At 71.2% G+C, this 114,784-nt stretch carries 95 protein-coding genes, 2 pseudogenes and 1 riboswitch (2 of these 98 only partly in view); of the genes and pseudogenes, 63 read left to right on the forward strand and 34 right to left on the reverse strand.

All coding sequences use genetic code 11. The annotated features are described in order from the left end of the window. On the reverse strand, positions 1-1,048 hold the 5' portion of the coding sequence (locus AC3AOF_RS08370) for a c-type cytochrome (protein WP_488348211.1). 263 nt of this gene lie to the left of the window's left edge; the window shows 1,048 of its 1,311 coding nt (coding positions 1-1,048); it begins with the start codon at positions 1,046-1,048; its stop codon lies off the left edge, out of view. 348 nt (positions 1,049-1,396) lie between these two features. Here AC3AOF_RS08370 and AC3AOF_RS08375 point away from each other — a divergent pair, with 348 nt between their 5' ends. Together AC3AOF_RS08375 and AC3AOF_RS08380 are read left to right on the forward strand one after the other, a co-directional pair. Next, positions 1,397-1,648, forward strand: coding sequence for a hypothetical protein (locus tag AC3AOF_RS08375; RefSeq protein WP_488348212.1), 252 nt, complete (start codon positions 1,397-1,399; stop codon positions 1,646-1,648). Positions 1,649-1,729: 81 nt separating this feature from the next. Next, a complete protein-coding gene (locus tag AC3AOF_RS08380; protein ID WP_488348213.1) occupies positions 1,730-2,200 on the forward strand; it encodes a GNAT family N-acetyltransferase in 471 nt (156 codons plus the stop codon). Positions 2,201-2,242: 42 nt separating this feature from the next. Here the strand turns inward: AC3AOF_RS08380 and AC3AOF_RS08385 are convergent, their stop codons facing one another. Further along, entirely contained in the window at positions 2,243-3,577 is a 1,335-nt protein-coding gene (locus tag AC3AOF_RS08385; RefSeq protein WP_488348214.1) for an MFS transporter, read from the reverse strand. Between the two features lie 128 nt (positions 3,578-3,705). On the opposite strand from AC3AOF_RS08385, the gene AC3AOF_RS08390 reads away from it, so the two are divergent. Both AC3AOF_RS08390 and AC3AOF_RS08395 read left to right on the forward strand, forming a co-directional pair. Then, on the forward strand, positions 3,706-3,921 hold the full coding sequence (locus tag AC3AOF_RS08390) for a DUF5397 family protein (RefSeq protein WP_488348215.1): 216 nt from the start codon (positions 3,706-3,708) through the stop codon (positions 3,919-3,921). Further along, positions 3,921-4,199, forward strand: a complete 279-nt coding sequence (locus AC3AOF_RS08395; protein WP_236991154.1) for a virulence factor — start codon at positions 3,921-3,923, stop codon at positions 4,197-4,199. Before AC3AOF_RS08390 ends, AC3AOF_RS08395 begins: the two co-directional genes overlap by 1 nt. A gap of 153 nt (positions 4,200-4,352) precedes the next feature. Here the strand turns inward: AC3AOF_RS08395 and AC3AOF_RS08400 are convergent, their stop codons facing one another. Both AC3AOF_RS08400 and AC3AOF_RS08405 read right to left on the reverse strand, forming a co-directional pair. Next, entirely contained in the window at positions 4,353-5,102 is a 750-nt protein-coding gene (locus AC3AOF_RS08400) for an SDR family NAD(P)-dependent oxidoreductase (RefSeq protein WP_236991153.1), read from the reverse strand. A 5-nt stretch (positions 5,103-5,107) separates the two neighbouring features. Next, positions 5,108-5,965, reverse strand: a complete 858-nt coding sequence (locus tag AC3AOF_RS08405; RefSeq protein WP_236991152.1) for a 2,4-didehydro-3-deoxy-L-rhamnonate hydrolase — start codon at positions 5,963-5,965, stop codon at positions 5,108-5,110. A gap of 172 nt (positions 5,966-6,137) precedes the next feature. Here AC3AOF_RS08405 and AC3AOF_RS08410 point away from each other — a divergent pair, with 172 nt between their 5' ends. From AC3AOF_RS08410 to AC3AOF_RS08455, 10 genes are all read left to right on the forward strand, one after another. Further along, positions 6,138-6,914: an IclR family transcriptional regulator gene (locus tag AC3AOF_RS08410; RefSeq protein WP_236991151.1), complete on the forward strand. Its 777-nt coding sequence runs from the start codon at positions 6,138-6,140 to the stop codon at positions 6,912-6,914. Positions 6,915-7,062: 148 nt separating this feature from the next. Then, on the forward strand, positions 7,063-9,012 hold the full coding sequence (locus AC3AOF_RS08415; protein WP_488348216.1) for a methyl-accepting chemotaxis protein: 1,950 nt from the start codon (positions 7,063-7,065) through the stop codon (positions 9,010-9,012). Next, positions 9,005-10,312 carry a chemotaxis protein CheW gene (locus tag AC3AOF_RS08420; RefSeq protein ID WP_488348217.1) on the forward strand — a complete coding sequence of 436 codons (1,308 nt, stop codon included), beginning with the start codon at positions 9,005-9,007 and terminating at the stop codon, positions 10,310-10,312. Before AC3AOF_RS08415 ends, AC3AOF_RS08420 begins: the two co-directional genes overlap by 8 nt. Next, entirely contained in the window at positions 10,309-11,421 is a 1,113-nt protein-coding gene (gene cheB, locus AC3AOF_RS08425) for a chemotaxis-specific protein-glutamate methyltransferase CheB (RefSeq protein WP_488348218.1), read from the forward strand. Before AC3AOF_RS08420 ends, cheB begins: the two co-directional genes overlap by 4 nt. Next, positions 11,418-12,254, forward strand: a complete 837-nt coding sequence (locus AC3AOF_RS08430) for a CheR family methyltransferase (protein ID WP_488348219.1) — start codon at positions 11,418-11,420, stop codon at positions 12,252-12,254. The genes cheB and AC3AOF_RS08430 overlap by 4 nt, the downstream gene beginning before the upstream one ends. After that, positions 12,247-14,289, forward strand: coding sequence for a chemotaxis protein CheA (locus AC3AOF_RS08435; protein WP_488348220.1), 2,043 nt, complete (start codon positions 12,247-12,249; stop codon positions 14,287-14,289). The genes AC3AOF_RS08430 and AC3AOF_RS08435 overlap by 8 nt, the downstream gene beginning before the upstream one ends. Further along, complete coding sequence (locus AC3AOF_RS08440; protein WP_236991145.1) at positions 14,286-14,534, forward strand: hypothetical protein; 249 nt, start codon at positions 14,286-14,288, stop codon at positions 14,532-14,534. The genes AC3AOF_RS08435 and AC3AOF_RS08440 overlap by 4 nt, the downstream gene beginning before the upstream one ends. Positions 14,535-14,687: 153 nt before the next feature. Beyond that, positions 14,688-15,113, forward strand: coding sequence for a response regulator transcription factor (locus AC3AOF_RS08445; protein WP_488348221.1), 426 nt, complete (start codon positions 14,688-14,690; stop codon positions 15,111-15,113). After that, a complete protein-coding gene (locus AC3AOF_RS08450) occupies positions 15,110-15,775 on the forward strand; it encodes a chemotaxis protein CheX (RefSeq protein WP_488348222.1) in 666 nt (221 codons plus the stop codon). The genes AC3AOF_RS08445 and AC3AOF_RS08450 overlap by 4 nt, the downstream gene beginning before the upstream one ends. 28 nt (positions 15,776-15,803) lie before the next feature. Then, positions 15,804-18,260 carry a PAS domain S-box protein gene (locus AC3AOF_RS08455; RefSeq protein ID WP_488348223.1) on the forward strand — a complete coding sequence of 819 codons (2,457 nt, stop codon included), beginning with the start codon at positions 15,804-15,806 and terminating at the stop codon, positions 18,258-18,260. 21 nt (positions 18,261-18,281) lie between these two features. Here the strand turns inward: AC3AOF_RS08455 and AC3AOF_RS08460 are convergent, their stop codons facing one another. Next, entirely contained in the window at positions 18,282-19,019 is a 738-nt protein-coding gene (locus AC3AOF_RS08460; protein ID WP_488348224.1) for a GntR family transcriptional regulator, read from the reverse strand. Positions 19,020-19,153: 134 nt separating this feature from the next. On the opposite strand from AC3AOF_RS08460, the gene AC3AOF_RS08465 reads away from it, so the two are divergent. From AC3AOF_RS08465 to AC3AOF_RS08475, 3 genes are all read left to right on the forward strand, one after another. Next, positions 19,154-20,206, forward strand: a complete 1,053-nt coding sequence (locus AC3AOF_RS08465; RefSeq protein ID WP_488348225.1) for a TRAP transporter substrate-binding protein — start codon at positions 19,154-19,156, stop codon at positions 20,204-20,206. A 271-nt stretch (positions 20,207-20,477) separates the two neighbouring features. Continuing rightward, positions 20,478-22,040: a class I adenylate-forming enzyme family protein gene (locus AC3AOF_RS08470; RefSeq protein ID WP_488348226.1), complete on the forward strand. Its 1,563-nt coding sequence runs from the start codon at positions 20,478-20,480 to the stop codon at positions 22,038-22,040. 363 nt (positions 22,041-22,403) lie between these two features. Next, positions 22,404-24,143, forward strand: a complete 1,740-nt coding sequence (locus AC3AOF_RS08475; protein WP_488348227.1) for a thiamine pyrophosphate-binding protein — start codon at positions 22,404-22,406, stop codon at positions 24,141-24,143. 396 nt (positions 24,144-24,539) lie between these two features. Here AC3AOF_RS08475 and AC3AOF_RS08480 read toward each other — a convergent pair whose 3' ends face one another. Next, positions 24,540-25,058, reverse strand: a complete 519-nt coding sequence (locus tag AC3AOF_RS08480) for a GcrA family cell cycle regulator (RefSeq protein WP_236992854.1) — start codon at positions 25,056-25,058, stop codon at positions 24,540-24,542. A 541-nt stretch (positions 25,059-25,599) separates the two neighbouring features. On the opposite strand from AC3AOF_RS08480, the gene AC3AOF_RS08485 reads away from it, so the two are divergent. Beyond that, entirely contained in the window at positions 25,600-26,454 is an 855-nt protein-coding gene (locus AC3AOF_RS08485; RefSeq protein WP_236991139.1) for a cell envelope integrity EipB family protein, read from the forward strand. A gap of 32 nt (positions 26,455-26,486) precedes the next feature. On the opposite strand, the gene AC3AOF_RS08490 is transcribed toward AC3AOF_RS08485, so the two are convergent. Together AC3AOF_RS08490 and AC3AOF_RS08495 are read right to left on the reverse strand one after the other, a co-directional pair. Beyond that, positions 26,487-27,824 carry a DNA polymerase IV gene (locus AC3AOF_RS08490; protein ID WP_488348228.1) on the reverse strand — a complete coding sequence of 446 codons (1,338 nt, stop codon included), beginning with the start codon at positions 27,822-27,824 and terminating at the stop codon, positions 26,487-26,489. Further along, complete coding sequence (locus tag AC3AOF_RS08495; RefSeq protein WP_236991137.1) at positions 27,821-28,141, reverse strand: DUF3572 family protein; 321 nt, start codon at positions 28,139-28,141, stop codon at positions 27,821-27,823. Before AC3AOF_RS08495 ends, AC3AOF_RS08490 begins: the two co-directional genes overlap by 4 nt. Positions 28,142-28,278: 137 nt before the next feature. Between AC3AOF_RS08495 and AC3AOF_RS08500 the strand changes: the two genes are divergently transcribed. Beyond that, positions 28,279-28,659: a response regulator gene (locus AC3AOF_RS08500; protein WP_203156831.1), complete on the forward strand. Its 381-nt coding sequence runs from the start codon at positions 28,279-28,281 to the stop codon at positions 28,657-28,659. 30 nt (positions 28,660-28,689) lie between these two features. After that, on the forward strand, positions 28,690-30,057 hold the full coding sequence (locus AC3AOF_RS08505; RefSeq protein ID WP_236991136.1) for a PleD family two-component system response regulator: 1,368 nt from the start codon (positions 28,690-28,692) through the stop codon (positions 30,055-30,057). Positions 30,058-30,873: 816 nt separating this feature from the next. Here the strand turns inward: AC3AOF_RS08505 and AC3AOF_RS08510 are convergent. After that, on the reverse strand, positions 30,874-31,788 hold the full coding sequence (locus AC3AOF_RS08510; protein WP_236991135.1) for an outer membrane protein: 915 nt from the start codon (positions 31,786-31,788) through the stop codon (positions 30,874-30,876). Positions 31,789-31,991: 203 nt separating this feature from the next. Here AC3AOF_RS08510 and AC3AOF_RS08515 point away from each other — a divergent pair, with 203 nt between their 5' ends. From AC3AOF_RS08515 to AC3AOF_RS08525, 3 genes are all read left to right on the forward strand, one after another. Next, the gene (locus AC3AOF_RS08515) at positions 31,992-33,428 is read left to right on the forward strand and encodes a cobyric acid synthase (RefSeq protein WP_488348229.1); all 1,437 of its coding nucleotides are present in this window, start codon (positions 31,992-31,994) and stop codon (positions 33,426-33,428) included. Between the two features lie 427 nt (positions 33,429-33,855). Further along, on the forward strand, positions 33,856-35,223 hold the full coding sequence (locus tag AC3AOF_RS08520) for a DUF1800 domain-containing protein (protein ID WP_488348230.1): 1,368 nt from the start codon (positions 33,856-33,858) through the stop codon (positions 35,221-35,223). Between the two features lie 5 nt (positions 35,224-35,228). Next, entirely contained in the window at positions 35,229-36,455 is a 1,227-nt protein-coding gene (locus tag AC3AOF_RS08525; RefSeq protein WP_236991132.1) for a DUF1501 domain-containing protein, read from the forward strand. A 260-nt stretch (positions 36,456-36,715) separates the two neighbouring features. Here the strand turns inward: AC3AOF_RS08525 and AC3AOF_RS08530 are convergent. From AC3AOF_RS08530 to AC3AOF_RS08555, 6 genes are all read right to left on the reverse strand, one after another. After that, positions 36,716-37,797 (reverse strand): IS630 family transposase gene (locus tag AC3AOF_RS08530; RefSeq protein WP_488348231.1). Its coding sequence is split into 2 segments (ribosomal slippage): positions 36,716-37,311 and positions 37,311-37,797, totalling 1,083 coding nucleotides; the frame shifts between segments, so codons are not numbered across the junction. Between the two features lie 142 nt (positions 37,798-37,939). Continuing rightward, on the reverse strand, positions 37,940-41,011 hold the full coding sequence (locus AC3AOF_RS08535; RefSeq protein WP_488348232.1) for a glycosyltransferase: 3,072 nt from the start codon (positions 41,009-41,011) through the stop codon (positions 37,940-37,942). Positions 41,012-41,188: 177 nt separating this feature from the next. Further along, positions 41,189-42,163 carry an alpha/beta fold hydrolase gene (locus tag AC3AOF_RS08540; RefSeq protein ID WP_488348233.1) on the reverse strand — a complete coding sequence of 325 codons (975 nt, stop codon included), beginning with the start codon at positions 42,161-42,163 and terminating at the stop codon, positions 41,189-41,191. A gap of 76 nt (positions 42,164-42,239) precedes the next feature. Next, positions 42,240-42,476, reverse strand: a complete 237-nt coding sequence (locus tag AC3AOF_RS08545; protein ID WP_236991129.1) for a hypothetical protein — start codon at positions 42,474-42,476, stop codon at positions 42,240-42,242. A gap of 143 nt (positions 42,477-42,619) precedes the next feature. After that, positions 42,620-43,201, reverse strand: coding sequence for a sigma-70 family RNA polymerase sigma factor (locus AC3AOF_RS08550; protein ID WP_236991128.1), 582 nt, complete (start codon positions 43,199-43,201; stop codon positions 42,620-42,622). Further along, complete coding sequence (locus AC3AOF_RS08555; RefSeq protein ID WP_488348234.1) at positions 43,198-43,620, reverse strand: NepR family anti-sigma factor; 423 nt, start codon at positions 43,618-43,620, stop codon at positions 43,198-43,200. Before AC3AOF_RS08555 ends, AC3AOF_RS08550 begins: the two co-directional genes overlap by 4 nt. Positions 43,621-44,005: 385 nt before the next feature. Between AC3AOF_RS08555 and AC3AOF_RS08560 the strand changes: the two genes are divergently transcribed. Further along, positions 44,006-44,290, forward strand: coding sequence for a hypothetical protein (locus tag AC3AOF_RS08560; RefSeq protein WP_442919300.1), 285 nt, complete (start codon positions 44,006-44,008; stop codon positions 44,288-44,290). Positions 44,291-44,338: 48 nt separating this feature from the next. Here AC3AOF_RS08560 and AC3AOF_RS08565 read toward each other — a convergent pair whose 3' ends face one another. From AC3AOF_RS08565 to AC3AOF_RS08585, 5 genes and pseudogenes are all read right to left on the reverse strand, one after another. After that, the gene (locus tag AC3AOF_RS08565; protein WP_488348235.1) at positions 44,339-45,574 is read right to left on the reverse strand and encodes a molybdopterin molybdotransferase MoeA; all 1,236 of its coding nucleotides are present in this window, start codon (positions 45,572-45,574) and stop codon (positions 44,339-44,341) included. After that, a complete protein-coding gene (gene moaC, locus AC3AOF_RS08570; RefSeq protein ID WP_236991125.1) occupies positions 45,571-46,068 on the reverse strand; it encodes a cyclic pyranopterin monophosphate synthase MoaC in 498 nt (165 codons plus the stop codon). Before moaC ends, AC3AOF_RS08565 begins: the two co-directional genes overlap by 4 nt. 92 nt (positions 46,069-46,160) lie before the next feature. Beyond that, positions 46,161-46,526, reverse strand: a complete 366-nt coding sequence (locus AC3AOF_RS08575; protein ID WP_236991124.1) for a DUF779 domain-containing protein — start codon at positions 46,524-46,526, stop codon at positions 46,161-46,163. Between the two features lie 310 nt (positions 46,527-46,836). Next, a pseudogene (locus AC3AOF_RS08580) lies at positions 46,837-47,172 on the reverse strand (DUF4372 domain-containing protein); the annotation flags it as partial. A gap of 610 nt (positions 47,173-47,782) precedes the next feature. Further along, positions 47,783-48,469, reverse strand: coding sequence for a sigma-70 family RNA polymerase sigma factor (locus AC3AOF_RS08585; protein ID WP_488348236.1), 687 nt, complete (start codon positions 48,467-48,469; stop codon positions 47,783-47,785). A 298-nt stretch (positions 48,470-48,767) separates the two neighbouring features. On the opposite strand from AC3AOF_RS08585, the gene AC3AOF_RS08590 reads away from it, so the two are divergent. The 12 genes and pseudogenes from AC3AOF_RS08590 (at position 48,768) to AC3AOF_RS08645 (ending at position 62,785) form a co-directional block, all read left to right on the forward strand. Beyond that, positions 48,768-50,228, forward strand: a complete 1,461-nt coding sequence (locus tag AC3AOF_RS08590) for a helix-turn-helix transcriptional regulator (protein WP_488348237.1) — start codon at positions 48,768-48,770, stop codon at positions 50,226-50,228. A 94-nt stretch (positions 50,229-50,322) separates the two neighbouring features. Then, positions 50,323-50,496 carry a CsbD family protein gene (locus AC3AOF_RS08595; RefSeq protein WP_488348238.1) on the forward strand — a complete coding sequence of 58 codons (174 nt, stop codon included), beginning with the start codon at positions 50,323-50,325 and terminating at the stop codon, positions 50,494-50,496. Between the two features lie 68 nt (positions 50,497-50,564). Further along, positions 50,565-51,053, forward strand: a complete 489-nt coding sequence (locus AC3AOF_RS08600; RefSeq protein ID WP_236991120.1) for a CsbD family protein — start codon at positions 50,565-50,567, stop codon at positions 51,051-51,053. A gap of 107 nt (positions 51,054-51,160) precedes the next feature. After that, complete coding sequence (locus AC3AOF_RS08605; RefSeq protein ID WP_236991119.1) at positions 51,161-52,072, forward strand: PhnA-like protein; 912 nt, start codon at positions 51,161-51,163, stop codon at positions 52,070-52,072. A gap of 64 nt (positions 52,073-52,136) precedes the next feature. Beyond that, positions 52,137-52,340, forward strand: a complete 204-nt coding sequence (locus tag AC3AOF_RS08610; RefSeq protein ID WP_236991118.1) for a CsbD family protein — start codon at positions 52,137-52,139, stop codon at positions 52,338-52,340. 179 nt (positions 52,341-52,519) lie between these two features. Further along, a pseudogene (locus tag AC3AOF_RS08615) lies at positions 52,520-52,708 on the forward strand (CsbD family protein); the annotation flags it as partial. Between the two features lie 738 nt (positions 52,709-53,446). After that, the gene (locus AC3AOF_RS08620) at positions 53,447-56,740 is read left to right on the forward strand and encodes a DEAD/DEAH box helicase (RefSeq protein ID WP_488348239.1); all 3,294 of its coding nucleotides are present in this window, start codon (positions 53,447-53,449) and stop codon (positions 56,738-56,740) included. 105 nt (positions 56,741-56,845) lie between these two features. Beyond that, entirely contained in the window at positions 56,846-58,327 is a 1,482-nt protein-coding gene (locus AC3AOF_RS08625) for a DUF2252 domain-containing protein (protein WP_488348240.1), read from the forward strand. A 197-nt stretch (positions 58,328-58,524) separates the two neighbouring features. Then, positions 58,525-59,193 carry a haloacid dehalogenase type II gene (locus AC3AOF_RS08630; protein ID WP_488348241.1) on the forward strand — a complete coding sequence of 223 codons (669 nt, stop codon included), beginning with the start codon at positions 58,525-58,527 and terminating at the stop codon, positions 59,191-59,193. Between the two features lie 546 nt (positions 59,194-59,739). Beyond that, complete coding sequence (locus AC3AOF_RS08635; RefSeq protein WP_488348971.1) at positions 59,740-61,050, forward strand: aspartate aminotransferase family protein; 1,311 nt, start codon at positions 59,740-59,742, stop codon at positions 61,048-61,050. Further along, entirely contained in the window at positions 61,047-62,081 is a 1,035-nt protein-coding gene (locus AC3AOF_RS08640) for a phosphotransferase (RefSeq protein WP_488348242.1), read from the forward strand. Before AC3AOF_RS08635 ends, AC3AOF_RS08640 begins: the two co-directional genes overlap by 4 nt. Positions 62,082-62,308: 227 nt before the next feature. Further along, entirely contained in the window at positions 62,309-62,785 is a 477-nt protein-coding gene (locus AC3AOF_RS08645) for an Lrp/AsnC family transcriptional regulator (RefSeq protein ID WP_488348243.1), read from the forward strand. A gap of 17 nt (positions 62,786-62,802) precedes the next feature. Here the strand turns inward: AC3AOF_RS08645 and AC3AOF_RS08650 are convergent, their stop codons facing one another. Continuing rightward, on the reverse strand, positions 62,803-64,686 hold the full coding sequence (locus AC3AOF_RS08650; protein WP_488348244.1) for a sigma-54-dependent Fis family transcriptional regulator: 1,884 nt from the start codon (positions 64,684-64,686) through the stop codon (positions 62,803-62,805). 270 nt (positions 64,687-64,956) lie between these two features. Here AC3AOF_RS08650 and adh point away from each other — a divergent pair, with 270 nt between their 5' ends. Together adh and AC3AOF_RS08660 are read left to right on the forward strand one after the other, a co-directional pair. Further along, positions 64,957-66,480: an aldehyde dehydrogenase gene (gene adh / locus AC3AOF_RS08655; protein ID WP_488348245.1), complete on the forward strand. Its 1,524-nt coding sequence runs from the start codon at positions 64,957-64,959 to the stop codon at positions 66,478-66,480. A gap of 493 nt (positions 66,481-66,973) precedes the next feature. After that, a complete protein-coding gene (locus tag AC3AOF_RS08660; RefSeq protein ID WP_236991109.1) occupies positions 66,974-67,195 on the forward strand; it encodes a hypothetical protein in 222 nt (73 codons plus the stop codon). Positions 67,196-67,538: 343 nt separating this feature from the next. Here AC3AOF_RS08660 and mdoH read toward each other — a convergent pair whose 3' ends face one another. Together mdoH and AC3AOF_RS08670 are read right to left on the reverse strand one after the other, a co-directional pair. Continuing rightward, complete coding sequence (gene mdoH / locus AC3AOF_RS08665; RefSeq protein WP_236992851.1) at positions 67,539-69,599, reverse strand: glucans biosynthesis glucosyltransferase MdoH; 2,061 nt, start codon at positions 69,597-69,599, stop codon at positions 67,539-67,541. A 95-nt stretch (positions 69,600-69,694) separates the two neighbouring features. Further along, a complete protein-coding gene (locus AC3AOF_RS08670; RefSeq protein ID WP_236991108.1) occupies positions 69,695-71,278 on the reverse strand; it encodes an OpgD/OpgG family glucan biosynthesis protein in 1,584 nt (527 codons plus the stop codon). 189 nt (positions 71,279-71,467) lie between these two features. Between AC3AOF_RS08670 and glmU the strand changes: the two genes are divergently transcribed. Beyond that, complete coding sequence (glmU, locus tag AC3AOF_RS08675) at positions 71,468-72,811, forward strand: bifunctional UDP-N-acetylglucosamine diphosphorylase/glucosamine-1-phosphate N-acetyltransferase GlmU (RefSeq protein ID WP_488348246.1); 1,344 nt, start codon at positions 71,468-71,470, stop codon at positions 72,809-72,811. A gap of 227 nt (positions 72,812-73,038) precedes the next feature. Here the strand turns inward: glmU and AC3AOF_RS08680 are convergent, their stop codons facing one another. Beyond that, positions 73,039-73,740 carry a DUF2270 domain-containing protein gene (locus AC3AOF_RS08680; RefSeq protein ID WP_488348247.1) on the reverse strand — a complete coding sequence of 234 codons (702 nt, stop codon included), beginning with the start codon at positions 73,738-73,740 and terminating at the stop codon, positions 73,039-73,041. A 198-nt stretch (positions 73,741-73,938) separates the two neighbouring features. On the opposite strand from AC3AOF_RS08680, the gene AC3AOF_RS08685 reads away from it, so the two are divergent. The 5 genes from AC3AOF_RS08685 (at position 73,939) to AC3AOF_RS08705 (ending at position 79,478) form a co-directional block, all read left to right on the forward strand. After that, the gene (locus AC3AOF_RS08685; protein ID WP_488348248.1) at positions 73,939-74,550 is read left to right on the forward strand and encodes a sigma-70 family RNA polymerase sigma factor; all 612 of its coding nucleotides are present in this window, start codon (positions 73,939-73,941) and stop codon (positions 74,548-74,550) included. Next, positions 74,547-75,263 carry an anti-sigma factor gene (locus tag AC3AOF_RS08690; RefSeq protein WP_488348249.1) on the forward strand — a complete coding sequence of 239 codons (717 nt, stop codon included), beginning with the start codon at positions 74,547-74,549 and terminating at the stop codon, positions 75,261-75,263. Before AC3AOF_RS08685 ends, AC3AOF_RS08690 begins: the two co-directional genes overlap by 4 nt. Positions 75,264-75,386: 123 nt before the next feature. After that, positions 75,387-75,941 carry a fasciclin domain-containing protein gene (locus AC3AOF_RS08695; protein ID WP_236991103.1) on the forward strand — a complete coding sequence of 185 codons (555 nt, stop codon included), beginning with the start codon at positions 75,387-75,389 and terminating at the stop codon, positions 75,939-75,941. A gap of 278 nt (positions 75,942-76,219) precedes the next feature. Then, on the forward strand, positions 76,220-78,046 hold the full coding sequence (gene glmS / locus AC3AOF_RS08700) for a glutamine--fructose-6-phosphate transaminase (isomerizing) (RefSeq protein WP_236991102.1): 1,827 nt from the start codon (positions 76,220-76,222) through the stop codon (positions 78,044-78,046). 295 nt (positions 78,047-78,341) lie between these two features. Further along, positions 78,342-79,478, forward strand: a complete 1,137-nt coding sequence (locus tag AC3AOF_RS08705; RefSeq protein ID WP_488348250.1) for a DUF2778 domain-containing protein — start codon at positions 78,342-78,344, stop codon at positions 79,476-79,478. A gap of 261 nt (positions 79,479-79,739) precedes the next feature. On the opposite strand, the gene AC3AOF_RS08710 is transcribed toward AC3AOF_RS08705, so the two are convergent. The 5 genes from AC3AOF_RS08710 to AC3AOF_RS08730 form a co-directional block, all read right to left on the reverse strand. Beyond that, the gene (locus AC3AOF_RS08710; RefSeq protein WP_236991100.1) at positions 79,740-80,528 is read right to left on the reverse strand and encodes a lytic murein transglycosylase; all 789 of its coding nucleotides are present in this window, start codon (positions 80,526-80,528) and stop codon (positions 79,740-79,742) included. A gap of 264 nt (positions 80,529-80,792) precedes the next feature. Beyond that, positions 80,793-81,671 carry a beta-keto acid cleavage family enzyme gene (locus AC3AOF_RS08715; RefSeq protein WP_488348251.1) on the reverse strand — a complete coding sequence of 293 codons (879 nt, stop codon included), beginning with the start codon at positions 81,669-81,671 and terminating at the stop codon, positions 80,793-80,795. 11 nt (positions 81,672-81,682) lie between these two features. Then, positions 81,683-82,441 carry an SDR family NAD(P)-dependent oxidoreductase gene (locus AC3AOF_RS08720; protein ID WP_488348252.1) on the reverse strand — a complete coding sequence of 253 codons (759 nt, stop codon included), beginning with the start codon at positions 82,439-82,441 and terminating at the stop codon, positions 81,683-81,685. 215 nt (positions 82,442-82,656) lie between these two features. Beyond that, positions 82,657-84,006: a Gfo/Idh/MocA family protein gene (locus AC3AOF_RS08725; protein WP_488348253.1), complete on the reverse strand. Its 1,350-nt coding sequence runs from the start codon at positions 84,004-84,006 to the stop codon at positions 82,657-82,659. Between the two features lie 182 nt (positions 84,007-84,188). Next, on the reverse strand, positions 84,189-84,398 hold the full coding sequence (locus tag AC3AOF_RS08730; protein WP_109972454.1) for a hypothetical protein: 210 nt from the start codon (positions 84,396-84,398) through the stop codon (positions 84,189-84,191). 152 nt (positions 84,399-84,550) lie between these two features. Here AC3AOF_RS08730 and AC3AOF_RS08735 point away from each other — a divergent pair, with 152 nt between their 5' ends. The 4 genes from AC3AOF_RS08735 to AC3AOF_RS08750 all read left to right on the forward strand — a co-directional run bounded on the left by AC3AOF_RS08735 (position 84,551) and on the right by AC3AOF_RS08750 (position 88,797). Next, a complete protein-coding gene (locus tag AC3AOF_RS08735) occupies positions 84,551-85,762 on the forward strand; it encodes a putative DNA modification/repair radical SAM protein (RefSeq protein WP_236991096.1) in 1,212 nt (403 codons plus the stop codon). 42 nt (positions 85,763-85,804) lie between these two features. Then, positions 85,805-86,614, forward strand: a complete 810-nt coding sequence (locus AC3AOF_RS08740) for an IS5 family transposase (RefSeq protein WP_488347240.1) — start codon at positions 85,805-85,807, stop codon at positions 86,612-86,614. A gap of 276 nt (positions 86,615-86,890) precedes the next feature. Then, the gene (locus AC3AOF_RS08745) at positions 86,891-88,321 is read left to right on the forward strand and encodes a UdgX family uracil-DNA binding protein (RefSeq protein WP_488348254.1); all 1,431 of its coding nucleotides are present in this window, start codon (positions 86,891-86,893) and stop codon (positions 88,319-88,321) included. A gap of 92 nt (positions 88,322-88,413) precedes the next feature. Continuing rightward, complete coding sequence (locus AC3AOF_RS08750; RefSeq protein ID WP_236991094.1) at positions 88,414-88,797, forward strand: hypothetical protein; 384 nt, start codon at positions 88,414-88,416, stop codon at positions 88,795-88,797. 70 nt (positions 88,798-88,867) lie between these two features. Here the strand turns inward: AC3AOF_RS08750 and panB are convergent, their stop codons facing one another. Beyond that, positions 88,868-89,710, reverse strand: coding sequence for a 3-methyl-2-oxobutanoate hydroxymethyltransferase (panB, locus tag AC3AOF_RS08755; RefSeq protein ID WP_488348255.1), 843 nt, complete (start codon positions 89,708-89,710; stop codon positions 88,868-88,870). A gap of 234 nt (positions 89,711-89,944) precedes the next feature. On the opposite strand from panB, the gene AC3AOF_RS08760 reads away from it, so the two are divergent. The 3 genes from AC3AOF_RS08760 to AC3AOF_RS08770 all read left to right on the forward strand — a co-directional run bounded on the left by AC3AOF_RS08760 (position 89,945) and on the right by AC3AOF_RS08770 (position 92,964). Further along, positions 89,945-90,391, forward strand: a complete 447-nt coding sequence (locus AC3AOF_RS08760; protein ID WP_236991092.1) for a hypothetical protein — start codon at positions 89,945-89,947, stop codon at positions 90,389-90,391. Positions 90,392-90,514: 123 nt separating this feature from the next. Continuing rightward, complete coding sequence (locus tag AC3AOF_RS08765; RefSeq protein WP_488348256.1) at positions 90,515-91,825, forward strand: lipopolysaccharide biosynthesis protein; 1,311 nt, start codon at positions 90,515-90,517, stop codon at positions 91,823-91,825. Next, on the forward strand, positions 91,822-92,964 hold the full coding sequence (locus AC3AOF_RS08770; protein ID WP_488348257.1) for a GNAT family N-acetyltransferase: 1,143 nt from the start codon (positions 91,822-91,824) through the stop codon (positions 92,962-92,964). The genes AC3AOF_RS08765 and AC3AOF_RS08770 overlap by 4 nt, the downstream gene beginning before the upstream one ends. Here AC3AOF_RS08770 and tsaA read toward each other — a convergent pair. Continuing rightward, on the reverse strand, positions 92,930-93,469 hold the full coding sequence (gene tsaA / locus AC3AOF_RS08775) for a tRNA (N6-threonylcarbamoyladenosine(37)-N6)-methyltransferase TrmO (protein ID WP_236991089.1): 540 nt from the start codon (positions 93,467-93,469) through the stop codon (positions 92,930-92,932). The genes AC3AOF_RS08770 and tsaA overlap by 35 nt on opposite strands. 96 nt (positions 93,470-93,565) lie before the next feature. On the opposite strand from tsaA, the gene AC3AOF_RS08780 reads away from it, so the two are divergent. From AC3AOF_RS08780 to AC3AOF_RS08810, 7 genes are all read left to right on the forward strand, one after another. Next, positions 93,566-95,044, forward strand: coding sequence for an AMP nucleosidase (locus AC3AOF_RS08780; RefSeq protein WP_442919298.1), 1,479 nt, complete (start codon positions 93,566-93,568; stop codon positions 95,042-95,044). A 6-nt stretch (positions 95,045-95,050) separates the two neighbouring features. After that, complete coding sequence (locus AC3AOF_RS08785; protein WP_488348258.1) at positions 95,051-95,554, forward strand: hypothetical protein; 504 nt, start codon at positions 95,051-95,053, stop codon at positions 95,552-95,554. 256 nt (positions 95,555-95,810) lie between these two features. Beyond that, positions 95,811-98,159 carry a putative bifunctional diguanylate cyclase/phosphodiesterase gene (locus AC3AOF_RS08790; protein WP_488348259.1) on the forward strand — a complete coding sequence of 783 codons (2,349 nt, stop codon included), beginning with the start codon at positions 95,811-95,813 and terminating at the stop codon, positions 98,157-98,159. 191 nt (positions 98,160-98,350) lie between these two features. Further along, positions 98,351-99,283, forward strand: coding sequence for a TAXI family TRAP transporter solute-binding subunit (locus tag AC3AOF_RS08795; protein WP_488348260.1), 933 nt, complete (start codon positions 98,351-98,353; stop codon positions 99,281-99,283). A 99-nt stretch (positions 99,284-99,382) separates the two neighbouring features. After that, positions 99,383-99,607, forward strand: a riboswitch (cobalamin riboswitch). A 158-nt stretch (positions 99,608-99,765) separates the two neighbouring features. Continuing rightward, complete coding sequence (locus AC3AOF_RS08800; RefSeq protein WP_488348261.1) at positions 99,766-101,895, forward strand: TonB-dependent siderophore receptor; 2,130 nt, start codon at positions 99,766-99,768, stop codon at positions 101,893-101,895. Then, complete coding sequence (locus AC3AOF_RS08805) at positions 101,895-102,137, forward strand: hypothetical protein (RefSeq protein ID WP_236991084.1); 243 nt, start codon at positions 101,895-101,897, stop codon at positions 102,135-102,137. Before AC3AOF_RS08800 ends, AC3AOF_RS08805 begins: the two co-directional genes overlap by 1 nt. Continuing rightward, on the forward strand, positions 102,131-103,273 hold the full coding sequence (locus AC3AOF_RS08810) for an acetyltransferase domain-containing protein (protein WP_488348972.1): 1,143 nt from the start codon (positions 102,131-102,133) through the stop codon (positions 103,271-103,273). The genes AC3AOF_RS08805 and AC3AOF_RS08810 overlap by 7 nt, the downstream gene beginning before the upstream one ends. On the opposite strand, the gene AC3AOF_RS08815 is transcribed toward AC3AOF_RS08810, so the two are convergent. Next, a complete protein-coding gene (locus tag AC3AOF_RS08815) occupies positions 103,268-104,698 on the reverse strand; it encodes a HAMP domain-containing sensor histidine kinase (protein WP_488348262.1) in 1,431 nt (476 codons plus the stop codon). The two genes, AC3AOF_RS08810 and AC3AOF_RS08815, sit on opposite strands and share 6 nt — an antisense overlap. After that, a complete protein-coding gene (locus tag AC3AOF_RS08820; protein WP_488348263.1) occupies positions 104,691-105,368 on the reverse strand; it encodes a response regulator transcription factor in 678 nt (225 codons plus the stop codon). Before AC3AOF_RS08820 ends, AC3AOF_RS08815 begins: the two co-directional genes overlap by 8 nt. Positions 105,369-105,866: 498 nt before the next feature. Between AC3AOF_RS08820 and AC3AOF_RS08825 the strand changes: the two genes are divergently transcribed. The 4 genes from AC3AOF_RS08825 to AC3AOF_RS08840 all read left to right on the forward strand — a co-directional run bounded on the left by AC3AOF_RS08825 (position 105,867) and on the right by AC3AOF_RS08840 (position 113,206). Further along, on the forward strand, positions 105,867-107,216 hold the full coding sequence (locus AC3AOF_RS08825; protein WP_488348264.1) for an efflux RND transporter periplasmic adaptor subunit: 1,350 nt from the start codon (positions 105,867-105,869) through the stop codon (positions 107,214-107,216). Positions 107,217-107,223: 7 nt separating this feature from the next. Continuing rightward, on the forward strand, positions 107,224-110,346 hold the full coding sequence (locus tag AC3AOF_RS08830) for an efflux RND transporter permease subunit (RefSeq protein WP_488348265.1): 3,123 nt from the start codon (positions 107,224-107,226) through the stop codon (positions 110,344-110,346). Between the two features lie 328 nt (positions 110,347-110,674). Further along, positions 110,675-112,093 carry a phosphatase PAP2 family protein gene (locus AC3AOF_RS08835; RefSeq protein ID WP_488348266.1) on the forward strand — a complete coding sequence of 473 codons (1,419 nt, stop codon included), beginning with the start codon at positions 110,675-110,677 and terminating at the stop codon, positions 112,091-112,093. A gap of 36 nt (positions 112,094-112,129) precedes the next feature. Then, entirely contained in the window at positions 112,130-113,206 is a 1,077-nt protein-coding gene (locus AC3AOF_RS08840) for an alkene reductase (RefSeq protein WP_488348267.1), read from the forward strand. A 549-nt stretch (positions 113,207-113,755) separates the two neighbouring features. On the opposite strand, the gene AC3AOF_RS08845 is transcribed toward AC3AOF_RS08840, so the two are convergent. Next, a complete protein-coding gene (locus AC3AOF_RS08845; RefSeq protein WP_488348268.1) occupies positions 113,756-114,493 on the reverse strand; it encodes a GntR family transcriptional regulator in 738 nt (245 codons plus the stop codon). 149 nt (positions 114,494-114,642) lie between these two features. Between AC3AOF_RS08845 and AC3AOF_RS08850 the strand changes: the two genes are divergently transcribed. Continuing rightward, positions 114,643-114,784, forward strand: partial view of a sugar ABC transporter substrate-binding protein gene (locus AC3AOF_RS08850; protein ID WP_488348269.1) — the 5' end (the start) only. It continues 995 nt past the right edge of the window; 142 of the gene's 1,137 nt are visible here — the first part of the coding sequence; its start codon is at positions 114,643-114,645; the stop codon falls past the right edge of the window.

The raw sequence follows: 114,784 nt of genomic DNA on the forward strand, positions 1-114,784 counted from the left end.
CGAGCGAGGAGGTGGTGTAGGGCACGCCGCCGGCGGCACCTCCGCCGCTCTCGTGGCAGACCGCGCAGGCGCCCGCATAGGTCGCGGCACCCCGGGCGAACGCCGGATCGTCGGCCGGCATCGCCCGGTCGACAGGGCCGGTGCGGCTGCCGGCGGGGCCGCGGCCATAGAGCGTCGCGACGTAGGAAGCGAGCGCCCGGATCTCGTCGGCCGGCACGGTCCGATGGGCCTCGACCACCGGGCGCATCGGGCCGGCGGCCCCGCCATGGAGCGGGTCCCACTCGGCGAGGTAGCGGGTGAGATCCGCCTCGCTCCAGGGGAGCGGCGCGGGCGAGGAGCGGTCGAGGGGCGGCACCCACCAGCCGTCGGCCTCCCCGCCGGAATAGGCCTTCGTCCTCACTTCGGCGCCGAGCAGGTTGCGGGGGCTGTGGCAGGCGCCGCAATGGCTCAGGGCCTCGGCCAGATAGGCGCCGCGGTGCCACGCCGCGTCCCGGCGCGGATCGGCCGGGATGTTGGGCTCGCGGAAGAACAGCAGCTTCCAGCCGGCGAGGAGCGGGCGCCAGGAGAACGGGAAGGGCAGGGCGTTGGCCTTCGCCTCGGCCCGCACCGGCTCGCGGGTCATCGCGAAGGCGTAGAGGGCGGCGACGTCCGGGTCGGTCAGGCCGGCGTAATGGGTGTAGGGAAAGGCCGGGTAGAGGTGGCGCCCCTCGCGGTCGACGCCCTCGCGCATCGCCCGGGTGAAGGCGGCGAGCGTGTAGCGGCCGATCCCCGTCTCCGGGTCCGGCGTGATGTTGGTGGCGTAGATGGTCCCGAACGGGGTACCGACGCCGCGCCCACCCGCGTAGGGCCGGCCGTCCTCCGCGGTGTGGCAGGAGGCGCAGTAGCCGAGCGAGGCGAGGACGGCGCCCTTGCGGACCTGCTCGGGCGCGGTCTCGGCCGGCGTCGGCCCGCCGGGCGCGAGGGCAGGCCGCCAGGACGCGGCCGCGAACCCGATCGCCGCGAGGAGAAAAGCCCCTCCGAGCCCGATGGCGATCCGGCGACGCACCACGAACCGGCTCCTCCCACGACGAAGGCCCGCTCCTTCGGTGGCGGGACAACCGGCGCCTCCCGTCACGGTTCCGGGAGACCCGCCGCCGCGCGCAAGGCTGAATTCCGCACAGTCTTGCCGCAATCCCGCGAAACAGTGCTATCGTCCGATTGGCGGAGTGACGCGGATGAGGCTGAGCCGTATCGGTCGGGCCGCTGCGCTACCGCCCGATCAACCCCGTGCGGACGGCCGCCCGCCCGGTTTTCACCGCTCCCGCCGGTCCCGTTCTTGCTGATCCCGTGGGGCCGACGGACCTTCCCATCCGGGATCGTTTCGGATGCGGCTTGAACCGCACGAGATCGACGCCGCATGGCCCAGCAGAATTTCCAGGCCCGGTTCGGGCCACCGCCCCCGATGAGCGCCGACGACGCGGCCTGCCGGGCCTGCTGCGGGCAGATGCGCGCGCATTGGCAGGAGCGGCCCCATGCCCGCCTGATGGTGGTGGCCTCGACGCCCGTCGTCGAGGCGTTCGGCGGCGGCGTCGAGACCCGCTACCTCTGCCTCGAATGCGGGCACACCCTGCTGCACTCGACCGGCCGCTTCGGGCAAGGCTGGCATTAGCGGCGGGTGGCACCGAGAACGTCCGGCATTGACGGACGCGACGCGATCGGGCGAAGCACGGCTGGTCCCGGGGAGCGCCCGATGCCTCATGCCATCGTCACCAACACCGAGCGGCCCGACCTCGTGCCCGTCACCGCGCGCTGGCGCTGGGAGGCCTTCGCGCAGGGCCAGGGACGCAGCCTCGCCGAGGTGACGGCCGCTGAATCCGAGGGCGCCGCCGGCCCCGGGCCGATGCCCCGCACCTTCGTCCTCCTCGTCGACGACGAGCCCGTCGGCATGGCGAGCCTCGCGGCACACGACCTCGATTCGCGGCCCGACCTGACCCCCTGGCTCGCCGGCGTCTTCGTCGTGCCCCATGCCCGCGGCCGGGGCCACGCTGCCCGGCTGGTCGCCGCGGTCGAGGCATACGCCGCGTCCCTCGGCGTCGCGACCCTGTGGCTCTATACCCGCACCGCCGAAGGGATCTACGCCCGGATCGGCTGGCGCACGGTCGAGACGGTCGCCCATCGGGACAAGATGTACGCGCTGATGCGGCGGGACCTTTCCGCATAGGAGACGCCGCGCGGGCCCGGGAGCCCGCGCGGCGCACGGGGGTCAGGCCGCCGGCTCGCGCCGCACCCGCACGGCGAGGCACAGGAGGGCGGCGATCACCGGTCCGGCCGAGAGCGCCAGCAGGGCAGGGGTGAAGCTCTGGGTCGCGTCGCGGATCCAGCCCACCAGGTAGGGCCCGCCGAAGCCGGCGATCTGGGCAAGCCCGTTGATCATCGCGAGGCCCCCGGCGGCGGCGGCCCCGGTGAGGAACTGGGTCGGCAGGGCCCAGAACACGCCGAGCAAGGCCCAGACCCCGAAGGCGGCGGCGCAGAGGAGCAGCAGGCTCAGCAACGGCGTCGGCGCCACCGCGCTCGCGGCCAGGAACAGGCCGCCGATCAGCGCCGAGAGGGCGGTGTGGTACTTGCGCTCGCCGGTGCGGTCGGAGGAGCGCGCCACCACCACGAGGCCGATCGCCGCGAAGACGAACGGGATCGCCGTAACGAAACCGGTCTGCAAATCGGAGAGGCCGCTGATGCTGCGCACGATCTGCGGCAGCCACAGGACCACACCGTACACCGCCACCGCGTTGAACATGTAGACGAGGGTGAGCAGCCACACCCGGTGATCGCGAAAGATCGCCCGGAACTCGTGCGAGCCGACGCTCTCGACCTGGCGGTTCTCCTCGGCGAGCGTGCGGATCAGCCAGGTGCGCTCCTGCGCATCGAGCCAGCGCCCGTCCTCGGGCCGGTCGACGAGGTAGAAGAACGTCACCACGCCGAGGATCACCGCCGGCGCGGCCTCCAGGATGAACAGCCATTGCCAGGCGGCCAGCCCGAACCAGGTCGGGTTGGCCGACAGGATCCAGCCGGAGAGCGGTGCGCCGATGACGCTCGAGAGCACCGTCGCGGTCATGAAGCCGGCGGTCGCCTTGGCGCGGTCGCGGGCCGGGTACCAGTAGGTGAGGTAGAGCAGGATCCCGGGCACGAAGCCGGCTTCGGCGAGGCCAAGCAGGAAGCGCATGGCGTAGAAGCTCCACTCCCCCTGCACGAAGGCCATGCCGCCGGAGACGAGGCCCCAGCTCACCATGATCCGGGCGATCCAGCGCCGGGGCCCGACCCGGTGCATGATCATGTTGCTCGGCACCTCGAAGGCGATGTAGCCGAGGAAGAAGATGCCGGCGCCGAGCCCGTAGGCGGTGGCCGACAGCCCCAGATCCTTGTTCATGTGAAGCGCGGCGAAGCCGACATTCACCCGGTCGAGGTAGTTGATGATGAACAGGACAAAGCAATAGAGCACGATGCGCGGCCGGAGCTTGGCGAGCACCTGGCGGCGCAGGGCCTCGTCCCCGCCCGGCGGCGCGGCGGCGCCCGCGACGGCGGTCATAGATGCGGTGGTCATGGGGTCCTCCCGATGGATCGCCGGATTGGCGCGTAGGTCGGGCCGGTGGCGATACGGACAGCATGGTTGTCTTGAGTTCGGCAGGCCGCGACGTGGCATCGCGTGCCCCGATCGGGTACGATGGCGGCATGGAACGCCGCATCGGACCCTCGCCCCTGCCGCAGCCGCAGAACCTGATCGGAACATGGCGGCGCTTCGGCGTGACCGGCCCGGTCTATGAGATCGTGGATGTCGGCCAGATGCTGGGCGACGATGATTGCCTGATGCGAGTGCGACTCGTCGAGACAGGCGAGGAGCTGGATTATCGCTTTACGGACATTCTCGACGATCCCAGGGAGCATTGATGTTTGCCATCGCGTTCGACCTCGTGGTGGCCGAAACCCAGACGCATCACCCGCGAGGCGTCGCGCAGGCCTACGCGGACATTCGATCCACTCTCGCAATTCATGGCTTCGACTGGATCCAGGGCAGCCTCTATGTCAGCAAGACCGAAGACCTGGCCAAGCTGTTTGCGGCTATCACGGCACTCAAAGCCTTGCCGTGGTTCCCGCAATGCGTGAGAGATATACGGGCGTTTCGGGTCGAGCAGTGGTCTGATTTCACGGCGACAGTAAAAGCCTAGAGCATTTTCCGACGAAGTGGATACCGGTTCGTCGCAGAAAATGCGGCAAAACCAAAAACCTAGAGAGCTTCGCGATTACAACGCAATCGTGAAGTGCTCTAGAGCTTTGCAGCACGGTGGGGCATCGCCCTCGCCTGAGCGAGGGCGACAGTCTCAATACGTCGCCCGACCGCCCGACACGTCGAACACAGCCCCCGTCGAGAACGACGCTTCCTCGCTCGCCAGGAAGCAGATCAGCGAGGTCACCTCGTCGATGGCGCCGAAGCGGCCGATCGGGATCTTCGACAGCATGAAGTCGATGTGCTGTTGCGTCATCTGGTCGAAGATCGCGGTGCGCACCGCCGCCGGGGTGATGCAGTTCACCCGAATCTCCGACTTCGCCAGTTCCTTGCCCAGCGACTTCGTCAGCCCGATCACCCCGGCCTTGGAGGCCGAATAGGCCGAGGCGTTCGGGTTGCCCTCCTTGCCGGCGATCGACGCGACGTTGACGATGCGGCCGTAGCCGCCCGCCTCCATCGCCGGCACCGCGGCGCGGTTGCAGTAGAACAGGCCGTTGAGGTTGACGTCGATCACCCGTTGCCAGGCGTCGACGGGATAGTCGCGGAGCACCGTGTTCGGCCCGGTGATGCCGGCGCTGCACACCAGCACGTCGAGCCGGCCACCCAGCGCCGCCAGGGTCTCGCGCATCGCGGCCTCGACCGCAGTTGCATCCGCGATGTCCAGCGCCCGCGTATCGGCGGCGCCGGTCTCGGCCTTGGCCTTGGCGAGCGCCTCCTCGTTCAGGTCCCAGATCGAGACCGTCGCGCCCTCGGCCTTGAGCCTGGCAGCGACCGCCAGCCCGATGCCGGAGGCGCCGCCGGTGACGAGGGCGGTGCGGCCCTCGAAGCGGTTGGGAAACGTCATCGCGGTCAGTCCCGGCGCTGCCAGGCGGTCACGTCCTGGCGCTGCTCACCGAGCTTCTCGATGCCGAGCGTCATCACGTCGCCGGCCTTGAGGAAGACCGGGTCCGGCTTCATGCCCATGCCGACGCCCGGGGGCGTGCCGGTGGTGATGATGTCGCCGGGCATCAGGGTCATGAAACGGCTGACATAGGAGACGATCTGCGCGCAGGTGAAGATCATCGTCCGGGTGTTGCCGGTCTGCATGCGGCGGCCGTTGAGGTCGAGCCACATGTCGAGATTCTGCGGGTCGCCGACCTCGTCGGAGGTGACGAGCCAGGGGCCGACCGGCCCGAAGGTGTCGCAGCCCTTGCCCTTGTCCCAGGTGCCGCCGCGCTCGATCTGGTACTCGCGCTCCGAGACGTCGTTGATCAGGCAATAGCCGGCGACATGGTCGAGGGCCTGCGCCTCCTCGACGTAGGCGGCGCGCGTGCCGATCACGATGCCGAGCTCGACCTCCCAGTCGCTCTTGACCGAATCCTTCGGCAGCATCACCGGGTCGTTCGGGCCGGACAGCGAGGTGATCGCCTTCGTGAAGACGATCGGTTCTTTCGGCACCGGCAGGTTCGACTCGGCGGCGTGATCGGCGAAGTTGAGCCCGATGGCGATGAACTTGCCGACATTCGCGACCGGCGTACCGAGACGGGTCGAGCCCTCGACCACCGGCAGGCTGGCGGCATCGATCGCCGCGAGACGGGACAAAGCCTCACGCCCGAGCGACGCCGGACCGAGATCGGTCAGGTGGCCGGACAGGTCGCGGATGCGGCCCTCTGCATCGAGCAGGCCGGGCTTCTCCTGGCCTACGGGGCCGTAGCGCAACAGCTTCATCGGGTCGAACCTCCTTGGAATCCGGGCGCACCCCTCACGGCACGCGGGTCTTTTCGGGCGCGGGGCAGGGCGGGACGGAGGCGGTTTGCGGTTTCCTCCGGCACGGCCCTGGCGCCGCACCACTCGATCCCATATATCGGGATCTTGTTCTTGTATGTGGGACGATACGCCCGTGACATCGAAGCCGTCAACCGGGGAGACGGGTGGCACGCCGGGAAGTCAGACGCTGCTGCGCGGCCTCGCCATCCTGGAGGCGGTGGCGAGCGGTGCGCGCGACCTCGCGGCCCTGTCGGCGGGGCTCGGCACCACCCGCAGCACCACCCACCGGCTCGCCGCGGCGCTGGTCGAGCAGCGCTACCTCACCTTCGCGCCGCGGGAGGGCTACGGGCTCGGGCCGAAGCTCCTCGAACTCGGGTTTCGCGCCCAGCAGGAGGCACCGGTCACCCGGGTGGCGCGGCCCCATCTCGAGCGCCTGTCGGCGGAATGCGGCGACACGATCCATCTCGGCGTGCTGGAAGGCGACTGGGCGCTGTACCTCGACAAGCTGCCCGGGCGCCGGCGCATCGAGATCAGCTCGCGGGTCGGCGAGCGCCAGCCGGTCTGGTCGACGGGCCTCGGCAAGGCGCTGATCCTCGACCTCGACGAGGCGCGCTGGCGCGACTTCTATCGCCTGGGCGATGCGCGGGGCGGCCACAGCCCCGACCTCGCCACCTGGCTCGACCGGATGCGGACCTACGCGGCACGCGGCATCGCCTACGACCGGGAGGAGAACGAGCCCGAGGTGCGCTGCGTCGCCGCCCCGATCCGGGACGCCGGCGGGGCGATCGTCGCGGCGTTCAGCGTGACGAGCACGGTTCAGTACATGGACGAGGCCCGGATGGAGGCACTGGCCGGGACGGTCCGGGAGGTCGCCGGGTCGATCAGCCGGGATCTCGGCTGGGCCGGGTAGTGGAGGGGGCCCGGCGCGTGCACCCAGGCGATACTCCCCAACCCGATACCTCCCGCGCGCTTGCCCCCGCCGCCCGCCTCCGGCACACCGGCTGACGCGCGCGCCGATCCTGCGCGAGCGCGGTTGCGCGAGCGGGTTTCAGGCTGCGATGGCATTGGTGAAGAAGGCGAAGCTCGCGGGTGCGCCGGGCGGCCGGGACGGCGAGCCCGCGGCGCCGGACGTGGCGCAGGCGCCCGCCCCGCCACCCCGGCGCGGCCGGACGGGCATGCCCGCGGGCGAGGGCGCGCGGACACGCCGGCAGAAGGCGACCGAGCGCCTGGGCGCCGCCACCGAGGAACTCGCCGCCGGGGTCACGCAAGCCTCCGCCGCGGCCGAGGAGCTGCGCCGGGCGATGGAGCAGATCGCCGGCGGGGCCGAGGAGGCCGCGGGGGCCGCGCAGGAATCCCTCTCCGCCGTCGCGGCGATCGTCGATCGTTTCGGTGCGGCGCGGGAGCGCGCCGACCTTTCGCGCCAGCGCACCGCCGCGTTCCAGGCGCTCCTCGCGGAGGCGGGCGCCCAGGCGACCCAGTCGGTCGCGGCGATCGAGGCGGAGGCCGGGCGCCAGGCGATGACGGTCGCCATCGTCGACGAGCTCGACCGGGCCGCGGCCAGCATCGGCGATGTCACCGGCACGGTCGGGGAGATCGCGGACCAGACCGGGTTGCTCGCCCTCAACGCCGCCCTGGAGGCGGTACGGGCCGGGGAGCACGGCCGCGGCTTCTCGGTCGTCGCCGATGAGGTCCGGACGCTCGCCGAGACCGCGGAGGCCGGCGCCGGGGAGGTGCGGGAGCGGGCCGAGGCGATCCGGGCCGAGATCCGGGCGCTCGGGCAGGCGATCCGGGATGCCGCCGCGCGGGCCGTGGCCGAGGCGTCTTCCGGCGCCCGGGTCGCCCGGCAGCTGGAGGCGGCCCGGGGTGATCTCGGCACCCTGGCGGAGGGGGCGCAAGGGATCCTGGCGGCGACGCTCCGGGCGGAGGCGACCACCCGCGAGGCGCAAGCCGGCGCCGAGCAGGTCGCCTGCGCGGCCGAGCAGCAGGCCGCCGCCGCCGAGGAGGCGCAACGCGCCGTGGCGCAGCAGACCGAGGCCCTCGACCAGGGCCAGACCACCGCCGAGGCGCTGGCGGCCCTCGCCGAGACCCTGCGCGGCAGCGGCCCGGCCCGGGCGGGCGCGGCGGAGATCGGGGGTGCTGCCGATGCGCTCTCGGCCTCGATCCAGGAATTGTCCGGCGCCGCGGCCCAGATCCTGGCCGCCATCGACCAGATCAGCCGCGGCCTCGCTCTCCAGAGCGCCGCCGCCCGGCAATCCGCCGCCGCCATGGTGGAGATCGAGCGCGCGGCGGCCGGCGCCCGGACCGGCGCCGACCAGGCCCTGGCGCAGGTCTTGGGCCTCGCCGGGACCCTGCACGAGTCCCGCGCCACTCTCGAGGGCCTCGCCGACGGGGTCGGCCAGGCCCTCGACGGGATGCGGGCCTCCCTCGACCGCCTCGGCACGATCGAGGCCGGCACCGGGCGGATCGAGACGATCGTGGAGGGCATCGCCCTCGTGGCGGTGCAGATCGGCATGCTGGCGGTGAGCGGCGCGATCGAGGCCGCCCGGGCCGGCGAGGCGGGCCAGGGCTTCGCCCTGGTCTCGGGCGACATCCGGGCGCTGTCGCGCGACGCCGCCGGGGGCGCCGAGCGGATCCGCGGGACGGTGCGCACGATCCGGGACGGCGCCGCCGCCTTGCGCCGCGCTCTCGAGCGATCGGTCGCCGCGGCCGAGGCCGAGGTGGCGAAGAACCGGGCCCTGACCGCGGGCCTCGCCGCGGTGGCGGCCGACATCGCGGAGCTGGAGCGGGTGAACCGCGAGATCGCCGGCGGGGCCGACGACATCCTCATCGCCGCCGCCGGCATCGCGGCGGGCGCCCGCCAGATCGCCGCGGCCGCCGAGGAGGCCGACCGCGCCTCGACCGAGGCCGCCACCGCCGCCCGTCAGCAGGCCCGCGGGGCCGAGGATCTGGCGGCGGCGGTCGAGGAGATCGCGCTGCTGGCCGACGAGCTGCAGGGCGCGGATGGCTGAGGCCGCGGACCGCTTCCTCGTCGTCGCGCTCGACGCGGAGGAAACGCGCGTCGCCCTCCCGGCGCAGCGGGTGCGCGGCCTGGCGCCGGTCCCGGCCCTGACCCGGGTGCCGGGAGCACCGGCGGCGCTTGCCGGCCTCGCCGGCCGGCGCGGCGCGGCGCTTCCGGTCCTCGATCTCGCCCGGCTGCTCGCGCCGGCCGCGCGCCCGGCGCCTCCCGGCCGGATGGTGCTGGCCGAGGCGGGGGAGCCGGTCGGGCTCCTCGTGGCCGGCGTCGTCGGTCTGACGGCGGAGCCGGGCGGGGCGGCGATCCTCGATGTGTCGGACCTCGTCGCGGGCCTGCTTGCGCGGCGGGTGGCGGGCTCGGCCGCGTCACCTGCCCTGGGCGGGCGCGCCGGGACGGCGGAGCCGGGGCCCCGGCCGGACGTCGGCCTCATGGCGCTCACGGTCGCGGGGCGCTCCTACGCTTTGCCGCTCGACGCGGTCGAGGCGGTGACGCGCCTGCCGGAGCCCGTTGCCCCGAACCCGGCGAACGGGACCGACCTCGGCACGATGCCCTGGCGCGGGCGGGCTCTGCCGCTCCTCTGCCTCTCGGCCCGGCTCGGGCTCGGGGCCTCACCGGGCCGCCGGGTCGCGGTGCTCGGCGGAATCGGGCTGGTGGCCGAAGGGGTCGGACCGGTGCTGCGGGTGCGCCCGGAGGCGATCGACCCGGTGCCCCGGGCCCTGCGCCGCGGCGGCCCGGCGACCGGCTTCGTCCGCCTCGACGACGGGACCCTCGTCTGCCTCCTGTCGCCCGAGGCCCTGGCCCCGGCCGGTGCGCAAGACCCGGAGTCGAGCCCGGCGCCGGCCGCTCCCGTCGTCGCCGGCGCGGAGCCGATGGTGGTGATCGACCTCGCCGGGCGCGCCTACGGCCTGCCTGCCGGGGCGGTGCGCGGGGTGCAGCGGGCGCCGGAGGCGCTGACGCGGGTGCCCGGGGCGCCCCACACCCTCGCCGGGATGCTGGCGATGCGCGGCGGAGCCCTGCCGGTCATCGACCTGCGCCGGTGCCTCGGCCTGCCGCCCGGGGGCGAGGCGGGTGGCCGGCGCCTCGTGACGGTCGAGGCCGGCGGCGTGCGGGCGGGCCTGCTGGTCGACGGCGCGGCGCGGCTGGTCCGGCCGACATCCGGGGCGATCCGGCCGGTAGCGGACGCACGGGACGATGGGGTGACCCGTGTGGCGGAACTGCCGGAGGGGCTCCTGGGGTTGATCGAACCTGCCGCGCTCCTCGGCCGCGCGGTCTCCGCCGGGAGGGCGCCGGCATGATCCGTCTCCTCGTGGTCGACGACTCGGCCCTGATGCGCAAGGTGCTGGGCGCCATCTTCGCCGCCGAGGGCGATTTCGAGCTGGCCTTCGCCCGCGATGGGCTGGAAGCGCTCGACTTCCTGCCCCGTTTCGGGCCGGACGTGGTGACCCTCGACGTGACCATGCCGGGCCTCGACGGACTCGCCTGCCTCGACCGGATCATGCTGGAGCGGCCCTGCCCGGTGGTGATGCTGTCCTCCCTCACCGGTGAGGGAGCCGAGGCGAGCCTGGATGCCCTGGCCCGGGGCGCCGTCGACGTGATCGAGAAGCCGGCCGGCGCCGTCTCGCTGGCGCTCGACCGTTTCGCGCCCGCGCTGGTGCGGACGGTGCGGGCGGCGGCCCGGGCCCGGCCGCGCATCGCCCTCGGCCTCGCGGCCCGCCTGCGCGCGCGCCATGCCGGCCTCGCGCCGCCTCCCAGCTCCCGCCCGGCCCCACGGGCGGTCGACCCCGGCCCGGTGGACGATGTCCCCCCGATCCCGGCCGTGGCGGCGGTACCGGCCGGCGGCCTCGTCCTCGTCGGCGCCTCGACGGGAGGTCCCCCGGCCCTGACCGCCCTGCTCGGCGAGTTGCCCGCCGGCTTCCCCTGGCCGATCGTCATCGCCCAGCACATGCCGGCGACCTTCACCGGCCCGCTCGCCCGCCGGCTGAACGGCCTCAGCGCGCTCTCGGTGCAGGAGGTGACGGCGCCGGTGCCATTGATCCCGGGGCGGGTCTATGTCGGGCGGGGCGATGCCGACGTGATCGTCGTGCGACGGCCCGGCGGCCTGATGGCGGCGCCGGCCCCGGCGCAGGCCGAGTATCCCTGGCATCCGAGCGTCGACCGCCTGGTGGAGAGCGCCCTCGACCTCATGCCTCCCCGGCGCCTCGTCGGGGTGCTGATGACCGGCATGGGCCGCGACGGCGCCCGCACCATGGCGGCGTTGCGGGCCCGGGGCGGGCGCACCATCGCGGAGGCCGAGGCGACGGCGGTGGTCTGGGGCATGCCGGGGGAGCTGGTACGGGCCGGCGGCGCCAGCGTGGTCGCCCCGCTGGAGGCTATCGCGGCCGAGCTGACGGCGCTCGTCGCATGATCCTCACCGAGCCCGACCTGACGCGGATCTGCGACCTGCTCTACCGGCAGACCGGCATCCTGGTGCCGGAGAACCGGCGCGCCTTCGTCGAGCGCCGGCTGCTGGAGCGGCTGCGCGCCATCGGCCTTTCCACCCTGCCGGCCTATCTCGCCTGCTTGCGCGCCGACGCGGACGGCGAGGTGCAGCATTTCGTCAACGCCTTCACGGTCAACGAGACCTACTTCAACCGCGAGGAGCACCAGCTGCACTGCCTCACCGGGTCGCTCATGGCGGCCGTGACAGCCGGGCGGGCGCGCAACGATCCGATCCGGATCTGGTCGATGCCCTGCGCCACCGGCGAGGAGCCCTATTCGGTGGCGCTCTGGCTCCTCGAACACTGGCCCGCGGTCGACGACTGGGAGATCGAGATCGTCGGCTCGGACATCGACACGCGGGCGCTCGCCGCGGCGCAAGCCGGGCGCTACGGTGCCCGGGCACTCGGCCGGCTGCCGCCGCCCCTGGTGTCGCGCTACTTCATCCGCGAGGACGAGGCTTTCTGGCGCATCCTGCCGGAGCTGCGCGGCTCGGTGCGCTTCAGCCGCCGCAACCTCGTCGACGGGGCCGGGATGGCGCAGGAAGGGCGCTTCGACATCGTGTTCTGCCGCAACGTCCTGATCTACTTCGACGACGAATCCCGGAAGATCGCCGCCGCCAACCTGTTCGCCGCCTTGCGGCCCGGGGGCTTCCTGTGCCTCGGCCACACCGAATCGATGGCCCGGATCCCGTCGCGGTTCGTCACCCGCCGTTTCCCGGACGCGATCGTCTACCAGCGTCCGGAGGATGCGCATGACTGACGCAACCTCCACCGACGACCTGGTGGCGGATTTCGTCGCCGAGGCGCGCGAGCTGATCCAGGCCGCAGCCGAGGACCTGCTGGCGCTCGACGGCGCTCCCGACCCGGCCGTGCTGAACCGAATCTTTCGCGCGTTCCACACCCTCAAGGGCTCGGCGGCCTTGTTCGACTGGCCGGACATGCTCGCCGTGCTCCATGCCGCCGAGGACGGGCTCGATGCCGCCCGTGCCGGCCGGCACGCCGCCGGCCCCGACCTCGTGGATCTGTCGCTCGCCGCCCTCGACGCCACGGCGCGCTGGACCGAGGCGATCGCCGCGACGGGCTCAGCTCCGGCCGGCACGGAAGCGGAAGCGGCCCGGCTCGTCGAACGCTACCGGAGCCTGTTGGCGCCGGTGCCGGCCGAGCCCGCGTCGGTCCCGGCCGGCCCGGTGCCCGACTGGGCCGCCGGCCTCCTCGCCACCTTGCACCAGCGGCCGGACGGCCCCGTCACCGCCCTGCGCTACGTCCCGCGGGCCGATTGCTTCTTTGCCGGTGACGATCCCCTCGGCCTGGTGCGCCGGCTGCCGAGGCTCCTCGCCCTGGATCTCGCTCCCGCCATGCCGTGGCCGTCGGGGCAGGTCGTCGACGCCTTCGCCTGCAACCTCGCGGTGACGCTGCTCACCGCCGATCCGGCGGCGGAGGTCGAGGCCGTGTTCCGCCTGGTGCGCGACCAGGTCACCGTGGCGACCCTGGCGCCGCCCGCGGCAATGCCCGGGAGCGAGCCGGTCCCCGATCCCGATCCGCTCTCTCCCGAACCGGCCTCCCGGACCCTGCGGGTCGATGCCGGCCGGATCGACGCCCTGGTGGCGCTTGCCGACGACCTCGCCACCGCCCGGGCGGCCCTCGGCGCGGTCGTCGCCAAGGTCGTTTCGGAGGCAGCGGCGGGTGCCGACCTCGCGGCGCTTCTCCCCTCGTTACGCGCCGGCGACGAGCGCATCGGGCGGCTCTCGGCCGAACTGCACCGCGAGGCGGTGGCGTTGCGGCTCCAGCCCCTCGGCCGGGTCTTCCGCCGCTTCCCGCGGCCTCTGCGCGACCTCGCCCGCGGGCTCGGCAAGGAGGTGGGCTTGAGCCTGGAGGGCGAGGCGACGGAGGTCGACCGGGACGTGGCCGAGGGGCTGTTCGAGCCGCTGCTGCATCTCCTGCGCAACGCCGTCGACCACGGCATCGAAGCGCCCGAGGCGCGGGCTCGCGCCGGAAAGCCCGCCGCCGGCCGGATCCGCCTGCGGGCCGAGAGCCGGGGCGAGCGGGTCGTCGTCTCGGTCTCGGATGATGGGCGCGGCCTCGACTCCGCCCTCATCCGCGCCCGCGCCGCCGAGCGCGGGCTGAGGACGCCCGACGCGCTTGCGGCCCTCGACGAGGCCGGGGTGATCGACCTGATCTTCGCCCCGGGCTTCTCGACCGCGGCGGCGATCGGCGCCGTCTCCGGCCGCGGCGTCGGCATGGATGCGGTCCGGGAGGCGGTGTCGCGCCTCGGCGGAGCCTGCACCGTCGAGAGCCGGCCCGGGGAGGGCACCACGGTTCGCCTCGCGCTGCCCCGGGCGCAGTCCCTCGCCCGGCTGCTGCTCGTCGGGATCGGGCCGGAGCTCTACGGCCTGCCGATGGAGGCGGTGGACGAGGTCGCCCGGGTCCCGCGGGAGCGCATCCGCGACCACGGCCTCGGCGCCGTCACCGCCTTGCGCGACCGGACAGTGCCGGTATTGCACCTCGCCGACCTGCTCGGCCTGCCTCGCGAGGCGGCACCTCCCGAGGCCCACCTGGCGGTGCTGCGGCTCGGCGACGAGCGCGTCGCCGTCGAGGTCGAGCGTTTCGCCGGTCGCCTCGACGGGCTGGTGCGGCCGCTGCCGGGCCTCGCCGCCCTGCCGGGCCTCGCCGGCACCACGCTCACCGGCGACGGGCGGGTACTGCTGGTGCTCGATCCTGAGACCCTGCCTGAAACCCTTCTTGAAACTGTACCCGACACCCCGATCGATGGCGGGCGAGAGGAGAGGGCGCCATGAGCGTGCGCCGCGACGGTGACCTGATCCGCCTCGAAGGCGCCTGCCCGGTGGAGGAAGCCGAGACCCTCGCCGCTCTCCTCCTCGCCCATCCGGGGGGCGGCGTCGACTGGAGCGCCTGCACCGGCCTGCACACGGCCGTGGTCCAGGTGCTGCTCCGGCTGCGCCCGCCGCTCCACGGCCCTTGCGGCGACCCCTTCGCGGCCCGCTGGCTCGCGCCGCTGCTGGTGCCGCCGGCCGATTCCTGAGCCATGGCGGGCCCGGCGGAAAAACCGAGCGCGACAATACCAGTTTTCGGCTATGGCATGGTCGTGCGCCCGCGTCCCGCATCCGCCGTCACGACCCCGAGAGTTCCGGCGCGAGCCATTTCCCTTTCGTCAGAAACAGCCTAGATGCCGCCCATGTCGCAGCCTTCGACGCCGCAAATCCCGGCCGCCCCCGCGCCCGTCACCGTCCTGGTGGTGGACGACAGCAAGCTCGCGCGGGCCGTCGCCGTACGGTTGCTGCGGCAGGCGAGGCCCGATTGGGCGGTGCGCGAGGCGGCCCACGCCGAGGAGGCCCTGGGCGTCGTGGCCGACGGGTCGGTCGACGTGGCGCTCCTCGACTTCAACATGCCGGGCAAGGACGGTCTCGCCCTCGCGGCAGAGCTGCGCGCCGGGCGGCCGGGGATGCCGATCGCTGTGGTCTCGGCCAACATCCAGGACGAGGTGATCGCCCGCGCCCGTGAGCTTCAGGCGACCTTCCTGGCCAAGCCCCTCACCGGCGATGCGCTGGGGGGCTTCCTCTCGGGTGCCGCCTTACGCCTGCGCCGGGGCGGCCCGGCATGAGCGGTGGTGCCATGCATGAGGGGGCGACGATCGGCCTGACCGAGCTGCAGCAGGACGCCTTCACCGAGCTCGTCAATATCGGGGTGAGCCGCGCCGCCGCGAGCCTGCGCCAGATGATCGGCACCCAGGTGCTGCTCTCGGTGCCCTCCGTCGAGATCGTCTCGCGCCACGCCGCCGCGCGGCTGATCGGCGAGCGCGAGGCGGCGCCGCTCGTGGTCGTGCACCAGGATTTCGAGGGCGCCTTCGCGGGCCGCGCCCTGCTGATCTTCCCGCAGGACAACAGCCGCGAGCTGGTCCGGGCCGTTGCCGGCGAGGAGCTGTCGCCCGAGGAGGTCGCGGCGCTGGAGGACGAGGCCCTGGCCGAGACCGGCAACATCATCCTCAACGGCTGCCTCGCCACCATGGCGAACATGCTCCAGCGCACGCTGACCATGTCGCTGCCCGGCATCCTGCGCGGGGACGGCCCGCGGATCTTCGAGACGCAAGGCGGCGAGGCGTCGGGCGCGGAGTCGCTGGTGCTGTTCCTCTACATCGACTTCTCGGTGAGCGAGCGCGACATCCGCGGCTACCTGGCCATGCTGATGGACCTGCCGTCGCTGGAGAGCCTGCGGCTCCTGGTGGACGAGTTCATCGCCCGCGCCCTCGGCGACCTGGACGCGTGATGGCCGGGCTCCATCCGGGAGACGCGGCGTGAGGGCGCCGGGCGGCACCGGCGCCGGCGATTCGCTCGGCGCGGCCATCGCGGCGGCCCGGAGGCGGGCCGGACCGCTCCTGACCGCCCTGGAGCATTCGCGCCAGCCGATGCTCATCAGCGACCCCCGCCTGCCCGACAATCCGGTCGTCTTCGCCAACCAGGCCTTTCTGACGCTCACCGGCTACGAATCCCGCGAGGTGCTGGGGCGCAACTGTCGCTTCCTGCAGGGGCCCGAGACCGATCCGGGGGCGATGGCGGCGATCCGCGAGGGCCTGCGCGAGCAGCGCGTGGTCCGCGTCACGATCCTGAACTACCGCCGCGACGGCAGCCGGTTCTGGAACCAGCTGCTCGTCTGCCCGATCCACGACGAAACCGGCCGCCTCGTCAACTTCTTCGCCTCGCAGGTGGACATGTCGCATGTCCACGAGGCGGAGGCCGGGCGCACGCGGCTCGCCGACATCGAGCGGCGCTTGACGGAAGCGCAGCGCCAGCTCTCCCTGACCCTCTCCTCGGCCGGCATCGCCGGCACCTGGGACTGGGACATCGGGGCCAAGCGCCTGCATGTCGACGGGCGCTTCGCCGCGCTCACCGGGCTTTCTCCCGCGCCGCGGCCCGGTACCCTGCCGCTCGATCCCGGCCCGCTGCCGGTGAGCGCGTTCTTCTCCGGCATCCATCCCCTCGACCGCCTGCGGGTGCGGCTTGCGGTGAGCGGCATCCTCGGCGGGGCCGAGGTGTTCGACAAGGAGTACCGCCTGCTCGCGCCGGACGGCTCGGTGCGCTGGGTCCATGCCCGCGGCCGCTGCCATTTCGGCGACGACGGGCGGCCGGCCCGCTTCACCGGCGTGCTGGTCGAGGTGACCGAGCAGAAGCGGGTCGAGGAGCGCCTGCGCATCGCCCAGTCGGCGGGCCGCGTCGGCGCCTTCGAGCACGTGCCGGGCTTCGCCACGGTGGCGGCCTCGCCGCAATTCTGCAGCCTGCTCGGCCTGGTGCCGGCCCGCACCGTGGCGGCGAGCGCCGTCAACGCGCTCGTGGTCGAGGGCGACCCGCCGCTGCTGGCGCCCGACCAGCGCCACGAGGGCGAATTGCCGCCGGTCGAGACCCGGGTGCGGCACGCCGATACCGGTGAGGTGCGCTGGCTCGCCCGCCGCGGCGAGGCGATCCGCGACACCGAGACCTCGGGCCTGCGCCATGTCGGGGTGGTCTACGACATCACCGAGTCGAAGCAGGCCGAGGTGGCCCTTCGCGAGCTCAACGACACCCTGGAGGCGCGGGTGCGCGAGGCGGTGGCCGAGCGCGAGCGGGCCGAGGAGCAGCTGCGCCAGTCGCAGAAGATGGAGGCGGTGGGGCAACTCACCGGGGGCATCGCCCACGACTTCAACAACCTGCTCACCGGCATCGTCGGCTCGCTCGACCTGATGCAAACCCGCATCAACGAGGGCCGGACCGAGAACCTGACCCGCTATGCCGGCCTCGCCATGGCCTCGGCCCAGCGCGCCGCGGCGCTGACCCATCGCCTGCTCGCCTTCTCGCGCCGCCAGCCGCTCGAATCGCGGCCCGTCGACGCCAACCGGCTGGTGAGCTCGATGGACGAGCTGATGCGCCGGACCTTGGGCGAGCGGGTGCAGCTGGAGGTGGTGGTGGCCGGCGGCCTGTGGCTGACGCTCTGCGACCCCAACCAGCTCGAGAACGCGATCCTCAACCTCGCCATCAACGCCCGCGACGCCATGCCGGAGGGCGGGCGCCTGACCATCGAGACCGCCAACGCCCATCTCGACGATGCCTATGCGGCCCGGGAGGTCGGCGTGCGGGCCGGGCAATATGTCTGCATCGGCGTGACCGATACCGGCACCGGCATGCCGCCGGACGTGATCGCCCGCGCCTTCGACCCGTTCTTCACCACGAAGCCCATCGGCCAGGGCACGGGCCTCGGGCTCTCGATGATCTACGGCTTTGCCAAGCAGTCGGAGGGCAACGTCAAGATCTATTCGGAGGCCGGGCAGGGCACGACGGTCAAGCTCTACCTGCCGCGCTACCACGGCGAGATCGAAGCCTCGTCGGACATCCGGGGCGAGGCGCCGCGAGCCGAGCGCGGCGAGACGGTCCTGGTGGTCGAGGACGACCCGACCGTGCGGGCCCTGGTGATCGAGGTGCTGCACGAGCTCGGCTACCGCACGCTCGAGGCCGGCGACGGGCCGGCGGGCCTGCGCCTGCTGCAATCGGCCTCCCACATCGATCTTCTGGTCACCGATGTCGGCCTGCCGGGCCTCAACGGCCGCCAGCTCGCCGACCAGGCCCGCCTGGTGCGCCCGTCCCTGAAGGTGCTGTTCATGACCGGCTATGCCGAGAACGCCGCCTTCGGCAACGGGCATCTCGGCCCGGGGATGCAGATGATCACCAAGCCGTTCCCGGTCGAGGGGCTGGCGACCAAGATCCGGTCGATCATCGAGGGGTGAGGGAGGAAGGCTCGGCCGGCTCTACCGCCTGACCCGCCGGCTCCGCGCCTCCTGGGCGAAGGCATCCTCCTGCGCCTTGAGCCGGTCCACGAAGATCGTGGCGGCCCGGGCGATGTGTTGGCGCGACAGGCGGTCGGCCTTTTCGGCCTCGCCGGCCGCGATCGCCTCGAGGATCGCCGCGTGCTCGTCCCAGATGCGAGCCGGCATCGCCTCGTCCTCGCGCAGGACCTCGCCCATGATCCGCCGCAGGTGGTTGAAGTGCGGCGCCGCGGTCTCGACGATGATCGGGTTGTCGGCGATCTCGCCGAGGAAGCGGTGGAAGGCGATGTCGGCGGCGATCAGCTCCGCGACCGAGCCGCCCTGTGCCGCCGCGCGTCCGGCCGCCACCAGGGGCGGGCCTTCCCGACCGGCGCGGGCCGGGTTGCGCTCGGCGGCGAGCCGGCTCGTCAGGCCCTCCAGCACGCCCCGCACCTCGTAGAGGTTCTGCACGAACGAAGCTTCGAGCGGCGCCACCACCAGCCCGCGGCGCGGCGCGTCGCGCACGATGCCGTGGTTGCGCAGGAGAAGCAGGGCCTGCTGCACCGGCTGGCGCGACACGCCGTAGGCATCGGCGAGCTCGTCCTGGATCAGCCGCGTGTTCGGCGCCAGCCGCCCCTCGGTGATCTCGCTGAAGATCGCACCGTAGACCTGTTCGACGAGCCGGTGGCGCGTCGGGCTGCGGTCATCCGTCTCGCCGGCCATGGCCGGATCCCCCTTCACGCCAAAAACTCGTCACCGACGTGTTGCGCAAACCGGAGGCTCGTGCAATACCGAATTCGAAATTCGAATTCCGAATTCAATAACGGCAAGGCGGGTAACGCCGCCGGCTTCGGAATTCCCGAGGGAGAAACGCCATGACCGATCTCCGCCCCAAGGGTCTTCGCCGGACAGGTCTCCACCGGCGACACCTGCTGACCTGCGGCCTCGGTGCCGCCGCAGGCCTCGCCGCCGGCTTCCCGCGTCCGGCCCTGGCGCAAGGCGCCAAGCTCGCCTTCAAGCTCGGCACCGACCTGCCGGTGCCGCATCCGGTCAACGTCCGGCTGAAGGAGGCGATCGCCGCCATCGCCCGGGAGACGAACGGTGCGGTCGAGATCAGCCTGTTTCCGTCGAACCAGCTCGGCAGCGATTCGGACATGCTGTCCCAGATCCGCTCGGGGGCGCTCGAACTCGCGACCTTCCCGGGCACCGTGGTCTCGACCCTGGTGCCGGCGACCTCGCTCACCGGCATCGGCTTCGCCTTCACGAGCTACGACAAGGTCTGGGCCGCGATGGACGGCGAGGTCGGCGGGTACATCCGCAAGGCGATCGAGAAGGCGAACCTCGTTCCGTTCGCGACGACCTGGGACAACGGCTTTCGCCAGATCACCACCAGCACCAAGCCGATCCGCACGCCCGACGACCTCAAGAACTTCAAGATCCGCGTGCCGGTGGTACCGCTCTGGGTCTCGATGTTCTCCGCACTCGGCGCCGCGCCGGTCAGCATCCCGCTGAGCGAGGCCTATTCGGCCCTGCAGACCCGGATCGCCGACGGGCAGGAGAACCCGCTGGCACTGATCAATTTCGCCAAGTTCTACGAGGTGCAGAAATACTGCTCGCTCACCAACCACGCCTGGGACGGCTTCTGGATGATGGCGAGCGGCCGGGTCTGGAAGGGCGTACCGGCGGACGTGCGGGCGATCATGGAGAAGCACCTCGACGCCGCGGCGTTGAAGGAGCGCGACGACATCGCAACGGCCAACCGCGACACGCAGAAGGAGCTGGAAGGAAAGGGGCTCGTGTTCAACACCACCGATCCGGCGTCCTTCCAGTCCGCGCTCAAGGCGACGAAGTTCTACGGCCAATGGCGCGAGAAGTTCGGGCCGGAGGCCTGGGCACTGGTGCAGAAATATGCCGGGGATATCGGGTAGAAGGCAAAGAAATTTATTTCCAAGGTATCGAAGCCAATCTTTGATCCCATCGTCCTCCTCATCCGGAGGAGTTGGTCGATCGAAGATCGACTGACCTCGAAGGAGGGCTCCAGATGTCTCCGAGATCACTGGAGCCCTCCTTCGAGGCTCCCTCCGGTCGAATGCGATCTCCGATCGCCAGCACCTCAGGATGAGGTCGCGGGTGGGACGGGCCCGTACGACGATCGACCCAACCCATCTCGCGCCGAGAGACCAGACGAGGACGACCACGATGAGGGATGTGCTCACGCCCGGACAGATGCTCGCCGTCCAGGCGCGCCTGCAGCCCGACCGGATCGGCGCACGCGACCTCGAGCGCGCGATGACGTTCCGGCAGTGGAACGGCCGGGCCTGCCGCCTCGCCAACGCCCTCCTGGGCCTCGGCCTCCGGAAGGGCGAGCGGGTGGCGGTGCTGGCCTATAACTGCGTCGAGTGGCTGGAGATCTACGCCGCGATGGCGAAGGCCGGCCTCGTCGCGGTGCCGATCAACTTCCGGCTGGTCGGCGGGGAAGTCCGCTACATCCTGGAGGATGCCGAGGTATCGGCCCTGATTCTCCAGGATGAACTGGCCGGCACGATCGAGGAGATCCGCGCCGACCTGCCCGTCGCCGAATCCCGCGTGGTGTGGTTCGGGCGGACGCCCTGCCCCGCGGGATTCTCGGATTACGAGGACCTGATCGGCAAGGCCCGCGAGGACGAGCCAGGCATCGCGATCGATCCGGCCGATCCGTGGATGCTGATGTATACCTCGGGCACCACCGGCAAGCCGAAGGGCGCGATCCGCTCGCATCGCGGCGCCGCCATGCTGTCGATGATCACGGAGATCGAGCTCGGCATCCACCGGCGCGATTCGGCCCTGCTGGTCATGCCGTTCTGCCATGCCAACTCGCTCTACTTCTTCGGCGCCTTCAGCTATTGCGGCGGCGTCACCAGCGTGTATTCGCGCAAGAGCTTCGATCCCGAGCATTGCGTGCGGGCCCTCTCCGAGGGCGGGGCGAGCTTCACCTCCCTGGTGCCGACCCACTACGCGATGATGCTGGGTCTCAGCGAGGCGGCGAAGGCGCGCTACGACCTCACCCGCATCACCCGGCTGATGATCTCCTCGGCCCCGGCCCGGCCCGACACCAAGCGGGCCGTGATGGAGTTCTTCCCGAATTCCGGGCTCTACGAATTGTACGGCGCCACCGAGGTCGGCTGGGCGACGATGCTGCACCCGCCCGAGCAATTCACCAAGCTCGGCTCGGTCGGCCGCGAATGCGTCGGCTCGGCGCCGATCCGGCTGCTGGATGAGGCCGGCAACGAAGTGCCGGACGGCGAGGCCGGCGAATTGTTCTGCTCGAACCCCTATCTGTTCGACGGCTACTGGAAGCTGCCGGAGAAGACCCGGGAGGCGTTTCGCGGCGAGTACTGCACCGTCGGCGACATGGCCCGGCGCGACGCCGACGGCTTCATCCACCTCGTCGACCGCAAGAGCAACATGATCATCTCGGGCGGCGAGAACATCTATCCGTCCGAGGTCGAGGCCCTGCTCGGCGGCCATCCCGCGGTGCACGACGTGGCGGTGATCGGCCTGCCGGACGAGACCTGGGGCGAGCGCGTCCACGCCGTCATCGTGCTGCGCGACGGGGCCTCGGCCAGCGAGGCCGACATCCTCGGCTGGTGCAAGGACCGTCTCGCCGGCTTCAAGCGCCCGCGCACGGTCTCGTTCATGGCCGACGAAGCGATGCCCCGGACCGCCACGGGGAAGAACCTGCACCGGAAGTTGAAGGACAGGCTGGTGCGGGGGGAGGGGTAGGGGGCTGTAGTCTCCTACGGTTCACGACACAGGAGGTTGCGCGGTGCCGGAGTGACGGCCGAGAGCGTGACCCTCCCCCTCTGCGGAGGAGGGTGGCGAGCGGATGCGAGCGCAGCGGCACGAAGTCCCGCCGAGAGGGGCAGCGCGACGCTGTTCCAGAGGGCGCCCGTCAGAACGGTTCCGCCTCATCCGGACGCGTGGCTCCCCTCTCCCGACCTGCTCCGCAGAGGGGGGAGGGGGTCACGCTCTCAGCCGTTGCGCTTGTACCCGCTCTGCAAGGATGCCCACCTCACCCGGAACAAGTTCCTAGGCGAGCATGGCGCGCCGAAAGGGCGAACAACGACACGAACGGGAGGGAAACCCATGAGCCAACCGGCCACCGTCCAGGACCTCAACGCCGACGGGCAATCCTGCGCCGCCTGGATCGCGCAGTTCCTGAAGGCGCGGGGCGTCGATCGGGTGTTCGGGCTCCAGGGCGGCCACATCCAGCCGATCTGGGACCATTGCGCCCGCCTCGGCATCCGCATCGTCGACGTGCGCGACGAGGGCGCCGCCGTCCACATGGCGCATGCCCATGCCGAGCTGACCGGGGAACTCGGGGTCTGCATGGCGACCGCCGGGCCCGGCGTCACCAATTGCGTCACCGGCATCGCCAACGCCTCGCTCGCCCGCGTCCCGGTGCTGCTGATCGGCGGCTGCACCTCGCGGCCGCAGGCCAATCTCGGGCCGCTCCAGGACATCCCGCACGTCGACATCCTGCGGCCCGTCACCCGCCAGTCGCGCACCGCCCGGGTCGCCGACCAGGTGATCCGCGAGCTCGACGAGGCGGTCGCCCGCGCCATGGGCGATCTCGGCGAGCCGGGCCCGGTCTACATCGAGATCCCGACCGACGTGCTGCGCGCCCACGTGCCGCCGCTGCTGGTGCTGGACGACTGGATGGCGCCCAAGGCGCCGCGGGTGCTGCCGCCCGATCCGGCCGGAGTCGCCCAGGCCGTCGAGGTGCTGTGGGGGGCGCGTCGCCCGCTGGTGGTGACCGGCCGCGGCGCCAAGACGGCCGGTCCCGAGCTGGTGCGCCTCCTCGATGCGCTGGGCGCGGTCTATCTCGACACGCAGGAGAGCCGCGGCCTGGTCCCGGCCGATCATCCCGCGACGGTGGGGGCCATGCGGGCCGCCGCGATGACCGAGGCCGATGTCGTTCTCGTGATCGGCCGCAAGCTCGACTACCAGCTCGGCTACGGCTCGCCGGCGGTTTTTCCCAACGCCCGCTTCGTGCGCATCGCCGACACGGCAGGCGAACTCGTCGACAACCGCCGCGGCGAGCCGGAACTGCTCGCGACCCCCGCGCTGGCGCTGGCCGCGATCGTGGACGCCGCCGGCAACCACGCGCCCGCCCGCGACAAGACCTGGGCGGAGGGTTTGCGGGCCCGCCATCTCAAGCGCTCCACCGGTGCGGCGGTGCCGCAGACCGGCGAGGACGGCCGCATCCACCCGGCGGCGATCTTCGCGGCGATCCGGCATGTGGCGTCCCCCGACTACATCGCGGTGGCCGATGGCGGCGATCTTCTCAGCTTCGCCCGGGTCGGTCTCGAGGCGCGGACCTATCTCGATGCCGGCGCCTTCGGCTGCCTCGGCATCGGCGTGCCCTACGCCACCGCCGCCTCGCTGGCCTTCCCCGACCGGCAGGTGATCTGCGTCACCGGAGACGGCGCGTTCGGCATCAACGCGATGGAGATCGACACCGCGGTCCGCCATGGGGCGAAGCCGGTCATCATCGTGTCCAACAACGCCGCCTGGAACATCGAGCGCTACGACCAGGAATTCAATTACGGCGGCCGGGTCGTCGGCACGCTGCTGGCCGATTCGGACTACGCCGCGATGGCCCGGGCGCTCGGCGCCCATGGCGAGCGGGTCGAGCGCCCGGGGGATCTGGCTCCGGCGATCGCGCGGGCGCTGGCCGCCAACGCCCCGGCGCTGATCGACGTCAAGACGTCGCAGGTCGCGGTGTCGTCGGATGCCCGCAAGGGCCTCGGCTTCGTGCCCGACTACCAGCCGCTCACCGTCTGGGACGATGCGGAGCGGCGGCGGCGCGGCGAGACCGTGTGAGGGAGGCGCGTCACGGCACGGTGGCGGGCTACGATGCGTCCGCCGCCGCAAGACGACAGGGGCATGAAATCCCCGGCGATCACCTGTCCTACCCGCGACCTCATCCTGAGGTGCTGGCGATCGAAGATCGCATGCGAACGAAGTGAGCCTCGAAGGAGGGCTCCGGAGACCACAGCGATCCCTGGAGCCCTCCTTCGAGGTCAGTCCATCTTCGATTGGACCAACACCTCAGGATGAGGTCGCGGGTGGGAAAACCCCAATGCCCGCAGGCCTCATGCCACGGTCGTGTTCCGCGCCCGAGCGGCGGACAGGATTCGTTAGGATTTGAACGATATCGTCAATCCGTTCGAAGGGACCTGTGCAGGTGAGCCGCGACGCGCCGCGCAGACCAAAACCCTAGCGGAAACCGACGACCTTGCGCTCGCGCTTGCGCTCGGCGGCGGGCTGGTAGGCAATGCGGCAGTGATGGGTGCAATACGGCAGGCCGGCGATCGCGCGGTCGCCGCAGAAGCGGAAATCGGGCGTGGACGGGTCGCCCATCGGCCAGCGGCACATGAATTCCCGGAGTTCCATGATGGTGACGCGGGCGCTCTCCGGCAGCGCCACCGTCGCGGAGGACGGCGCGGGCTGAACCAGCGCGAGGGCCGGCGGCGCGGGGGCGAGCATCGACGGAGTCTCGGCGACGGGCGCGGCCGCACCGGATTCGGGCCGGGGACGACGGCCGCCGGCCGGCGCGGCGCCGTTGGCCTTCAGCACGCGTCCGGCGAGGCCGAGGCGATGGACCTTGCCGATGACCGCGTTGCGGGAGACGCCGCCGATCTCCGCCGCGATCTGGCTGGCGCTGCGGCCGTCGCTCCACAGCCGCTTGAGAAGCTCGACGCGTTCCTTCGTCCAGCTCGGACCCGCATCCATCATCGCCGCCTCCACTCCCCCGACATCACCCATGGAATCGGCACGCAGCCGCGAGCGGTCCGCCGCTCGACCGCGCGTCCAATCCATCCGATCCTGCTGGTGATCGCCGCCACGCCTGGAGCGGTGGCGACGGGGGTGAACCTACAGGACGGCCTAACATCCGCGCAAGAGTCCGGCTCCCGCCGAGTTGGTTTTTCCCCGCGCCGGAGCCGGCCTCCGAGCCCGTCCGGAACGTGTCGCCGATCGGGCGTCAGGGCTTGCCCGGCCCCGTCGAACTCGAAGCAAACTCCTTTGAAAACAATGGTTTGCCGGAAAGATCGGAGATCGTCGGCGCGCCGCCACACGCTGCTGCCTCGGGTTGAAAGAGCGCCACGACGCCCGCCAACTCCCGGTTGTCACGACTGTCCTCCGCAAGCGTGGCAGCGATGCCACGGCCTCGGCCGCGCCGGCGGCGGCCGGCACGTTGCCGGGGGCCGGGGCGGGGCCTATCTTGAGACGACCAACAGGGCCGACGCCAGCACCGACGGCCGCCCCGGGAGACCTCATGCGATCACTCCTCGCGTGCGTCCTGCTCGCGCTCTCCTCGCCCGCGATGGCGGCGGAGGCGGTGCATCTCGCGCCCCATCGTGCCGTCTACGACCTGTCCCTGTCCGGCAGTTCCGGCACCCGCGCGGTCGAGGGCGCCCGCGGCCGGATCGTGTTCGATTTCACCGGCGATTCCTGCAAGGGCTTCGCCCTGCAATACCGGCAGGTGACGGTGCTGGAGAGCTCGGAGAGCGGCACCCGCACCTCCGACCTGCGCAACACCACCTTCGAGAGCGGCGACGGGCGCAGCTTCCGCTTCCGCACCCAGTCCGACCTCAACGGCAAGACCGCGGCCCCCGTCGACGGCAATGCCGAGCGCGGTGGCAAGGGGCTCGACATCACCCTCAAGCAGCCCAAGCGCGGCGAGCTGGCGGTGCCGGGCGAGGTGCTGTTTCCGGCCGCCCACATGCGGCGTCTGATCGAGGCCGCCCGGGCCGGGCAATCCACCGTCGCCGTCAAGGTGTTCGACGGCTCGGATGACGGCCGCAAGGTCTACGACACCCTGGCGGTGATCGGCCCGCAGCGCGTCGCGGCGAAGCCCGGATCGACGGCCGAGACCGGCGCGACGCAGAAGCCCGCCGCCCCGGTCGAGGCGGCGTTGCGCGACGGCGCGATGGCGGCGATGCCGCACTGGCCCGTCACGCTGAGCTACTTCTCACCGGGGGAGGGGGAGCGGACCCCGGTCTATGTCCTGGCCTTCGACCTCTACGAGAACGGCGTCAGCGGCGCGCTGCGCCTCGATTACGGCGAGTTCTCGCTGAAGGGCGAGCTGTCGCGCATCGACCTCTTGCCCGAGAGCAAGGACTGCAAGTAGGGCTGCAAGCGGGGCTTCGCAGGGCGGGACGGTCAGCGCGGCTCCCGCTCGGGCGGCGTCGTACTCGTCGCGCGATCCCGGCTCGGCGCCTTGCCAGGCTCCTTGGCCTGCGGCGCGAAGCCGAGGCCGCGCTGCACCGCCGCCGCGCCGAAGCGGTCGCGCAGGGCATCGATCGCGGCGGCCCGGCTCGCCTCGCGGACCGCCGAGACGTCGGCGAGGTCGCCCCGGTCGGCATGGGCGGCGGCGCAGAGGTCGCCGGCCCCGATCCCGATCAGCCGGTAGGCGGTGCCGTCGCAGGATTCGCGCAACAGCGCCTCGGCCGGGCGGAACAGCCGCTCGGCGACCTGCGTCGGGGCGAGCCCCGAGCGGGTGCGGGTGCGCAGGCGAAACTCCCGGTCCTTCAGCTTCAGGGTGACGCTGCCGGCGGCGAGGTCCGCCCGCTTCAGGCGCCGCGCGACCTTCTCGCAGAGCTGCCACAAGACCGGCCGCAGGGCCTCGAAGGCGCGCAGATCCTCCGCGAAGGTGGTCTCGCCCGAGACGCTCTTGGTCTCCCGCCGCGGCTGCACCGGGCGCCGGTCCTCGCCGCGGGCGAGCGCCAGGAGGCGGGCGGCGTCGCGCCCGAGTGCGGCGTGCAGCCGCTCCGGCGCCACCCGGCCGATCTCGCCGATCCGCTGGATGCCGAGCGACGCGAGGCGCTCGGCCGCGGCCTGGCCGATGCCGGGCAGGATCCGCACCGGCCGCGGCGCGAGGAACGCCTCGGCTTCCGCCCGGCCGATGATCGAGAAGCCGCGCGGCTTCTCGAGGTCCGAGGCAATCTTGGCCAGGAACTTGTTGGGCGCGAGCCCGACCGACACGGTGATGCCGACCTCCGCCTCGACCCGGCGGGCGAACCCCGCCAGCGTTACGGCCGGCGAGGCCCCGTGCAGCCTCTCGGTGCCCGAGAGGTCGAGGAAGGCCTCGTCGATCGAGACCGGCTCGACCAGCGGCGTCAGGTCCTGCATCATCGCCCGCACCTGGCGCCCGACCCGGGCGTATTTCTCCATGTCGGGCCGCAGCACGACCGCGTCCGGGCAGGCTTCGAGGGCGCGGAACATCGGCATCGCCGAATGCACGCCGCGGATACGGGCGATGTAGCAGGCGGTCGCGACCACGCCGCGCCGACCCCCGCCGATGATCAGCGGCCGGTCGCGCAAGGCGGGGTCGTCGCGCTTCTCGACCGCGGCGTAGAACGCGTCGCAATCGATGTGGGCGATGGCGAGCGCGTCGCGCTCCGGATGGACGAGCAGGCGCGGCGAGCCGCAGGCCCGGCAGCGGGGGGCCTGGGCCGGCGGGCGCGCCCCGCAATCGCGGCAGAGCGGCTGTCCGCTCACGCCCCGAACTCGCCAGGATCCTCCCTCGAATCCCTGTCGGCATCGTCGTGGACATCCGGCGGGCCGAGGCGGCGCCAGGCCTGGGTGATCCGCTCGGGCGGCACCTCCAGCGCCGCGGCGCAGGCGAGCAGCAACTCCTCGTCCGCCACCACGTGGTCGAGGAGGCCGGCCACGAGATCGGGGCTGTCGGCCGCCTGCCGCAGCGCATCCGGCGAGAGACCGGAATTCTCCATGAACCGGAGCAATCGGCCGGGCTCGCCGGTGACGTAGGCGAAGACGCGGCCGCCCAAGGCCGCCGCGGCGGATTCGCTCAGCACTCCGCCACGGGGATCGCCCCCCCTGGCCAATCCTTCGAATTTGCGTTTCATCAACATGTGCCGCTTAACAGTGTTGCGGGTCCGGTTTTTCTGCCGGGGTGTGACGCGGGCCGCCGGGGCGCCGGAGACAGTGAGCCATGACGAAGACGGTGCTCATCGTCGAGGATAACGAGCTGAACATGAAGCTCTTCAACGACCTGTTGGAGGCTCACGGCTACGCGACCCTCAAGACGGCCAACGGGATCGAGGCGATCGAGCTGGCGCGCCGGCACCGGCCGGACCTGATCCTGATGGACATTCAGCTCCCCGAGGTGTCGGGCCTCGAGGTGACGAAATGGCTCAAGGAGGATGACGAGCTCAAGGCCATCCCGGTGATTGCCATCACGGCCTTCGCCATGAAGGGGGACGAGGAGCGCATCCGCGAGGGCGGCTGCGAGGCCTACCTGTCGAAGCCCATCTCGGTCGCGAAGTTCCTCGCGACGGTCCGCACCTATGTCGGCGACGAACGCCAGAGCTGATCCAGAGCTTGCGAGAGGCCTGATCGTCCCATGTCGGCACGTGTTCTCATCGTCGACGACCTCTTTCCGAACATCAAGTTGCTCGAGACGAAATTGACCGTCGAGTATTTCGACGTCGTCTCGGCGATGAACGGGCCCGACGCGCTGGCGGTGTGCGAGAAGGGCCTGTGCGACATCGTGCTGCTCGACGTGATGATGCCGGGCATGGACGGGTTCGAGGTCTGCCGCCGGATCAAGTCGACGCCGACCATGGCCCACCTGCCGGTGGTGATGGTGACCGCCCTCGACCAGCCGAGCGACCGCCTGCGCGGGCTCGATGCCGGCGCCGACGATTTTTTGACCAAGCCCATCGACGACACCGCCCTGATGGCCCGGGTGCGCAGCCTGGTGCGCCTGAAGGCGGTAACCGACGAGTTGCGCAGCCGCGCCATGTCGTCGCGGGTCGGCGATCCGCTGGCGGCCGCCACCGCCGAGACCGGGCACAATGCCAACGTGCTGGTTGTCGAGGACCGCCGCTCCTCCGCCGAGCGGCTGATCGCGGCGCTCGGCCAGTACCATTGCGTCGAGGCGGTCGCCTCGCCCCAGGAGGCCCTGGATCGGGTCAAGACCGGCGATTACGACGTGGTGCTGGTGAGCCTGGACCTGCAGGATCATGACGGCCTGCGCCTGTGCAGCCAGCTGCGCTCGCTCGACCGCACCCGCACCGTGCCGGTGGTGATGATGGCCGATCCGCACGACCGGGCCCGCATCATGCGCGGCCTCGATCTCGGCGTGCACGATTACCTCGTCCGCCCGATCGACCGCAACGAGCTGGTCGCGCGCGTGCGGACCCAGGTGAAGCGCAAGCGCTTCTCGCATTCCTTGCGCGAATCGGTCCAGGCCTCGATGGACCTCGCCGTCACCGACGGGCTCACCGGCCTGCACAACCGGCGCTACCTCGACAGCTACCTCGCCGGGCTGTTCTCCGAGCCGTCCTTGCAGGGTCGGCCGGTGGCCCTGCTGATCCTCGACATCGACCGCTTCAAGTCGATCAACGACCGTTTCGGCCACGATGCCGGCGACGAGGTGTTGAGGGAATTCGCCACCCGCATCCGCGCCCAGACCCGCGGCATCGACGTGGTGGCGCGCTACGGCGGCGAGGAGGTCGTGGTGGTGGTGCCCGATACCGGGCTCGACGCCGCCCGCCAGGTCGCCGAGCGCATCCGCGAACGGATCGAGGCGGCGGCGTTCCAGGTCCAGCGCGGCACCTGCGCCATCGACGTCACGGTCTCGATCGGCGTCGCCGCCCGCCAGCCCGAGGACGGCGATCCGAGCCTGATCCTCAAGCGCGCCGACCTCGCGCTCTACCGGGCCAAGCAGGACGGCCGGAACCGGGTGGTGGCCGCGGCCGCGGCGTGAGGGGCGGGCGCGAAGGCGCGCCCGATCGACCGTCTCGACACGCGGCATCCTCATCCCGGTTTTCCGGATGCCTCGGGCTTCGCGATGACGGGGAGGGATGTCGACGTTCGCGCTGGATCGACCGGGTCGGCCAGTCGAACAGGCCCCGATATCGACGGTCATTGGAAACGGCCGTCGGTTCCGTCCTCGGATCGTCGCCAAGCCTTGAACTCGGGACGGCACACGAGAGCGCCTGAAGTCTGCCGGCCCAGGGGCTCGACTGCCTTCGACCTCATCCTGAAAGCCTGTTTGAGCGGCTGCGTCGATCAATCTGGCACAAACACCCACATCTCTCGCCGTCATCCCGGGGCTCGACGAAGTCGAGAACCCGGGATCCACAAACGCTGACGTGGACGAAAGTGGACGAAAACAGCGGAAACCATTCCGCTTCGTCCTGCATCGTCAGCGGTTATGGATGCCGGGTTCAGCTGCGCGGCCCCGGGATGACATCGCGGGTTTAGTTTCCGTCATACCAACGGCCCAAGATGCTGATGCATCGATTCGATCTCGGGCAAGGCCGAGATCGACGGGGCCGTCGACCCATCTCGAATTTTCGACACCAAGCCCAGAAGTCCGGGACCTCGGGCTTGGCGAAAATTCGAGAACGGAACCAAAGGTCGTTCTCAACGACCGTTGGCATCTGTCAGCTCACACAGCCTCCGAGGTCGTTCGACACTCTCGGCAAAGGCAAAAACGGCCGCCGGGCGATGTGCCCCACGGCCGTCGAGAGGGGCGGGCCTTTTCAGGCCCGCCGATGCGGCTCAGCCGATCGGGCGATCAGAGGCCGTTGAACTTGTAGCTGAATCCGGCGCGGACCAGGTTGCCCTCGGTGTGAAAGCGCGAGGTGTAGGAGCCGCGCGGCTGGGCACCGAGGCCGCCATTCACCGCCAGCGCGGTGTTGTTGACGAGCACGTTGCGGCTGCCGAGGTCGTAATGCAGGTACTCGGCCTTGATCGTCACGGCCTGGGACTGGATGCCGAGCAGGCCGAGCAGGCTGTAGCGGGCCAGGAACGAGTCGGTGGGCAGGGCGTACTCGATGCCGCCGCCATAGGCGTAGCCGGTCGCGATGTCGTTGTAGCGGCCGGCATAGGCCAGGGCCAGCGGCGGGTTCGCACCGGCCGTGGTGTAGAAGTTGGCGCGATAATCGACGCCGCCATAGGCGAAGCCGCCCATGCCGTAGACGAAGACGCGGTCGAAGGCGTAGCCGGCGCGGCCGACGACGGTGCCGAGCCAGGACAGCTCCTGACGGAAGGCGCTCGGGTCGGAGAAGCCGTTATTCGCGGCGAGCTGCGGGCCGAGATAGAAGGTGTTCTTGTGGAGGTCGGTCCAGGCCCAGTCGGCCTGGACGCCGACCACGAAGCCCGAGCCCGGCGTGAACTGGTAGTTGTAGCCGAAGCCGCCGCCGATATTGGCCAGCCCGTCCTGCTCGTTGCGCACGGCCGGCGGGCGACGCAGGGTCGCGACGTTGCCGATCGTGTTGGTCGGCGCGACGTCGTTGCCGATCGTGGTGATGCGCTGGCGGTCGGTGAAGGTGTAGTCGGTGTGCAGGCCGGCGTAGAAGCCGGTCCAGGTGAAAACCGGCACCGCGGTGAAGACCGGCGGCGGGGCGACGCGGCGCGGCAGGTCCGCGGCCGAGGCCGCTCCGGCGAGGAGCGACGTGGCGGCGCCGGCGAGCATGAACTTCTTGAGCACTGGAGTACGCCCCGGTTGAGCGAAATTGTGGCCGCAGGCTAGCTTAGGCGTGGCCGGACGCCTATGACCTGCGCGCCACACCTGGCGGTTGACCGGGCGGGTTTCTGAATTTTTTCCGTGCGCTGCCGCACGGGCCGGCCGGCAACCCCCGAGGAGCCATGTCCGCAGGCGATTTGCCCGCACGAGAGAATGCGAAGGCCCTGATGATCCAGGGTACCGGGTCGGATGTCGGCAAGTCGCTGATCGTCGCCGGGCTCGCCCGGGCCTTCGCGCGGCGCGGCCTGCGGGTGCGGCCGTTCAAGCCGCAGAACATGTCGAACAACGCCGCCGTCACCGCCGATGGCGGCGAGATCGGCCGCGCCCAGGCGCTCCAGGCCCGGGCGGCGGGCGTGCCGCCCTCCGTGCACATGAACCCGGTGCTGCTGAAGCCCCAGAGCGAGATCGGCTCGCAGGTGGTGGTGCAGGGGCGGATGGTCGGCACGGTCCGGGCGCGGGAGTATCAGGACTGGAAGCCGCGGCTGCTGACCTCCGTGGTCGAGAGCTTCGGGCGCCTGCGGGCGGAATCCGACCTGGTCCTGGTCGAGGGCGCGGGCTCGGCCTCCGAGGTGAACCTGCGCCGGGGCGACATCGCCAATATGGGGTTCGCCCGCGCCACCGGCACGCCGGTGGTGCTCCTCGGCGACATCGACCGCGGCGGGGTGATCGCGAGCCTCGTCGGCACCAGGGCCGTCATCGACCCGGAGGATGCCGCGATGGTGCGCGGCTTCCTGGTCAACCGCTTCCGCGGCGACCCCTCGCTCTTTGCGGACGGCATGAGCCTGATCGCCGCCCGCACCGGCTGGGAGGCTCTGGGGCTGATCCCGCACTTCCCGCAGGCCGCCCGGCTGCCGGCGGAGGATATCTTGGGCTTGCGCGGCGCCGAGCGGCCGGGGGGCAAGGTGGTGGCGGTGCCGGTCCTGCCCCGCATCGCCAATTTCGACGATCTCGATCCCCTGCGGGCCGAGCCCGGGGTGAGCGTGGTGCTGGTCGAGCCCGGCCGGCCGATCCCGGCCGAGGCCGACCTCGTGCTGTTGCCGGGCTCGAAGACCACCATCCCCGACCTCGCCTTCCTGCGGTCGCAGGGCTGGGACATCGACATCCTGGCTCATCGCCGCCGCGGCGGGCGGGTGCTGGGTCTGTGCGGCGGCTACCAGATGCTCGGCACGACGTTGAGCGATCCTCAGGGCATCGAGGGGCCGCCCGGCACGGTGGCGGGCTTGGGGCTCCTCGACGTCGAGACGGTGCTCACCGCCGAGAAGCGGCTGGCGGCGGCGAGCGGGGTCAGCCTGCCGGAGGAGACGCCGTTCACCGGCTACGAGATGCATGTCGGCGAGACCGACGGACCCGACTGCGCCCGGCCCCTGCTGCGCCTCGCCGATGGCCGCTCCGACGGCGCGGTCTCGGCCGACGGGCTCGTCTACGGCACCTACGTGCACGGGCTTTTTTCCGACGAGGGCCAGCGCGCCCTGTGGTTGTCCCGCCTCGGCGCCGCGCCGGGGCCGGAAGCCTACGAGGCGGTGGTCGAGCGCGTGCTCGATCGGCTTGCGGACCACCTCGAAGCCCATGTCGATTGCGACCGGCTGCTCGAATTGGCGAGCTGAGAGCTCAATTGAGTTGCGAGAGTGCCATCGCGCGGGGTTTTTCTATCCCATCCGCGACCTCATCCTGAGGTGCGAGTGAAGCGAGCCTCGAAGGAGGGCTCCAGATGCCGCTGCGATTCCTGGAGCCCTCCTTCGAGGTCAGTCGATTTTCAACCGACTAACACCTCAGGATGAGGCCGCGGGTGGGGCAGGGCATGACATCATACGATTTCCGATTGATCGCTTCGCGATGCGGAAATCGGCTTCGCTCACGCGCCGCGCGGGCTGGTGATACGCAATCCGGAAGTGATCTTCCGGATTGCGTATCAGTCAAACAAATCAAACGTTTCCCCCCAGAAACAACCTTACGAAATCGTCATCCTGCACTCAGCATCGGTTCAGCCAGCCGGGCGCGTCATCACGCCTGACGAAACGGGAGGGCACGGGCATGGCGGTCGATCCGCGTCGGACGGCGCTCGCCCTCGGGCGGTTCGGGCTCGGCGCCAGGCCGGGCGACCTGGCGAGGGCGGAGCCGGTCGAGGAGATCTTGCGCCGCGAGATCCTGGCCGGCACCGTGCCCCTGCCGGCCGGGCCGGACCTGGCTTCCGCGTCGACCTTGCTGTCCGCCCTCCACGCCGAGGAGCAGGCGCGCAAGCTCGCCCGGGCGGGCCACCCGGACGCGCCGATGCCGGAGGGGCCGCCGGCGCCGTCGATCCAGGAGCGCACCTACCAGGCCGAGGTGGCGGCCCGACTCGCTTTGGCGCGGGACGCGCCGGCCGGCTTCGTCGAGCGTCTGGTCTGGTTCTGGGCCAACCACTTCACCGTCTCGGTGGTGCGGGGGCCGCAATTGCGGGTCAGCGCCGGCGCCTTCGAGCGCGAGGCGATCCGCCCGCACGTGCTGGGGCGCTTTCGCGACCTCCTGCTCGCTGCCGCAACCCATCCGGCGATGCTGATCTATCTCGATAACATCGCGTCGATCGGGCCCAATTCGCCCGCCGGCCAGCGCCAGAAGAAGGGCCTCAACGAGAATCTCGGCCGCGAACTCCTCGAATTGCACACCCTGGGTGTCGATGGAGGCTACGGCCAGGACGACGTGACGGCGCTCGCCCGCATCCTCACCGGCTGGTCGCTGCACCGCGACGGCAATGCCGAGGGCCTGCCGGGCGCCACCGCCTTCCGGCGCGGCGCCCACGAGCCGGGCGCCGTGACGCTGCTCGGACGCACCTATCTCGATGTCGGGCCCGAGCAATTGCGCATGGCCCTCGACGACCTGGCGGCGCATCCGGCGACCGCCCGCCACGTCGCCGCGCGGCTTGCCCGCCACTTCGTCGCCGACGATCCGCCCCCCGCGCTGGTGGCCCGCCTCGCACAGACGTTCCTCGACCAGGACGGCGACCTGTCGCGGGTGGCGCTGGCACTGATCGAGGCGCCGGAGGCCTGGGAGCCGGTGCAGCGCAAGATCCGCTCGCCGCAGGAATTCATGATCGCGGCGATGCGCGGGCTGTCCCTCGCGCCGGATCCCCGGCTGGCGATGGGCGCGCTTTCGGCCTTGGGGCAGCCGTTCTGGTCCGCCCCGGCCCCGAACGGCTATCCCGACGATGCCGGAACCTGGGCCTCGCCGGAGGGCTTGCGGGCGCGGCTCGACCTCGCCGCCCGGATCGGCCAGCTCGCTCCCGGCACCGACCCGACCGGGCTCGCCGAGGCGGTGCTCGGCCCGCTCGCCACCGACGAGACCCGCACTGCGCTCCGCCGGGCCGAGAGCCGGGCGCAGGGCGTCGCCCTCGTCCTGATGGCCCCCGAATTCCAGCGACGGTGATCCCCATGGATGAAGTCTGCGAGTTCCATCCCAGCCGCCGGGCGATCCTCGGCACCGCGGGCGCGCTTTTCGCCTGGAGCGCCGTGCCCCGCACCGCCTACGCGGCGCCCGGTGCCCGGGATGCCCGCCTCGTCGTGGTGATCCTGCGCGGCGCCCTCGACGGGCTCTCGGCGGTGGCGCCCCTCGGCGACCCGGCCTATGCGGATCTGCGGCCCGGGATCGCGCTGACCCGCGACGGGCCCGCCGCGGCGCTTCCCCTCGACGGTTTCTTCGCCCTGCATCCGGCGCTGCCGACCTTCGCGCGGCTCTACGCCGCCCGCCAGGCGATGGTGGTGCATGCCGCCGCCACCGCCTACCGCGAGCGCTCGCATTTCGACGGGCAGGACGTGCTCGAGACCGGCCAGCCCGGCCCCGGCCACACCGCGAGCGGCTGGCTCAACCGCCTCGTCGCCGCCCTGCCGGCGGGGGAGGGCATCCCGCCCCGCACGGCGCTCGGCGTCGGGGTGACGCCGCCGCTGATCCTGCGCGGGCCCGCCCCGGTCCTCGGCTGGGCGCCGCCGCGCCTGCCGCGGGCGAGCGACGAGCTCGGCCGGCGCGTACTCGGCCTCTATGAAGCGCACGACCCCGCACTCGCCGCCTCGCTTGCCCGCGGCCTCGACGTCGATGCCCTGGCCAAGGGCGAGCCCAAGGGTGACCCCAAGAGCGGGCCGAAGGGCAGCGGGGGCTTGCGCGGCCTCGCCGAGGGGGCGGCCCGGCTGATCGCCGCCGATGACGGCCCGCGCATCGCGGCGCTCGCCCTCGACGGCTGGGACACCCACGCCGACGAGGGCGGCGCCACCGGCCGCCTCGCCGGGCTGCTCGGCGGGCTCGACGCCGTGTTCTCGGCCTTCTCCGAGATTTTGGCGCCGCGGTGGTCCGACACCGCGATCCTGGTCGTCACCGAGTTCGGCCGCACCGCCCGGGTCAACGGCACCATCGGCACCGATCACGGCACCGGCACGGTGGCGTTCCTCCTCGGCGGCGCGGTGCGCGGCGGCCGGGTGCTGGCGGACTGGCCGGGCCTCGGCCCCGCCCAGCTCCGCGACGGCCGCGACCTCGCGCCCACCACCGACGTGCGGGCAATCGCCAAGGGCCTGGCCGCCGACCTGTTCGGCCTGTCGCCGATGGTGCTCGGGCGCAGCGTCTTCCCGGGGACGGAGGCGTTGCGGCCGGTGGGTGGGTTGGTGGTGTAGGGTCGGCGCGCCGAGCTGTGTTTCCTGTCCCGCCCGCGACCTCATCCTGAGGTGCGACCGTAAGGGAGCCTCGAAGGAGGGCTCCAGAAGTCGCCGAGCAAAATGGAGCCCTCCTTCGAGGTCAGTCGATCTCTGATCGACTGATACGCTTTCCGATTGATCGCTTCGCGATGCGGAAATCGGCTTCGCTCAGGCGCCGCGCGGGCTGATGATACGGAATCCGGAAGTGATCTTCCGGATTCCGTATGATACCAACGGCCCTAAACTTTGACCTTCGCCCAGTCGCGCGCTGTGATTGAGGTCACGAGGTCCGGGTTGTTGACGAAGAAGTTCCAGGCGTCGCAGCAAGCCTCGACGATCTGCCTGTAGTCACGGAACACCCGATTGGCGAGCTTGTTCTGGCGCACGTATTGCCAGACCAGTTCCATCGGGTTCAGCTCCGGCGAGGACGCCGGCAGATGCAACAGCGTGATGTTGTCCGGCACCGCCAGGCCACGCGGTCGGCGTGTCTTGGCGGTGCCGTGATAGCCGGCCCCGTCCAGCACCAGGATCGCGTGTGCGCCCTCGGCCACCTGCTTGCTGATCTCGGCCAAGTGCAGCGACATCATCGCGGTGTTGACCGTCGGCAGCACCAAGGCCGCGCTGGTCGCGCGCGCCGGGCAGGCCGCGCCGAACACGTACGCCCACTTGTAGCGTTGGTCGCGGGGCGCCCGCGGGCGCGTGCCCTTGCGCGCCCAGACCCGCGTCAGCGTGCCCTGCTGGCCGACGCGCGCCTCGTCCTGAAACCAGATCTCGAGCGGCTTGGCGCGGACGGGTTCGGGCAGGGCCTCTGCCACGCGCGCGGCGAAGTTTTTTTAAATGCTTCCTGGATCTCCTCGTCGGCCTTGGGATGCTGCGGGCGCACCGAAAGCCGCACGAAGCCAAGCTCCGCCAGGTGCTTGCCAACGGTGCGCTCGTGCATCTCGACCCCGAACAGATCCTTGATCCGCGCCTGAAGGTCGACCCGGCGCCAGCGCACCACGCCATCGGTGTCGACGTCCGGCCCCGCCTCGACCAGCGCGGCCAACTGCTGCTTCTGGTTGGGCGTCAGCTTGGCGGCCCGGCCTGGCGCCTTGCGGTCGCTCAGACCTTCAAGCCCCTCGGCGTTGTAGCGGTGGACCCAATCGCGCAGGGTCTGGCGGTCCATGCCGCAGGAGCGCGCCGCCGTGGTGCGATCGGCACCCTCCAGCACCAGCGCGAGCGCCAGCATGCGACGCGCCGCCGGAATGCTCGGCGCCTTGGACGATGCTGCGCGCAACGCCTCAGCGCTCAGATCCGTGCGGGTGATGGCGATCCCGGTCATGGCACGCTCTCCTGATCCGTGAACCGAATCAGAACTGGAACCCGCGCGCAACACGCCGAGTCAGCCTCACCGGCCGTTGGTATGACACCTCAGGATGAGGTCGCCAGGGGAATGAGGTCGGCTGATCCAGGCGAGCAATTTGTCAAACAGCCTGCCCGATCTCCGTTCCGGCCGCCCCCTCGATCGCCGCCTGATACTCCGCGAGGCTCGGCGCCGCCGCGGGCAGGCTCGGGATCGCCACCTCCGCCAGCTGGCCGCGGGCGGCCACCAATGCATCGAGCAGGAACGCGGTGTCGCGGGTGAACGGGAGCAGGAGCCCGCCGCCCTCCGCCCGGATGCGCTCGGCCGGCGCGCCGATATCGAGGGCAACGACCGGGTAGCCCGCGGCCCAGACCTCCGACAGGACGTAGGAATAGGTCTCGGGCCAGACGCTCGACAGGAAGACGTAGTCCGGATCGGCTTCGGCCAGGAGCTGCGGCAGCTCTTCCGGCCGGTAGGCGCCGGTCACGGTGAGGTTGGGGAGATCCTCCACCCGCTTCCGGTCGGCGACGTTGCCGATCACCGTGAAGGCGATCGGCCGGCGCTCCCGCGCCGCGCGCTCGGCGAGCGCCACCAACAGCTCGAACCCCTTGTGCGTGCCGATCCCGCCGACGAGGGCGACCCGCACCGTGCCCCCGCGCGCCCGGCGCGGCCGCGCGGGGGCGGGGGAGGCCGCCTCGGGATGCGGCACCATCGCGATGCCGGACAGGCCGAGGCGGCGCGCGTAGCGCTCGGCGGTGTCGCGGGAAGGCGCCACCAGGCACCGTGCCCCGCGCAGGATGCGCTCGTTCGTCGCCAACCAGCCGTCGAGGCCGCCGCCCATCAGGGCATTCTGGTCGGCGTAATCGTAACCGACGCCGCGCACGGTGCAGTGGCGACAGACATCCGGCGGCGGCTCCTCGCAGTAAAAATCGCGCCCGTCGACCAGGTGCACCTTCGGGCAGTACCATTGGAAGTCGTGCAGCGTGACCGCGTAGGGCCACCGGCCGGAGAGCAGCCGGTCGAGCACGCCCGAATCGTAGCCGAAACGCGCATTGAGGTGGAGGTCGATGGCGATGCCGGCCGCCTCCATGGCGTCGAGGAGGCCAAACAGGTCGTTCGGCCTCAGGGTTACGGAGGCGCCGGCCGCATCGAGGGTGAGGGCGAGATACTTGCCCATCGGCGCCAGGTGGCCGATCTCGTGGTCCTTCGCCCGGGCGAGACCGCGGACCTGGTCGATGTAGCGCGTCGCGCCGCCCCCCAACCCGTGGCCGACATGCAGGGTCAGCCGCCGGATGCGCGCGGCGAGCAGGGACCCGAGCACGGCGAGCCGCAGGGGCTGGAGCGGGTCGGCGGCGATGAAGCCGTCGACCTCGTCCTGGTATTCCGGATAGAGCGCGACGAGCCGGGCGTGGTTGCGCTCCAGGATCGCGAGCCGCTCCCCCTTGCCGAACGAGACCGAGCCCTCGTGCTCGACATAGGTATCGGTGGCGGCGACGTGGATCCAGCCGAGGTCGCGGGCCGTGAGGCACCAATCGACCTCCTCGCAATAGCCTCGGCCCCATTCGGGCGAGAGACCGCCGACCTCGTCGAGGGCCTGCCGGTTCATGTAGAGGCAGAAGCCGACCCCCGTCGGGATGACGACCGGCTGGGGTGACGCCGCCTCGAGGGCCGCGTCGATCGCGTCGGGCCCGAGGCCCAGCAGCGGGCCTTGCGCCTCCGGCATGCCCGGGAAGCCCAGGATCGTGGCGTTGTTCGAGAGCGGGGTGGCGCTGGCGATGCCGGGCGCGCGGTGGCAGGCCCGTGCCAGTTTCTCCAGCGCGCGGGGCGCCAGCACCGTATCGGCATTGACGAGGATGCAATCCTCGCCCGGCTCCAGGAGCGCGAGGCCGCCATTCACCGTGCCGATGAAGCCGAGATTCTCCCGGTTGCGCAGGACCGTCAGGCCGGGATGCTGGGCCGCCGCAAGGTCGTCGAGGTACCGGGTGACGTGCGCATCGGGCGAGGCATCGTCGATCACCAGCGCCCGCATCCGCTGAGGCGCGAGCTGCGGCAGCAGCGAGGCGAGGCAGGCCTTGAGGTCGGAAAGCCCGTTATAGACCGGCACGATCGCACAGGCCGGGGGCGGCGTGCGGCCGGTCTCGGGCCAGACCTCCGGCACGGCCGGCGCGGCGAGGGCGAGGCGTGCCCCGCCGCCGGGTCGCACCGCGGCCACCAGGCGATCGCGCAACGCGCGGCGCTCCTTGAGCGTCGTCGACGGCGCACCCGGCAGGAGCAGCGCCCGCGCCTCGGCCCGGGCGAGCTCGATCGTGCCGCGCAGGTGACCGATCACTTCGCCCGCGCCGATGGGGCCGACCGCGATGTCGGTGCCCGGCTTGAGCGCCCCGGGCGGGAAGGCGAAGGCGGCGGAGTGGCGGCCGAACAGGTCCAGCAGGTCGGCCCGCGGATGGGTCTCCACCTGCGCCACCTCCTCGCCGTTGCGGACCGCCCGCACGAGGCTCGGCCGGTCGGGTCCGGCCTCGTCGAACACCCAGCCGGTGACGCGGTTCGGCGCCTCGACGTAGAGGCTCGACCGCAGCCGCGGCGCGTAGGCGCCGACGCTCTCCACGGTGTCGCCGGCCCGCACCGCGATCGTGTGCGGCTGCCCGTCGAGGGCCCAAGGTGGCAGGACGAGGCGGAAGCCGTTCCAGCCGCCCTCGCGGCCGCCGAAGCGCAGCTCCGGCCGGTAGATCCCGGGCCGGACCGGCTCCCCCTCCACGCCGTCGACGACGAGGTGAACGGGCGGGAGCGGATCGGCGGAGAGCGACGAGACCCAGCCGGCGAGCACGCCGCCGACGACGCCGTCGAGATGGAGAGTGTGGCGCCCGGGCCCGACGGCGACCCGCTGCTGGTCGGCCCGGCCCGGCTCGGTCACGGTGAACCGCAGGGTCGCGGGCGCGGCGAGCAGGGCCGGATCGAGGGCGGCATGCAGGTAGGCGGTGCCGCCTTCCGTGAAGCGGCGCTCGATCGGCAGGTCGTGCTCGCGCTCGCCGGACTGCGCCAGGGTGAGCCCGACCGCGTCCGGATCGGCCTCCGGGTTCAGGGCGACCAGGATTCCGCAATTGTAGAGCCGGCCCCAGGCGACCGGGCCGGGGGGCGGCACGAACCACTGGCGCCCCGTCTCGGCGATACGCCGCGCGCGTTTCAGGATCGTCACGTCGCAAGAACCCGCACACAGGAGGGAGACGCCGGCACGCGGCCGGCGGAGATCGAGTCTCCTCCTAGCCGAGACCGGAGCCGTCCGCGACTTGCCGCCGCGTCATACGACGGTCAAGTCGTTTGGCGCCGTCCGGTTTCAAGGGGGTGTGCGAGGGTCTCTCGTGCAAGGGCTCGTTCACGTGCCGGTGACGGCATCGAGCACCTGGTCGGGGGCGATGTGGTGCAGCATGTGGCCCGCATCCTCCACAGCCACGAGGCGGCTGCCGGGGATCTCCCGGTGCAGGGCCACCGCCTGGTCGGCATGGGAGAGCAGGCGGTCGCCGGTGCCGGACAGGATCGTCACCGGCATCCGCAGGCTCGCGTAATGCGGCCGGAGCGCGAAGGCGTCCGGCACCATCAAGGCCGATTCCGCCGCGGCGCTGCGCAGCTGCGAGGGACGCAGGACCATCTCGGCCGGGAAGTCGCGGGTGAACCGCCCCGGCACCGGGCTCGGCCCGAACAGGCGGGCCAGGATGCGCGGCCAGAGGAGGCGGCTCGCAACCGGGGCGACCGTGTGGCTGATGAGGTCGCCGAGGCCCGGCAGCCCCTGCGGGACGAAGAGCAGGGAATCGATGCGGGGGCTGGGGAAGTAGTAGCCGGATTCGAGGATCAGGGCCCGCACCCGGGCCGGGTCCTGGAGCGCCAGCGCGATCGCCACCTGCGCCCCCCAGGAATGGCCGAGCACGACGGCCTCCTCCACCCCGAGGCTGTGGAGGGCGCCGCGGATCAGCCCGGCCTGCATCGCCGGCGTCCAGATCCGGCTGCGGGGCCGGTCGCTGTAGCCGAAGCCCGGCCGGTCGAACGCGATCACCCGGTGCGTCCGCGCCGCCCCGTCGAGGAGGCCGCTGACGAGCCAGTCCTGGATCAGGCTGCCGTTGCCGTGCAGCAGCACGAGGGCCGGCCCGCTCCCACGCTCCAGCACGTGCAGCCGCGTGCCGCCGACCTCGACGAACCGGCCGACCGGCGGCGTCGCCCGTTCGGCGGCGCGGGCGCGGCGCCCGTTCTCGACCGCGCTGGCCCCGAGCAGGGCGGCCCCCGCCAGGGCGAGGCCGGCGGCGGGGGACAGGGTGGGGGAGTGAGAGCGCGTGGGGACGTAGGGTTGTGAGTGCATGTTGGCACAACGGCGGGCGCCGGAGTTGGTTCGCTCGCCGACCCGGGACGGACGAGGACGTCCGCCCCGTTCTCGCTCAGGCGCTCAGGCGCTTTTCCGGATAGGGCTCGGTGGCGACGAGGGAGCGGGCCATTGCGTCGTTCTCGGCGTCGAGGATCGCCTGGGCGATCCGGCTGACGAGGTCGCAGCTCGCTGCCTCGAGGGCGGCATCGTTCCCGGCCCGCGCGGCCGCGGCGAGGGCCGAGCCCTCCTGCATCACGATGGTGCGGGCGGTGCGGATCGCGTCCGCGACGGCTTCGTAGGGGCGGGGCATCGACCAACTCCACGGATTGCGAGTGCTGCAGGTCCGCGCGGACGCCGCCGGGGCCTGCCGTCAGGGCATCGAAACCACGGAGCCTGAGAAACCGTTCCAGGGGTGCGGCGTCCCGGCCCAGTGTGCCTCACGGATGGTGTGCCTCACGGATGTCCCATCGCCGCCAGGGTCGCGCCGTCGCTGCCGATATCGTCGGGACCGGTCATGCCGAGCAGTTCGATCAGCCGCACGCGCGCCCGGCTGACCCGGCTCTTGATGGTCCCGACCGCGACGCCGCAGATCTCGGCGGCCTCCTCGTAGGTGAAGTTCTGGGCCCCCACCAGCACCAGCGCCTCGCGCTGGCTCGCCGGCAGGGTGCTTAGGGCCGCCTGGAAGGCCGAGAGCTCCACCCGCGCCTCCTGGTCGGGCAGGGCGGTCAGCCGGCCCGCCATCACACCGTCGGCATCCTCGACCTCGCGCCGGCGCTTGCGCTGCTCGGAATAGAACAGGTTGCGCAGGATGGTGAACAGCCAGGCATAGAGGTTGGTGCCGGGGGTGAAGCTGTCGGCCTTGGTCCAGGCCCGCACCAGGGTCTCCTGCACCAGGTCGTCGCTGCGGTCGAAGTCGCGGGTCAGCGAGAACGCGAACGCCCGCAAGGCCGGGATCGACCCGAGGAGCAGCGCCCGCATCTCGGGATCGACGGGCGCGATCGGCGCAGGTGTAGGGTTGGGCTTGGCGGAGTTCATCGCGCATCCTCCTGCCCGGGATCCTCGGCCGGAGTTTCGGCCGGAGTTTCGGCCGGTATGGCGGCCGCCGGCGGGGTGCCGGCATCGAGCCCGGCAATGAGCGCTGCGAAGCGCTCCGGCACCGGGGCGCTGAGAAGGTCGGCGTAGTGGGCGCGCAGGGCCCGGCCGAGCCGGCGTCGGGTGAGGGCGTCGAGTTCGCCCTGCGCCTTGCCGTCTGCCGTCCCGTTCCCTTGGCCGTTCCCCTGGCCGTTCCCTTGACCCGGCCGTCCGCGGGAACGCGGCTCCGGTCCGACCGGAGCGTCGGTATCGATCTCGTCGTCGCGCATCGCCGCCTTAGCCTCGCGGCTGCCGGGGCCGGGCTGCCGGGCGAGGCGGGATGCCTGCCGGAGCCGCGGCGCGCCGATCGAGAGCCGCCTCACGCTTCGTTGGACGCCGCAATAAAGCCGTGGAATTTAATGCGATCTGAAACCGCCGTTCACCCAATCTTAATCCAAGCGTAGCGGTAAAGCATCAGCTTGTCCGTGGGATCACACGAAACTCAACTCGCCACCCTGCCGCGGTGACATGGTCTGGATTGGCGTTCGGCGAGGCTGATCTGGCGCCGCCCGCTCCCTGGGGGCGGCCTGAATTCCGGGGGACTGCTCCCGCGGGGAGGGGCCAGGCCCAGACAGGCCGTCACAAGCTTCGAGGCGCATCCCCACGCGGGTGTGACCTGGCTGCGCTTGTCCGGCGGCGCGGGGCACCTACCCTACGTCTTTCGGATTCTCCAGCGGGAATGACGCCTTGAACCCCGGGAATGACACCTTGAACACGACGTCGCTTCGTGCGCCCGCCGCCGCCGCGGCCTTCCTGACGCTCCTGGTCCTGACACCCTTGGCGGCGACCCCGGCCCTCGCCCAGCGGGACGATCAGGGCCTGCAGATGAATTGTGCCGGCGACTACTTCAAACTCTGCGCCGGGGCCGATCCGGACAGCCCGGAGGTGGAGCGCTGCTTCACCCGTAACCGCGCCCGGCTCTCGCCCCAGTGCCGAGCGGCGATCACCGCCTACGACCGCAAGACCGGCGGCAAGGGGGCCGAGGAGCAATAGGCTCCGGCAAGCGGTCGGCGCGGGCGGGGACGCGTGTCCCCCCCTCCGTCACAAACCTCGGTCGAGCCTCAGGATGCGGCAGGGATCGCCGGCCCGGGCGGCCGGCGCGTGGGGCGCGCGGATCAGCAACGCCTCGGAACGGGCGAGCACCGAGAGCATCGAGGAATCCTGGCGCGCGGCCGGGTGGACCAGCGGCAGCCGGTCCGGTGCGGTGTCGAGGGCGGCCCGCATGTAGTCCTGGCGCCCGTCATTCGCCGGCAGGTCGCATCCCAGCAGCGCCGGCTCGCTGCGGTCGGCCCCGGCTTGCGGGTCGCCGGCCAACGCCCGAATCAGCGGGCGGACGAACAGCAGCCCGCACACCACCGACGAGACCGGGTTGCCGGGAAGCCCCAGCACCGCCATCGGCCCGAGGCGGCCATGCATCAGCGGCTTGCCGGGCCGCAACGCGACGCGCCAGAAGCCGAGATCGAGTCCCTGCCGGGTCAGCGCCGACTGGACGAGGTCGTGGTCGCCGACCGAGGCGCCGCCCAACGTCACCAGGAGGTCGGCCTCCGCGTCGCGGGCGCGGCTGATCGCGCTTTCGAGATCCGCGAACGAGTCGCCGGCGATGCCGAGATCGATCGCCTCGGCCCCGGCCTCCTCCGCCATCGCGGCGAGCGCCAGCCCGTTCGAGGCGACGATCTGGTCCCATTCCGCCGGCTCGCCCGGCCGGACCAGCTCGTCGCCCGTGGCGAGCACCGCGACGCGGGGCCGGCGCCGGACGCTCAAGCTCGGGTGCCCGCCTGCCGCCGCGAGCGCCACCCGCCAGCCGTCGAGGCGTTCGCCGGCCGAGAGCAGCCGGTCGCCCTCGCGAAAATCGAGCCCGCTGCCGCGGATATGGCGCCCCGGCGGGTTGCCGGCCCGGGCCAGCACCGTGTCGCACTCGGCTTGCGTGTCCTCCTGGATCACCACCGTGTCGGCGCCCGCCGGCAAGGGTGCGCCGGTGAAGATGCGGATCGCCTCGCCCTCGCCCACCGGTCCGCGGGCGCCGTGGCCGGCGGCGCTGGTGGCGGTGACGCGCAGGCGCACCGGCGTATCGGGCGAGGCCCCGGCGACATCGGCGGCGCGCACGGCGTAGCCGTCCATGGCCGAGGTCGAGAAGGGCGGCTGGGTGCGAAGCGCCCGCACGTCCTCCGCCAGGGTGCGGCCGGCGGCGGCGGTGATCGCGACGGTCTCGGGCGCGACGGGCCGGGCATCGGCGAGGATGCGCGCCAGCGCCTCGGCAACGGGAAGGAGCGCGCTCACGCGCCGACCTCCCGGCCGGTCGATGCCTCCCAGACGCCCGAGCGGCCGCCGCTCTTGTGCAGCAGCCGCACGCCCTCGACCCGCATGCCCCGGTCGGCCGCCTTAACCATGTCGTAGACCGTGAGGCAGGCCACCGAGACGGCGGTCAGCGCCTCCATCTCGACCCCGGTCGGCCCCTGCACTCGGACCTCGGCGGTGACGCGGATGCCCGGCAGGCCCTCATCGGGCTCGCACTCGACCCGGACCTTGGTCAGCAGCAGCGGGTGGCAGAGCGGAATCAGCTCGTGGGTGCGCTTGGCCGCCATGATGCCGGCGAGCCGCGCGGTGCCGAGCACGTCGCCCTTCTTGGCGTCGCCCTCGCGAATCAGCCGCAGGGTCTCCGGCTGCATCACCACTAAGCCCTCGGCGCGGGCGGCGCGGTCGGTCGCGGCCTTGTCGGTGACGTCGACCATGTTGGCGGCACCGGCGGCGTCGAGATGGGTCAGGGTCGGCATGGCCTGCTCCGGATGAACCGCCCCGCGCTTAGCACGCCCGCCGCCGGCTCCGCCACGGCCTCGCCGTGGCCCTGTATCGTGGCCCAGCCTCGTCAGGCGTTCAGCGCCGCAGTCTCGGCCTCGTCGAACACGCGCGAGCGCAGGAGGAAGCGTTGCCCCGAGCCGTTCTCCAGCGAGAACATGCCGCCTCGGCCCGGCACCACGTCGATGATGAGCTGGGTGTGCCGCCACGCCGCGTATTGCGGGCCGCTGATGTAGAACTCGGCCCCGCCGATCGCGCCGAGATGCACGTCGCCGTCGCCGATCAGGAAATCGCCGACGGCAAAGCACATCGGCGCCGAGCCGTCGCAGCAGCCGCCGGATTGGTGGAACAGGACCGGGCCGTGCTCCCGGCGCAAGGTGTCGATCAGGTCGAGGGCCGCCGGGGTGGCGGTGACGCGGGGTGGGGGAGCGGCCATGCGGGCGTCCTTCAGTGGGAAAACGCGGTGATTTTACACGACAGGATGTAGCGCGGGTTTTCCCCTTTCCCCTCTGCGGCAGGGCTGTCCGGGGAAGCTAAGCAGACTTGCGTTGGCAGGCCAACGCTTCGTCCGCTTAGATCCTTGTTTTATCGCAGATTTTTTCCGCAAAACCGGCGGCCACTTTTGCGAAATCTGCTTAGGAGGCATGGGCCGTGCTCCTACTGCGCGGGGTCGAGGCCGGTCTTGGCGGGAGCAAGGCCCGGACCTCGGCCCAGGTCTGCGGTTCGAACAAGCCCTGGCGCAGCAGGTCGCGGCGCAAGGAGCGGTCGAGTTGGCCGGCCAGGCGGGCGAAGGTCTCGGTGAACACCGCCAGGGGGCGGCGCTGGTTGGCATCCGAGAGGGTCGGGCGGTGCAGCGGCCCGGTGCCGAGGTGGGGGTGGGCCGCGGCGTGAGCCCAGGCGACCTCCAGGCCGCGCAAGCTGGCGGCGGGGCTGAGCTGGGCGAAGATCAGCACCAGCGGGTGATCACAGGAGGAGAAGCACTTGTCGTAGGCGTCGGCGCCGTGGCGCGCGACGCTTTGGGCGGTCTGCTGGCGATCGAGGCCTTCCAGCAACCGGGCGAAGCGGGCATCGCTGGGGTGCATGTCCTGCCCGGATGTTCGTGTCTCGACAACCGGACAACTCCCGCATCACCTCCGGCGTGGCAGGGCAGGCACCCAGCCCCAAATTTTCCCCGGACAGCCCAGCTGCCGGCGCAGCCGCGCAAGGTGCCGGTGAGCGCGACGCTGGCGAGCCCGCTGCGGATCGTCCCGGTGATGCGGCCGTCGGCCATGGCCTGTCCGGACGCGTCGACGCCGTGATTCCCGGCCTCGTCCACGATGCCGTTCCGAATCACGATCGGGTAGCGGTACGGCCCGGTGCAGCTTCCGGTCTCGGCGGTGGCGACGACCGACCAGGCGCCGTCGAAGCGGTTCGCCGTGGGCGCGGCCGGGGCCGGAAGCGCGGGGACGGATGCGGTGAAGGCCGGGACCAGGGCCGGTGCGCCGACCGGGCGGCGGGATGGCGTCATGATCTCCTCTGATCGGGGCGTCCGGCTCCATGGCCGGACCGGTCGTGGAGAACTCGCGACGAACCGGGCACGGACGGGGGAACCATGCCGTGCCCGGCCCGCGACCGTTCCGGACGCCTCGGGGGATAGCGCCGGAACGATGGGGGACGCCCTGTCGGGCGAAACGGGTGGGGGGCCTGCACCATTCAGGCGGCGCCGGACGGATTCGGGGGACTGCGACCCGGGCCGTCCCGGTTCGGCCCTCGCCGCTCCAGATCCTGACCGAGATCTTGCCCGAGATCCTGCCCGAGCCGGTCGCGGGCCCGACTGACGCGGCTCTTCACCGTGCCGGCCGGGCAGCCGATGATGCCGGCGGCGGCCTCGTAGGACAGCCCTTCGACCGCGACGAGGAGCAGCGCCTCGCGCTGCGCCGGCTCCAGCCGGTCGAGGGCGCTCTGGAGATCGCGCAAGGCGGCCCGGTGCTCCTGCTCGGCGGCACTCGCCAGGGTGGCGGCATGGGCCCCGTCGGGATCCGCCACTTCGAGACGGTACTTGCGGCGACCGTTGAAGAAGCCGTTGCGCAGGATCGCGAACAGCCAGGCCGACAGGCTGGTGCCGGGGACGAACTGGTGCCGGTGCTCCCAGGCCTTGAGCAGGGTGTGCTGCACCATGTCGTCGGCGTCGGCCCCGTGATGGGCGAGGGACAGGGCGTAGCGGCGCAGCCGCGGCACCGCGCCGAGAAGTTCGCGCCCGAACGCCGCCGGCACTTCCTCGGCGGATGCAAGTGCTTGCGTCAGGCGCGTGAGCATCTCGCCGAGGCGCGAGCCGGCATCGAGCGCAACGATCTCGGGATAATACTCCCGCAGCAGCCCACCGAGATGCGACGGTATCACGGCGATGGCAGCCTCCGACTCGGCAACCTTCGCGCGCGTCTCGTGGTCTGTCTGCACGGAAAAAGACCCGTCAACCATCTGCAGATCGGACTAGACCGGTCGTCCCTACGGGCTAGTCCCGTGGGGTAGTAGGCCGGTCCGGCGATGTGCGGACTTATTTCTGGTCACCGGCAATTACGTCAATGATACGATTTTACCGGTGAATCTCGCTTCCCCGCGGGAACCTGCTGGTGCGCGATCCGTTTGTGCTCCGTTGCCTCGACAGGCAACGACGCGAGCATGAAGGATCGCTTGAGCTGTGACCGCAGGCGTCGACAGGCATGAACTCCGGCAGATCATCGCCGGCCTCAGCGAGGGGGTGATCCTGGTCGAGCCCGACCAGACCATCGCCTACGCCAACGAGGCTGCGCTCGCGATGCACGGTGCCGAGAGCCTGGACGAGATCGGCCCGACGGTCGACGCCTACCGGGAGCGCTTCGCCCTGCGCTACCGCAACCACCGCGCGCCGGAGAGCTACCCGATCGAGCGCGTCGTGGCCGGCGAGCGCTTCCACGACGTGGTGGTCGAGGTGACGCGCACCGACAGGCCGGATGTCGGCTTCGTGCATTCGCTGCGCAGCCTCGTCGCCACCGACCGGGAGGGCAAGCCGAGCTGCCTGGCACTGATCCTCAAGGACGTGTCGGACCAGTTCGAAGCCGAGGAGCGCTTCGAGCGCACCTTCAACGCCAACCCGGCCCCGGCGGTCATCACGCGGCTCTCCGACCTGCGCCACGTCAAGGTGAATGCGGGTTTCCTCGAGATGACCGGCTTCACCCGCGACGCCGTGATCGGCCGCAGCGTCTACGAGGTCGACGTGCTGGCCAATGCCCGAAACCGCGACCTCGCGGTGTCGCGGCTGAACGAGGGCGGCACCATCCCCCAGATGGAGGCACGCCTGGAGCTGCCCGATGGCGGCGGCCGCTTCGTGATCGTGGCCGGCCAGCCGATGGAGATGGGCGACGAGCCCTGCATGCTGTTCACCTTCGCCGACCTCGAGCTGCGGCGGAAGGCCGAGACGGCGCTCCGCCAGAGCGAGGAGCGCTTTGCCAAGGCGTTCCGCCTGACCCCGGTCCCGACCCTGCTCGCCCGCGCCGACGACTTTCAGGTCACCAGCATCAACGAGGCCTTCGGCCGGGTCTTCGGCCTCAGTGAGGACAAGGTGGTCGGCCGGGCCCCGGCGGAGTTCGGGCTATGGGTCTCGGCCGAGCAGCGACGGCGGTTCGAGGAGGGGCTGGCGCGGGCCGGATACGTGCTGGGACTGGAAGTGTGCCTGCGCCACGAGAACGGCGCCGACCTCGACTGCCTGGTCTCGGCCGAGCGGGTCACCATCGGCGAATCCGAGTTCGTGCTGATGGTCCTGCAGGACATCACCGAGCGCAAGCACACCGAGCGCGAGCTGTTCGACGCGATCGAGACGGTGATGGCCGATACCTCCTGGTTCAGCCGCGGGCTGATCGAGAAGCTCGCCAACCTGCGCCGCCCAGGCCGCGAGATGCCGGACGCCGCGGTGCCGGACCTGACGCTCCGCGAGCGGCAGATCCTCAACTTGATCTGCAGCGGCCTCGACGATGACGGCATCGCCCGCAAGCTCGGCCTGTCGCGCAACACCGTGCGCAACCACGGCGCCGCGCTCTACCGCAAGCTCGGCGTGCACCGCCGCACGGAGGTGATCCTCTGGGGACGCGAGCACGGATTCCCGCTCCAGGCATCCGGTAGCTGAGGTTCAGGATACCGGTATTTTCCTACCATTGAAGATGCGCGACGCGCCTACATCTGCAGGCCGGTCGGAGTTTTCTCAACACGACGAGGTGCTCATGACCGATCGCGCGTCAAAGACTTCCACCGGCAAGCCTTGCACCGAGCAGGTCAAGGGTTCGGTGAAGGAGGCCATCGGCAAGCTCACCGGCGATGTCCGGGTCGAAGCCGAAGGCCGGCGTCAGATGGCCGAGGAGACGTCTCGTAAGGGGACCGGACCTCGTAAGGACTGACGACACCCGTCATCCGGCGCCCCGCTCGGGGGCGCCGCCTTTTCCCAAGAACACCAGAGGAGAGACCCATGGTCGATACCAATCGCATCACCGGCGCCGCCAAGGAACTCGGCGGCAAGATCCAGGGCGTCGTCGGCGACCTGACCGGCTCGCACCGCGACTCGGCCGAGGGCCGTTTCCGGGAGGCGCAGGGCGCGGCGGAGGACGCCTACGGCCAGGCCAAGGACACCGTCCGCCACGCCGCCGACCGGGCGCAGGACTATGCCGGCGACGCGGCCGACCGGACGCGGGACACCGTCCGCCATGCCGCGGACCGGGCCGAGGACCTCGCCGACCGGGCCCGTCACCGGGCGCGGGATGTCGCCGGTCACGCGCAGGGCTACGCCGAGGAGGCCCAGGGCTACGCCGAGGAGGTCTACGAGCGCGGCAGCCGCTCCCTGCGCCACGGCGCCCGGCAGGTCGGCCACCAGGTCGCCGAGTACCCGCTCGCCTCGCTGGTGATCGCCGGCTTCGTCGGCTTCGGCCTCGGCCTCCTCGTCAACGCCAACCGCGACTGATCTTCGAGGCCGCCTCGTGAAAGGGCGGCCCCGGAGCGGCGAGACCGCGCGGGGCCGCCCCACGAGAGGCCTTCGACGACGATGCTCGAACGACTCGGAGTAGAAGCGTGACCATCCAGACCCCCGTTTCCCCCCTCGCCACGGCGGCCCAGGCCGATACCCGCGCGGTCCTGCTCAACCAGGTCTCCTGGGGCGCCATCTTCGCCGGCGCCGTGACCGCGCTCGTAACGCAGGTGATCCTCAACCTCGTGGGCGTCGGCGTCGGCCTGTCCTCGGTCGGCGTGAATGCCGCCGACAACCCGGCCGCCTCGACCGTGTCGATGGGCGCGGGCCTGTGGTTCGTGGTCTCGGGCATCGTCGCCTCGCTGGTCGGTGGCGCCATCGCGGGCCGGCTTTCCGGCAAGCCGCTGCCGGGTGCGGCCGCCCTGCACGGCCTCGTTTCCTGGGCGGTGACGACGCTCGTGGTGATCTACCTCGTGACCTCGGCGGCGAGCGGCCTCGTCGGCGGCACGCTGAGCACCGTCTCGGGCGCGCTCGGCGGCGCCGGCAACCTCGTCGGCGGCACGGTGCAGACCGCCGCCCAGGCGGCGGCCCCGTCGCTGTCGAAGGTCCAGAACCCGCTCGAGGGCATCGAGGACAAGGTGCGCCAGCAGGCCGCCGGCCAGGATCCGCAGGCCGCCCGTGACGCCGCCGTAGCTGCCGTGCGTGCCGTGCTGACCGGCGACGCCGCCCAGAAGGAGCAGGCCAAGACCCGCGCCGCCGACGCTCTCGCCAAGGCCCAGAACATCTCGCCCGACCAGGCCAAGGCCCAGATCGACGACTACCAGAAGCAGTACGAGCAGGCGGTCGCCACCGCCAAGCAGAAGGCCGAGGCCGCGGCCGTCGCCGCCAAGTCGGCCGCCACGCAGGGCGCGTTCTACGCGGCCATCGCGCTGCTGCTCGGCGCCGCCGCCGCCTTCTTCGGCGGCCGCCTCGGCGCCCCGAAGCTGGTGACCGCCTACGACGCCCGCCGCGTCTGATCCTCGACCGGCTCCCGCCCAGGCGGGAGCCCTCCCTTCCCCTCGAACGACAGGAGAGATTTCGATGAGCAGCACCACCGACAAGCTCAAGGGCCTGGCCAACGAGGCCGTCGGCAACGTCAAGCAGGGTATCGGCAAGGTCACGGGCGACGACCATCTCATCGCCGAGGGCAAGGCTCAGGAGTTGAAGGGCGAGGCCCAGCGTACCGTCGGCGAGGTCAAGGACGGCGTGAAGAACGCCGCCGACAGCCTGCTCGGCCGCAAGTAGTACCGACCATCTTCCACCGGGCGGCGGGATCGTCCCGCCGCCGCTCCACCCTTAGATCTCAGAGCACTTCACGATCGCGTTGCGATCGCGAACCTCTCCCTATCTTTGATCGTGTCGCATTTTCTACGGCGAACCGGCATCCACCTCGTCGGAGAATGCTCTCAACTCAGGAGGACAGCATGAACCGCGACCAGTTCAATGGGGCGTCCCGTCACCTGAAGGGCCGCGTCCAGACCGCGCTCGGCGGCCTCACCGGCGACCCCGCCCGCCAGGTCCGCGGCGCCGCCAACCAGGTGGCCGGCGGCGCGCAATACGCCTATGGCCGCGCCCGCGACCGGGCGGAAGACTTCGTCGACGACGGGCGCCATCTCGCCCATGAGGCGCGTGAGCGCGCCGAAAATCTAGCCCACGAGGCGCGTGAGCGCGCCGAAGATCTCGCCCATGAGGCGCGTGAGCGCGCCGAAAATCTCGCACAGGAGGCGCGTGAGCGCGCCGGGGATTTCGCCCACACCGCGCGCAAGCGGGCCGATCACCTCGTCGAGGACGGACGCCACGCCGCCCATGCGGTTCGTCGCCGCGGCGAGGCTTACGGCCAGAGCGCCCTGCGTTACGTCGAAGGGCACCGCACCAACACGGTCGTCGGCATCGCCGTCCTCGCCTTCGCGGCGGGCTGGCTCGTCCGCCGATCGCGCTGACACTCTCACCATCCGCTGAAGGGAGACCCCGCCATGCTGCGCAAGATCTTCACGCTCTTCGTCCTGCCGAAGCTGATCGCCTATCTCGGCCGGCGCGGATCCCGCCCCCGGCCCGGCCGGACCTACTGATCCAGCTGGTCCGAGCGTTGTCGCCGGCAGGGACGTCCCGGCCGCTTCGATGCCACCGGTTGTGACGAGGCCGATCGGGACGACATCCTTCGACGGTCGAGCGCGGGCCTCTCCTCCGGGAGAACCCGCGCTTTTTCTTTTTTCCGATACGGGCCCGGTCCCCTTCGTGGAGTGAGGGCGCCCCGCACTCCCCCACCGCATTCCTGTGCATGCGACAGCCATCGCCTGGACCCAGCGCAGCCGCTGGGCGTTTCCCGGTCCAGAGAATGGGAGCGGGGGCCGATGGCAAAGCGCAAGGCAAGGCAGCGCGCGACGGCGGCAGTCGAGGAGTCCGTAGCGCCGCTGGTGCCGCCGGGCGCCCTCGCGGTGGCGCTGCTCTCCTTGCGCGAACGGGGCCGGCCCCTCGTCCACGTCGCCCGCGACACCCGCCGGCTGGAGGAGATCGCCGCGCTGCTGCGCGGCCTGGGCCCGGGGATCGGCGTCGCGATCTATCCGGAATGGGATTGCCTGCCCTTCGACCGCGCCTCGCCTTCCCGCGGCACGATGGGCGCCCGGGCCGGGGTGCTGCGCTGGCTCACCGACGCAGACCACCTGCCCGACATCCTGCTCACCACCGCCCCGGCGCTGATCCAGCGCGTGCCGCCGCCGGAGACCTGGGCCGAGGCCCGGGTCGAGATCCGGGCCGGCGACGCTCTTGACGCCGGCCGCCTCACGGCGGAGATGCAGCGCCTCGGCTACATCTTGGACGACCGGGTCGACGAGCCCGGTGAGGTCGCGCTCCGCGGCCGGACCATCGACGTCTTCCCGGCCGCCGCCCCCCGCCCCTGCCGCATCGAGCATGCGGGCGGAAAGGTCGTGGCGATCCGCACCTACGATCCGGTGTCGCAGCGCTCCCTCGACGAGGTCGAGACCCTGGTGGTCGATCCGGCGACCGAGATCGTCCTGGCGCCGGATTCGCCTTTGCGCCTGCGGCCGTTCACCGGACAGGAGCACCAGCTCCCGACCCTCTACGGCCGGCTCACGACCGTGCTCGATTACGTGCCGGAGGCCCGCCTGGTGGTCGAGGCCGGGGCGGAGGCCCGCGCCGAGGCCTTCTTCGAACAGATCGCCGAGGGGCGTCGGCCGGAAGTGGCGACACGTGGGCAGGCGGTGCCGCTCTACCTCACGCCCGCCGAGTGGCAAGACGTGCGGGAGGCCCGCGAGATCGCTGTCGCGAGCGATGCCGACGCGGAATCGGTCGCGGTCCCGGCCTTCCAGCGCGAGCGCCGGCCGGGTGCAGCCTTCTCGGCCTACCTGCGCGAGCGCCTGAAGGCCGGCGATCGGGTGGTGCTCGGCGGCGATCCTGCCGGGCTCAAGCGCCTGTCGCGCCAGGCCGCGCGGACGGCGGAGCGCAGCGTGCGCCCGGTCGCCGACTGGTCGGAGGCGGTCGCCGCCAAGGCGGGCGAGATCCTGGCCATGCCCGCTCCCCTCGATGCGGGATTCCGGGTGCCGGATCTCGGCATCACGGTGATCGCCGCGCCCGACGTGTATGGCGGCACCTCGGCCCGCCCGAGCGCCGGCCAGCCGGTGATCCTGCCGATGGGCGAGGTCGATCTGCGCGTCGGCGACGTGGCGGTGGACCGCGACCACGGCCTCTGCGTCTTCGAGGGCTTGGAGCGCATCGCCACCGGCGACGGCGGCAGCACCGAGGCCCTGCGCCTGCGCTTCGCCCACGAGGCGATCCTGATGGTGCCGATGGCCCAGGCCGACCGGATCTGGCGCTACGGCTCGGAGGAAGACGCCGTCACCCTCGACACCCTCGAGGGCGGCACCTGGGCGAAGCGCCGGCTCACCACCGAAGCCGGCCTGGCGCGGGCCGCCCGTGCCATGCTGGCGGCGGCGGAGGAACGCCGCCAGGCCAAGGCCCCCGCCCTGGTGCCGCCGGAGCGCGAGATGGAGCGGTTCGGCGCCGGCTTCGGCTTCCCGCTCACCCCCGACCAGGCGAAGGCCGTCGACGGCGCGCTCGCCGATCTCGCGGGCACGCAGCCGATGGACCGGCTGGTCTGCGGCGATGTCGGTTTCGGCAAAACCGAAGTGGCCTTGCGCGCCGCCGCCGCGGCACTCCTTGCCGGCAAGCAGGTCGCCGTGGTGGCACCGACGACGGTGCTGGTACGCCAGCACCTGCGCACCTTCGAGCGGCGCTTTGCCCGTTTCGGGATCGGGGTGGCGCAGCTCTCGCGGCTCGCAGGCCCCGCCGAGGCCAAGCGCGTGCGCCAGGGACTCGCCGACGGCTCGATCCGCCTCGTCGTCGGCACCCATGCGCTCGCCGGCCGCGGCGTGGCGTTCGCGGATCTCGGGCTCGTGGTGATCGACGAGGAGCAGCGCTTCGGCGCCGCCCTGAAGGAGCGCCTGCGCACCATGGCGGGCGACGCCCACGTCCTGACGCTCACCGCGACGCCGATCCCCCGCACCCTGCAATCGGCCCTGGTGGGTCTCAAGTCGCTCAGCGTCATCGCGACGCCGCCGGCGGTGCGCCAGCCGATCCGCACCCTGCTGACGCCGCTGCACGACGACACCCTGCGCGCGGCCCTGATGCGCGAGAAGGGCCGCGGCGGCCAGAGCTTCGTCGTCTGCCCGCGCATCGAGGAGATCGGCCCGATGGCCGAGCGCCTGAAGCGGCTGGTGCCGGAACTCGCGACCGTCGTCGCCCATGGCGAGATGAAGCCGGCCGAACTCGACGAGATCATGGTGCGCTTCGCCGATGGCGAGGGCGACGTGCTGCTCGCCACCTCGATCATCGAAAGCGGGCTCGACGTGCCGCGGGCCAATACCATGCTGGTCGTCGACGCCGAGCGCTTCGGCCTGGCGCAGCTGCACCAGCTCCGCGGCCGGGTCGGGCGCGGCCAGCGCCGGGGCGTGACCTACCTGCTGACCCGGCCCGACCGCGAGCTGCCTCCGGCGGCCGAGAAGCGCCTGCGCACGCTGGAGGCTCTCGACCGTCTCGGCGCGGGTTTCGCCATCAGCGCCCGCGACCTCGATCTGCGCGGCGCCGGAGATCTCGTCGGCGAGAATCAGGCCGGCCACGTCAAGCTGATCGGCCTCGGCCTCTACCAGCACCTGCTCCAGCTGGCGCTTCGCGCCGCCAAGGGCGAGCCTGCGGAGGATTGGGCTCCGGACATCCGCCTCGGCCTCGCCGGCGACGTGCCGGAGGATTACGTGCCGGAGCCGGAACTGCGGCTGAGCCTCCATACCCGCCTCCTGCGCCTCGGCTCGGCGGAGGAGGTCGAGTCCTTGCGCGGCGAGGTCGAGGACCGGTTCGGGCCGCTGCCGACCGGCGTGCAGGCCCTGTTCACCCTCGGCCACCTGCGCGTCGCCTGCCTGGCCCTCGGCATCGCCCGGCTGACCGGCGGGCCGCAGGGGCTGGCGGTCGATTTCCGGCCCGGCTGCGCGCCGGCCGCGATGCCGCTCGGCGACGACCTGACCGCCCGGGAGGGGCGGCTGATCCTGCGCCGCGCTTGCGACGATCCGGACCGGCGCGGCGAGACGGCGGCCGAGTTCCTGCAGCGGATCCAGGAGGCCCGCGACCATCAAGGCTGACGACACGTCCGGCGCCGGCTTTTCATCCGGCGTCCGGAACGATCGCCCACGGCCAAGGTTTTCGAGTGTCATGCCCGGATCGGGTCCGCCGACGAGCCGCGCCCCATGGATAGACCCACTCCCGATACACGTCACGAGGCCGGTTCCGACGACGTGCCGGCCGAGGACATCGTGCTGGAGCCGCTGGCCGATTTCCCGCATATCGACCTGCGCAAGCCCGGCGAGCCGTGGGAGAAGCGCCGCGCCGCCGGCAAGGCGCTGCGCGCCAAGGTCCCGCATGACGGCCACGGCCCTGTGCCCCTCCCCAGGGACAGGCCCGACCCGGTGCGGCTGATCGAGGAGGCTCAACGCGGGCGCCAGGAGCGGCTGATCCCCCTGCGGGTCGCCCGGATGGCGAGTTCGCCCTTCGCCTTCCTGCGGGGGGCCGCGACCGTGATGGCCTGGGATCTCGCCCGCACCCCGACGAGCGGCATCGACGTGGTGATGAACGGCGACGCCCATCTCTCGAATTTCGGCCTGTTCGGCACGCCCCAGCGCGACATCGTGCTCGACCTCAACGATTTCGACGAGGTCACGATCGGCCCGTGGGAATGGGACCTGAAGCGGCTCTGCGCCAGCATCGAGGTCGCCGCCCGCGACCTCGACGTGCCGGGGTCGGAGCGGCGCGAGGCGGTGACCGCGGCGGCCTACGGCTACCAGCACACCATGACCGAGCTGGCGCCACAAGGGCCCCTCGACGTCTGGCACCGGGCGGCGCGGGCCGAGGATCTGGATTTCAGCGGCATCGCCATCGACGAGGAATCCCGCGCTGTGGTGCAGCGCGCGGTCGAGAAGGCGCGCAAGCGCCACAACAAGAGCCTGCTCGCCCGGGTCGGCGAGCGGCGGGTCGATGGCGGCTGGCGCTTGCGCCACGACCCGCCGATCCTGACCTGGGTCGACGACGAGACCCGCGAGGCGGTGACCGCCGGGCTCGAGCACTATGCCGAGACCCTGCCGCGGGAGCGCCGGTTCATGCTGAGCCGCTACCACGTCGTCGACGTCGCCCACCGGGTGGTCGGCGTCGGCAGCGTCGGCACCCGGGCCTACGTCGCCCTGCTGTGCGGCAACTCGGATCAGGACGTCCTCTTCCTGCAGGTCAAGGAGGCGGTTCGCCCCGCCCACGCGCCGTACGTCTCCGGCATGCCCGAACCCTACGCCTCGCACGAAGGCGAGCGGGTGATCTACGGCCAGCGCCTCCTCCAGGCGGTCGGCGACCCGCTGCTCGGCTGGACCACGATCGACGATCGCCCGTTCTACGTCCGCCAGATGAAGAACATGAAGGGCGAGATCCCGCTCACCTGCATGCGCGGGCAGCCGCTCGTCTACTTCTCCTGGGCTTACGGTGCGCTGCTGGCCCGGGCGCATGCCCGCACCGGCGATGCTGCGGCCATCGCCGGCTATTGCGGCCGCGACCGCCACGCCGATTTCCGCGAGGCCCTCGCGGACTGGGCGCGGGACTACGGCGAGCGGAATGCGGAGGATCACCGGTTGTTCCTGGATGCGATCGCGTCCGGGCGGCTGGAGGCGGCGGAGGATCCGCAGCTCTGACCCTGGCTCCTCGGGAGCGACGGTCCTCGGGCGGGGCCGGCGGCGAGGGGTGATAGAACCTGCCGCCGGCGGGGGGCGCGACGGCAGCGGCATGCCGCGATGCGCGCGAAAAGAGCGCACGAGTATTCGCCCCCATCCTTATCCTGAAAAGCAGTTGATGCGCTGCATCGCCTCATCGCTGTTTCAGGATCAATCCGATGACCTCATTCAAGCCGAAGTTCATCACCTTCGATTGCTACGGCACGTTGATTTACTTCGAGATGGCCCCGGCGGCGCGGGGACTCTACGCCGATCGCGTCCGGCCCGAGGCGATGGGCCGCTTCGTCAGGGATTTCTCGAACTACCGGCTCGACGAAGTGCTCCACGACTTCAAGCCGTACAAGGACGTGGTCGCCAACGCCCTTATCCGCACCTGCAAGCGCAACGGCGTGGAATACCGTGACAGCGACGCCGAGACGATCTACGCCGCGATCCCGAGCTGGGGTCCGCATCCGGACGTGGTCGAGCCGTTGATGCGCGTCGCCAAGGAATTCCCGATCGTCGGCCTCACCAACTCGATGGTCGATCTGATCCCGGCCGGCATCAGGAGCCTGAAGGCCCCGTTCCACGCCGTCATCACCGCCGAGGAGACCGGCGCCTACAAGCCTCACATGCAGGGCTTCGAATACATGCTCGACAAGCTCGGCGCGAAGGCGGAGGAGGTGATGCACGTCTCCTCGTCGTTCCGCTACGACCTGATGACCGCCGCCGACATGGATTTCGGTGCCCGCGTCCACGTCGACCGCAATCACGAGCCGCTGTGCAGCGGCTACGCCACCCACCAGATCAAGGATCTCGGTGGTTTGCCGGGGCTGCTTGGGCTCTGAACGACCTTACAAGCCTCGCCTAGAGCGCTTCACGATCGCGCTGCAATCGCGAAGCGCTCTAAGTCTTTGTTTTTTCGCGTTTTCTGCGATGAACCGGCATCCACTTCGTCGGAAAATGCTCTAGACCATCTCCCGACGAAGCCGATGGTGTGGGAGCGATGGCTGCCGCGCAACAACCCTCCCCCTCCGCGGCAGGGCTGTCCGACGAAAGGAAAAAGCGCGGGTTCCCCCTTTCCGCGCGGGCGGGGAGAGGGCCGTGCCGCCGTTCAGGGGGCACGGCAAGCCCGAAGGGCGAGGGTGAGGGGGCTCGACGAGTGAGGCTTCTCCGGAAACACCCCCTCACCCTCGCTCCGGCTTTCGCCTCCGACAAGGGGGACGAAAGCCTCTCCCCGCCCGCGGGGAGAGGGGATTTCCTGCGCCTCGTCTTTCCCCGGACAGCCCTGCCGCAGAGGGGGGAGGGTTCTTGCCCTCGGCCGTCGCCCCGAAAACCAGCGCGTACCCCACGCCCTCCCGTCCTGGAGTTCTCCCATGACCAAGATCGTCGACATGACCATGCCCAACGCCTTCGTGCCGGGCAGCGTTGCGCTCTCGGCGCAGGACGAGGCGCTGGTCGCGCGCCGCGCCAAGGTGCTCGGTCCGGCCTACCGGCTGATGTACGAAGAGCCGCTGCATTTCGAGCGCGGCGAGGGCGTGTGGCTCTACGACACCGAGGGCCGCGCCTTCCTCGACGCCTACAACAACGTCGCCTCGCTCGGCCATTGCCATCCGCATGTCGTCGAGGCGATCCGCCGCCAAGCCGGGATCCTCGCCACCAACACGCGCTACCTCCACGGCCTGATCCTCGACTACGCCGAGAAGCTGCTCGCGACCTTTCCCGACGCGCTCGGCCACGTGATGTTCGCCTGCACCGGCAGCGAGGCCAACGACCTCGCGACCCGCATCGCCCGGACCTATACCGGCGGCACCGGCATCATCATCACGGATTTCGCCTATCACGGCCTGACCCAGGCGGTCTCCGAGTACTCGCCGACGCTGGGCAACGCGGTCAATCTCGGCTCCCACGTCCGCCGGGTGCCGGCCCCCGCCGCCTACCGGACCGACGGCGACGTCGCCGCCACCTTCGAGGCCGGGGTGCGGGGGGCCATCGCCGACCTGCACCGCCACGGCCTCAAGCCGGCGATGCTGATCGTCGACAGCCTGTTCACCAGCGACGGCATCCTGACCGAGCCGACCGCCTTCCTGAAGGGCGCCGTGGACGCGATCCACGAGGCCGGCGGCCTGTTCGTCGCCGACGAGGTCCAGCCCGGCTTCGGCCGTACCGGCGACACGATGTGGGGCTTCCAGCGCCACGGGGTGGTGCCGGACATGGTCACCCTCGGCAAGCCGATGGGCAACGGCCAGCCGATCTCCGGCGTGGTGATCCGCCCCGACGTGGTCGATTCGTTCGGCCGGAATGCCCGCTACTTCAACACCTTCGCGGGCAACGCGGTCTCCTGCGCCGCCGCCCTGGCGGTGCTCGAGGTCATCGAGCGCGAGGGCCTGATGGCGAATGCCCGCGACGTCGGCGCCTACCTGCTCGCGGGCCTGCGGCGCGTGGGCGAGCGGCACGAGGCGGTGGGCGACGTGCGCGGCGCCGGGCTCTTTGCCGCCGTCGAGATCGTGACCGATCGCGCCAGCCGCAGGCCCGACCGCGACCTGACCACCCGCGTGGTCAACCGGATGCGCCAGGACGGCGTGCTGATCAGCGTCTGCGGTCCCGGCTACAATATCCTGAAGATCCGCCCGCCGCTCGTTTTCACGCGCCAGAACGCCGACACCTTCGTCGAGGTGCTCGATCGGGCGCTTGCAGCCCGATGAGCGCCCCCTCTCCCTACCAGACGCCGGCGCCAAGGGCGGATGCGGACCGCCTCGCGGGAATCGTCGCCACCGCCTTCGGGATCGCGGTGGACCGCGTCGAGCCCCTGGCGAGCGAGCGGGACCTGACCGCCCACGTCGCCGCCCGGGACGGACGCGGCTTCGTCTTCAAGCTCGGGAACGCGGCCGACGATCCGGAGGTGCTGGCCTTCGAGAACCGCGCGCTCCAGCACGTCCACGCGGCCGATCCCGGCTTGCCGGTCCCGGTCGTCGTCGCGGCGCCGGACGGGCGGACGGAGGTGGCGATCGACCTGGACGGCCACCGTCATGTCGGTCGCCTCCAGAGCTTCCTGTCGGGCTTTCCTGCCCACCGCGCCCGGCGCTCCCCCGCGCAACGCCGGGCGTTCGGGCGGGGACTGGCCCGGCTGTCGCGGGCGCTGCGCGATTTCCGGCATCCGGCCGATGGGCGGCCGATCATCTGGGACCTGAAGCGCGCGACCGAGATCGAGGACCGCACGATCCACATCGACGACCCCGAGAAGCGCCGTCTCGCCCGCGACGCCATCCGGCGCTTCGGCGAGATCGCGGCCCGCGGCGACGGGCTCCGGCAGCAGGTGGTCCACAACGACTTCCACTTCCACAACGTGCTGCTCGATCCCGACGACCACGACGCCGTCAGCGGCATCATCGATTTCGGCGACATCGTCCGGACGCCGTTGATCTACGACATCGCGATTGCCTTGTCGTTCCAGCTCATGAAAGACGAGCAACCGCTGCTGTGCGCGGCTGATTTTCTCTCTGCCTATCACGCGGTCGATCCGTTGCGGCCGGACGAGGTGGCCCTGCTGCTCGATCTGATCGATGCCCGCAATGCCATGACGGTGACGATCTCAGAATGGAGATCCAAGCTGTATCCCGAGAAGGCGTCATACATCCTGCGCAACAATCCCACGGCGACATTCGGGCTGTTTCATTTCTCTCGACAGAACAGGAGCGCGTGCCGGCAGGAATTGCTGGCGGCGTGCGGCTACTGAAGGCCGGCGATGTCCTCGCCTGCGCAACTCTCGACCAGAGCAGCGTGCGATTGCAATGCGATCTGGCGCTGCTCCAGAGCACTTCACGATCGCCTTGCAATCGCGAAGCTCTCTCGGTCTTCGATTTTGCCGCATTTTCTGCGACGAACCGGCATCCACTTCGTCGGACAATGCTCTAGCATGCCGCCGGCCCGAGATGTCCGCCCGCCGACGAGAGAGCGCACGCGATGAAGCTCGATAGCATGGACATCAAAATCCTGGCCGAATTGCAGAGAAACGGCCGAATTACCAACGTGGAACTGTCCGAGCTGGTCAATTTGTCGCCCAGCCCATGCCTCATGCGCGTGAAAAAACTGCAGTCCGCAGGATACATCAGTGGTTATTTTGCAAAAATCAATATAGCAAAGCTGGGCCAGTCCCTGACGATTTTCACGGAAATCACACTGAAAAACCATCGTCATTCGGATTTTTCCCGGTTCCTGGCCGTCATCGAGAAAGAAAAGTCGGTCATGGAGTGCCACAATATATCGGGCGGCTACGACTACTTGATAAAATTTCTGGTCGGCGGCATCGAGCATTATCAATCGACGATGGAGAGATTGATCGAACTGGATATCGGAATCGACAAGTATTTTAGCTACGTCGTTCTCAAAACTCCGATAGACCGAGACGAGGCGCCGCTGGAAACTTTATATACACCATAAGAGACACGGAGGCGGCCTCAAGCCTCCGCCCTCTCCCTCAGGCACCGCCGGTACAGCGTGCTCCGACTGACCCCGAGACTCCTCGCCGCCCGGCTGACATTGCCGCCATGGGCCGCCAACGCCGCCCGCATCGCATCCTGCGCGATGGCGTCGAGGCGGCCCGCCTCCGGCTCCCGTCGGGGCGTCGGTGCAACGGCCGAAGACTTCGCCACTCCCTCCGGCAGGTCCTCCGGCCCGAGCACCTCGCCCGCCTCGGCGAGCGCCGCCAGCGCCTTGAGGCACGCCGCAAGCTGGCGCAGGTTGCCGGGCCACTCCGCCGCGGCGAGCGCCGCCTCGCAATCCGGCGACAGGGTCACGCCGCGGGCCGGGCCGTCGGTACGGGCCCACAGGCCGCGCACGAGGGCGAGGCGGTCCGGCCGGTCGCGCAAGGGGGCGAGGCGCACCCGGTAGGGGGCGATGCGGTAGAACAGGTCGGCCCGGAAGGCGCTCTCCTCGACCATGCGGGACAGGTCGCGGTGGGTGGCGCAGATCAGGGCGAAATCGACCGGGACCGGACGGGTGCCGCCGACGGGCAGAACCTCGCGCTCCTGCAACGCCCGCAGCAGCCGCGATTGCAGGGCGAGCGGCATGTCGCCGATCTCGTCGAGGAAGAGCAGGCCGCCCTCGGCCTGGCGCAGCAGGCCCTTGGCGCCGTGGCGCGCCGCGCCCGTGAAGGCGCCGGGCTCGTAGCCGAACAACTCGGCCTCGATCAACGTCTCGGGCAAGGCCGCGCAGTTCACCGCCACGAACGGCTTGTGCGATCGTGCGCAGCCCGCATGGGCGGCGCGGGCAAACACCTCCTTGCCGGTGCCGGTCTCCCCCTCGACCACCACCGGGATGCCGGCATCGATCAGCCGCACGGCCCGGGCGAGGAGCTTGTCGGTACCGGGGTCGAGAATCGGCGCCGCGGGGCTCGACGTCGTGGGGCTCGGCGCCGCGGGGTTCTGCCGGGCGGGCTCGGCCGCGGACCGGCGCCGGATCGAGGCCGGCGCGCCCTGCAGGCGGCCGTAGAGCGGGGCCCCGGTCGCGTCCCGCAGGGCGAGTGGGCCGGGCGCGGTGTCGCCGCCATGGAAGCCGGCCCGCTCGGTCCCGAGATCGCCCCAGGTGAGGCCGAGCAGCGCCAGCCCGTGCCGGTTGGCGCCGACGAGGCGGTGGCCCTCGAAGACCAGCACGCCCTCGCGCGGGGTGCCGAGGAGCCCCGCGTCGCGATGGAGCCGCAGCACCTCGCAGCCCGGCGGCACCGTCGCGAGCAGCCGGTGCTCGATGGCCGCGACCGCGAGTCCGACGAGGCCCAGCGCGTGGCCCTGGTGGATCGCCGCCGGTCCCGTCAAGTCGAGGACGCCGAGCACCGAGCCGTCCGCCCCGAGGATCGGCATGGCGGCGCAGCTCAGGATGCGGTGCGGCTCGAAGTAATGCTCCGCCCCCCGCACCTCGACCGGGCGGCGCTCGATCAGCGCCGTGCCGATGGCGTTGGTGCCGGTCAGGCTCTCGCTCCAGGGTACCCCGGGGCGGAGCGCCACCTGCGCGGCGCGGCCGGCGAAGGAATCGCTGCCGAGGGTGTCGAGGATCAGCCCGTCGGCATCGGTGAGGATCACGAGGCTGCCGGTCGCCTGCGCATCGGCGTGCAGGGCCTCGATCTCGGGCCGGCAGGTCTGGCGCAGCGCCTCGCTGCGGTCGAAGGCGGCGCGCATCTCGGCGCCGCTCAGCGGCTCGACCCGGGGGCGCTGCCCGAAATCGAGCCCGAGGGCGGCGCAGCGCTCCCAGGAGCGCAGGATCGGCGGCGGCGGCTCGGCCACACCCGGCCCGAAGGCCTGCCGCCGCGCGGCCAGCAGGGTTCGGGGCGTGGTCACGCGGCTCTGCATGCGCGGCCTCCTCCCATGTCACCGCCCCTGCGGGCGGAGTGTCGCTGTTTGCGACAGGTGTCGCAGGTGTCGCGTGCGCGGTCCAGGCCGATGGTGGCCGGACGGGGCCGGATTTTGGTCGAAGGCTTGGCGCGACGAGCGAGAAAATCCAGATCCGCCAGATCGTTGCAGCGAACAGGCGGCGGGAGCCGGGCGGCCGGGGCCCGGATGGCACGCCGGCTGCCGAGGGATGTGCACCACGCCCCGTCACGGGGCGACTGGGAGGAACACATGAACAAGCCGGAACTCTTCGCCGACGCCAGAACCAAGTCGCCGTTCTCGGCCCGCTACGACAACTTCATCGGCGGCCAATGGGTCGCCCCGGCGGCGGGCCGCTACTTCGAGAACACCTCGCCGATCACCGGCGGGGTGATCTGCGACGTCGCCCGCTCGGACGCCCAGGACATCGAGCGCGCGCTCGACGCCGCGCATGCCGCCAAGGAGGCCTGGGGCCGCACCGCCCCGGCCGAGCGCGCTCGCATCCTGCTCAAGATCGCCGACCGGATGGAGGACAACCTCGACCTGATCGCGCTCGCCGAGACCTGGGACAACGGCAAGCCGATCCGCGAAACCACCCATGCCGACATCCCGCTGGCCATCGACCATTTCCGCTATTTCGCCGGGTGCGTCCGGGCGCAGGAGGGCTCGCTCTCCGAGATCGACCACGACACGGTCGCCTACCACTTCCACGAGCCGCTCGGCGTCGTCGGCCAGATCATCCCGTGGAACTTCCCGATCCTGATGGCGGTCTGGAAGCTGGCGCCCGCGCTCGCCGCCGGCAATTGCGTGGTGCTCAAGCCCGCCGAGCAGACCCCGGCCTCGGTGCTGCTGCTCGCCGAACTCATCGGCGACCTCTTGCCGCCGGGCGTGCTCAACATCGTCAACGGCTTCGGGCTCGAGGCCGGCAAGCCGCTGGCCTCCTCGCCCCGCATCGCCAAGATCGCGTTCACCGGTGAGACGACCACCGGCCGCCTCATCATGCAATACGCCTCGCAGAACCTGATCCCGGTGACGCTGGAGCTCGGCGGCAAGTCGCCGAACATCTTCTTCTCGGACGTGGCCGCGGAAGACGACGACTTCCTCGACAAGGCGCTCGAGGGCCTCACCATGTTCGCCCTCAACCAGGGCGAGGTCTGCACCTGCCCGAGCCGGGCCTTGGTGCACGAATCGATCTACGACCGCTTCATGGAGCGCGCCATCAAGCGCGTCGAGGCGATTGCCCAGGGCTCGCCCCTCGATCCCGCCACGATGATCGGCGCCCAGGCCTCCTCCGAGCAGCTGGAGAAGATCCTCAGCTACGTGGCGATCGGCAAGCAGGAAGGCGCCGAATGCCTCACCGGCGGCGAGCGCAACGTCAAGGAGGGCGAGTTCGCCGGCGGCTACTACATGACGCCGACGGTGTTCCGCGGCCACAACAAGATGCGGATCTTCCAGGAGGAGATTTTTGGGCCCGTCCTGTCGGTCACGACCTTCAAGGATGACGAAGAGGCGCTCTCGATCGCCAACGACACCCTCTACGGCCTCGGCGCCGGCGTGTGGACACGCGACGGCACCCGCGCCTACCGCTTCGGCCGGGCGATCCAGGCCGGCCGCGTCTGGACCAACTGCTACCACGCCTACCCCGCCCACGCGGCCTTCGGCGGCTACAAGCAATCCGGCATCGGCCGCGAGACCCACAAGATGATGCTCGACCACTACCAGCAGACCAAGAACCTGCTGGTCAGCTACTCGGCAAAGAAGCTCGGGTTCTTCTGAAATCAGGGCAGGAGGCGGGGCGAATGCCTTGCCTCCACCGGGCCTATCCCAAAAAAGAAGAGGCGCGGGCTTTTCCCCACTCTGCGGCAGGGCTGTCCGGGGAAAGGTGTAGCGCGAATTCTCTCCTCTCCCCGCCCGCGGGGAGGGGGGATTTCCTGCGCCTCGTCTTTCCCCGGACAGCCCTGCGCCGGCAGCGGGCGCTGGAGACTCGCCGGGATCAGCGCCTGCGCCGGGCGCTGAACGGCACGGCGCACCGGCTGAGTGCGAGCAGCGCCGATGCGCCGCACCCGAGCGGACGAAGCGTATGCAAGCCCACGCTTCGTCCGCTCGGGCTCCCGGTTGCCGCCGATTTTTGTCGCAAGACCGGTGGCCAGTTTTGCGACGTCGGCAGGGCCCGGCCCTTGATGTATCCCGCTCCCGCCCGAAAACGGGGGCAGCCCGCGTCTCAGTCGTGGGCGATCGAGCGGGACGCGATCGAGGAGCGACAGGGCGGATGCCGGCATATCGACTGCGCGGGGCGGTCCGCGCCATGGACGGGGCGATCGGTCCCCCGCTGATCGACGAGATCATCCAGGCCGCGGACCGGCAGGAGGCGGTTCGCCTCGCCAATGCCCGGGAGAGCACGCCCGACGACGAGCAGGTGAACGCCCTGTGGCTGGTCGACGAGGGCGGGAACCTGATCTGGTCCCTGCGCCTGGCCGAGCGGGAGGGTTAAATAGAAACTCACGATCCAGGTTGGCATTTGCCACCCTGGATAGCGAAACAGCGTCATTCGCCAGGGACCGCGAAGCCGGTGACGAACTGATACCAACGGCGCAAGATGCTGACGCATCGATTCGATCTCGGGCAAGCCCGAGATCGACGGGGTCGTTGACCCATCTCGAATTTTCGATCTCAAGCCCAGAAGTCCGGGACCTCGGGCTTGGCGAAAATTCGAGAACGGAACCAAAGGTCGTTTTCAACGACCGTTGGTATGACACCTCAGGATGAGGTCGCGGGTGGGATGAAAGAGTTTCCCACTCTGACGGTCGCGCAAATACGCGCGATCTGACCGGACTCTACCCACCCAGCCGCGCCAGCCTGTCCAGCAGCGCCCGGTCGTGCAGCAGCACCATCTTCTCCTTGGCGTTCAGCCAGTCGGCCGCCTCGTCGATGGTCTCGGCCTCGACCACCTTGGCCTGGGCCATGACGTGGTCTGCTTGCGGCGCGCCGCGGGGCCGGCGCTCGGCCGGGGGCAGGAAGGCGAGGTGGCCGGCCTGGAGGTCCGGATCGGCGTGGAGCGCCCGCAACCCGTCGGCATCGTCGTAGGCGAGCGCCGCGTTGCGCGCCTCGATCGCCTTGGCGGCGGTGGCGATCGCCGGGGGCTCGCGCTCCTCGGGCGTCATCAGCAGGCCGGCGCGCTTCAGCGCCAGGCCGATGAAGAGCTGCCCGCTCGCCCAGGAGATCGGGATCGCCAGGACGAGGCCGAGGATCGTCGGTGACATCCACAGGAACAGCGAGGTGGCGATGGCGAAGGCCGCGACGCCCGCGACGAGACCGAGGATGGTGTGGAAACGGTGCCGCCGCACGATGTCCGCGAACGGGATCGAGCCGTCGTCGCGCCGCTGAGGGTTCCAGCCGGCGTCGCGCCGGAGCAGGATCTGGATCACCGAGCCGGATTGCACCAGCATGGCGATCGGGGCGATGAGCGCCGAGAGCAGGGTCTCGATCAGCGCCGAGAGCACGAGACGCAATCCCCCGCCGCTCGCCCGCCGCACCTTCCCGTCGAGGAGGCCGAGGATCAGGCCGAACAGCTTCGGGGCGAGCAGGATCGCCATCGTGATCCCGAAGAGCTGGAGCGCGCGGACGGGGTCGAAGCGCGGCCAGACCGGGTAGAGGCGGAACTCGGTCGAGAAATATTCGGGGCGGATATAGGCGGTCTGGAGGGCGAGCGCGATACCGACCACGAGCTGTGCCGCCCAGAGCGGCGAGGCGAGGTAGCCGGCGATGCCGGTGGCGAAGTGCTGGCGCGAGGCGAGCTTGAGGCCCGCCGTGCCGATGATGCGGCTGTGCTGCAGGTTTCCTTGCGCCCAGCGCCGGTCGCGGATCGCGACGTCGATCAGCGAGGGCGGGCTCTCCTCGTAGGAGCCCTGGAGTTCGGGGAGCATGTAGACGCTCCAGCCGGCGCGCCGGATCAGCGCCGCCTCGACGAAGTCGTGGCTCAGCACGTGGCCGCCGAAGGGCGGCTTGCCGGAGAGGTCGGGCAGGCCGCAATGGTCGGCGAAGGCACGCGTGCGGATGATCGCGTTGTGGCCCCAGTAATTGCCGTCCCGGCCCGACCACAGGGCGAGGCCCGTGGCGATGACCGGGCCGTAGATGCGGGCCGCGAATTGCTGCACCCGGGCGAACAGGGTGTTGCGGTTGATGATCAAGGGCAGCGACTGGATGATGCCGGAATCCGGATCGGCCTCCATCGCACGGGCCAAGGTCACCACGCAGTCGCCGCTCATCAGGCTGTCGGCGTCGAGGACCAGCATGTGGTCGTAATGGCCGCCCCACCGTGTGACGAAATCGGCGATGTTGCCGGCCTTGCGGTGGTGGTTCTTCTGCCGGTGGCGGTAATACAGGCGCGCCCCGTCGCCGAGGCGGGCGCGGAGTGCCAGATAGGCCCGCTCCTCGGCGACCCAGGCATCGGCCTGGGTCGAATCGGACAGGATCCAGTAATCGAAGGCGTCACCCTCGCCGGTGGCCTCGATCGAGTCGCGAATCGCCTCCACCGCCGCGAAGGTTCGGGCGGTGGCCTCGTTGTAGACCGGCATCACCACGGCGGTGCGGGTGGTGAGCGGACCGTGAGGCACCTCCGGCCGGCGCCGGCGCAGCAGCGCCAGGAAGCCGAGGAGCCCCGAGGTGAAGGCGAGCGCGATCCACGAGAAGTTGAGGGTGAACAGCGCGAGCAGCAGCCATTGCAGCCAGGTCGTCGAGCCGGCGACCGACACGACCTCGTACATCTGCACGGCGCCGTAGGCGGTCAGCGCCAGGCCGCCGCCGAAGACGAAGGCACGCGCCGCCCAAGGAGCGCGGCGGCCGGGGACCTTGTGCGCGTCGGCCTCCGACCACCGGCGCAGGTCCTGCACCGGCATGGCGAGGGGGGATTCCTCCGGCACCGCGGGCGCGACCGTGAAGGCGGCGTGGGGCGGGGCGTCGAGATTTCGGGCGTCGAGATTTTGGGCGAGGGTCACGGGGTCCACCGGTACAGCCATGTCTCACTGACGGGTTTGTCGCCGGCCTTGACGACCAGGCGCAGCTCGCAGGCGGTGTCGTTGCCCGGATCGAGCTCGAACACCGCCCGCACGGTCTTGCGCTCCGGATACGGGTAGATCCGCTGGCGGGCGATGGTGCCGGGCGCGGTGCTCACGGCGAGCTGGAGCGCGTTCGGGTCGATGCCCTCGGCAAACGGCGCCTCCCCGGTGAAGTCGACGAGGAAGAGCCGGCGCTTACCGCCAGCGCCCTTGCCGACCCGGGTGCCGGAACAGGCGGCGAGCGGCGGCGCGCCCGGCACGGTCCAGCACCAGAACTGCCGGTAGCTGAAGGCGGTCTCCTTGGCGACCGGCTCCTTGGGGCGCCAATAGGTCAGGATGTTCTCGTTGACCTCGGATTCGCTCGGGATCTCGATCAATTGCACCGCGCCGGCGCCCCAGCCATGTTGCGGCACTCCCGGCCCCCAGCTGCCGAGCGGCTCGATCCACAGGCTCGGGCGCTTCTCCCAGCGCTGCACGTCGTCCTGGTAATCGCCATAGGCGCGGGCGCGCTGGACCAGCCCGAAGCCCTTCGGGTCCTGGTCCATGAAGGCCGAGATCTGGAGTGTCTCGGGGTTCTGCACCGGGCGCCAGATCGCCTCGCCCCAGCCGTTGCGGATCTGGAGACCGTCGACCTCGTGGGCGGCCAGCCGCGCATCGTCGACGCCGCGCCGATCGGTCGGGCCGAACAGGAAGGCGCCGGTCATGCCGCCGATGCCGACATGCTCGAGCGCCGTGCGCGGGCAGAGCGTCGCCTCGATGTCGACGATGGTGGCGTCGCCGGGCCGCAGGGTCATGCGCAAAGCTGCGGTGGCGGATTCGGAATCGACCAGGGCGTGGATCACGATCTGCCCGGTGCCGGCCCCCGGCCGCTCGAGCCAGAAGGCGCGAAACAGCGGGAATTCCTCGCCCTTCGCCTCGGCGGGCTTGAGCGTGAGGGCGCGGGCGGTGACGCCGTAGCTCTGGCCGGCGGCGAGCGCGCGGAAGAACGAGGCGCCCTGGAAGATCGCGCAATCGGACGGTGCCGCGCCGTTGAAGCTGGCATAGAGCCGGAAGCCCGAGAAGCCGAGGTCGCGGCCCTCCTCCGGGGGTTTCAGCTTGCCGAAATTGAAGCGGTTGCGGTCGTAAGGAATGCGGCGCACCACCCCGTCCTCGACCGCGTGCAGCGCCACCGGCGTGGTGAAGACGAAGCCGCGATGCAGCGGCTCGACCACGAAGCCGCGGCCCTCGCCGGCCCAGAGCAGGCCCGAGGGCTGTGCCCGCACGCCGATATACTGGTCGTAGGTGAGATCCTTGAACGGCTCGGGCAGGTCGGCCTGCGGCGCCGCGTAGGGCTTCTTCGCCAGGGCGCGGGCGAGCTCGACCACCTGTCCGGGATCGAAACGCTGGCCGTCCGACAGGGGCGCGGGCTCCGTCGGCTGCGCGCCCGCCGCCGTGGTCGCGGCCAGGCCACCGGCGAGCGCCAGTACCGCGCGTCGGTCGAGGGCTGTGCGGGCGGGCGGGGCGGTGGGGCTCTGCGTCATCGTGGGGAGGGGTACCGGTCCGGATGCGGGAAGGGGGCGCCGGCCGTTTACCACGATCCGGGCTGAACCGGGGGTTAAGAATCGCGAAGCTCGTGCCCCTTCGGAAAGCCGCACCGGCGCTTGTTATGACGCAGCGATCGGCTAGACGGTCGGGACCAGACAGCTTCCCCCGGACGCGACAGGCCGCCGATGACCTCGACCCAGAAGCCCCCAGGGGCGCGCTCTCTCCTCGCCGTGGTGCTCGCCGCCGGCAAGGGCACGCGGATGCGCTCCGACCTGCCCAAGGTGCTGCACCCGATCGCCGGCCGGCCGATGCTCGCCCACGTGCTGGCGGCGGTGGCCGAGGCCGGGGCCGGACGCCTCGCCGTGGTGGTCGAGCCCGGCCGCGGCGACGTCGCGACGGTGGTGGCGGGCTTTGCCGGCGCGGAGATCTTTCCGCAAGCCGAGCGCCTCGGCACCGCCCACGCGGTGCTGGCGGCCCGCCGGGCGCTCGCGCAAGGCGCCGACGACGTGGTGGTGGTCTTCGGCGACACGCCGCTGATCAGCCCTGAGACCTATGCCCGCCTGCGCGCGCCGCTGGCCGAGGGCGCCGCGGTGGCGGTTCTGGCCTTCGAGGCCGCGAACCCGACCGGCTACGGCCGCGTGCTGGTCGAGGACGGCCGGGTCGTCGCCATCCGCGAGGAGAAGGATGCGAGCGCGGCGGAGCGCCGCGTCACCCTGTGCAATGCCGGCCTGATGGCGCTGTCGGGCGCCCACGCCCTCGGATTGCTGGAGCGGGTCGGCAACGCCAACGCGGCCGGCGAGTACTACCTGCCCGACGCGGTCGCCCTGGCGGTTGCCGACGGCCACCGGGTCGCAGTGGTTCCGGTGGCGGAGGCCGAGGCGCAAGGGGTGAACGACCGGGTGCAGCTCTCGACCGCCGAGGCGGCCGTGCAGGCGACCCTGCGCCGCCGCGCCATGCTGGCGGGCGCCACGCTGATCGCCCCCGAGACGGTGTTCTTCAGCCACGACACCGTGCTCGGCCGCGACGTGGTGGTGGAGCCCCACGTGGTGTTCGGCCCCGGTGTGGTGGTCGGCGATGGCTGCACCATCCACGCCTTCTCGCACCTCGAGAAGGCCCGGCTCGCGGACGGCGTCCAGATCGGCCCCTATGCCCGCCTGCGCCCCGGCGCGGTGCTGGAGGAGGGCGCCCGCATCGGCAACTTCGTCGAGGTGAAGAACGCGGCGATCCGGGCCGGCGCCAAGGTCAATCATCTGACTTACGTCGGCGATGCCGAGGTGGGGGAGGGCGCCAATCTCGGGGCCGGCACCATCACCTGCAACTACGACGGCGTGAACAAGCACCGCACGGTGATCGGGGCCGGGGCCTTCATCGGCTCGAACTCGGCTTTGGTCGCGCCGGTGACGGTCGGGGCCGGCGCCTTCGTCGGCTCCGGCTCGGTCATCACCGAGGACGTGCCGCCCGGCACCCTGGCGATCGGGCGCGGGCGGCAGGTGATCAAGGCGGGGTGGGCGAAGCCGGCGAAGGGGTGAGGACGCGCACCCAGAGACAGTTTGACTTCGGATATAAGCATCACGGTCGAATTCCATCGTCCCATTCGCGACCTCATCTTGAGGTGCTGCGAAGCAGCTTCGAGGGAGGGCTCCAGATGTCGCTGCGAGCCCCGCAGCCCTCCTTCGAGGTCAGCCCATCTTCGATGGGCTAACACCTCAGGATGAGGTCGCGCGTGGGAACGCATGCCGAAGCAAACAAGCAGGCATCACACGTGCACGGACCCGCCGTCGGGATCGCGGCGGCCCGCCCGCAGGCCGGCCGCGAGGAGCCAGGCGTAGAACGCGGCCACCCCCGCGAGCACCAGCCAGCCCGGCAGCGGCCCGAGGCCGGCCCCGGCCAGGATCTCGGGGATGCCGTGGACGGTCTCGGCGACACCCGCCTGCGGTCCGGTCTCCTGGAGGCGCGCCGAGGTGATCTTCAGCACCCAGGCGAGCAGCAGGATCGCGAACATCCAGCCGTAATTGCGCCGCAGCCGCCGGCCGAAGGCCTCGCGCAGGCTGACGTGGAACACCGGGTGGCGCAGGTCGTCGGCGAGCATCCGGGTCCAGCCGGGATCGACGACGCTCCCCGGCGCGAACACCTCGGCGTAATAGTGCCGCTCGAGCTGGCGCACCCGGGTGCGGTAGACGTCGAAGAAGCGGTAGCGCCTCGCCTCGATGCCGAGCAGCAGCATCACCAGCAGCATGGCGAAGAGCAGCACGCCGTGATGCGCCGTCGGCGTCGAGAGCGAGACCGACAGCATCGCGGCGATGACGGTGATCGCCCAGTTGGTGGTGCGGTCGATCCGGTCGCGCCAGCCGGCCATGCGGGCGATCTCGGCCCGGTGGTAATGGGCGAGGACCGTGATGGTCTCGGACGGCGTCTTCGGGAACGGGAGGGCGGTGGCCTCAGGCGTTGCGGCGATCATGGCACTCCTGCCTCGCCGGTGCCTCTTCGTCGTCCGGGCCCGGGCGCCGGCATCATGGCGCAGATCGCGGGCGAACCGGAAGACGCGCGTCGCACCGTCGATCCGACGGAGCGAGATCGTGCAGCCCCGTGGTCCTTCGCGCGCGATTGATCTATGGCGGAGGCCGGTAGGGGTTACAGCCCCCGGGAGGCACGAGCGATGCTACGCGGCGAGGACCTGCCCCCCGGAGACCCGCTCGCCGACCGCTATGTCGCCGAAAGTGATGTCGCTGTCCTGGCCGAGCTGATCGCCCGGGTGGCGGCGGGACGGCAGGACGCCCTGCGGGCGCTCTACGAGCGCACGGCCCCGAAACTTTTCGGCCTGATCCTGCGTATCGTCCGGGACCGGGGCGCCGCCGAGGACGTGTTGCAGGATTCCTACTTGCGGGTCTGGCAGCATGCCGGAGGCTACGCCCCGGAGGCGGGCCGGCCGATGGCCTGGCTCGCCGCGATCGCGCGCCACCGCGCCATCGACTGGGTGCGGCGGAAGGGCGAGGTGCCGATGCCGGCGAGCGACGACGAGGACGAGGACTGGCTCCAGCGCGTCGCCGATCCGCGGGACCGCGAGGCGGAATTCCTGGACCGCGACGCGCTCCTCGCCTGCCTCGACCGGCTCGAGCCGACGCAGCGCGACTGCGTGGTCCGGGCCTATTGCGAGGGCCTGTCGCGGGAGGAGCTGGCCGTGCGCTACGACCGACCGGTCAACACCGTGAAGACCTGGCTGCATCGCGGGCTCGCCGTGCTGCGGGGCTGCCTGGATGAAGCCGCATGAACACTCCCGACGCGATGGGCGCCTCCGACGAACCCGACCTGCGGGCCGCCGAATACGTGCTTGGCACCTTGAGCGCGGCCGAGCGCGAGGCCTACCGGCGCGACCGGGCGACCTCTCCGGCGCTGCAGGCGGCCGAGCGGGCCTGGGAGGCGCGCCTCGCGCCCCTCACCGGGGCCGTGCCGGAGGTCGCAGCCCCGCCCGGCGCCTGGCAGGGCATCGCCGCGCGCCTTGCCGCCGAGGGGCCGCGTCCCGCCGCCCCGGTGGTGGACTTGCGCCCGGCGCTCCGGCGCTGGCGCCGCGCCGCCCTGGCCGCCGGCGCGCTCGCCGCCGGCCTCGCCGTGTTCATCGCCGTCGAGCGCCTAGCGCCGCGTCCCGAGACGGCGCAGTACCTCGCGGTGGTGAACCGGGGCGGCGACCTGCCGGCGCTGGTGGTGCGGGTCGATCCGCGGGCCGGCACGGTCCAGGTCCGGGCGCTCGCCGCCGAGGCTCCCCGCGACCGCAGCCTCGAACTCTGGGTGGTGCCGGCGGCGGGCGCGCCCCGCTCGCTCGGCCTCGTCCGGCCCGAGGCCGGCACCCGGTTCCCCCTGCCGGCCGGCGACCGGGGGCTCATCGAGGGGGCGAGCCTTGCCGTCACCGTGGAGCCGCCGAGTGGCTCGCCCTCGGGCGCCCCGACCGGGCCGGTGGTCTATAGCGGCCGCCTGATCCGCGAATAGGCACGAGAAAATTCGAGGGCGGGCAAAAAAATCGCGCTCCTCCGAAACTTTCTCGTCCGGCCCTCCGTACCGGCCCTCGACCCCGACGAGAGCGGGGCCGACACGAGAGACGGGACGAACCCCATGACGATCCGGAATCACGCCCGCACCCTGGTCCTCGCCCTGGCGCTGGCGACGGCGGCCGGTGCCGCCCAGGCGAAGAACCCGATGGTCGGCGGCGCGCCGATGTACGCGTCGAAGTCGATCGTCGAGAACGCGGTCAACTCGAAGGACCACACCACGCTCGTCGCGGCCGTGAAGGCCGCCGGCCTCGTCGACACGCTCGCCGGCCCCGGCCCGTTCACGGTGTTCGCCCCCACCAACGCCGCCTTCGCCAAGCTGCCGGCCGGCACGGTCGAGTCCCTGGTCCAGCCGCAGAACAAGCCGACGCTGACCAAGATCCTGACCTATCACGTCGTGCCCGGCACCTACACCGCCCAGGACCTGATGGCCCTGGTGAAGAAGGGCGGCGGCCAGGCCGAGCTGAAGACCGTCGAGGGCGACAACCTGACGGTGATGCAGAAGGGCAAGCGGCTGTTCGTCGCCGACGACAAGGGCAACACCGCCCGGGTGACGATCGGAAACGTGATGCAGTCGAACGGCGTCATCCACGTCATCGACACCGTGATGATGCCCTGACCGGACCGGCGGCCGGGCGGGAGCACCGCCCGGCCGCCGCCCGATGCAGCCGATCCGTGAAACCTCTCCGTGAACCTTGGCCGTTATAATCCGTTACGCAAGTTGACTCGCCATGTCGCCCGCCGGTCCGCTAGAAGGACGGCGAGCATGGCGGGTGCGGTGCAGCAGGACTCCTCCGGTGAGAGATCTCCGGCAGGAATCCTGCCGCAATGCTCCGCATAAAGGCCGGGGCGTCCCGCAGCGGGACACTCTGCGGGCGAGACGTTGAGGCGGTGAGCATGTGCGGGATCGTGGGAATCGTCGGCCGGAATGCCGTGGCGGGACAGGTGGTCGACGCGCTGCGCCGGCTCGAATATCGCGGCTACGACTCGGCCGGCATCGCCACCCTGGAATCCGGGCGGCTGGAGCGGCGGCGCGCCGAGGGCAAGCTGTCGAACCTGCAGCTGAAGCTGCTCCAGAGCCCGCTCTCCGGCGCGATCGGCATCGGCCACACCCGCTGGGCCACCCATGGCCGGCCGAACGAGACCAACGCCCATCCCCATGCCACCGAGCGGCTGGCGGTGGTCCATAACGGCATCATCGAGAACTTCCGCGAGCTGAAGGCCGAGCTTTCCGCCGAGGGCTGCGTCTTCGAGACCGAGACCGACACCGAGGTGGTGGCCCAGCTCGTCACCCACCTGATGCGCGGCGGCCTCGGCCCCGTCTCGGCCGTCGAGGCGGCGCTCCCGCGCCTGCGCGGCGCCTTCGCGCTCGCCTTCCTGTTCGCCGGCGAGGAGGATTTCCTGATCGGTGCCCGCCACGGTGCGCCGCTCGCGGTCGGCTTCGGCGACGGCGAGACCTATCTCGGCTCCGATGCGCTCGCGCTCGCGCCCTTCACCGACGAGATCACCTATCTCGACGAGGGCGACTGGACCATCCTGACCCGCGACGGCGCCGAGATCCGCGATCAGGCCGGCAACGTCGTCGCCCGCCCGCGCCAGAAGATCGCCACGCAGGCCTTCCTGGTCGACAAGGGCAATTATCGCCACTTCATGGCGAAGGAAATCTACGACCAGCCGGAGGTGGTGGGCCGCACCTTCGCCCATTACGTCGACCTCGCCGCCGGCCGGGTCGCCCTGCCGGAGGCCTTGCCCTTCGACTTCGCGAATCTCAGCCGGATCTCGATCACCGCCTGCGGCACCGCCTATTATGCCGGCCTCGTCGCCAAGTACTGGTTCGAGACGCTGGCCCGGCTGCCGGTCGAGATCGATGTCGCCTCCGAGACCCGCTACCGCGAGCCGCCGCTGGAGAAGGGCGGGCTGACCATCGTCATCTCGCAATCGGGCGAGACCGCCGACACCCTGGCCTCGCTCCGCTACGCGAAGTCGCAAGGCCAGCACACCCTGGCGGTGGTCAACGTGCCGACCTCGACCATCGCCCGCGAGGCCTCCGCCGTGGTACCGACGCTCGCCGGCCCCGAGATCGGGGTGGCCTCGACCAAGGCGTTCACGTGCCAGCTCACGGTGCTGCTCTGCCTGGCGCTCGCGGCGGGGCGCGCCCGCGGCACCCTCGACGCGGCGGGAGAGAAGCGCCTGGTCGACGCGCTGATCAAGGTGCCGGGCCTGATGGCCGAGGCCCTGAAGCGCGAGGACGAGATCGAGATCCTGGCCCGCGAGATCGCCAAGGCCCGGGACGTGCTCTATCTCGGCCGCGGCACCGCCTACCCGATGGCGCTCGAGGGCGCGCTGAAGCTCAAGGAAATCTCCTACATCCACGCCGAGGGCTACGCCGCCGGCGAGCTGAAGCACGGGCCGATCGCGCTGATCGACGACGCGGTGCCGGTGATCGTGATCGCGCCGCACGACAACACCTTCGAGAAGACCGTCTCGAACATGCAGGAGGTGGCGGCCCGGGGCGGCAGGATCGTGCTGATCGGCGACGCCCGCGGCGCCGACGCCGCCGGCCTCGACACGCTCGCCACCCTGATGATGCCGGACCTCGACCCGGTGGTGGCCCCGATCGTCTACGCGGTGCCGGTGCAGCTGCTCGCCTACCACGCCGCCGTGGTGCTCGGGAAAGATGTCGACCAGCCGCGCAACCTGGCGAAATCCGTCACCGTGGAGTGAGCCCGCCCGCCGCGGCGGGAACAAGGATTTAACGGCGCGTCGCCCGGCTCGGGCGGCGCGCCGTCGCGTTTCGGGACAAGGCCGGACGCCGGCCGGCCCGGCCGCCATCACGGTGCCACGAATTCTTCGGATTCCCTCGATGTCATTTAGCCGGGATTAACCAAGAGGCCGCTCAATACGAGGGCTTAAGGTTGATCCTTTCCTAAACGGCCGAACTCACCGGCCCGCTGCGCCCTCGCGCGCCGGCGGCCGAGCGGGCGGGTCCGTGCGGGACAAGCCATCGAGTACAGGCCGCATGGACCTCGTCGCGTATTCGTCCGGTCGCCTCGCCCCGGGCTCCATCCGTCGCCGCCGCCGCAACCGGCGGCTCCTCGGCATCGCCGCTGTCCTCGGCGGGATCGGGGCCGCGGCCGGCCTGGTGCCGCGCGAGGAGACCCATCCGCCGGTCGCCGGCATCGCCGCGGAGCCGGCCGCGCCGTTGCGCGAAGCCCGGGTTGCCCCGGCCGAGCTCGGCTGGATGCTGGCGCCGCTGCCGACCCTGAGGGGCGAGACGACGGGCTTCACCCGCGACCTCCCGGCCGAGGCGCCGCAACAGCTCGCGGCGGCTTCGCCCGCGCCGTCGCCTGCCCCCGAGCCTCTGCGCCTCGCCGAGGCCGCGCCGGCCGCCCTGGTGCCGCCTCCGGCGGCGCCGTCCGAGGCGGTGCAGCCCGCCACCACGCCGCTCGTCGCCGTGCCCCTCCCGGTGCCGCGCCCGCCCGAATTGCGCCCCGCCGAGACGCGGCCTGCGCCGACCGTGCTGGCGACGCGCCTGCCGCGGCGCCAGAACCAGGCGATGGCCTCGACCCAGAGCGTGTTCAAGGCCGCCCTGCCGGAAGAGCCGTCGCTGTTCGACCGGATCTTCGGGGGAGGGGGCACGAGCGCCCCGTCCCAGACCCTCGCCTATGCCGCGCCGGGCGGCCTCGACCCGAGCCCGCGGCCGCGCCTGAGCGCCAGCCCGGGCATCGCGATCTACGACATCAGCGCCCGCACCGTGACCCTGCCGAGCGGCGAGTCGCTGGAGGCGCATTCCGGCCTCGGGCCGCACATGGACGATCCCCGCAACGTCCACCTGAAGATGCGGGGCGCCACGCCCCCGGGCACCTACGACCTCACCGAGCGTGAGGCCCTGTTCCACGGCGTGCGGGCGATCCGGCTCAACCCGGTCGGCGGCAGCGGCGCCATCCACAACCGGGTCGGGCTGCTCGCCCATACCTACATGCTCGGACCGAGCGGCGCCTCGAACGGCTGCATCTCGTTCCGCAACTACGACCGCTTCCTGCAGGCCTTCCTGCGCGGCGAGGTCCGCCGCGTCGTCGTGGTGCCGGGCAGCGGCGCGAGCGACCTGCCGCGGATCGGGCGGGGCGGCCCGTCGGACCGGGCGACGCGGGGTTGAGAGACCTGTTCGGTCTGCAATCGACGATGGTCATAACCACCATGTCATTCCGGGGCCGCGCAGCGGAGCCCGGAATCCAGAACCGCGGATGGTTCAGAACAAAGCAGCTCTCGTTCCGCTTCATCCTCCACCGCCTGAGTGTCTGGATTCCGGGTTCCGCTGCACGGCCCCGGAATGACATGGAGGATGTCAGGCTGGACAGCCTATGGAGAAATCGGCTTCCGGAACAAGTTCCCGGAGGCCGATTCACTTAAATCCCACTCACTCCCCGTCGATCTTCGCGCCGATGATCGCGATGGCGCGCTGGTAGACAGAAGCGGCATTCCAGCCTTGGATCGCCGCGAAGTTCGGCTCGCCGGGCTGGTAGCCGGCGCCGGCGCGCCAGCCATGGGCCTTGAGGAAGTTCGCGGTCGAGTTCAGCGCCACCGAGGCGTTGTCGAGGCTGCCGCCGGTGCCGTAGTTCAGGACGTTCTTCGGCAGGAACTGGGTGTGGCCGACCTCGCCATGGGCGGCGCCGCGGGTGTTCGGGCTCAGGATGCCGCGATCCACCAGGGTCAGGGCGGCGTAGAGCTGGTCGGTGAAATAGGCCGAGCGGCGGCAATCGTAGGCCAGGGTCGCCACCGCCGAGAGGGTGTTGACGTTGCCCTTCACGGCGCCGAACGCCGTTTCCATGCCCCAGATCGCCAGCAGCGGGCCCGGGGGCACGCCGTAGCGCTGTTCGATCGAGTCGAACAGGGCGGCTTGCGAGCGCTTCATCGCCCGGCCGCGGGAGATGATCGAGGCGGCGCCCCGCTTGGCCATGAACTGGTCGAGGGAGAGCTTGAAGCTCTTCTGGCCCCGGTCCGCCGCGATGGTGGCCGACGAGTAGGAGGTGCCCATCAGCGCCGAGATCGCCGCGGGGCTGGCGCGCCCGCGGGCCTCGTCGGCGAATTCCCGCTTCCAGGCCTCGTACCCGGCGGCCGAGTTGCCGCATTGCGCGGCGTGCGCGCCGCCGGCCAGCACCGCGAGGCCCGCGGCGATGAGCGCCCTCCCGTAACCGCTTCCGATCATCCCCAATACTCCCTTGGGAGCCGCGCGCCGAGCCTCGGGTCGGTGGCCGCCGCGGATCCCGTTCTCCAGCAAGTCATGCCCGCCCGATGGGCGACGCTACAGCGCAGCCCTGTGCGGAATCTTTACGGCGGAACTGCAACCCGACCTATCTCCGGCCCGCCATGTGCAAAACGCGGCCGGATTGGTCGAATGGGATGTAGGGCCTCGAAGGGCGCGACAGGACAACGATCCGGCGGGCGTGGCCTTTCGGCCACGCCCGCCAGATCAGGCCGCGATCCCGAAGATCGCCCGCGCCTCGGCCGGGCTGGCGGGGGCGCAATCGAGATGGGCGAGCAGGCTCACGGCCTTCTCGACCAGGGCCGCGTTGCTCGGGGCGAGCTCGCCGCGCGACAGGTACAGGTTGTCCTCGAGCCCGACACGGACGTGGCCCCCGACCGTGGCGGCGAGCGCCACCATCGGGAACTCGGCCCGCGAGATGCCGAAGGCCGACCACACCGCGTCCTTGGGCAGGCGGTCGCGCATCTGCAGCAGGGTCTCGGGCGTCGCCGGCGCGCCCCACGGGATGCCGAGGCAGATCTGGAACAAGGGCGGGGAGTCGAGGTGCCCTTCCGCCAGGAGGTGGCGGGCGAGCTCGATCTGGCCGAGGTCGAACACCTCGATCTCGGGCTTGGCCCCCGCCTCGCGGATCAGCGCCGCCATCGCCCGCAGGTGCGCAGGCGTGTTCATGAAGGCGTGCTCGCCGAAATTCATCGTCGCCACGTCGAGGGTGCAGACCTCCGGCCGCAACGCCGTGACGTGGCGGGTGCGCGCCTCCGGCGAGGCCAGGGTCGTGCCGGGGCCCGCCACGGCCGGGTCGGGATCGCCGGCGACGTAGCGCCCGCCGGCCCCGGTGGTGAGGTTGAGGATCACGTCGGCATTCTTGTCGCGGATCCGCTCGACCACCTCGCGGTAGAGGGCGAGCTCCATGCTGGGCTTGGCGGTCTGCGGATCGCGGACGTGGATATGCACCACCGCGGCGCCGGCTGCAGCGGCCTCGAGGGCCGACTGCGCGATCCCTTGCGGGCTCACCGGCACGGCGGGGTTCTTCGCGGGCGTATCGAACGAGCCGGTGAGGGCGCAGGTGATGACGGTCTTGCGAGACATCCGTCCCTCCCTCAGAGCATGCCGCCGTCGACCGCCAGGGTCTGGCCGGTGACGTAAGGCGCGCCGGCGGCGAGGAACAGCATGGCCTGCGCGATGTCATCGGGCTTCGCCATGCGGCCGAGCAGGGTACGGGCGACGGAATCGGCCTTGCGCTCCTGCGACCATGGCGCCGTCCACGGCGTCTCGACCAGGCCCGGCGCCACGGCGTTGACCCGGACATCCGGTGCGAGCGCCCGGGCGAGGCTGCGGGTGAGGTTGATGAGCCCCGCCTTGCTCGCCGAATAGGCGATGCTGGAGCCGCGCTGCCCGAGCCCGGCCACCGAGGCGGTGTTGACGATGGCGCCCTTGGCGCGGCGGAGCGCAGGCGCCGCCGCGTGGGCGCAGCGATAGGGGCCGATCAGGTTCGTCGCCAGGATGGTCTGCCAGAACTCCTCGGTCATGGCGTCGAGGTCGGCAAAGTCGATCGGCGTGGTCGTGGCCGGGGTGCCGGCATTGTTGATGAGCACGTCGAGGCCGCCGAGCGCGTCGATCCCCCGCGCCACCATGGCTTCCGCCTCGCCCGGCACCGAGACGGTGCCGGCGAGCGCCTGGACCTTCAGGCCCTCGGCCGCCAGCCGCGCGGCGGCTTCCGGCCCGCGGGCATCCTCGGCGAGATGGTTGAGCACCACGCCGGCGCCGCAGCGGGCAAACAGCGTGACGGCAGCCAGCCCTATCCCCGAGGCGCCGCCGGTGACGAGCACGCAGCGCCCGCGCAGATCCGCACTGATCATTGGAGTTTCCACCCTGCGAAATGTTGTTTCGCGGGAGAGTGGCAGGAGCGGGCGGGTCTTGTCCAGCTTGAGGCGCGCATCGGGGGTGTGCCGTGGCGCGCCTCGACGGCGGCCGCGGCCGTGCCATGATCGGGGGTCGGGCGATGCCGGTGCCCGCCGCGACGGCCCGGGCTGCTCCGCGACGCCGAACCGGCCCCGCCCCGTCAGACGATGCCCTAACCGGCCTCCTCCGGCTCCGGACCGCGGGTCTGGTCGAGGGCCTTGCCCGCCTGATCCTTGCCCTGGTCCTTTTCGCCCTTGCCGACGATCCGCTCCGGGCCCTTCAGCGCCACCGCGTTGCCGGTGCGAGCGGCCTCGTAGATCGCCTCCATCAGGATCTGGTCCTGCAAGCCCTCCTCGCCCGGGGTGCGGGGCGTGCGGTTCTCCAGGATGCAGGTCGCCATGTGGTCGATCTCGAGGGCGAACTGGTTCTTGGCGCCGAGCACCCGCTCCTCCTTCGCCTCGGCCTTGCCCTCGCGATGGTTCAGGAATAGGCGCTGGCCCTCGTAGGCGAAGGCGTTCTGGAGCTGGATCGCGCCGCCCTCGGCCTGCACGGTGAGCGAGCGGGTCTCGTGCGCGCCGTAGCTGGTGGAGCAGAGCGCCAGCGCCCCCGAGGGAAAGCGTAAGGTGAAGGCCACGGTCTCCTCGACCTCGCGGTAGAGCGGATCGTCCGGCGAATGAACCTGCGCCTGGACCGAAACCGGCTCCTCGCCCATCAGCGCCCGCACCCCGTTGAGGCAGTAGAGCCCGATATCCGGCAGCGCGCCGCCTCCGGCCAACGCCGCCTTCATCCGCCACTGCTCGGGCAGGCTCATGGTCTGGGTGTTGGTCGCCTCGATGAGCTTGACCTTGCCGTACTTGGCGCTGCGCACCAGCCGCACGACCTCGCGGTTATGGGGCTCGTACTGGCAGCGGTAGGCGATCATCAGCTTCACCTTCGCGCTCGCGCAGGCATCGATCATCGCCCGCGCCTCGCCCGACGAGACCGCCATCGGCTTCTCGCACAGCACGTGCTTGCCGGCGCTCGCGGCGGCGATCACCTGGTCGCGGTGGAGCGCGTTCGGGGTCACGATGTAGACCGCCTTCACCTCCGGATTGCGGGCGAGCGCATCCCAGCCGTCATAGCCGTAGATCGCCTCCGGCTTGACGCCGTATTGCGCCGCCACCGCCTTGGCCTTCTCGGGCGAGCCCGACATCAGGGCGACCGGCTTCGCTTTCCGGCACTCGCCGAAGGCCGGCAGGATTTCTTCCAGCGACAGCCGGCCGAGGCCGACGATCGCGAAGCCGACCCGCTCGCCCGGCGGCAGCGGCGCCGGTGGCGGCGCGGACGGCCGGTCGGAGGGGCCGCGCCAGTTCGGAAACGTCACCTTGCCGTTCTCGACCTTGCCGGTATCCACCGGCCGCTCGGGTCCGGGCGTACCTTGCCCGGCTGCCCCCTGCGCAGCCCCGCTGCCGAGGCCGACCAGGGTGGCGCCGCCGGCCATCATCAGGCTCCGGCGCGAGAGGGCGGTGACATCGTCCGGCATCGGGCAACCATCCGTTGGGGCTTGAAGAGCCTGCGCAACGAATCCGGGATGGGAGGGTTCCGCCGTCGGCAGGCGCCCGATCGCAGACCCGGCGGGGCTCGCCCGGGTTCTCCTGAACCTGAAAACAGAAAGGCCGGCCCTCGCGGGACCGGCCTTCCGGACACTCCTGGGCGTGAGCGCTGTTACTCGCCCGCCATCATCTCCGGCGAGAAATGCCCGCACCAATCCTGCGCCGAGACCACCGGCCACAGGCCGTGTCCCTGCGGCTCGGGCTGGCTCACGGGAGGGTTGAAGCGGCACAGGCCCTCCTCACCCTGCGCGGCGGCGCCGTTCAGCTTGTGGTCGTCAAAGTAGCGGCAGCTGCGGCAGTTCGCGGACGGGTTCGTCGCCATCGTGTGCCTCCTTGCAAATCAGAACAATTCCAATCGGGCAGACAACTAGGGGCGGCGCGATGGGTTCCTGCGCCCCCTGATGCGGCTTTCGACCACGGGAGGACGGCACCTTCCACCTTGAACAAATCACGAACGAAAGCCAGTTTGCAGGGATGGATGACGCCCTCAAGAAGAAGCTGACGGTTCTCGCCGACGCGGCGAAATACGATGCCTCCTGCGCCTCGTCGGGGGCGCCGAAGCGCAAGGCCGAGGCCGGCGGGCTCGGCTCGACGACGGGGGCGGGAATCTGCCACGCCTACACGCCGGACGGGCGCTGCGTCTCGCTGCTCAAGATCCTGCTCACCAATTATTGCCTGTTCGACTGCGCCTATTGCGTCAACCGGCGTTCCTCGAATGTGCGACGAGCGAAGTTCTCGGTCGACGAGGTGGTGACGCTGACGGTCGAGTTCTACAAGCGCAACTACATCGAGGGGTTGTTCCTGTCCTCCGGCATCATCCGCTCGCCCGACCACACGATGGAGCAGCTGATCCGGGTGGCGAAGACCTTGCGCCAGCGGCACGGCTTTCGCGGCTACATCCACCTCAAGACCATCCCGGAGGCGAGCCCGTGGCTGATCGAGCAGGCCGGGCTCTACGCCGACCGGCTCTCGATCAACCTCGAACTTCCGACCGAGGCGAGCCTGGAACGGCTGGCGCCGGAGAAGGACGGCGCAGCGATCCAGACCGCGATGGGGCAGATGGGCGAGCGCATCCTGCAGGCCAAAGAGGAGAAGCGCCGCTTCGCCCCCGCCGGGCAATCGACGCAGGTCATCGTCGGGGCGGATGCCAGCACCGACGAATCGCTGATCCGCACCAGCGCCCGCCTCTACGACCATTACGGCCTGAAGCGGATCTACTACTCGGCCTTCAGCCCGATTCCCGACGCGGCCTCGATCCTGCCGAGCCAATCGCCGCCGCTCCAGCGCGAGCACCGGCTGTACCAGGCCGACTGGCTGATGCGGTACTACGAATTCTCGCCCGACGACGTGGCCGGGGCGACCGAATCCGGCATGCTCGCCCTCGACGTCGACCCGAAGCTCGCCTGGGCCCTGCGCAACCGCGACCGCTTCCCCGTCGACGTCAACCGGGCCGACCGGGAGATGCTGCTACGGGTGCCGGGCCTCGGCGTGCGGGCGGTGGACAAGATCGTGGCGGCGCGCCGCCATGCGACGCTGCGCCTCGACGATGTCGCCCGCCTGACATCGGGTCTCAAGCGGGCCCGGCCGTTCCTGATCGCGGCCGATTATGCGCCGACGCGGCTCACCGATCGGCTCGACCTGCGCGCGCGTCTCGCCGAGCCGCCGCGCCAGCTGAGCCTGTTCTAGAGCGTGTTATGAACCTATGACGTGGCGTGAGCGTTGAGGGGCATGAGTGCTGATCGCCCCGCCTATCCGTCCGACGTGTCCGATGAAGAATGGGCGCTGGTTGCCCCCTATCTGGCGCTGCTGCGCGAGGACTCGGGTCAACGCGACCACGAGTTGCGCGAGGTGTTCAACGGGCTGCGCTACATCGTGAAGACCGGTGCGCCGTGGCGGTTCATGCCCCACGACCTGCCGCCGTGGGCAGCGGTCTACCAGCAGACCCAACGCTGGCTTTCCGCCGATTGCTTTGGCGCGGTGGCGGGCGACCTGCGTGCTGTGTTGCGGGAAGCGGCGGGGCGCGAGCCGGAGCCGTCTGCGGTGATCCTGGACAGCCGGACCCAACGCTCCTCGCCCGAGAGCGGTGAGCGGGCGGGCTACGACGGGGCCAAGCGCAAGCGCGGCTCGAAGGTGCACCTGGCGGTGGACACGCCCGGGCATGTGGTGGCGCTGCACGTCACGCCGGCGAACGTGGACGACCGCAGCCAGGTTGGGGCGCTGACGTGTGCGGTGCAAGCGGAGACGGACGGGAGCGTGGAGACGGCGTTCGTCGATCAAGGCTACACGGGCGAGAAGCCGGCGAAGGCCGCCGACGCGAACGGCATCGCGTTGGAGGTAGTCAAGGCGCCCGAGGCCAAGCGCGGCTTCGTGCTGCTGCCACGCCGGTGGGTGGTGGAGCGCTCGCTGGCCTGGGCGGCGCGCTGCCGCCGGCTGGTCAAGGACTACGAGCGCTATGCCACCACGTTGGCAGGCATCTACATGATCGCCTTCGTCTGCGACATGCTCAGCAAGCTTGGACGCATCGTAAACAGTTCATAACACGCTCTAGAGCATTTTCCGACGAAGTGGATGCCGGTTCGTCGCAGAAAATGCGGCAAAATCAAAGTCCTAGAGAGCTTCGCGATGGCAACGCGATCGTGAAGTGCTCTAGAGCAGACTTGCGTTGGCAGGCCGACGCTTCGTCAGCTTAGATCCTTGTTTGTCGCAGATTTTTTCCGCAAAACCGGCGTCCAAGTTTGCGAAATCTGCTTAGGTCTTTGGTTTGCCGCATTGCCTGCGACGAACCGTTCTCCACTTTGTCGGAAAATGCTCTGGATGCGCGCCCACACCATCCGGCTCCAGGCCGGCGCCGACCTCGCGGGGTTCCGCGTGGCGATCCGGCGCCTCGTCCCGGCAGGCATCCCACCGGAGGCGGTGACCTGGATCGACGGTGAGGCTGCCTCGCTGTTTGCCGAGGCGGAGCCGATGGAGCCCGGCCCGGCCCTCGCCTTGCCGCGGGCGGTGGCGGCCTTGATCCCATCTGTCGTCATGCACCGCGATCCCGAGCGCTATGCGCTTCTGCACCGGCTGGTCTGGCGGGTGGCGGGGGGAGAGCGGCATCTTGCCGAGGTGGCGAGCGACCCGCTGGTCCATCGCCTGCACCTGATGCGGAAAAGCGTGGCGCGCGACCTGCACAAGATGCACGCCTTCCTGCGCTTCCGCCGCGCCGGGGCGGGGGAGGGAGGGCGTGAGCGATTCGCCGCCTGGTTCGAGCCCGAGCATCACATCCTGGCCGAGGCGGCGCCGTTCTTCTCCGCGCGCTTCCCCTCCTTCGACTGGTCGATCCTGACGCCGGACGGTTCGGCCCATTGGGACGGACGGGCCCTGACCTTCGGGCCGCCGGGCCGGCGCGAGGACGTGCCGGATGCGGACGCCTTCGAGGCCGGCTGGACCGACTACTATTCCAGCACCTTCAATCCTGCCCGCACCAACCTGGCGGCGATGCGGGCCGAGATGCCGAAGAAATACTGGCACAACCTGCCCGAGGCCGCGGCGATCCCCGGCTTGGTGCGCGAGGCCGGCCGGCGCGTGGGCGAGATGATCGCCCGCGCCCCCGAGGCGCCGATGAAGCGCGTGCCGGCGCGGGCCCTCGCCGCGATGGCGGCGCAGGAGCCCGCCTCGTTGGAAGCGCTGAACGCAATCATCCGCGCCTCCGAGCCGCTGGTGCCGGGCGCGACGCAGGCCGTCCTCGGCGAAGGTCCGCTCGGCGCGGACATCGCTTTCGTCGGCGAGCAACCGGGCGATCAGGAGGATGTGCACGGGCGGCCCTTCGTCGGTCCGGCGGGCCAGCTCCTGTCGCGGGCGTTGCGCGAGGCCGGGATCGACCGCGAGCGGACCTATCTCACCAATGCGGTCAAGCACTTCAAGTTCGAGGTTCGGGGCAAGCGGCGCATCCACCAGAAGCCCGGCGCCGGCGAGGTGGCGCATTACCGCTGGTGGCTCGAACGCGAGCTCGCCTTCGTGGCGCCGCGGCTGGTGGTGGCGCTCGGCGCCACCGCGATGCTGGCGCTGTCGGGCCGGCAGGTGCCGATCACCCGCGCCCGCGGACCGGCGAGTTTCGGCGACAAGCCGTATCGGGGCTTCGTCACGGTCCATCCCTCCTACCTGCTGCGACTGCCCGACGGGGCGCGGGAGGACGCGTATGTGGGCTTCGTCGACGACCTGCGGCGGGCGGCGACCCTGGCGGCGGAACCGAGGGCCGCGTGAGTGTGGCCGGTTAACGCGCGGAAACGCTGCATTGCGGCAACCAACCGCCTGCTGCCGAGTTTGACGCCAGACCGAACCGGGAAACGAGGATCATGAGGCTGATCGTGTCCGCCCTCGCGGCGGGAGCTTGTCTGGCCGGTGCCGTGGCGCCGGCCGCTGCCAGAACCAGCGCCAAGGCACCCAATCGCTTCGACGGCACCTGGAGCGTCGAGGTCATCACCGAGAGTGGGACCTGCGACAAGGCCTACCGCTACGGCGTCATCATCCAGAACGGCCAGGCCCGCTACGCTGGCGGCGGCGACTTCACCGTGTCGGGCCGGGTGCAACCGAGCGGCGCCGTGCGGGCGACGATCAGCCGGGGCGATGCCGCGGCGCAGGTCGTCGGCCGCCTGGGCGACGGCACCGGCTTTGGCAACTGGACCACGTCCGGCTCCAATTCCTGCAAGGGCCGCTGGAACGCCGAGCGCCGCGGCTAGAGCACTGTCGGCATGCGGCTCTTCCACCCTCCATCTCAGGATGAGGTCGCGGGTGGGAAAAGCTGGAGCGTCAGACCTTCGGCAGTTCCTGGCGCTCGCCGTAGGTATGCGCCTCGTCGGGGAAACGTCCGGCCTGGACCTCCTCGGCATAGAGGCGCACCGCCGCATCGATCTCGGCGCGTAAGCGTCCGAACTGCCTGACGAATTTCGGGGTGCGCTCGGACAGGCCGAGCATGTCCTCCAGAACGAGGATCTGGCCGTCGCAGAACGGCGAGGCGCCGATGCCGATGGTGGGAGCCGTCACCTCCGGCGCACGCGCGATGGTGCGGGACACCGGCTCGACGATGCCCTCCAGCACGATCGCGAAGGCGCCGGCCTCGCTGATCGCCCGGGCATCCTCCAGGAGCAGGCGCGGGGCGTCAGGCCCTTTCCCCTGCACCCGGAAGCCGCCCATCGTGTGGATCGATTGCGGGGTAAGGCCGATATGGCCCATCACCGGCACGCCGCGCTGGGTCAGGAAGGCCACCGTCTCGGCGAAGCGCGCGCCGCCCTCCAGCTTCACCGCCCCGGCCCCCGTTTCCTTCAGGATGCGCGCCGCGCTGGCGAAGGCCTGCTCCCGGCTCGCCTCGTAGGAGCCGAACGGCATGTCGACCACGACGAGTGCCCGTCGCGTGCCCCGCATCACCGCCTGCGCCTGGAGGATCATCATGTCCAGGGTCACGGGCAGGGTCGAATCGAGCCCGTGCATCACCATGCCGAGCGAGTCACCGACCAGGATCACGTCGCAATGAGGGTCGATGAGGCCGGCCATCTGCGCGTGGCAGGCGGTCAGCGCGACGATCTTGCGGCCGTCCGCCTTGCGCCGGGCGATGTCCAGGGTCGTCAGACGGCGGGTTTCCACGACCTGCGACATGGCACGGCTTCCTCGTTCCGGCGGGGCCCCGCCTGTTTGCCGGGCGTGTTGTAGACGGCCTCGGCCCCCGGTGCAGCCCGTACGAGCGGGTGGCCCTCTCTGCTCGGCTCAGCTTCGGGCCGAAAGCACACAGGTCCGGAATTCGATATCTCGCGCGGATTTCGCCCAAGATCCGCCCTTGATCGGCATGAGGCTTGCCGGGTTAGATGCGGTTGATTCGGCCGAGGCCCGGATATGAGAGTTCTGCTTTACGGCGCGATCTGCACCCTGGCGGCGTTGGAGCTGACCGCCGCGGCCCACCCGGCGGCGGCGGCTCCGAATCCCCGCGCCGAGCACCGGCGCGCAGTGCTCACTCCGCTGGAACAGGCGGCGACCGATTGCTTCGCCGAGACCATCGGCAACAATCCGGCGGCACTCGCCCATGCCCGGGCCGGGCGCTGGTACGAGGCGGCGGGCGTGATCGGCTTCCTGTGCCGGCCCGAGGTCGACGCGATGACCAAGGCCCGCGACCATCTCGACGGCCGCGGCGCCGGCGGCCGCTACTTCACCGGCACCTATACCCGCCATCTCGGCCAGGAACTGGCCCGGCGCCTCGAACCGCTGCTCACCACAAAGGCCGTGGCCAATGCCGAGCCGCGTGCCGACAGCGAGGTGCCGGCGGCACCCGCCGGGGAGCCGTGAGGCGCCCGAGTTCGGCACGGGTCCCCGGATGTGATTTCCTGGCTTTGACCCGGTCCACTTAACCCGCCCGCAAGCCCGACCGGCTATCGAAGACCTTGGTGCAGCGCGATTCGGAGCGGCGGGATGGCGGCCGGGGCTTCGATCGGTGAGGCGGAGGCGGGCGGTGGCGCCGGTACCGCGCTCGCGGTGTTCGGCGTGCGCATCGCCGCAGCGGCCTGCGCCTTCGTGGCCCAGGTACTGATGGCCCGTCTGATGGGCGGCGAGGAATACGGAATCTTTGCCACGATCTGGGTCTGGACCGCCTTGCTCGGCCATGCCTCGACCTGGGGCCTGTCGCAGGCCGCCTGCCGCTTCCTGCCGACTTACCGGGCGCAAGGCGCCGCCGGGCCGGAGCGCGGCTTCCTCGCATTCGGGGCCTTGTTCTCCCTCGCGGCGGCCTCGACCCTGGCGGGGCTCGGCGCCGGGCTCCTCTGGCTCCATCCCGGCCTCGTCGCCGGAGATTACGCGGGTCCGCTGCTCGTCGCCGCCCTGGTGCTACCGCTCTTTGCGCTCCAAGATTTCTGCGAGGGGGTCGCGCGGGGCCGTCACTGGACGCTGCTCGCGGTCGCGCCGCCCTACCTCCTGCGGCAGGGCCTGATGATGGCCCTGATGCTGGCGGCGGTCGGGTTCGGGGCGCCGGCCGAGGCCGCGATCGCCGTCGCCTGCACGCTCGCCGCCACCGCCCTGTCGCTCGCGCTCCAGGCCGCGCTCCTGCTGCGGCGCCTGTGGCGGGAGCGTGCGCCGGCGCGCGCCCTGTTTCCGTGGCGCGAGTGGATGCGGGCGGCCCTGCCGATGGCGCTGATCGATCTCGCCGGCTCCGGCGTCAACTTCGTCGACGTGCTGGTGCTGGGCTTCCTGCTGCCGCCGGCGGAGGTCGGCGCCTATTTCGCGGCGACGCGGCTCCTGCAATTCGTGGTCTTCGTCCAGTACGCCGCCTCCTCGGTCACCGCGCAGCGCTTTGCCGAGGCGCAGGCGCGGGGCGACCGGGCCGGGCTCGAAGCCCTGGTCCGGCGCTGGTCGCGCCTCACGCTGCTGGCCACCCTGGCGACCGGCCTCGGCGTCGTGGCGGCGGGTCCGCTGCTCCTCGGCCTGTTCGGTCCCGATTTCCGCGACGCCCTGCCGCTCCTCGCGCTCCTCGTCGCCGGCCACGGTCTCGCCGCCGCCTTCGGGCCGGCGGAGGACTTGCTGACCATGCTGGGGGCGGAACGGGCCTGTGCCGCCGTCACGGTCGCGCTCCTTACCGCGGCGGTGGTCCTCACGCTGGTGCTGGTCCCCCTCCTCGGCCTCACCGGCGCGGCGCTCGCCGCTGCCCTGGTGACCGCCGGGAGAGGCGGCGTCCTGGCGTGGCTCGCCCATCGCCGCCTCGGTCTCCTCACACCGGCCTTCGCCCGATGAACGCGCACGCGATCCCGTTCCCCATCGTCACCGTCGCCCCGGCCTGCGAGGTCACGACCCTCGCCTCGTTGAGCCGGGAGCCGGCAGCCTGGGACGCCCTGGTCGCCCGCGCCGACGGGCCGACGCCCGATTATGCGCGGCGGGTGCTGGAGGCGCATCGCGACCATGGCTTGGCGCCGGAGGATCTGCCTTGCCTCGCGGTGCGCGCAGGGTCTGACCTTCTGGCCCTGCTGCCCTTCCGGATCGGGCGCGGGCCCCTCGGGCTCGGCCGGATCGCCCGGCCCTTCGCCTCGCCCTACCTCACGGTGACGGCGCCGCTCGTCGTTGCCGGACCCGAGGGCGCCCCGGCGCTCGCTGCGCTCGTCGCCGGCATGCGGGGGCTCGGGCACCCGTGGTGGTGGCCGCTCCTGCCGGCGGAGGGATCGGCCCTCCGTCCCGCGCTCGCCCGCGACGGCTGGGGCACCGCGGAGGTCTCGGGCTTCCTGCGTCCTGTCCTCGACCGGCGCATGAGCCACGACGCTTTCCTGCGCGAGCACCCGCACAAGGGCCGGCTCAAGGACCTGCGCCGCCGCCGCCGCCGCCTCGACGAGGCCGGCGCCGTCACGGTCGAGGCGGTCGGGCCGGATGGCGACCTGGCGGGCGCGGTCGCGGAGTTCCTCGCCCTGGAACGCCGCGGCTGGAAGGGGCGGGCCGGCACCGCGCTCGCCTGCCGGCGGCAGACCGAAAATTTCGCCAAAACCCTGTTTCGTGCCGGCGACGGGTCGGTGACCGCGCGGGCCGACCTTTTGCGCCTCGACGGGCGGGTCGTCGCCGCGAGCCTGGCGCTGGTCTGCGGCGGCACCGCCACCCTGCTCAAGACCGCCTACGACGAAGACCTGCGCACGCTCGCCCCCGGCGTGCTGCTGGAAGCCGAGATCGTCCGGGCCCTGCACGAGACGCGCTTCGCCGACCGGCTCGATTCGGCGACCCTGGCGAGCGCGGTGCTCGACGACCTGTATCCCGAGCGCGTCCGCGTCACCGAGGTCGTCGTCTCGCCACCCGGCGGGCCCTCGGCGGAACGCCTCGCCGATCTGGCCCGGCGGCAGCACGCCGCGAAGGACTGGCTCAAGGCGCGGCTGACGCGTCTGCGCCGTCGCTGACCGCCTCGGTCGCCGCCGCCTGCCGCCGGGGGACCTGCGCCTGCGGCCGCGCATCGGTCGAGGCGAAGTAGGGCTTGATGTCGAGGAGCGGCGTGCCGTCGAGGCAGTCGAGCCCGCGCACCCGCAAGGTCCCGCCCTCGATGCCCAGCAGTTCGACCACCGAGACGGCGATCGGGTTCGGGCGGGCCGGCGAGCGCAGCGAGAAGGTGCCGCGCGGCTCCGGCGCGTGCCGGGGCTGCTGCGCCACCAGGTTCCGCGGCGCCCGGTCCATCCAGTAGAGCACGATCAGGTGGGTGGTGCCCTCGAGGCTCGCCAAGGCCGGGGCGAAGCGGGCATCGACCTCCAGGGTGCAGACCGCGTCCGACTGCGCGGAGTTGCGCGGGCAGTCCGCCCGCGCGGTCCAGGGCGTGCGCACCCGGCCGACGAAGTAGAGTCCGGCGTCGAACGCCGCCGGCAGCTCGATGCTCGTCTCGCCCGGCCGCGGGCCGAAATCCGCTTCGCTCATCGTGGTGTCCCGTCGTTTCAGGGGCGGGATCCGGGTCGCCCCGCCGCTCCGCCCGGTATAGGCTCGTCTCCGGGGCATCAGGGAGACCGATCGACCGTGTTCGCCGACGAACTGAGACCGATGGAGACGGTGGCCGATCCCGAGACGGCGGTCGACCGCCTGGCGGCGCTCCACGCCGCCGCCGCCGGCAGCCTGCGGGACGCGCTGACGCGCTTCCTCGCGGAGGGCGTAGCCCCCGACGCCGCCGAGCGGCTCAACTTCCGCTACCCCGAATTGCGCCTGACCTACAGCCCGACCGGGCCGATGCCGCGGATCACCCGCGCCACCGCGAAGTTCCAGGGCCCGGGCGTCTATGCCACCACCCTGACCCAGCCGGCGCATTTCCGCGCCTACCTGTTGGAGCAGCTGCGGCCGCTGGTGCAGGATTACGGCGCCACGATCGAGGTGGGCCTGAGCGCCCAGGAGATCCCGTACCCCTACGTCGTCGAGCCCGGGGCGGAGCTGGCCCGCGGCGTCACCTCCAGCGACCTCGCGCGCCACTTCCCGACCCCGATGCTGTCGAGCGTCGGCGACGAGATCGCCGACGGGCTGTGGCTGGAGGCCGGCGACGAGCCCCGGCCGCTCGCCCTGTTCGACGGGCCGCGGGTCGATTACTCGCTGCGCCGCCTCGTCCACTATACCGGGGCCGACTGGCGCCAGATCCAGCCCTGGATCCTGCTCACCAACTACCACCGCTACGTCGACCAGTTCGTGCGGGTCGGCCTGAAGGCGCTCGCCGCCGAGCCCGAGCGCTACGCCCGCCTGGTCCTGCCCGGCGGCGTCGCGGTCGAGGCCGGGGAGGCGGCGGGGGCCGCGGCCGATGCGCTCATCGCCGCCTCGCCCTGGCACCGCTTCCAGATGCCGGCCTACCACCTCGTGGCGCGGGACGGACAAGGCACCAGCCTCGTCAATATCGGCGTCGGGCCCTCCAACGCCAAGACGATCACCGACCATCTGGCGGTGCTGCGGCCGCATTGCTGGCTGATGGTCGGCCATTGCGGGGGCCTGCGCCAGTCGCAGACCATCGGCGACTACGTGCTGGCCCACGGCTACCTGCGCCGCGACCGGATCCTCGACGAGGTGGTGCCGCCGGACGTCCCCATTCCGGCTCTGGCCGAGGTCCAGGTGGCGCTTCAGGAGGCCGCAGCCGCCGTCACCGGCGAGCAGGCGGAGGCCTTGAAGCGGCGCCTGCGCACCGGCACGGTGGTGACCTACGACGACCGCAACTGGGAATTGCGCTGGTCGCAGGAGCGGCGACGGATCAACCTGTCCCGGGCGATCGGCGTCGACATGGAGAGCGGCACCATCGCGGCGCAAGGCTACCGCCTGCGGGTGCCCTACGGCACGCTGCTCTGCGTCTCCGACAAGCCGCTGCACGGCGAGATCAAGCTGCCGGGCGCCGCCAACGCCTTCTACGAGCGGGCGGTGGGCGAGCACCTGCTGATCGGGCTCGCCACCCTCGATACCTTGCGGCGCAACCGCCACGGCCTGCACTCGCGCAAGCTGCGAAGCTTCGACGAGCCGCCGTTCCGGTAGTCTCCCATGTCCCTGCCGATCTCGAACAGCCGCCACGTCGCCGTGGAGGAGGGCGGTGCGACGCGGGTCGTCGCGGTCGCCGATCTTACTGCGTCGCTCGGCGTCGACGCATTGATCCGCCTGCACGAAGCGGATTTTTCGGAGTTGGGGGGCCCCGGCCGCGACCTCGTCCACTTCAACCTCGAACGCACGATCAATCGCGTCGGCCTGCGCTACGCCCTGCTGCCGATCCGTCGGGCCGGGCGCCGCCGGCCCGATGGCGCCGAGGAACTGCCGGTCCTCGACCCGAGCCGATTCCGGACCGGCCTGTGCGTGGCGGTGCACCAGCGCGTACCCGTGGCGGCGGTGACGCCGGAGCTGTTTGCAGCCTCGCTGCCGACGATCCGGGATGCGGAGGCGCTCGCCGCGGCCCTGGTGCGCCGCTACGCCGGACTGTTTCCCGACCTCGACCCGACGGATCTCGTGGCGCGGGGCTGCGCGATCACGCACCTGCGGCTCGACGGGGATTGAGGCTCGTCGGCGTCCCGGTCATGGTCCTCGGCGCCCTCGCGAAAGGTCGGCCCCGGGTTGCGGCAGGATATGACTGTTTTCCTGCCCGAGGGTCCGCCGGTGCCGACAACCGCAGATCGAGCACCGCCGACGCAGTATAACCGGTCTAATTCCGTGCGGTTCGCTCGCGAATGCGGGAATCGGCCGATGTATTTTACCGCTTCGCAACCGGATTTCCGCCACGGTGCCGGAAGCCGAGGCTGGACGTGACCCTCTCATGCTGCAGACCGCCGAAACCCTGCTTGCCCTGCATGACGGGCGGCTTATCGGCCTGTCGCTGCTGATCGGCGTGCTCGCCGCGATCACCACGATCGACCTGCTCCAGCATGCCCGTGCCACGAGCGGCACCAGCCGGGGGATCTGGATCTCGGCCGCCGCCATCGCCGGCGGGTTCGGGCTGTGGGCGAGCCAGGTGATCGCGCAGGCCGCGGTCCGCGCCCCCGACGAGATGCTGCGCCGGAGCGAGATCCTGCTGCTCGGCCTCGTGCTCATGGTGCTCTTCGCCGGGGGCGGCCTGCGGGCGGCCGTCTCGGCGCCCCGCCGCGTCGGGCCGGGTCTCGGCGGCGGCCTGATCGGACTGGGCCTCGCCGCGGTCGCGGCATCGGCCTCGGCGAGCCTGCCGGGGGCGGGCGGTCCGGCCTGGCTCGCCGGCCTCGCCCTGTCCGGGGCGGCCGGGATCGTGCTCTCCGGCCTCGCCCTGAATTGCAGCCTGCGGGAGAGCCCGGCGAGCCGCGCCGCCGGAGCCCTGCTCCTGTCCTGCGCGGTGATGCTGCCGCACGCGGTCACGCTCAGCCTGGCCGCCGGCGGGCTCGTGCCGACGGCCAGCGGCGGCGAGTTCGCCGCTTCGCTGGGCTTTGCCAGCCTGACGCTCCTCGTCCTCGCCTTCACCGGCCTGACTCTGGACGGCCGCGCCCGGCGCCGGCGCGAGTCGCAGGATCTGATGAACAGCCTCGCCGACGCCGCGGTCGAGGGCATCGCGATCTGCGAGGGCCGGCGCATCGTGACCGTCAATACCAGCCTCGCCGAGCTGATCGGCCGGACGCCGGCGGCTCTGGTCGGACGGCCGATCACCGAGATCCTGCCCGAGGTCGTGGTCGCGCGCCTCGACGCCGGCCCGAACGGCCACCTCGTCGAGGCCGAACTCAGGGGAGCGGACGGCGAGGCGCTGCCGGTCGACGTGATCCGGCGGCCGCTCGGCAACCGGCCCTTCCACGCCGTCGCGGTCCGCGACCTGCGGGCACGGCGCAAGGCCGAGCAGGACATCCAGTTCCTGGCCCACCACGATACCCTGACCGGCCTGCCGAACCGGGCGAGCTTCCGCGCCCGCCTCGACGAGGAGATCGCCGCGGCGCGCTCCGGAGGCCGCCTCGTCGCCGTCCTCTGCCTCGACCTCGACCGCTTCAAGGACGTCAACGACCTCTACGGCCACGCCATGGGCGACGGCCTGCTCCAGGCCCTGGCGCGCTGGATCGCCCCGGTTCTCGGCCCGCGGCAGATGATGGCGCGCCTCGGCGGCGACGAGTTCGCGATCGTGATGCCGGACCTCGCGCGCGCGGAGGAGGCCGGGCTCCTCGCCGAGGAGATCCTGCGGGTGATCCGCGAGGGCAACCAGCGGGCGGGCGCCGGCCCGATCCTGGCGACCAGCATCGGCATCGCGCTGTGCCCGACCGACGCGGAGGACGCCCAGACCCTGCTCAACCACGCCGACGCCGCGCTGTACTGCGCCAAGAACCATGGACGGGGCGTCCACCGGTTCTTCGAACCGGTGCTCGCCGCGCAGATCCGCGATCGCCGCTCCCTCGAGCACGACCTGCGCCACGCCGTCGAGCGGGGCGAGTTCCGGATCGACTACCAGCCGCAGATGGCGATTGACACCGGGATCGTCGTCGGCTTCGAGGCCTTGCTGCGCTGGCAGCACCCGGAGCGCGGCAACGTCCCGCCGGACCAGTTCATCCCGATCTCGGAGGAGACCGGCAGCATCCTCGGCATCGGCGAGTGGGTGTTGCGCGAGACCTGCCGCGAGGCGGCCTCGTGGGACAAGCCGCTGCGCATCGCCGTCAACGTCTCGGCGGTGCAGCTCCACGCCCCGGGCTTCGCCGAGCTCGTCCACGAAGTTCTGTTCACCACAGGCCTCTCTCCCGCCCGGCTCGAACTCGAGATCACCGAGACAGCGCTCGTGCGCGATCCGGTGCGGGCGCTCGCCGCCCTGCGCCGGGTCAAGGCGATGGGGGTGCGGATCGCCATGGACGATTTCGGCACAGGCTACTCGTCCCTGTCCAACCTGCGCGCCTTCCCGTTCGACAAGATCAAGATCGACCGGTCGTTCATCCGCGCCGTCGACGTCAACCACGAGACCGCGGCGATCATGCGGGCGGTGCTGGGCTTAGGGAGGGGGCTGGGCCTGCCGGTCCTGGCGGAGGGCGTCGAGACCTCGGCCGAGCTCGCCTTCCTGGGGGCCGAGAACTGCCACGAGGCGCAGGGCTATCTTCTCGGCCGCCCCGGCCCGATCGCCCATTTCGCCGAGCATACGAGCGAGGAGCCCGGAGACGAGAACGCGGCGGCGTGAGGCTTTCGGCGGGCGGGGCAGGCCCGCCGCCGGAACGGCAACCCGACCGTCGACGGGCAGGGGAGGTGACGGCCCGGTCGCATGCGTGGCACCGCAGGCGGCCCCTATGCCGGTGGACGGCGTGAGCCGTGGCTTGAGCGGAGGCGGGCCGGGTGGCACCACCGTCGGGACGGTCGAGGACACCTTAACCCATGTTGAATCGCAGGTTGATCGCCGCTGCCGCCTGGATCGGCCTCCTAACCTCCGCCCATGCTGGCGAGCCCCTGCGCCTCGTCCTGGCCACCGCGACGCCCGGCGGCGGCTTCCCGGCCTATGGCGAGGCGCTGGCGGCGGCGATCCGGGAGGTGGACCCGGATCTCACCGTGGAGTTGCGCTCCAGCAAGGGCTCGACCGAGAACCTGGTTCTCCTGCGTGACGGACGGGTCGATCTCGGCCTCGTCCAGGGCGAATACGCCTACGAGGCGCTTGGCCAGCAGGGCGCGCCGCCGGCCGTGACCGTGGTCGCCCCGGTCTACGCGGCGCCGGGCCTGTTCGTGGTGCCGGCCGACAGCCCGGTTCGCAGCCTCGACGACCTGCGCGGGCAACCGGTGGCCCTGGGCACGCGCAGTTCCGGCCTCACCGCCATGGGCCGGACGATCCTGCGCGGGGCAGGCATCGACCCCGAGCGCGACATCGGGCCGATTCTCCTCGACCATGCCGGCGACGGCCCGGTGATGGTACGGGCAGGCCAGGCCGCGGCCCTGTTCGGCGGCGGCACCGGCTGGCCGGGCTTCCGCGCGATGGCCGAGGGTCCGGGCGGGGCTCGCTTCCTCGGCCCCCCGGCGACGGCTCTTCCGGCGATCCTGGCGGCGAGCCCGTCCTTGCGGCGCATCACCGTGGCGCCCGGCACCTTCCCGGGCCAGGACGCGGCAATCGACACCGTGGGATCGTGGAGCTTCATCCTCGGCAAGCCCGGCCTCGACCCGGCGGCGGTGGCCCGCTTCGTCGCAGCGATCGACAAGGCGAAGCCGGCCCTCGCCCGGCACCTGCCGCACGAGCGGCCGAGCGACCCCCGCGACCTGTCGGGGGCGGTTCCGGCATCCTGGCTCCATCCGGCGACGGCGGCCTTCCTGCGCGGCGAGTAGGCCCGGGCCCGTCGCCGGCCGGTGTGTTCCTGTGGACACAGGTTCGGTAACATTATTACATTGCGTTTCCGAGTGTTGCTTACGCACGGTCGGGCTGCCATGGATGGTGCCGCCAAGGTTCCCCGGGTGCTGAGCCCGCGGGCGAAGCGGGAGCTCGGTGACCCCATCGGATGCGGAAGCATCCGCGGTGAGGCCGAGGCTGCCCCCGCAACTGTGAGCGGAGATGACCCGCCGCCGAAAGCCACTGGTGCGCCTGGCACCGGGAAGGCGAGGCGGGACCGGTGCTCCGCGAGCCAGTAGACCTGCCTCGGCATGCGCCTCGCGGCGCGGTCACGTCCCGCGGGCGGTGCGGCCCGGGGGAGCGGTCGGGCTGTGCGCCGCGCGATTTTCGCGCGGCCTTCGGCCTGCCACTCGCCCGGACGCATTCGCGCGGCAACATCGAGTATGCTTCGTTGAGAACCCGCCCGCCTCTTCATCATCCCATGCCCGCCCTGGCGACCGCCCTGGGGTTGATCCTCGCGGCCGGCACCGCGCACGGGCAGGAGACCATCGCCCTCGACGAGGTCGTGGTGGCGGGCGCCCCTGCGCTCCCGGCGCCCTCCGCCGCCGGCACGATCGGGCTCATCGGCCCGACCCCGGGCTTTCGCGGCGACCGGGCGGTGAGCAGCACGAAGACCGATACGCCCCAGCGCGACGTGCCGCAGGTCGTCACCGTCGCGCCGCGAGAGGTCGTCACCGACCTCGCGGCGACGCGGGTCGACCGCGTCCTCACCTATATGCCGGGCGTCGCGCAGCAGAACAATTTCGGCGGCCTCACCATCTTCAGCTACGCCATCCGGGGCGTCACCACCTCGGAGCTGTACAAGAACGGCTTTCCCCTCAACCGCGGGTTCCCGCCGCCGCCCGACACCCAGAACGTCGAGCGGATCGAGGTGCTGAAGGGCCCCGGCGGCGGCCTGTTCGGGCGCAGCGACCCGGGCGGCCTCGTCAACATCATCACCAAGCAGCCGACCGCGGAACGCTTCGTCGAGATGGGCGGTCTTTGGGGCTCGTTCGAGCAGGTCCGCGGCACAATCGATTCGGGCGGCGCGCTCAACGAAGACGGCACGCTGCTCTACCGCTTCAACCTCGCGACCGGGCGCCAGAACAGCTTTCGCGATTTCGTCGACGGCGACCGGCTGTTCGTCGCCCCCGTCGTGAGCTGGCAGGTCACGCCCGACACCAAGGTCACGGTCGAGACCGAGTTCCTGAGGAACCGCACGGTGTTCGACCGCGGCGTCATCGCGATCGACAACCGGCTCGGGTTCCTGCCGATCTCGCGCTTCCTCGGCGAGCCGGGCCAGAGCATCCGGCAGACCAACGACTCGATGCAGATCCGGGTCGACCACCGCCTCGATGCCGACTGGCAGATGCGGCTTGCCACCTACCTCAACTCCAACTCGCTCGCCGGCGAGGCGGTCGAGGTGCGGGACATCGCCGCCGACAACCGCACGGTCCTGCGCGACCGCAACTATCGCAACTACCGCGCCGCCGTGGCCCTCGGCCAGGCCGAGCTGGTCGGGCGCTTCGATACCGCCGGGATCGGCCACACCCTGCTGCTGGGCTTCGAGCGCGAGAGCACCGACGGCACCTACCAGCAGATCCGCTCCAACACCCGCCAGGATCCCTATTCCCTCGACATCTACGCCCCGGTCTACGGCCGGCCGCTTCCGAACTACACCCGTCAGACCAACGGGTTCGAGCAGGTCACCAACACGGCGCTCTACGCCCAGGACCAGATCGCGCTGTCGCCCGAGTGGAAGGCGCTGGTCGGCGTGCGGTTCGACTTCTTCGAGCAGTCGTTCCGCGAGCGCACCACCGGGGTCCGGAGCGACCAGACCTACTTCGCCGCCACGCCCCGGGCCGGCCTCGTCTACCAGCCGCTGCCGGATCTGTCGCTCTACGCCAATGTCGGCACGAGCTTCCGGCCGAATATCGGGCCCGACGCGGCCGCCTCGTCGTTCAAGGGCCCGTTCGCGCCGGAGACCGGCCTCGGCTACGAGGTCGGCACCAAGCTCGACCTGTATGGCGGGCGTTTAAGCCTGACCGGCGCCGCCTTCCGGGTCGAGCGCCAGAACGTCCTCACCGCCGATCCCAACAACACCGGCTTCTCGATCGCCGCCGGCGCGGTGCGCAGCCAGGGCTTCGAGTTCACGGCGGCCGGCCAGCTCTCGCCGTCGATCAAGGTCCTGGCCGGTTACGTCTTCGCCGACGCGGTCGTCACGAAGGACAACGTGCTGCCGGTGGGTGCCCCGCTCATCAACGTGCCGCGCCACTCGGGCAGCCTGCTCGCGGTGCACGAGGCGCAGGAGGGGCCCTGGAAGGGGTTCGGGATCGGCGGCGGCGTGCGCGCCGTCGGCGAGCGGGCGGGCGACGCCAATGGCGGCGCCTTCCGGCTGCCGGGCTACATCGCCGTCGACGCGCTGGCCTATTACAAATGGGAGAACGTCCGTTTCGGCCTGAACGTCGAGAACATCTTCGACACCACCTATTACGAGAGTTCGCTCAACGTCTTCCGGGTCTATCCGGGTGCCCCGCGGCGGTTCACCGGCACCCTGTCGGTGCGGTTCTGATGGCGGCCGTTCTCCGCAAGGGCGATGCCGGCCGGGATGCAGCCGCCGCCCGTGCCCGGCACTACCGCCAGCGTCTCGCGCCGGTCCTGGCCGCCATCACGGCGGAGGCCGGCGGGACGCCCGAGGGCATCGCCGCCTCCCTGACCCGGCGCGGGGTGCGCAAGCCCCGCGGCGGCCGGGTCTGGACGCCGCCCGACGTGCGCCGGCTCCTCTCGCGGCTGGCCTCCGAGACTGCATCGTGACGGCGCCGGATACCCCCACCGCCCGCATCGGCTCGATCGATGCCTTGCGCGGCTTCGTCATGCTGCTGATGCTGGTCGATCACGTGCGGGACATCTTCTACGTCCACGCCCAGGTCCGCGACCCGATGGATCTGAGCGTCACCGCGCCCGACCTCGTGGTGACGCGGCTGATCTCGCATCTCTGCGCACCGGTCTTCCTCCTGCTCACCGGCCTCGCGGCGAGCCTCTACGCGCGTCGGCACGGTACCGGCGCGACGGCGCGCTTTCTCCTCACCCGCGGCCTGTTCCTGGTCGGGCTCGAGGTCACGCTGGTGAACCTCGCCTGGACCGGCCGGATCCTGACGCCGGTCCTCTACCTGCAGGTGATCTGGGCGATCGGCCTCGGCATGATCGCGCTCGCGGGGCTCCTGCGGCTGCCGCGTCCGGCCCTCGCGGTGGCCGCGCTCCTGATCGTGCTGGGGCACAACCTCCTCGACGGGATCGTGCTCGCGCCGGGCCAGGCCGGCTACGTGCCGTGGTCGATCCTGCACCAGCGCGGCCTCCTCGACCTGCCCTGGGGCGTGGCCCGCACCTCCTACCCGGTGCTGCCCTGGATCGGCGTCGCGGCGGCGGGCTACGTCCTCGGGCCGTGGTTCGCGACCGATCCCCGGGCCCGGCGCCGCCGGCTCCTCGCCCTCGGGGCGGCGGCCCTGGCGGGCTTCCTGGTGCTGCGCGGGCTCAACGGCTACGGCGATCCGGTGCCGTGGCAGGCCGGCCCGACCCTCGGGATGACGATCCTGTCCTTCCTGAACCTCACCAAGTATCCGCCCTCGGCCGATTTCCTGCTGCTGACGCTGGGGCTCGGGCTCTGGCTCCTCGCCCTGTTCGAGGCGCTGCCGGCATCCCGCCTCGGCTGGCTGCGGGTGTTCGGCGGCGCGCCGTTGTTCTTCTACCTCGTCCATCTCTGGCTGCTGCGCGGGCTCTACGATCTCGCCTTCGCGGCCGGGCTGACGGGCCCCTCCGGCAAGGTCGAACTCGGCTCGCCGGCGCAGCTCTGGCTGGTCGCGCTGGTGCTCGGCCTGCCGCTCTACGGCGCCTGCCGCTGGATGGTCGGGCTGAAGCGGCGTGGGCGGCATCCGGTGCTGCGTTATCTATAGGATTCGGCTCGGGATCCCCTCGCGCGCCGGTCGGTCCCGACGCGCGGGGATGCCCGCCTCATCGGAACCGGCGAGAGGCACGAGGATCGTGAACCGCGCGCCCCCGTCGGGCGTGTCCCCGACCGCCACCGAGAAGCCGTGCAGCCGGGCGATCGCCGCCACGAGCCCGAGACCCAGGCCGTTGCCGGGCGTCAGGCGGGCGCGCTCGGCCCGATAGAAGCGCCGGAAGACCTGAACCCATTCGCCCCGGGGGATGCCGGGGCCGGAATCCTCCACGACGATCGTCAAGCCGGCCTCTCCGTTGTCCAGCCCGACCCGCACCGTCCCGCCGGGCGGCGTGAACTTCACCGCGTTGTCGATCAGGTTCGAGACGGCCTCGAACAGGAGGTCGCGGTCGCCCTCGACGGCGAAAGCCCCCGTCGCGACCGTGACGGTGAGTGCGACCTCCTTGTCCTCCGCCACCGGCTCGAAGAACTCGGCGGCCTCGCGCACGATCTGCGCGAGATCGACCGGCGCGAAGCCGGCGCGGCGCCGGCCATGCTCGATCTCCCCGATGCGCAAGACGGCAGTGACCATGGCGAGCGTCTGGTCGATCCAGGCGAGGCCCTGGTCGATCGCGTCGCGAAACTCCTCCACGCTCGCCGCCTGCTCGCGGCTCCGCTCCAACCGCGCGCGCATCCGGGTCAGCGGCGTGCGCAGGTCGTGCGCGACCGCGTCGCCGACGCTGCGGACCTCCTCCACCAGCCGCTCGATCTCGTCGAGCATCCGGTTGACGTTGCCGGCGAGGCGGTCGAACTCGTCGCCCCGCGCGCCCACCGGCAGGCGTTTGCGCAGGTCGCCGCGCATCACCTCCGCGAGCGCCGCCTCGGTGACGGCGAGGCGCCGGCGCGCCCGGCTCGCCAGCATCAGGCCGCCGAGGCCGGACAGGAGGAGGGCGGGGGCCAGGCCCAACCCCATCGCCCTCAAGGTGGTCTTCCGCACCCGGTCGATCTCGTCGGTGTCGTGGCCGATCACCACGGTACCGCCGCCGGGAAGCGCCAAAGCCGTCGCCCAGACCTCGTCGGAGACCGGGCCTTCCGTCGTCTCGATCGTCGCGGCGACCCGGGCCGCGTCGCCGTCCCGGGCGAGCCGGGAGGGCAGGGCGACGAGGTTGCCGGCCCGCCGCGCCCCATCCGGCCCGAACACCCCGCCGTAATGGGTGGCGTGCCGGTCCATGGCGATCCAGGTCTCGACCCGGCCGACCGTGCCGGCCGGGTCCTCGGCGGCGGCCCGCACTTCGAGCCGCAGCGTCTCGGCCAGCTCCTCCCGCAGGAACGCGGCCGTCTGCCAGTAGACGAAGCCGAACATGGCGAGCGCGAGCAAGGCCGACCACAGGGCGATGCCGAGTGCCCAGCGGAAGGTGGTGGATCGAAAAAGGTCAGTCATCGGGAGCCAGCATGATGCCGATGCCGCGCACGCTGTGGATCACCGGCGGCTCGCCGGCCGCCTCCAGCTTGCGGCGCAGGCGGCCGAGATGCACGTCGATCAGGTTGGATTTCGGGGTGAAGCGGTAGTTCCACACCTCCTCGAACAGCAGCGCCCGGGTCACGACCTGGCCGGGGCGGCGCATCAGGTATTCGAGCAGGGTGAGTTCCCGCGGCAGCAACTCCAAGTCGCGGCTGCCGCGGCGACCGATCCCGGCGATCAGGTCGATCTCAAGGCTGCCGACCCGCAGGAGCGTCTCGCGGGTGTCGGTCGGGCGGCGCAGCAGCGCCTCGATCCGTGCGGCGAGTTCCTCCAGCACGAAGGGCTTGGCGAGGTAATCGTCGCCCCCCGCCCGCAAGCCCCGGATCCGCTCGTCGACATCGGAGAGCGCCGAGAGCAGCAGGGCCGGGGTCCGGTCGCCGGCTGTGCGCAAGCCTTGCAGCAGCGTCAGCCCGTCGAGCCCCGGCAGCATCCGGTCGAGGACGATCGCATCCCAAGGTTCCCCGCGCGCACGCTCCGCCCCCTCCGGCCCGGTCGCCGCCCAGGCCACCGCGTGCCCGCGTCCGCCGAGATCGGCCAGGATCTCCTCGGCGGTCGCGACATCGTCCTCGATCAGCAGTAGCTTTGCCACGGTTTTCTCGCAAGTTTTTGCTTTATCGATGGATAAAAATTCGCCGTGAAGGTTCGCATTTTTTCCTTCACTCATGTGGAAAGGACTGTCCAAGGAGAAAAGTGGCGCAGGTTTCCCCTCTCCCCGCGGGCGGGGAGAGGGCTTTGCCCCCCTTGTTGGGGGCAAAGCAAGCGGAGGCGTAGCCGGAGCGAGGGTGAGGGGGTCTCGACGAGTGAGGCTCATCCGGAAATACCCCCTCACCCTCGCCCTGCGGGCTTCCTGAGCCCCTTCGGAGCTCAGGCCTCTCCCCGCCCGCGGGGAGAGGGGATTTCCCGCGCCACGTCTTTTCCGGGACAGCCCTGCTGAGCAGGCAGAGAGGCGCAGATCGAAAACCAGGGTTTGTTCCGAAACGCCCCGCCATCCCAGCGGAAACCACCGGATGAACGCGAATTTAGTGGCGAGGCCCGCCCCCGCGCATAGGTGTTGGAATGATTCCAATCCAGCAGGGTGAGTGAGGCCGTGCTCCTGGCCGTCGAGACCGTCGCGCGCGTCGCCGAGAGCGAGGCGCGTCCGCGTGAGCGCAAGACCGAGACACCGGCCCTCCGGCCGTCGCGTCCGGGTCGGCGGCCGCCCTGGCGCGGCCTCGTCCTCATCGCGGTCCTCGTGGCACTGGCCGGCGCCGGCTGGGCCTCTCGCGACGCCGCAGGGCCGATGCTGGCCCCCGTTCTCGCCCGGCTCGGCCTCACGGCACCGGCCCCCGCCCCGGCGCCGCAGGAAAGCGCCGCCCCGGCCGACCCGAACCTCGTGACCCTCGACGAGGCCGGCCAAGCCCGCATCGGCCTTGCCTTCGGCCGGGCCGAGACCCGGCGCATCGTCCTGCCGGTGCGGGCGCCGGGCACGATCGCCTTCGACGAGCGCCGCGTCACCCATCTCAAGCCCCGCACCGCCGGCCGCGTCCTGACCCTGGCGGTGCAGCCCGGCGATCCCGTGCGGGCCGGCCAGAGCCTCGCCACCCTCGATGCCGCCGGCCTGCTCGAGGCCCGCAACGGTCTGGCGGAGGCGCAGGCCAGTCTCGCCGAGGCGCAGGCGACCGAGAAGGTCGCCGAGATCAACCTGAAGCGCGGCCAGGATCTTCTGAAGGTGATGGGCGTGGCCCAGGCTGAGGTCGATCGCCGCCAGGTCGACCTCGCCAAGGCGCATGCCGCGACGCTGGCGGCGAAGGCGAAGCTCGATCTCTACTCGGCGCAGTATGCCCGCCTCGCCCCCGAGCCCGGGGCCCCGGCCGGCACCAGCGCCATCGTGTCGCCGATCGACGGGGTGGTGACGGCGAGCGGCATCACCCTAGGTGAGGTGGTCGATACCAACAGCGACGCCTTCACGGTGGCCGACCCGTCGCGGATCCAGGTGCTGGCGAATCTCTACGGCCGCGACATCGCCGCGGTGAAGCCGGGCGATGCCGCCACCATCCGGGCGCCGGTGCCCGACCACCCGACCTTCGAGGGCCGGGTCCGGTCGGTCAACGCCGCGATCGACCCGGCGACCAACACCGCGCCGGCCCGGATCGAGATCGCCAATCCGGGGGGGGCTTTGCGCGCCAACATGTTCGTTTCGGTCGAGATCGCCGCCGATCTCGGCCGCGAGGGCACGACGCTTCCCGCGAGCGCCGTGCAGCAGACCGAGGACGGGCCGGTCGCCTTCGTGCGGACGGGCGACGACCGGTTCGAGAAGCGCGCGCTCGCCCTCGGGGTGCAGCGGGCCGACTGGGTCGAGGTGACGAAGGGCGTCGCACCCGGCGAGACGGTGGCGACGCAAGGCAGCTTCGGCCTCAAGGCGATCCTGCTGCGCAGCCTCCTCGGTTCCACGGATTGAGGCTGCCATGAAATCCTGGTTCGCCCTCCTGATCCGCCGCCGCTGGCTCGTGCTGGTGGTGGCGCTCGCCGGTGCCGCCGGCGGGATCGTCAACCTCCGGGGCCTGTCGATCGACGCGGTGCCCGACATCTCGCCCAAGCAAGTGATGATCCTGACGCTCTCGCCCGGACTCGGGCCGCTCGAGGTCGAGCGGCTGGTGAGCTTCCCGGTCGAGAGCGCGATGGCGGGCGCGCCGGGCCTCACCGGCATCCGGTCGACCTCGCGCTTCGGCGTCTCGGCGGTCTACGTCACCTTCGACGAGGGGATGTCGATCACCGAGGCCCGCTCCCAGGTGTTCCAGCGCCTGCCCCAGGCCAAGGCGATGATGCCGGCCGGCATCGGCGACCCGCAGATGGGGCCGATGGCGACGGGCCTCGGCGAGATCTACCAGTTCGAGCTGCGCGGGCCGGCCTATTCGCCGATGGAGCTGAAGCGCTTGCTGCAATGGACGATCGCGCCGCGCCTCAAGCTCACGCCGGGCATCGCCGACGTGAACATCTATGGTGGGCAATTGCCCACCTACGAGGTCCGGGTCTCGGCCGAGAGCCTGCAGCGCTACGGCGTAACGTTGGGCCAGGTCTACACGGCTCTGTCCGAGAACAACCTCGCCCGGGGCGGCGCCTATCTAGAGCACAACGACCAGCAGGAGGTGATCCGGGGCTTAGGGCTAGCGACGGGTCCCGACGACATCGCCCGGATCGTGGTGGCGACCCATCCCGGCGGCGTGCCGGTGACGGTCGCGAGCCTCGGCGAGGTGGTGGAGGCGCCGAAAGTGCGCCTCGGCGCGGTGACCCACGATGCCGCCGGCGAGACCGTGGTCGGCATCGCCATGATGCAGCAGGGTGAGAATGCCAGCGCGGTCGTCGAGCGGGTGAAGGCGACGATCGAGGAGTTGCGCCCGCTCCTGCCGCCCGGCATCGCGATCGTGCCTTATTACGACCGCTCGGCTCTCGTCGAGCGCACGATCCACACCGTCGCCCACAACCTCGTCGAGGGGGCGGTGCTGGTGATCGTGGTGCTGCTCCTGCTGCTGGGCAACCTGCGGGCCGGGCTGGTGGTGGCCGCCGCGATCCCGCTCTCGATGCTGCTCGCCTTCGCGGGCATGCGGGTGCTGGGCCTGTCGGGCAACCTGATGAGTCTCGGCGCGATCGATTTCGGCCTCATCGTCGACGGCGCGGTGGTGATGATCGAGAACGTCCTGCGCGCCCGCGGCGAGCATCCGGAGCGCCCGGCCCACGCGGTCATCCGCGACGCGGCGGCGGAGGTGGCGCGGCCGGTGATGGTCGCGGTGGCGATCATCATCCTGGTCTACCTGCCGGTGCTGGCCCTCGAAGGGGTGGCCGGCAAGATGTTCCGGCCGATGGCGGTGGCGGTGATCCTGGCGCTCGCCGGCTCGCTCCTCCTCACCCTCACGCTGATGCCGGCGCTCGCCGCGCTCGTCCTGTCGGGCCGCGGGATCGGCGAGCGCGAGACGCGCCTCGTCCACGGGATGCGGGCGGTCTACACGCCGGTCCTGCTCGTCGCCGAGCGGCGGGCGGGCGCGACGGTCCTCGTTACGCTCGCGCTGTTTGCGGGAAGCTGTTTTCTTGCCACCCGGCTCGGCGGCGAATTCCTGCCCAAACTCTCCGAGGGCTCGATCGTCGTCACCTCGGAGAAGCTGCCGGGCATCAACCTCGACGCCTCGCTGAAGACCATGCGTCGGATCGAGGCGGTGCTGAAGTCGTTCCCGGAGGTGAAGCGGGTGGTCTCGCTCACCGGCAGCGCCGAGATCCCGACCGACCCGATGGGCGTCGAATCGACCGACAGCTTCATCACGCTCACCGACCCGGCGACCTGGACCACGGCGAAGGACCAGGACGGCCTCGTTGCGGCGCTCAGTGAGCGCCTGCGCCAGGAGGTGCCGGGCGTCGCCTACGCTTTCTCGCAGCCGATCCAGATGCGGATGGACGACCTGCTCGAGGGCGTGCGCGGCGACGTGGCGATCAGCCTCTACGGCGACGACCTCGGCATCCTGAAGGACAAGGCCGACGCCATCGTGCGGGCGGTCTCCGGCGTCCAGGGCGCGAGCGACGTGAAGGCCGAATCCCAGGCCGGGATGCCGGCCCTGTCGATCACGGTCGACCGGGCGGCGGCCGCCCGCTACGGGGTGAGCGCCAGCGACATCCTCGACGTGGTCGAGGCGATCGGCGGCCGGCCGTCGGGCCAGGTCTATCGTGACGACAACGCCATCACCGACATCGTGGTGCGGCTGGCGGGGAACGACCGCGCCGACATCGAGCGGGTGCGGGCGCTCCCGGTCGGGGGCAAGGGCAAGGGCACCGTGCCGCTCTCCCTCGTCGCCTCGGTCGAGGTCGCGACCGGCCCGGCCCAGATCAGCCGCGAGCGGTTGCAGCGCCGCATCTCGGTCCAGGCCAACGTGCGCGGGCGCGACGTGCAGAGCTTCGTCGCCGAGGCGCAAGCCGCCGTGACGGCGCAGGTGAGCCTGCCGCCGCGCTATTCCCTGGTTTGGAGCGGGCAATTCCAGAACCTCCAGGAGGCGACCGCCCGGCTGTCCGTGGTGGTGCCGGCGGCGCTCGCGGCGATCCTGGTGCTCTTGGTGGTGCTGTTCTCCGACATCCGGGTCGCGGGCCTCATCTTCCTCAACGTGCCGGTGGCGGCGACCGGCGGCATCCTGGCGCTCTATGCCCGCGGCCTGCCGTTCTCGGTCTCGGCGGCGATCGGCTTCATCGCCACCTTCGGCATCGCGGTGCTGAACGGCGTGGTGCTGATGAGCACCCTGCGCGACCTGGAGCGCGCCGGCCTCTCCCCGCGCGAGGCCGCCACCGAGGCCGCCGAGCGCCGCCTGCGCCCGGTGATGACGACGGCGCTCGTCGCCACGCTCGGCTTCCTGCCGATGGCGCTCTCGACCAGTGCCGGCGCCGAGGTGCAGCGCCCGCTCGCCACCGTGGTCATCGGCGGGCTCGTCACCGCGACGCTCCTCACCCTGGTGCTGCTGCCGGCGGTGTATCCGATCGTCGCGCGGCTGCGCGTCGGCCAGCAGCCGGCGGATGATCGCGAAGGCGTTCGGGGGAAGGAGCGGTCCGATGCGTAGACGTCAGGGTGGCGCATCTGTCGCTCCGTCGCTCCCACCCACCACCTCATCCTGAGGTGTCGGCGATCGGAGATCGCGCACGATCGCAGATCGACTGACCTCGAGGGAGCGCTCCAGGGATCGCCGAGACGTCTGGAGCCCTCCTTCGAGGCTCCTTTCAGTCGCACCTCAGAATGAGGCCGCGGGTGGGAATGGCGGCCCCGGTCGGCGTCCCGCCACGGTCCCGTATCGTGATCCGGTCCGACGCATAGACGCCATCGACCCGCCGGGCTGGACAGGAGCCCGCTCCCGTCGTTTCCTGCCGCCCGAACACAGGGGGGGCGACACGATGCGCAGGGCGGCCATTCACGGTCTCGCTTTTCTCGGCCTGATGCTGCCGGTCGGGGCGGAGGCGCAGACCGCGACGAACCTCGTCGCGCTCCAGGGGCTCGCCACGGTCAGCGTGCTCCAGGCGACGCCGGAGGGGCGGGCGGCGCTCGATGCCAACCTGACGGTGACCGGCGACATCCAGTTCGGCACGCAAAAGCAGCCGCATCTCCTGCCCCTCGACCAGCAGCGCCAGCTCGCCTTGCGCGACGCCTTCATCACCGACGGCAACGCCACCGAACTCGCCGACGGGCTCGGCAGCCGCCTCGGCGCGATCTACCAGGACAAGGCGCGTTACGCCGACTACAAGACGTTCAGCAACGTGACGCAGTCGGTGGCCGACCTGCTCGGCTACACCAACAACATCACGAAATCCGATTCGAATTCCGGAAAGTACTTCTTTGCCAACGGCACCACCGACGGCAAGAACCCGGTCTCGGAGGCGGCCAAGGGCATCTTCGCGGCCCGCGGCGGCGTGCCGGACGTGTTCGGCAAGGCCTATGACCGGCCGGGCGGCAGCAAGGGGGCCGACGCCTTCGGCAATTCCCGGCCGTTCCAGACCCTGCCGCAGCTCTACGCCTATCGGGGAGACGATTACTTCAAGCACGCCTCGCACAGCCTCGACTGGCTGCACGGGCCGAGCCAGAACCTGACCGACAGCCCGTCCTATCCGAGCGGCCACACCACCTACGGCTACACCGAATCGGTCGTCCTCGCGCTGCTGGTGCCCGAGCGCTACCAGCAGATGATCGTGCGGGGGGCCGAGTACGGCAACAACCGCATCGTCGTCGGCGCGCATTACGCCATGGACGTGCTCGGCGGGCGCACGGTGGCGTTGCACGCGCTCGCCCACCTGCTCGCCAACGATCCGGCCTATGTCGGCCAGATCCGCAAGAACCCGGCGGTCATCGCCGAGATGAGCCGGCAGACCAACGACGCGGTCGCGATCTCCGATTACCGCGCGGCCCTGGAGGCGGCGCGCAACGACCTCGCGATGGTCCTCAAGGATGCCTGCGGCGACACGGTCGCGGCTTGCGCCGCCGACGATACCAGCCGGTTCAAGGATGCCGCCGCCAACGAGGCCCTCTACGCCACCACCCAGACCTACGGCCTTCCGGTGGTCCACCAGAACACCGCGAACACCGTCGAGGATGTCGGCAAGCTCGCGCCGGAGGCCGGCTACCTCCTGACCGCGGCCTTCCCGTCGGTGAGCCTTGCCGAGGCGAACGCGATCCTGACGCAGACGCAGGGCCCCGGCGGCGGCTTCCTCGACGACGGCTCGGCCTTCGGGGTCTATTCGCGCCTGAACCTCTACGCGGCCGCCGGCAAGGCCTCGGCGCTCGCCGCCTCGCGCCGGCCGCAGCAGCAGACGACCCGCTGACCACGACAGGCCCTCTCCCACGCAGCGGAGTTCCCGATGCCCCGTCTCCTCGACCCGATCCGGCTCGGCGCGCTCGATGCGCAGAACCGGGTGTTCATGGCGCCGCTCACCCGGGCGCGAGCCACCCGCGACCACGTGCCGACCGGGATGATGGTCGAATACTACGCTCAGCGGGCATCGTCCGGCCTCATCATCTCGGAGGCGACCGGGATCAGCCCGCAGGGTCTCGGCTGGCCCTACGCGCCGGGCATCTGGAACCTTGAGCAGGTCGAGGCCTGGCGCCCGGTCACCGCCGCCGTGCACGAGGCGGGCGGGCTGATCGTGTCGCAGCTCTGGCACATGGGACGGGTGGTGCATCCGAGCCTGCCCGGGCGCGGCCAGCCGGTCTCCTCCTCGGCGACCACGATGCCGGGCCTGGCGCGGACCTACGAGGGCAAGGCGCCCCATGTCGAGGCCCGCGCCATGACCGAGGAGGATATCCGCGCCGTCCTCGACGATTACCGGCAGGCGGCCCGCCACGCGCTGGAGGCCGGCTTCGACGGGGTGCAGATCCACGCCGCGAACGGCTACCTCATCGACCAGTTCCTGCGCGACAACGCCAATTTCCGCACCGACCGCTACGGCGGTTCGATCGAGAACCGGATCCGGTTCCTGCGCGAGGTCGTGGCGGCGGTGGCCGAGATCGTCGGGCCTGAGCGCACCGGCGTGCGCCTGTCGCCGAACGAGGAGCGCCAGGGGGTGAACGACAGCAACCCCGAGCCGCTGTTCGAGGCGGCCTCGGCGGCGCTCTCCGCGATCGGCATCGCCTTCCTGGAGGTGCGCGAGCCGGGCTATGAGGGCACCAACGGCAAGGCCGAGCGCCCGCCGGTGGCGCCGCGGATGCGGGCGGCGTTCCAGGGCGCCTTCGTGCTCAATTCCGACTATGACGGCGCGCGAGGCCAAGCCGCCCTCGATACGGGCGCGGCCGACGCGATCGCGTTCGGGCGCCCGTTCATCGCCAATCCCGACCTGCCGCGGCGGATCGCCGAGGGTCTGCCGCTCTCCGCCGATGATGCCGAGACGTGGTATGCGGGTGGGGCGAAGGGGTATGTGGATTATCCGGCGGCGGGGTGAGTGGGGCCGGTCGTGCAGTCGGAGATATTTAAAACAGCCTATTCGCTTGAGAGTCCGTTCGAAACAATCTTCAGAAGCGATGCGATTTTGGCTTGTCTGTTTTGCAGGGTTTGCTCGGGCCGAGATCATCAAGAAGCAGTGCGCGCGAACCCTCCCCCCTCTGCGGGGGAGGGTGGACCCTGCGTCAGCAGGGGCCGGGAGAGGGGCAGCGCGACGCTGATCTAGGGAGCGCCCTTCAGAACGGCTCTGCCTTATCTGGAAGCGTGGTTCCCCTCTCCCGCCCCACTCCGTGGGGCACCCTCCCCCGCAGAGGGGGGAGGGTTCGAGCGTGCGCTTCACTGGGGAAGGGAGCCGGTCTCGCCCCTACCGAAAGCTTTTTTTGAATCCCGGTTTTTTGGCAAGCTTCATTTCGGGATGAGATAGATGATGTCAATTCTCGATGATCTCATCGAATAGGCTCTGACCGATGTTGGAACGGCACGGCGGTGTGGGAGGTCGATAAGGGCGTGCTTGGCGACGCCGCCGATCCCAGCTCGACCAATCCGCCGCTCACGCCGTCCCCATCACCACCCCCTTCCGCCGCCGCGCCCGCGGCGCCGGCGCCGCCTCCTCGCTCAGCACCCGGCGCAGCATCACGGCGGCATCGTCAATGTCCCGCCGCAGGGCCGCGCGCGCCGTCGCGGGGTCGCGCGCGGCGATGGCCACGCGCATCACCCGGTGGTGGTCGTTCGAGGCGCCCCAGGCGTCGCTCTCGCCCAGCAGGTTGAAGAACGGGCCGATCTGCAACCACAGTGACTCGATGATCGACAGGAGTGCCTCCGAGCCCGAGGCCCGGTAGATCGCGAAGTGGAAGGCCCGGTTCGCCGGGACGTAGCGGGCGCGGTCGCCCCGGTCCTTGGCCTCCTCCATCTCCGCGATGAGGCCGTCCAGCACGGGCAAAGCCTCGGGCGGCATGCTCTCGGCGGCCCATCCGATCGCCGTGCCCTCGACCTCGATCCGCACGCGCTGGAGGTCGTCCAGGCGCTCCGGCGACAGGAACGGGATGCCGACCGAGCGCCCGGCGACGTTGGTGAGCGCCTTCTCGGCGACCAGCCGGTGCATCGCCTCGCGCACCGGCATGGCGCTGACGCCGAAGGCTTCAGCCAGGCTCTGCACCGTCACCGTGCGGCCGGGCTCGATCCCGCCGGTCAGGATCATTTCCCGCATCCGCAGATAGACGTGATCCTGGATCGTCGCCCGCGACACGGGCGAATACGGCAGCTCTTGGTGCGCACGCACGGGCGCCATGTCGGATCCGGCTCGGTCTCGGGTGGGTGACGCCGCGACCTTAGCCAAGGCCGCCGCCCGAACAAAGGCCTTGTGGCGGTTTTCGATGTGTGATCTTTGATCAAAAAAAGGCGCAAAGCGCTCGAGAATCGCCCGGGAGGGGACCTCAGATGACCAGGACGCTGATCTCGGCCGGGATGGCCGCCCTCTGCCTGACGGCCGGGTGGGCCGGCGCGGCCTCCGCCCAGGAGAAGGCGCAAGAGAAGGCGAAAGTCTTCCTGAGCATGAGCTATATCGGGAACGACTGGCAGG

It is taken from the genome of Methylobacterium sp. 142-1Y (assembly GCF_057747795.1).

Coding starts and splice junctions, on each gene's coding strand:
- AC3AOF_RS08375 (WP_488348212.1), top strand. CDS start 1,397: ATGGCCCAGCAGAATTTCCAGGCCCGGTTCGGGCCACCGCCCCCGATG.
- AC3AOF_RS08380 (WP_488348213.1), top strand. CDS start 1,730: ATGCCTCATGCCATCGTCACCAACACCGAGCGGCCCGACCTCGTGCCC.
- AC3AOF_RS08385 (WP_488348214.1), bottom strand. CDS start 3,577: ATGACCACCGCATCTATGACCGCCGTCGCGGGCGCCGCCGCGCCGCCG.
- AC3AOF_RS08390 (WP_488348215.1), top strand. CDS start 3,706: ATGGAACGCCGCATCGGACCCTCGCCCCTGCCGCAGCCGCAGAACCTG.
- AC3AOF_RS08395 (WP_236991154.1), top strand. CDS start 3,921: ATGTTTGCCATCGCGTTCGACCTCGTGGTGGCCGAAACCCAGACGCAT.
- AC3AOF_RS08400 (WP_236991153.1), bottom strand. CDS start 5,102: ATGACGTTTCCCAACCGCTTCGAGGGCCGCACCGCCCTCGTCACCGGC.
- AC3AOF_RS08405 (WP_236991152.1), bottom strand. CDS start 5,965: ATGAAGCTGTTGCGCTACGGCCCCGTAGGCCAGGAGAAGCCCGGCCTG.
- AC3AOF_RS08415 (WP_488348216.1), top strand. CDS start 7,063: ATGGCATTGGTGAAGAAGGCGAAGCTCGCGGGTGCGCCGGGCGGCCGG.
- AC3AOF_RS08420 (WP_488348217.1), top strand. CDS start 9,005: ATGGCTGAGGCCGCGGACCGCTTCCTCGTCGTCGCGCTCGACGCGGAG.
- cheB (WP_488348218.1), top strand. CDS start 10,309: ATGATCCGTCTCCTCGTGGTCGACGACTCGGCCCTGATGCGCAAGGTG.
- AC3AOF_RS08430 (WP_488348219.1), top strand. CDS start 11,418: ATGATCCTCACCGAGCCCGACCTGACGCGGATCTGCGACCTGCTCTAC.
- AC3AOF_RS08435 (WP_488348220.1), top strand. CDS start 12,247: ATGACTGACGCAACCTCCACCGACGACCTGGTGGCGGATTTCGTCGCC.
- AC3AOF_RS08440 (WP_236991145.1), top strand. CDS start 14,286: ATGAGCGTGCGCCGCGACGGTGACCTGATCCGCCTCGAAGGCGCCTGC.
- AC3AOF_RS08445 (WP_488348221.1), top strand. CDS start 14,688: ATGTCGCAGCCTTCGACGCCGCAAATCCCGGCCGCCCCCGCGCCCGTC.
- AC3AOF_RS08450 (WP_488348222.1), top strand. CDS start 15,110: ATGAGCGGTGGTGCCATGCATGAGGGGGCGACGATCGGCCTGACCGAG.
- AC3AOF_RS08465 (WP_488348225.1), top strand. CDS start 19,154: ATGACCGATCTCCGCCCCAAGGGTCTTCGCCGGACAGGTCTCCACCGG.
- AC3AOF_RS08470 (WP_488348226.1), top strand. CDS start 20,478: ATGAGGGATGTGCTCACGCCCGGACAGATGCTCGCCGTCCAGGCGCGC.
- AC3AOF_RS08475 (WP_488348227.1), top strand. CDS start 22,404: ATGAGCCAACCGGCCACCGTCCAGGACCTCAACGCCGACGGGCAATCC.
- AC3AOF_RS08480 (WP_236992854.1), bottom strand. CDS start 25,058: ATGATGGATGCGGGTCCGAGCTGGACGAAGGAACGCGTCGAGCTTCTC.
- AC3AOF_RS08485 (WP_236991139.1), top strand. CDS start 25,600: ATGCGATCACTCCTCGCGTGCGTCCTGCTCGCGCTCTCCTCGCCCGCG.
- AC3AOF_RS08500 (WP_203156831.1), top strand. CDS start 28,279: ATGACGAAGACGGTGCTCATCGTCGAGGATAACGAGCTGAACATGAAG.
- AC3AOF_RS08505 (WP_236991136.1), top strand. CDS start 28,690: ATGTCGGCACGTGTTCTCATCGTCGACGACCTCTTTCCGAACATCAAG.
- AC3AOF_RS08515 (WP_488348229.1), top strand. CDS start 31,992: ATGATCCAGGGTACCGGGTCGGATGTCGGCAAGTCGCTGATCGTCGCC.
- AC3AOF_RS08520 (WP_488348230.1), top strand. CDS start 33,856: ATGGCGGTCGATCCGCGTCGGACGGCGCTCGCCCTCGGGCGGTTCGGG.
- AC3AOF_RS08525 (WP_236991132.1), top strand. CDS start 35,229: ATGGATGAAGTCTGCGAGTTCCATCCCAGCCGCCGGGCGATCCTCGGC.
- AC3AOF_RS08540 (WP_488348233.1), bottom strand. CDS start 42,163: ATGCACTCACAACCCTACGTCCCCACGCGCTCTCACTCCCCCACCCTG.
- AC3AOF_RS08545 (WP_236991129.1), bottom strand. CDS start 42,476: ATGCCCCGCCCCTACGAAGCCGTCGCGGACGCGATCCGCACCGCCCGC.
- AC3AOF_RS08550 (WP_236991128.1), bottom strand. CDS start 43,201: ATGAACTCCGCCAAGCCCAACCCTACACCTGCGCCGATCGCGCCCGTC.
- moaC (WP_236991125.1), bottom strand. CDS start 46,068: ATGCCGACCCTGACCCATCTCGACGCCGCCGGTGCCGCCAACATGGTC.
- AC3AOF_RS08575 (WP_236991124.1), bottom strand. CDS start 46,526: ATGGCCGCTCCCCCACCCCGCGTCACCGCCACCCCGGCGGCCCTCGAC.
- AC3AOF_RS08595 (WP_488348238.1), top strand. CDS start 50,323: ATGACCGATCGCGCGTCAAAGACTTCCACCGGCAAGCCTTGCACCGAG.
- AC3AOF_RS08600 (WP_236991120.1), top strand. CDS start 50,565: ATGGTCGATACCAATCGCATCACCGGCGCCGCCAAGGAACTCGGCGGC.
- AC3AOF_RS08610 (WP_236991118.1), top strand. CDS start 52,137: ATGAGCAGCACCACCGACAAGCTCAAGGGCCTGGCCAACGAGGCCGTC.
- AC3AOF_RS08620 (WP_488348239.1), top strand. CDS start 53,447: ATGGCAAAGCGCAAGGCAAGGCAGCGCGCGACGGCGGCAGTCGAGGAG.
- AC3AOF_RS08625 (WP_488348240.1), top strand. CDS start 56,846: ATGGATAGACCCACTCCCGATACACGTCACGAGGCCGGTTCCGACGAC.
- AC3AOF_RS08630 (WP_488348241.1), top strand. CDS start 58,525: ATGACCTCATTCAAGCCGAAGTTCATCACCTTCGATTGCTACGGCACG.
- AC3AOF_RS08635 (WP_488348971.1), top strand. CDS start 59,740: ATGACCATGCCCAACGCCTTCGTGCCGGGCAGCGTTGCGCTCTCGGCG.
- AC3AOF_RS08640 (WP_488348242.1), top strand. CDS start 61,047: ATGAGCGCCCCCTCTCCCTACCAGACGCCGGCGCCAAGGGCGGATGCG.
- AC3AOF_RS08645 (WP_488348243.1), top strand. CDS start 62,309: ATGAAGCTCGATAGCATGGACATCAAAATCCTGGCCGAATTGCAGAGA.
- AC3AOF_RS08650 (WP_488348244.1), bottom strand. CDS start 64,686: ATGCAGAGCCGCGTGACCACGCCCCGAACCCTGCTGGCCGCGCGGCGG.
- adh (WP_488348245.1), top strand. CDS start 64,957: ATGAACAAGCCGGAACTCTTCGCCGACGCCAGAACCAAGTCGCCGTTC.
- AC3AOF_RS08660 (WP_236991109.1), top strand. CDS start 66,974: ATGCCGGCATATCGACTGCGCGGGGCGGTCCGCGCCATGGACGGGGCG.
- mdoH (WP_236992851.1), bottom strand. CDS start 69,599: ATGCCGGTGCAGGACCTGCGCCGGTGGTCGGAGGCCGACGCGCACAAG.
- AC3AOF_RS08670 (WP_236991108.1), bottom strand. CDS start 71,278: ATGACGCAGAGCCCCACCGCCCCGCCCGCCCGCACAGCCCTCGACCGA.
- glmU (WP_488348246.1), top strand. CDS start 71,468: ATGACCTCGACCCAGAAGCCCCCAGGGGCGCGCTCTCTCCTCGCCGTG.
- AC3AOF_RS08680 (WP_488348247.1), bottom strand. CDS start 73,740: ATGATCGCCGCAACGCCTGAGGCCACCGCCCTCCCGTTCCCGAAGACG.
- AC3AOF_RS08685 (WP_488348248.1), top strand. CDS start 73,939: ATGCTACGCGGCGAGGACCTGCCCCCCGGAGACCCGCTCGCCGACCGC.
- AC3AOF_RS08690 (WP_488348249.1), top strand. CDS start 74,547: ATGAACACTCCCGACGCGATGGGCGCCTCCGACGAACCCGACCTGCGG.
- AC3AOF_RS08695 (WP_236991103.1), top strand. CDS start 75,387: ATGACGATCCGGAATCACGCCCGCACCCTGGTCCTCGCCCTGGCGCTG.
- glmS (WP_236991102.1), top strand. CDS start 76,220: ATGTGCGGGATCGTGGGAATCGTCGGCCGGAATGCCGTGGCGGGACAG.
- AC3AOF_RS08705 (WP_488348250.1), top strand. CDS start 78,342: ATGGACCTCGTCGCGTATTCGTCCGGTCGCCTCGCCCCGGGCTCCATC.
- AC3AOF_RS08710 (WP_236991100.1), bottom strand. CDS start 80,528: ATGATCGGAAGCGGTTACGGGAGGGCGCTCATCGCCGCGGGCCTCGCG.
- AC3AOF_RS08715 (WP_488348251.1), bottom strand. CDS start 81,671: ATGTCTCGCAAGACCGTCATCACCTGCGCCCTCACCGGCTCGTTCGAT.
- AC3AOF_RS08720 (WP_488348252.1), bottom strand. CDS start 82,441: ATGATCAGTGCGGATCTGCGCGGGCGCTGCGTGCTCGTCACCGGCGGC.
- AC3AOF_RS08725 (WP_488348253.1), bottom strand. CDS start 84,006: ATGCCGGACGATGTCACCGCCCTCTCGCGCCGGAGCCTGATGATGGCC.
- AC3AOF_RS08730 (WP_109972454.1), bottom strand. CDS start 84,398: ATGGCGACGAACCCGTCCGCGAACTGCCGCAGCTGCCGCTACTTTGAC.
- AC3AOF_RS08735 (WP_236991096.1), top strand. CDS start 84,551: ATGGATGACGCCCTCAAGAAGAAGCTGACGGTTCTCGCCGACGCGGCG.
- AC3AOF_RS08740 (WP_488347240.1), top strand. CDS start 85,805: ATGAGTGCTGATCGCCCCGCCTATCCGTCCGACGTGTCCGATGAAGAA.
- AC3AOF_RS08745 (WP_488348254.1), top strand. CDS start 86,891: ATGCGCGCCCACACCATCCGGCTCCAGGCCGGCGCCGACCTCGCGGGG.
- AC3AOF_RS08750 (WP_236991094.1), top strand. CDS start 88,414: ATGAGGCTGATCGTGTCCGCCCTCGCGGCGGGAGCTTGTCTGGCCGGT.
- panB (WP_488348255.1), bottom strand. CDS start 89,710: ATGTCGCAGGTCGTGGAAACCCGCCGTCTGACGACCCTGGACATCGCC.
- AC3AOF_RS08760 (WP_236991092.1), top strand. CDS start 89,945: ATGAGAGTTCTGCTTTACGGCGCGATCTGCACCCTGGCGGCGTTGGAG.
- AC3AOF_RS08765 (WP_488348256.1), top strand. CDS start 90,515: ATGGCGGCCGGGGCTTCGATCGGTGAGGCGGAGGCGGGCGGTGGCGCC.
- AC3AOF_RS08770 (WP_488348257.1), top strand. CDS start 91,822: ATGAACGCGCACGCGATCCCGTTCCCCATCGTCACCGTCGCCCCGGCC.
- tsaA (WP_236991089.1), bottom strand. CDS start 93,469: ATGAGCGAAGCGGATTTCGGCCCGCGGCCGGGCGAGACGAGCATCGAG.
- AC3AOF_RS08785 (WP_488348258.1), top strand. CDS start 95,051: ATGTCCCTGCCGATCTCGAACAGCCGCCACGTCGCCGTGGAGGAGGGC.
- AC3AOF_RS08790 (WP_488348259.1), top strand. CDS start 95,811: ATGCTGCAGACCGCCGAAACCCTGCTTGCCCTGCATGACGGGCGGCTT.
- AC3AOF_RS08795 (WP_488348260.1), top strand. CDS start 98,351: ATGTTGAATCGCAGGTTGATCGCCGCTGCCGCCTGGATCGGCCTCCTA.
- AC3AOF_RS08800 (WP_488348261.1), top strand. CDS start 99,766: ATGCCCGCCCTGGCGACCGCCCTGGGGTTGATCCTCGCGGCCGGCACC.
- AC3AOF_RS08805 (WP_236991084.1), top strand. CDS start 101,895: ATGGCGGCCGTTCTCCGCAAGGGCGATGCCGGCCGGGATGCAGCCGCC.
- AC3AOF_RS08815 (WP_488348262.1), bottom strand. CDS start 104,698: ATGACTGACCTTTTTCGATCCACCACCTTCCGCTGGGCACTCGGCATC.
- AC3AOF_RS08830 (WP_488348265.1), top strand. CDS start 107,224: ATGAAATCCTGGTTCGCCCTCCTGATCCGCCGCCGCTGGCTCGTGCTG.
- AC3AOF_RS08835 (WP_488348266.1), top strand. CDS start 110,675: ATGCGCAGGGCGGCCATTCACGGTCTCGCTTTTCTCGGCCTGATGCTG.
- AC3AOF_RS08840 (WP_488348267.1), top strand. CDS start 112,130: ATGCCCCGTCTCCTCGACCCGATCCGGCTCGGCGCGCTCGATGCGCAG.
- AC3AOF_RS08845 (WP_488348268.1), bottom strand. CDS start 114,493: ATGGCGCCCGTGCGTGCGCACCAAGAGCTGCCGTATTCGCCCGTGTCG.